The organism is Altererythrobacter sp. (assembly GCF_050299635.1).
Taxonomy (GTDB): Bacteria; Pseudomonadota; Alphaproteobacteria; order Sphingomonadales; family Sphingomonadaceae; genus Erythrobacter.
Map to the genome: position 1 here is coordinate 1 of NZ_JBNKWF010000011.1, position 102344 is coordinate 102344.

At 60.1% G+C, this 102344-nt stretch carries 97 protein-coding genes and 2 tRNA genes; 49 read left to right on the forward strand and 50 right to left on the reverse strand.

Features of this window, described 5'->3' with window-relative positions; translation table 11 throughout:
• Positions 1-34: 34 nt before the first annotated feature.
• Both ACQY6C_RS07540 and ACQY6C_RS07545 read right to left on the reverse strand, forming a co-directional pair.
• Entirely contained in the window at positions 35-703 is a 669-nt protein-coding gene (locus ACQY6C_RS07540; RefSeq protein WP_427966997.1) for a cytochrome b/b6 domain-containing protein, read from the reverse strand.
• Positions 704-713: 10 nt separating this feature from the next.
• Positions 714-1481, reverse strand: coding sequence for an SDR family oxidoreductase (locus ACQY6C_RS07545; protein ID WP_427966999.1), 768 nt, complete (start codon positions 1479-1481; stop codon positions 714-716).
• Positions 1482-1547: 66 nt separating this feature from the next.
• Between ACQY6C_RS07545 and ACQY6C_RS07550 the strand changes: the two genes are divergently transcribed.
• Positions 1548-2393 (forward strand): PhzF family phenazine biosynthesis protein, encoded by an 846-nt coding sequence (locus ACQY6C_RS07550; RefSeq protein ID WP_427967000.1) that lies wholly within the window; start codon positions 1548-1550, stop codon positions 2391-2393.
• A 64-nt stretch (positions 2394-2457) separates the two neighbouring features.
• Here ACQY6C_RS07550 and ACQY6C_RS07555 read toward each other — a convergent pair whose 3' ends face one another.
• The 6 genes from ACQY6C_RS07555 to ACQY6C_RS07580 form a co-directional block, all read right to left on the reverse strand.
• Entirely contained in the window at positions 2458-2844 is a 387-nt protein-coding gene (locus ACQY6C_RS07555) for a glycine zipper 2TM domain-containing protein (protein WP_427967003.1), read from the reverse strand.
• 126 nt (positions 2845-2970) lie between these two features.
• The gene (locus ACQY6C_RS07560; protein WP_427967006.1) at positions 2971-3624 is read right to left on the reverse strand and encodes an MOSC domain-containing protein; all 654 of its coding nucleotides are present in this window, start codon (positions 3622-3624) and stop codon (positions 2971-2973) included.
• Positions 3621-4862 carry a 23S rRNA (adenine(2503)-C(2))-methyltransferase RlmN gene (rlmN, locus tag ACQY6C_RS07565; protein WP_427967009.1) on the reverse strand — a complete coding sequence of 414 codons (1242 nt, stop codon included), beginning with the start codon at positions 4860-4862 and terminating at the stop codon, positions 3621-3623. Before rlmN ends, ACQY6C_RS07560 begins: the two co-directional genes overlap by 4 nt.
• 50 nt (positions 4863-4912) lie before the next feature.
• Positions 4913-5398: an invasion associated locus B family protein gene (locus ACQY6C_RS07570; RefSeq protein ID WP_427967012.1), complete on the reverse strand. Its 486-nt coding sequence runs from the start codon at positions 5396-5398 to the stop codon at positions 4913-4915.
• A 38-nt stretch (positions 5399-5436) separates the two neighbouring features.
• A complete protein-coding gene (gene greB, locus ACQY6C_RS07575; protein WP_427967015.1) occupies positions 5437-5925 on the reverse strand; it encodes a transcription elongation factor GreB in 489 nt (162 codons plus the stop codon).
• Between the two features lie 13 nt (positions 5926-5938).
• Entirely contained in the window at positions 5939-7903 is a 1965-nt protein-coding gene (locus tag ACQY6C_RS07580; RefSeq protein ID WP_427967018.1) for a lytic transglycosylase domain-containing protein, read from the reverse strand.
• A 102-nt stretch (positions 7904-8005) separates the two neighbouring features.
• On the opposite strand from ACQY6C_RS07580, the gene dapA reads away from it, so the two are divergent.
• The 6 genes from dapA (at position 8006) to alaS (ending at position 16772) form a co-directional block, all read left to right on the forward strand.
• Complete coding sequence (gene dapA / locus ACQY6C_RS07585) at positions 8006-8887, forward strand: 4-hydroxy-tetrahydrodipicolinate synthase (RefSeq protein WP_427967021.1); 882 nt, start codon at positions 8006-8008, stop codon at positions 8885-8887.
• 54 nt (positions 8888-8941) lie between these two features.
• A complete protein-coding gene (gene smpB / locus ACQY6C_RS07590) occupies positions 8942-9424 on the forward strand; it encodes an SsrA-binding protein SmpB (protein ID WP_427967024.1) in 483 nt (160 codons plus the stop codon).
• A gap of 144 nt (positions 9425-9568) precedes the next feature.
• Entirely contained in the window at positions 9569-10159 is a 591-nt protein-coding gene (locus ACQY6C_RS07595) for a DUF2062 domain-containing protein (protein WP_427967027.1), read from the forward strand.
• Complete coding sequence (locus ACQY6C_RS07600) at positions 10156-12603, forward strand: response regulator (protein WP_427967030.1); 2448 nt, start codon at positions 10156-10158, stop codon at positions 12601-12603. Before ACQY6C_RS07595 ends, ACQY6C_RS07600 begins: the two co-directional genes overlap by 4 nt.
• A gap of 144 nt (positions 12604-12747) precedes the next feature.
• Positions 12748-13806 (forward strand): recombinase RecA, encoded by a 1059-nt coding sequence (gene recA, locus ACQY6C_RS07605; RefSeq protein ID WP_427967033.1) that lies wholly within the window; start codon positions 12748-12750, stop codon positions 13804-13806.
• 305 nt (positions 13807-14111) lie between these two features.
• Positions 14112-16772, forward strand: a complete 2661-nt coding sequence (gene alaS, locus ACQY6C_RS07610; RefSeq protein ID WP_427967036.1) for an alanine--tRNA ligase — start codon at positions 14112-14114, stop codon at positions 16770-16772.
• On the opposite strand, the gene ACQY6C_RS07615 is transcribed toward alaS, so the two are convergent.
• From ACQY6C_RS07615 to cpdR, 5 genes are all read right to left on the reverse strand, one after another.
• Positions 16769-17281 carry a hypothetical protein gene (locus ACQY6C_RS07615; RefSeq protein WP_427967039.1) on the reverse strand — a complete coding sequence of 171 codons (513 nt, stop codon included), beginning with the start codon at positions 17279-17281 and terminating at the stop codon, positions 16769-16771. The two genes, alaS and ACQY6C_RS07615, sit on opposite strands and share 4 nt — an antisense overlap.
• Before the next feature lie 12 nt (positions 17282-17293).
• Entirely contained in the window at positions 17294-19054 is a 1761-nt protein-coding gene (locus ACQY6C_RS07620) for a cation:proton antiporter (protein WP_427967042.1), read from the reverse strand.
• A gap of 135 nt (positions 19055-19189) precedes the next feature.
• Positions 19190-20410: an NADP-dependent isocitrate dehydrogenase gene (locus tag ACQY6C_RS07625; RefSeq protein WP_427967045.1), complete on the reverse strand. Its 1221-nt coding sequence runs from the start codon at positions 20408-20410 to the stop codon at positions 19190-19192.
• A gap of 197 nt (positions 20411-20607) precedes the next feature.
• Positions 20608-20682, reverse strand: a tRNA-Val gene (locus ACQY6C_RS07630).
• Positions 20683-20787: 105 nt separating this feature from the next.
• On the reverse strand, positions 20788-21177 hold the full coding sequence (gene cpdR / locus ACQY6C_RS07635) for a cell cycle two-component system response regulator CpdR (protein WP_427967048.1): 390 nt from the start codon (positions 21175-21177) through the stop codon (positions 20788-20790).
• Between the two features lie 95 nt (positions 21178-21272).
• On the opposite strand from cpdR, the gene ACQY6C_RS07640 reads away from it, so the two are divergent.
• Entirely contained in the window at positions 21273-22238 is a 966-nt protein-coding gene (locus ACQY6C_RS07640) for an N-formylglutamate amidohydrolase (protein ID WP_427967050.1), read from the forward strand.
• Between the two features lie 208 nt (positions 22239-22446).
• Here the strand turns inward: ACQY6C_RS07640 and ACQY6C_RS07645 are convergent, their stop codons facing one another.
• The gene (locus ACQY6C_RS07645) at positions 22447-23235 is read right to left on the reverse strand and encodes a SapC family protein (RefSeq protein WP_427967052.1); all 789 of its coding nucleotides are present in this window, start codon (positions 23233-23235) and stop codon (positions 22447-22449) included.
• Between the two features lie 78 nt (positions 23236-23313).
• On the reverse strand, positions 23314-24762 hold the full coding sequence (locus tag ACQY6C_RS07650) for an FAD-binding oxidoreductase (protein ID WP_427967055.1): 1449 nt from the start codon (positions 24760-24762) through the stop codon (positions 23314-23316).
• A gap of 178 nt (positions 24763-24940) precedes the next feature.
• On the opposite strand from ACQY6C_RS07650, the gene ACQY6C_RS07655 reads away from it, so the two are divergent.
• Both ACQY6C_RS07655 and ACQY6C_RS07660 read left to right on the forward strand, forming a co-directional pair.
• Positions 24941-25510 carry a hypothetical protein gene (locus tag ACQY6C_RS07655; protein ID WP_427967058.1) on the forward strand — a complete coding sequence of 190 codons (570 nt, stop codon included), beginning with the start codon at positions 24941-24943 and terminating at the stop codon, positions 25508-25510.
• A gap of 155 nt (positions 25511-25665) precedes the next feature.
• Positions 25666-27030 carry a DEAD/DEAH box helicase gene (locus ACQY6C_RS07660; RefSeq protein WP_427967061.1) on the forward strand — a complete coding sequence of 455 codons (1365 nt, stop codon included), beginning with the start codon at positions 25666-25668 and terminating at the stop codon, positions 27028-27030.
• Between the two features lie 31 nt (positions 27031-27061).
• Here ACQY6C_RS07660 and ACQY6C_RS07665 read toward each other — a convergent pair whose 3' ends face one another.
• Genes ACQY6C_RS07665 through ACQY6C_RS07690 form a run of 6 tightly spaced genes read right to left on the reverse strand, consistent with a single transcriptional unit; the run spans position 27062 to position 33489 of the window.
• Positions 27062-28249, reverse strand: a complete 1188-nt coding sequence (locus ACQY6C_RS07665) for a DUF418 domain-containing protein (RefSeq protein WP_427967064.1) — start codon at positions 28247-28249, stop codon at positions 27062-27064.
• A gap of 3 nt (positions 28250-28252) precedes the next feature.
• Complete coding sequence (locus ACQY6C_RS07670; RefSeq protein WP_427967067.1) at positions 28253-28615, reverse strand: cupin domain-containing protein; 363 nt, start codon at positions 28613-28615, stop codon at positions 28253-28255.
• Positions 28616-28621: 6 nt separating this feature from the next.
• Positions 28622-30931, reverse strand: coding sequence for an ATP-dependent helicase (locus ACQY6C_RS07675; RefSeq protein WP_427967070.1), 2310 nt, complete (start codon positions 30929-30931; stop codon positions 28622-28624).
• A gap of 57 nt (positions 30932-30988) precedes the next feature.
• A complete protein-coding gene (rsmD, locus tag ACQY6C_RS07680; protein WP_427967073.1) occupies positions 30989-31534 on the reverse strand; it encodes a 16S rRNA (guanine(966)-N(2))-methyltransferase RsmD in 546 nt (181 codons plus the stop codon).
• Between the two features lie 10 nt (positions 31535-31544).
• A complete protein-coding gene (locus ACQY6C_RS07685; RefSeq protein WP_427967076.1) occupies positions 31545-32309 on the reverse strand; it encodes a pseudouridine synthase in 765 nt (254 codons plus the stop codon).
• A gap of 19 nt (positions 32310-32328) precedes the next feature.
• Positions 32329-33489 (reverse strand): aromatic ring-hydroxylating oxygenase subunit alpha, encoded by a 1161-nt coding sequence (locus ACQY6C_RS07690; RefSeq protein ID WP_427967079.1) that lies wholly within the window; start codon positions 33487-33489, stop codon positions 32329-32331.
• An 87-nt stretch (positions 33490-33576) separates the two neighbouring features.
• Between ACQY6C_RS07690 and ACQY6C_RS07695 the strand changes: the two genes are divergently transcribed.
• On the forward strand, positions 33577-35277 hold the full coding sequence (locus ACQY6C_RS07695; protein ID WP_427967081.1) for an AmpG family muropeptide MFS transporter: 1701 nt from the start codon (positions 33577-33579) through the stop codon (positions 35275-35277).
• Here ACQY6C_RS07695 and ACQY6C_RS07700 read toward each other — a convergent pair whose 3' ends face one another.
• The 10 genes from ACQY6C_RS07700 to radC form a co-directional block, all read right to left on the reverse strand.
• Entirely contained in the window at positions 35278-36576 is a 1299-nt protein-coding gene (locus ACQY6C_RS07700; protein ID WP_427967084.1) for a bifunctional folylpolyglutamate synthase/dihydrofolate synthase, read from the reverse strand.
• A 7-nt stretch (positions 36577-36583) separates the two neighbouring features.
• Positions 36584-37432 (reverse strand): acetyl-CoA carboxylase, carboxyltransferase subunit beta, encoded by an 849-nt coding sequence (gene accD, locus ACQY6C_RS07705; protein ID WP_427967087.1) that lies wholly within the window; start codon positions 37430-37432, stop codon positions 36584-36586.
• 9 nt (positions 37433-37441) lie between these two features.
• Positions 37442-38221, reverse strand: coding sequence for a tryptophan synthase subunit alpha (trpA, locus tag ACQY6C_RS07710; protein WP_427967090.1), 780 nt, complete (start codon positions 38219-38221; stop codon positions 37442-37444).
• Positions 38218-39432: a tryptophan synthase subunit beta gene (trpB, locus tag ACQY6C_RS07715; RefSeq protein ID WP_427967092.1), complete on the reverse strand. Its 1215-nt coding sequence runs from the start codon at positions 39430-39432 to the stop codon at positions 38218-38220. Before trpB ends, trpA begins: the two co-directional genes overlap by 4 nt.
• Positions 39429-40061, reverse strand: a complete 633-nt coding sequence (locus tag ACQY6C_RS07720) for a phosphoribosylanthranilate isomerase (protein WP_427967094.1) — start codon at positions 40059-40061, stop codon at positions 39429-39431. Before ACQY6C_RS07720 ends, trpB begins: the two co-directional genes overlap by 4 nt.
• Before the next feature lie 364 nt (positions 40062-40425).
• A complete protein-coding gene (gene pyrF, locus ACQY6C_RS07725; RefSeq protein WP_427967097.1) occupies positions 40426-41100 on the reverse strand; it encodes an orotidine-5'-phosphate decarboxylase in 675 nt (224 codons plus the stop codon).
• Positions 41097-41438: a DUF1049 domain-containing protein gene (locus ACQY6C_RS07730; protein WP_427967100.1), complete on the reverse strand. Its 342-nt coding sequence runs from the start codon at positions 41436-41438 to the stop codon at positions 41097-41099. The genes pyrF and ACQY6C_RS07730 overlap by 4 nt, the downstream gene beginning before the upstream one ends.
• A 99-nt stretch (positions 41439-41537) precedes the next feature.
• Positions 41538-42848, reverse strand: coding sequence for an adenylosuccinate lyase (purB, locus tag ACQY6C_RS07735; protein ID WP_427967103.1), 1311 nt, complete (start codon positions 42846-42848; stop codon positions 41538-41540).
• A gap of 64 nt (positions 42849-42912) precedes the next feature.
• Positions 42913-43674 (reverse strand): NRDE family protein, encoded by a 762-nt coding sequence (locus tag ACQY6C_RS07740; protein WP_427967105.1) that lies wholly within the window; start codon positions 43672-43674, stop codon positions 42913-42915.
• A 1-nt stretch (position 43675) separates the two neighbouring features.
• A complete protein-coding gene (radC, locus tag ACQY6C_RS07745) occupies positions 43676-44419 on the reverse strand; it encodes a RadC family protein (RefSeq protein ID WP_427967108.1) in 744 nt (247 codons plus the stop codon).
• A gap of 115 nt (positions 44420-44534) precedes the next feature.
• Between radC and ACQY6C_RS07750 the strand changes: the two genes are divergently transcribed.
• The 9 genes from ACQY6C_RS07750 (at position 44535) to ACQY6C_RS07790 (ending at position 52068) form a co-directional block, all read left to right on the forward strand.
• Positions 44535-47666: an intermembrane phospholipid transport protein YdbH family protein gene (locus ACQY6C_RS07750; RefSeq protein ID WP_427967111.1), complete on the forward strand. Its 3132-nt coding sequence runs from the start codon at positions 44535-44537 to the stop codon at positions 47664-47666.
• Complete coding sequence (locus ACQY6C_RS07755; protein ID WP_427967114.1) at positions 47663-47935, forward strand: YnbE family lipoprotein; 273 nt, start codon at positions 47663-47665, stop codon at positions 47933-47935. Before ACQY6C_RS07750 ends, ACQY6C_RS07755 begins: the two co-directional genes overlap by 4 nt.
• A 17-nt stretch (positions 47936-47952) precedes the next feature.
• A complete protein-coding gene (locus ACQY6C_RS07760) occupies positions 47953-48351 on the forward strand; it encodes a YdbL family protein (protein ID WP_427967116.1) in 399 nt (132 codons plus the stop codon).
• A gap of 129 nt (positions 48352-48480) precedes the next feature.
• On the forward strand, positions 48481-48807 hold the full coding sequence (locus ACQY6C_RS07765; RefSeq protein WP_427967119.1) for an AtpZ/AtpI family protein: 327 nt from the start codon (positions 48481-48483) through the stop codon (positions 48805-48807).
• Between the two features lie 46 nt (positions 48808-48853).
• Entirely contained in the window at positions 48854-49645 is a 792-nt protein-coding gene (locus ACQY6C_RS07770) for a F0F1 ATP synthase subunit A (protein WP_427967122.1), read from the forward strand.
• Between the two features lie 45 nt (positions 49646-49690).
• Positions 49691-49918, forward strand: a complete 228-nt coding sequence (locus ACQY6C_RS07775; RefSeq protein ID WP_011414432.1) for a F0F1 ATP synthase subunit C — start codon at positions 49691-49693, stop codon at positions 49916-49918.
• 76 nt (positions 49919-49994) lie between these two features.
• Positions 49995-50489 (forward strand): ATPase, encoded by a 495-nt coding sequence (locus ACQY6C_RS07780; RefSeq protein ID WP_427967125.1) that lies wholly within the window; start codon positions 49995-49997, stop codon positions 50487-50489.
• Positions 50482-51078 (forward strand): hypothetical protein, encoded by a 597-nt coding sequence (locus ACQY6C_RS07785; RefSeq protein WP_427967128.1) that lies wholly within the window; start codon positions 50482-50484, stop codon positions 51076-51078. The genes ACQY6C_RS07780 and ACQY6C_RS07785 overlap by 8 nt, the downstream gene beginning before the upstream one ends.
• Positions 51079-51333: 255 nt before the next feature.
• Positions 51334-52068, forward strand: coding sequence for an alpha/beta hydrolase (locus ACQY6C_RS07790; RefSeq protein WP_427967131.1), 735 nt, complete (start codon positions 51334-51336; stop codon positions 52066-52068).
• A 31-nt stretch (positions 52069-52099) separates the two neighbouring features.
• Here the strand turns inward: ACQY6C_RS07790 and gloB are convergent, their stop codons facing one another.
• The 5 genes from gloB to aroA all read right to left on the reverse strand — a co-directional run bounded on the left by gloB (position 52100) and on the right by aroA (position 58856).
• Positions 52100-52855, reverse strand: a complete 756-nt coding sequence (gene gloB, locus ACQY6C_RS07795) for a hydroxyacylglutathione hydrolase (protein ID WP_427967134.1) — start codon at positions 52853-52855, stop codon at positions 52100-52102.
• A 145-nt stretch (positions 52856-53000) separates the two neighbouring features.
• Entirely contained in the window at positions 53001-54707 is a 1707-nt protein-coding gene (rpsA, locus tag ACQY6C_RS07800) for a 30S ribosomal protein S1 (RefSeq protein WP_427967137.1), read from the reverse strand.
• Between the two features lie 237 nt (positions 54708-54944).
• Positions 54945-56450 (reverse strand): methyl-accepting chemotaxis protein, encoded by a 1506-nt coding sequence (locus tag ACQY6C_RS07805; RefSeq protein WP_427967139.1) that lies wholly within the window; start codon positions 56448-56450, stop codon positions 54945-54947.
• 463 nt (positions 56451-56913) lie between these two features.
• Positions 56914-57543, reverse strand: a complete 630-nt coding sequence (locus ACQY6C_RS07810; RefSeq protein WP_427967142.1) for a (d)CMP kinase — start codon at positions 57541-57543, stop codon at positions 56914-56916.
• Positions 57540-58856 (reverse strand): 3-phosphoshikimate 1-carboxyvinyltransferase, encoded by a 1317-nt coding sequence (aroA, locus tag ACQY6C_RS07815; protein ID WP_427967145.1) that lies wholly within the window; start codon positions 58854-58856, stop codon positions 57540-57542. Before aroA ends, ACQY6C_RS07810 begins: the two co-directional genes overlap by 4 nt.
• Positions 58857-59031: 175 nt before the next feature.
• Here aroA and ACQY6C_RS07820 point away from each other — a divergent pair, with 175 nt between their 5' ends.
• The 5 genes from ACQY6C_RS07820 (at position 59032) to rimM (ending at position 62337) form a co-directional block, all read left to right on the forward strand.
• The gene (locus ACQY6C_RS07820; RefSeq protein ID WP_427967147.1) at positions 59032-59364 is read left to right on the forward strand and encodes a TIGR02300 family protein; all 333 of its coding nucleotides are present in this window, start codon (positions 59032-59034) and stop codon (positions 59362-59364) included.
• A gap of 192 nt (positions 59365-59556) precedes the next feature.
• Positions 59557-59632: transfer RNA gene (locus tag ACQY6C_RS07825), tRNA-Ala, on the forward strand.
• 180 nt (positions 59633-59812) lie between these two features.
• Positions 59813-61291 carry a signal recognition particle protein gene (gene ffh / locus ACQY6C_RS07830; RefSeq protein ID WP_427967150.1) on the forward strand — a complete coding sequence of 493 codons (1479 nt, stop codon included), beginning with the start codon at positions 59813-59815 and terminating at the stop codon, positions 61289-61291.
• 33 nt (positions 61292-61324) lie between these two features.
• Positions 61325-61825, forward strand: a complete 501-nt coding sequence (gene rpsP / locus ACQY6C_RS07835; protein ID WP_427967153.1) for a 30S ribosomal protein S16 — start codon at positions 61325-61327, stop codon at positions 61823-61825.
• A gap of 8 nt (positions 61826-61833) precedes the next feature.
• A complete protein-coding gene (rimM, locus tag ACQY6C_RS07840; protein WP_427967156.1) occupies positions 61834-62337 on the forward strand; it encodes a ribosome maturation factor RimM in 504 nt (167 codons plus the stop codon).
• Between the two features lie 473 nt (positions 62338-62810).
• On the opposite strand, the gene ACQY6C_RS07845 is transcribed toward rimM, so the two are convergent.
• Positions 62811-63101 carry a hypothetical protein gene (locus ACQY6C_RS07845; protein WP_427967159.1) on the reverse strand — a complete coding sequence of 97 codons (291 nt, stop codon included), beginning with the start codon at positions 63099-63101 and terminating at the stop codon, positions 62811-62813.
• A gap of 104 nt (positions 63102-63205) precedes the next feature.
• Here ACQY6C_RS07845 and ACQY6C_RS07850 point away from each other — a divergent pair, with 104 nt between their 5' ends.
• From ACQY6C_RS07850 to ACQY6C_RS07880, 7 genes are all read left to right on the forward strand, one after another.
• A complete protein-coding gene (locus ACQY6C_RS07850; RefSeq protein WP_427967162.1) occupies positions 63206-64123 on the forward strand; it encodes a LysR substrate-binding domain-containing protein in 918 nt (305 codons plus the stop codon).
• Complete coding sequence (gene trmD / locus ACQY6C_RS07855) at positions 64120-64860, forward strand: tRNA (guanosine(37)-N1)-methyltransferase TrmD (protein ID WP_427967165.1); 741 nt, start codon at positions 64120-64122, stop codon at positions 64858-64860. Before ACQY6C_RS07850 ends, trmD begins: the two co-directional genes overlap by 4 nt.
• Entirely contained in the window at positions 64857-65228 is a 372-nt protein-coding gene (rplS, locus tag ACQY6C_RS07860) for a 50S ribosomal protein L19 (protein ID WP_427967168.1), read from the forward strand. Before trmD ends, rplS begins: the two co-directional genes overlap by 4 nt.
• 107 nt (positions 65229-65335) lie before the next feature.
• Positions 65336-66559, forward strand: coding sequence for an APC family permease (locus ACQY6C_RS07865; RefSeq protein WP_427967171.1), 1224 nt, complete (start codon positions 65336-65338; stop codon positions 66557-66559).
• 71 nt (positions 66560-66630) lie between these two features.
• On the forward strand, positions 66631-67656 hold the full coding sequence (locus ACQY6C_RS07870) for an aspartate-semialdehyde dehydrogenase (RefSeq protein WP_427967173.1): 1026 nt from the start codon (positions 66631-66633) through the stop codon (positions 67654-67656).
• Between the two features lie 3 nt (positions 67657-67659).
• A complete protein-coding gene (locus tag ACQY6C_RS07875) occupies positions 67660-68214 on the forward strand; it encodes a hypothetical protein (RefSeq protein ID WP_427967176.1) in 555 nt (184 codons plus the stop codon).
• A 19-nt stretch (positions 68215-68233) separates the two neighbouring features.
• Positions 68234-68899, forward strand: coding sequence for a 2-hydroxychromene-2-carboxylate isomerase (locus tag ACQY6C_RS07880; RefSeq protein ID WP_427967179.1), 666 nt, complete (start codon positions 68234-68236; stop codon positions 68897-68899).
• Here the strand turns inward: ACQY6C_RS07880 and ACQY6C_RS07885 are convergent.
• Genes ACQY6C_RS07885 through ACQY6C_RS07895 form a run of 3 tightly spaced genes read right to left on the reverse strand, consistent with a single transcriptional unit; the run spans position 68896 to position 71987 of the window.
• Positions 68896-70458 carry a DHA2 family efflux MFS transporter permease subunit gene (locus ACQY6C_RS07885; RefSeq protein WP_427967181.1) on the reverse strand — a complete coding sequence of 521 codons (1563 nt, stop codon included), beginning with the start codon at positions 70456-70458 and terminating at the stop codon, positions 68896-68898. The two genes, ACQY6C_RS07880 and ACQY6C_RS07885, sit on opposite strands and share 4 nt — an antisense overlap.
• Before the next feature lie 10 nt (positions 70459-70468).
• On the reverse strand, positions 70469-71551 hold the full coding sequence (locus tag ACQY6C_RS07890) for an HlyD family secretion protein (protein ID WP_427967184.1): 1083 nt from the start codon (positions 71549-71551) through the stop codon (positions 70469-70471).
• Positions 71544-71987 (reverse strand): MarR family winged helix-turn-helix transcriptional regulator, encoded by a 444-nt coding sequence (locus ACQY6C_RS07895; RefSeq protein ID WP_427967186.1) that lies wholly within the window; start codon positions 71985-71987, stop codon positions 71544-71546. The genes ACQY6C_RS07890 and ACQY6C_RS07895 overlap by 8 nt, the downstream gene beginning before the upstream one ends.
• 79 nt (positions 71988-72066) lie before the next feature.
• Here ACQY6C_RS07895 and ACQY6C_RS07900 point away from each other — a divergent pair, with 79 nt between their 5' ends.
• The 6 genes from ACQY6C_RS07900 to rimK all read left to right on the forward strand — a co-directional run bounded on the left by ACQY6C_RS07900 (position 72067) and on the right by rimK (position 77178).
• On the forward strand, positions 72067-72828 hold the full coding sequence (locus ACQY6C_RS07900; RefSeq protein WP_427967188.1) for an alpha/beta fold hydrolase: 762 nt from the start codon (positions 72067-72069) through the stop codon (positions 72826-72828).
• A 53-nt stretch (positions 72829-72881) separates the two neighbouring features.
• Positions 72882-73343: a hypothetical protein gene (locus ACQY6C_RS07905; RefSeq protein WP_427967191.1), complete on the forward strand. Its 462-nt coding sequence runs from the start codon at positions 72882-72884 to the stop codon at positions 73341-73343.
• Positions 73344-73411: 68 nt separating this feature from the next.
• Positions 73412-75274, forward strand: coding sequence for a M2 family metallopeptidase (locus tag ACQY6C_RS07910; RefSeq protein ID WP_427967194.1), 1863 nt, complete (start codon positions 73412-73414; stop codon positions 75272-75274).
• Positions 75275-75279: 5 nt separating this feature from the next.
• Positions 75280-75813, forward strand: coding sequence for a YbjN domain-containing protein (locus tag ACQY6C_RS07915; RefSeq protein WP_427967197.1), 534 nt, complete (start codon positions 75280-75282; stop codon positions 75811-75813).
• Positions 75788-76276, forward strand: coding sequence for an ATP-dependent zinc protease family protein (locus tag ACQY6C_RS07920; protein WP_427967199.1), 489 nt, complete (start codon positions 75788-75790; stop codon positions 76274-76276). The genes ACQY6C_RS07915 and ACQY6C_RS07920 overlap by 26 nt, the downstream gene beginning before the upstream one ends.
• Positions 76273-77178, forward strand: coding sequence for a 30S ribosomal protein S6--L-glutamate ligase (rimK, locus tag ACQY6C_RS07925; RefSeq protein WP_427967202.1), 906 nt, complete (start codon positions 76273-76275; stop codon positions 77176-77178). The genes ACQY6C_RS07920 and rimK overlap by 4 nt, the downstream gene beginning before the upstream one ends.
• 32 nt (positions 77179-77210) lie before the next feature.
• On the opposite strand, the gene ACQY6C_RS07930 is transcribed toward rimK, so the two are convergent.
• A complete protein-coding gene (locus tag ACQY6C_RS07930) occupies positions 77211-77501 on the reverse strand; it encodes a hypothetical protein (protein WP_427967205.1) in 291 nt (96 codons plus the stop codon).
• 249 nt (positions 77502-77750) lie between these two features.
• Positions 77751-79190 carry an AMP nucleosidase gene (locus ACQY6C_RS07935; RefSeq protein WP_427967208.1) on the reverse strand — a complete coding sequence of 480 codons (1440 nt, stop codon included), beginning with the start codon at positions 79188-79190 and terminating at the stop codon, positions 77751-77753.
• Positions 79191-79387: 197 nt separating this feature from the next.
• Between ACQY6C_RS07935 and ACQY6C_RS07940 the strand changes: the two genes are divergently transcribed.
• Positions 79388-79912, forward strand: coding sequence for an N-acetyltransferase family protein (locus ACQY6C_RS07940; RefSeq protein ID WP_427967211.1), 525 nt, complete (start codon positions 79388-79390; stop codon positions 79910-79912).
• A gap of 119 nt (positions 79913-80031) precedes the next feature.
• Here the strand turns inward: ACQY6C_RS07940 and rplI are convergent, their stop codons facing one another.
• From rplI to rpsF, 3 genes are read right to left on the reverse strand one after another with little or no spacing between them, the layout of a single operon-like run.
• On the reverse strand, positions 80032-80673 hold the full coding sequence (gene rplI / locus ACQY6C_RS07945; protein ID WP_427967214.1) for a 50S ribosomal protein L9: 642 nt from the start codon (positions 80671-80673) through the stop codon (positions 80032-80034).
• 13 nt (positions 80674-80686) lie between these two features.
• Positions 80687-80911 carry a 30S ribosomal protein S18 gene (rpsR, locus tag ACQY6C_RS07950; protein WP_119511450.1) on the reverse strand — a complete coding sequence of 75 codons (225 nt, stop codon included), beginning with the start codon at positions 80909-80911 and terminating at the stop codon, positions 80687-80689.
• Positions 80911-81273: a 30S ribosomal protein S6 gene (gene rpsF / locus ACQY6C_RS07955; RefSeq protein ID WP_427967256.1), complete on the reverse strand. Its 363-nt coding sequence runs from the start codon at positions 81271-81273 to the stop codon at positions 80911-80913. Before rpsF ends, rpsR begins: the two co-directional genes overlap by 1 nt.
• A gap of 196 nt (positions 81274-81469) precedes the next feature.
• Here rpsF and ACQY6C_RS07960 point away from each other — a divergent pair, with 196 nt between their 5' ends.
• Positions 81470-82414 carry a DUF808 domain-containing protein gene (locus ACQY6C_RS07960; protein ID WP_427967217.1) on the forward strand — a complete coding sequence of 315 codons (945 nt, stop codon included), beginning with the start codon at positions 81470-81472 and terminating at the stop codon, positions 82412-82414.
• A gap of 1 nt (position 82415) precedes the next feature.
• Entirely contained in the window at positions 82416-83066 is a 651-nt protein-coding gene (locus tag ACQY6C_RS07965; RefSeq protein ID WP_427967220.1) for a glutathione S-transferase family protein, read from the forward strand.
• Here the strand turns inward: ACQY6C_RS07965 and ACQY6C_RS07970 are convergent.
• Positions 83063-84490 carry a glutamate ligase domain-containing protein gene (locus ACQY6C_RS07970; protein ID WP_427967223.1) on the reverse strand — a complete coding sequence of 476 codons (1428 nt, stop codon included), beginning with the start codon at positions 84488-84490 and terminating at the stop codon, positions 83063-83065. The genes ACQY6C_RS07965 and ACQY6C_RS07970 overlap by 4 nt on opposite strands.
• Positions 84491-84543: 53 nt before the next feature.
• Here ACQY6C_RS07970 and ACQY6C_RS07975 point away from each other — a divergent pair, with 53 nt between their 5' ends.
• The 5 genes from ACQY6C_RS07975 (at position 84544) to ACQY6C_RS07995 (ending at position 89540) form a co-directional block, all read left to right on the forward strand.
• Positions 84544-85374, forward strand: a complete 831-nt coding sequence (locus ACQY6C_RS07975; protein ID WP_427967226.1) for an LD-carboxypeptidase — start codon at positions 84544-84546, stop codon at positions 85372-85374.
• A gap of 39 nt (positions 85375-85413) precedes the next feature.
• Positions 85414-86352, forward strand: coding sequence for an ACP S-malonyltransferase (gene fabD, locus ACQY6C_RS07980; protein ID WP_427967228.1), 939 nt, complete (start codon positions 85414-85416; stop codon positions 86350-86352).
• The gene (gene fabG / locus ACQY6C_RS07985) at positions 86352-87113 is read left to right on the forward strand and encodes a 3-oxoacyl-[acyl-carrier-protein] reductase (RefSeq protein ID WP_427967259.1); all 762 of its coding nucleotides are present in this window, start codon (positions 86352-86354) and stop codon (positions 87111-87113) included. The genes fabD and fabG overlap by 1 nt, the downstream gene beginning before the upstream one ends.
• A gap of 159 nt (positions 87114-87272) precedes the next feature.
• On the forward strand, positions 87273-88400 hold the full coding sequence (gene dnaN / locus ACQY6C_RS07990; protein ID WP_427967231.1) for a DNA polymerase III subunit beta: 1128 nt from the start codon (positions 87273-87275) through the stop codon (positions 88398-88400).
• Positions 88401-88457: 57 nt separating this feature from the next.
• The gene (locus ACQY6C_RS07995) at positions 88458-89540 is read left to right on the forward strand and encodes a DUF2855 family protein (protein WP_427967233.1); all 1083 of its coding nucleotides are present in this window, start codon (positions 88458-88460) and stop codon (positions 89538-89540) included.
• Positions 89541-89562: 22 nt separating this feature from the next.
• Here ACQY6C_RS07995 and ACQY6C_RS08000 read toward each other — a convergent pair whose 3' ends face one another.
• From ACQY6C_RS08000 to ACQY6C_RS08015, 4 genes are all read right to left on the reverse strand, one after another.
• The gene (locus ACQY6C_RS08000; RefSeq protein ID WP_427967236.1) at positions 89563-91332 is read right to left on the reverse strand and encodes an N-acyl-D-amino-acid deacylase family protein; all 1770 of its coding nucleotides are present in this window, start codon (positions 91330-91332) and stop codon (positions 89563-89565) included.
• Positions 91333-91423: 91 nt separating this feature from the next.
• Complete coding sequence (locus tag ACQY6C_RS08005) at positions 91424-92743, reverse strand: FAD-dependent oxidoreductase (protein WP_427967239.1); 1320 nt, start codon at positions 92741-92743, stop codon at positions 91424-91426.
• A gap of 31 nt (positions 92744-92774) precedes the next feature.
• Positions 92775-93659 (reverse strand): alpha/beta fold hydrolase, encoded by an 885-nt coding sequence (locus ACQY6C_RS08010; protein ID WP_427967242.1) that lies wholly within the window; start codon positions 93657-93659, stop codon positions 92775-92777.
• Positions 93660-93698: 39 nt separating this feature from the next.
• The gene (locus tag ACQY6C_RS08015) at positions 93699-95393 is read right to left on the reverse strand and encodes an alpha/beta fold hydrolase (protein ID WP_427967245.1); all 1695 of its coding nucleotides are present in this window, start codon (positions 95391-95393) and stop codon (positions 93699-93701) included.
• A gap of 258 nt (positions 95394-95651) precedes the next feature.
• On the opposite strand from ACQY6C_RS08015, the gene ACQY6C_RS08020 reads away from it, so the two are divergent.
• The 3 genes from ACQY6C_RS08020 to lepA all read left to right on the forward strand — a co-directional run bounded on the left by ACQY6C_RS08020 (position 95652) and on the right by lepA (position 102064).
• The gene (locus ACQY6C_RS08020; RefSeq protein ID WP_427967248.1) at positions 95652-97880 is read left to right on the forward strand and encodes a putative bifunctional diguanylate cyclase/phosphodiesterase; all 2229 of its coding nucleotides are present in this window, start codon (positions 95652-95654) and stop codon (positions 97878-97880) included.
• Between the two features lie 228 nt (positions 97881-98108).
• Positions 98109-100199 (forward strand): putative bifunctional diguanylate cyclase/phosphodiesterase, encoded by a 2091-nt coding sequence (locus ACQY6C_RS08025; RefSeq protein ID WP_427967251.1) that lies wholly within the window; start codon positions 98109-98111, stop codon positions 100197-100199.
• 47 nt (positions 100200-100246) lie between these two features.
• Positions 100247-102064, forward strand: a complete 1818-nt coding sequence (gene lepA / locus ACQY6C_RS08030) for a translation elongation factor 4 (protein WP_427967254.1) — start codon at positions 100247-100249, stop codon at positions 102062-102064.
• Positions 102065-102344: the final 280 nt, after the last annotated feature.

Below are 102344 nucleotides of genomic sequence, written 5' to 3' on the forward strand. Positions count from 1 at the left end.
CGCCATCAGTCCGGCCATTCCTGCAAGAAGGTTCCTACGCTTCAAAGCGACCTCCCGTAATCATGGCGCGGATTTGTTCGATGGGCCCCGAAAGCAGAATCAGGACAATGTGCACGAGGAAGAACCCTGCAATGGCCCATGCGGTGATGAAATGGAGCGAGCGGGCACTCTGCCTTCCGCCAAGCAGGTCCACCAGCCAGGGTGCCGCCGGTTCGAAGCCCGGGCTGATCGCCAGACCCGTGGCAATCATCAGAGGCAGGAATATTCCCAGCACCACGCCATAGGCGAGTTTCTGGAGGAAATTGTATCTGGAACCCTCATGCTCGAAACTGAGCTTCAGATGCTGGACGATATCGTGCCAGATCGCGCGCGGATTCCATTCGCCTGGCGAAGTCATGACGTCGCGTTGGAAATGGCGGTTTGCGAGCATGGCGATCCACATGAACAACAGGCCGAGCGCGAATGGCCAGGCCATCAGCACATGCCAGGCCCGCGCCTGTGCAAGACTGTAGTAATCCGGGATGGTCATCCAGCCGGGGAAGCGCGGCACGGCAGTCCATGCGTCAGCCGGATTGAAGCCATAATCGCCCCAATAAAGGTAGCGATGCGCGTTTGAGATGTTCAACCCGCTCATGAACAGCACCACGACGCAAACGAGATTGAGCCAGTGCCACAAGCGGGTCGAGAACGCGTGGCGTTTCATGCCCTGGCACTCATGACTGCGCCATGATCTCGCGGGCGAGATAAATCACGTCGCGCGGCTGATCGAGCATGTGCTGGCCGCTGTCGACGAACAGCGTCTCACCGCTCCTGAGCGTTCCCTGTGCCAGGAAGAGGGCGGCATGGGCGACTTCTTCGATACCGGTCTTGCGTTCCAGCAGGTTGAGCCTGTGCGACACCTCTGCCTCGTCTTCGGTCTGGTCATGACTCGGCAGGATCGCACCGGGAGCAAGGCCGTAGACGCGGTCATCTGCACCTGCCGCACCTTCAGCCAGCATCGGGATGGTTGCAGCGGCCGCGTGCTTGCTCATCGTATAGCTGAAGAAGTCAGGGTTGGGGTTTTCCAGCTTCTGGTCGGTAAACTGGATCACGCAGCGCCCCTGCCTGGCGCTGGCGTGGGCGAGGAACGTCTGCGCCATTCGGGCAGGGGTTACGGCATTGATCTGCATCGCAGCCCGGTTCGTTTCCGGATCCAGTGCGGTTACATGGTCTGACCAGAAGATGGCCGCGCAATTGATCAGCACCCGCCAGTCGTCGAGCCGGGCCGCCAGTTCCTTCACCATAGCGACAGCCGTATCGCCATCGGCAAGATCGCATTGGATCGTTTCGGCGGATGGAAGCGAAGCAGCAAGTTGATCCGCATCTTCCTGAGATTTGCCGTAATGGATGATGACGTGCCACCCGGCCTCGCCAAACTGACGGGCGATCTCCGCGCCAATCCGGTGCGCGCCCCCGGTCACCAATACTGAAGGCTTGGACATAAAATCTATTCAGCAGATTCCCGGCATCTTGGCTAGGTAGAGCGGTGATACGATGGAGAACACTCGATGAAGCTCGATTTGGTGGATGTCTTCGGTTCCGGCCCGTTCAAGGGGAACCCGTTGGGCGTAGTTCATGGTGGCGATGCGCTGAGTGCGGAGCAGATGCTCAGGCTCACCCAGTGGCTGGGTTTCTCGGAAACGACGTTCCTGTTGCCGCCCACCGATCCTGCAGCCGATTACCGTTTGCGCATTTTCTATCCAGCCGGCGAATTGCCTTTCGCAGGGCATCCCACGCTCGGTTCTTGCCATGCCTGGCTGGAGGCTGGCGGCACGCCGGGGAAGGCTGGAACCGTGGTGCAGGAATGCGGCGTCGGCCTGGTGGAGATCAGGCACGATGGCGATTTGCTCGCCTTTGCCGCTCCGCCACTGACCAAGCATGAGCCGCTGACAGATGCGGAACTCGATCACGCTGTGGCAATATGTGGAGTCGAACCTGAAACGGTGGTCGAGGCAGTACATGTCAGCAACGGGCCACAATGGCAGTTGCTAAGGCTCAGGACTGCAGACGATGTGCTTGCGGCCGATCCGGTGGCAAAGGCTCCGGCGGGAACGGACATCGGGCTGGCCGGCCCTTGTGTCGGAAGCGATCGGGCCGATTGGGAACTGCGCGCATTCTTCGGAGCCGCGCAGGGCCGCTTGATCGAGGACCCGGTTACCGGCAGCTTCAACGCAGGCGTGGCGATGCATCTGTTCGGCAGCGGCTTGGTGCAGGGCAGCTATCTTGCTGCGCAGGGACGGAAGACGGGAGCGGACGGTATCGTCCACTGCTCGCTCGACGATGGTGGCAATGTCTGGATCGGCGGGCGATGCGCGACGATCTCGTCAGCCGGCGATCTTCCGGTATTCGGCTGAGCAAAGCAAAGGGCGCGACCGCTTCCCGGCGGCCACGCCCATCAAAATTGCCTGTCTCAGACTGTCAGCGGCAGCTCAGGCTGCCGCGATCGATCTCACGACCGATTACACCGCCAACGGCAGCGCCGAGCAGAACGCCCAGCGTCTTGTCGCCGCGACCGGCCAGTTCGTGACCCGCCAATGCGCCGACGCCCGCTCCGATCACCAGGCCGGTCGTGCCATTGTCGCGCTTGCAGTAATATCTGCCATCGCGACCGCGCCACATGTAGCTGTCGCGGGTGATGCGGCGGGGCGTGACGTAATAGCCGCGCGAATCATACATCGCCCGGTCCTTGGCTCGCTTGCCGTGAGCGGGTGCCCAAGGCGGCGGATCGGCGGCAGCGGGCGCAGCCGTACCTAGCCCCGTGAGAGCCATTGTTCCGGCGGCAAATGCGAGTGCAAGCTTCTTCATTGTGTCCTCATTGAAGGCTTCGAATTGCCTTCGATATTCCGCGATCAGGTGAAACCTTGGCTGAACGATCAGAATTAAAAGCGAATTAGGGTTGAATTGTGCGAGTTTGCCGGTGGGCCGTGCAGTTCAGCCGCTATTTTCGGCCTTTGCGGCTGCCTTCTTGCGCCAGTCGCTGCTCAACGCCTCAAGCGCAGCCAATGCACGCAAGTTCTCTCCGTCCGGCGCCGACGTCGGGTCGAGCAAAGTGGCGAATGCTCTTGCGATGGGCCAATCGCTTTCGCGGCGTTCGATCAGTTCCAGCGTGTCACCGGCCTCGGCCATGCCTTCCTCGATCACGCGATAGTACCACCCGCAAATGTGCGAGCGCAGGATGCGGGCGAGCATCCCCTTGCGGCCGAAGCGATGTTCGATCTTCCAGCACGGTTTGCGAGGCTGGCTGACTTCCAGCAGCGCGCCACCCAGACGGAACCGATCGCCAATACAGACATCGCGTTCGGTCAGGCCGCCAGCATGGATATTCTCGCCAAAGGCTGCGGGGCGGGAGAGCAATTCGTGACCGCCGAGCCATTCCTCCCAACCGGCATAGTGGTCGTGCGGATAGTGATGCACTGCCATATCCACGCCGCCATGATGCACGCGGTCTGCCTGTGCATCGCCTTCAAGACCTGTGAAAGTGATCCGCACCTGACCATTGACAGGATGCTTGCCGATCGCGCTCAATTCCTCGCCGCGGAAGATTTCCGGTTGGCCGACGCAGAGCGCTTCGACCCGACAGTTCATTCCCCGGCAGCCGCCGCCGCTTCGCGGTCGAGTTGGGCGCGGCTCTTCTTTTCCGCCGCTGTCTTGAGCTGCCCGCATGCCGCATCGATGTCGCGCCCGCGCGGTGTACGGACCGGCGCGCTGATGCCGCCTTCGAACACGATGTCGGAAAAGCGCTTGATCCGCTCCGGCGTGGAGCATTCGTAAGGCGTGCCGGGCCAGGGATTGAACGGAATCAGATTGACCTTGGCTGGCAGCCGGTACTGCTTGATCAACCGGACCAGCTCATGCGCATGCTCGTCAGTATCGTTCGTGTCCTTGAGCATGACATACTCGAAGGTGATGCGCCGCGCATTGGACGCTCCGGGATAGTCGGCACAGGCCTGCAATAGCTCCTCAATGCCGTATTTCTTGTTGATCGGGACGATCTCGTCGCGGATTTCCTTGGTCACGGCGTGGAGCGAAACCGCCAGGTTCACGCCGATTTCCTCGCCGCATTTATCCATCATCGGCACAACGCCGCTGGTCGAAAGGGTGATGCGGCGCTTCGACAGGGCCAGCCCGTCGCCATCCATCACCAGGCGTAGCGCATCGCGAACGTTTTCGAAATTATAGAGCGGCTCGCCCATGCCCATCATCACGATATTGGTCAGCAGGCGACCATCGGCGGTGTAATGTGCGCTGTCCTCGGCGTCATCAAGGCCAGCCATGCTGCCCTTGGGCCATTCGCCGAGTGCGTCGCGCGCGAGCATGACCTGGCCTACGATCTCGCCGGGAGTGAGGTTGCGCACCAGGCGCATGGTGCCGGTGTGGCAGAAGCGGCAGTTGAGCGTGCAGCCTACCTGCGAAGAAACGCATAGCGTCCCGCGATCCGCATCGGGGATGAAGACCATTTCGAAATCATGCCCGTCCGCGGTGCGCAGCAGCCACTTGCGCGTGCCGTCGCTCGAATGCTGGGCCTCGACCACTTCGGGGCGACCGACGACAAACCGTTCCGCCAGCCACGGGCGCATGGTCTTGGCGATATCGGTCATCGCATCGAAATCGGTCACGCCGCGATGATAGAGCCAGTGGAACACCTGCTTGGCGCGCAGCTTGGCCTGTTTGGCGTCAAGCCCGGCATCGGCAAACAGTTCGCGGATGCGCTCGCGCGGCAGGCCGAGCAGGTCGATACGGCCATCTTCGCGCGGCGTGATGTCACGCGCGACGGGAACGGGATCCACCTGTCCGGGGATCGGCATGAGGTCTGTATCGGCCATGGAGGCGGCGCATATAATGCGCTGCTGCCCGATTGGCTAGCGTTGTGAAATTATCTGCGTGCGCAGCCGACCGTCGCTGCGTCAAGCGCGGTCGCCACACCTGCCAGCTGATAGGTGTTGGAGAAACGCCGCCCCCTGGTATCGGTCGCGCTCACGATCATGCGCCTTCCTCCCCGCATTGCAGCGACAATCGCCGCATCCATCGCTGCGTCTTTCGCCCATGCGTCGCCGCCGCCGCCAGTCAAGGCAAAGCGCCTGGAATTGATGATGAGGGTGATCGAGCGAGTTTCCGCAACCTTGCGCGAGAGGCGCAGGTGGAACTGCCCGCGTATGTTCTTCTCGGGCCAGGTGCTCACCGTCGCATAGGGTTCGTAATCACGTTCGAGCTTGCTCGGCTCGGGCTTGGCGATGGCGTAGCAGCGGGGCACCGAAGGATCGCGAAAGGCAGCCCAGCCGGAAAAGACGCCCAGGCTGTCTTTCGCTGCAACAGGTGCAGAACATGCCAGCAGTGTAAGGACGAGTGGAAGGGCGCGCATGGCGGCGTGATTGCCTGCTCCGGCACTATTTGCAACCATCAAGAGGCATCGGGATAGGCGATCGCCAGGACTTCCCATTCCTTTGCACCGGCAGGTATCTTGACCACGCGCAAGTCTCCCACGCCTGCTCCGCGCAGCGCGCGCGCCATGGGCGAGTTCCAACCGATCCGGCCCGTTGATGCGTCCTGCTCGTCATCGCCAACCAATGTGACTGTTCGCTCATTGTCATCCTCGTCCGCGAGAGTGACTGTCGCACCAAAGAAAACACGGGCCTTGTCAGGCTGGTCGGCAGGGTTGACCACGCGTAATTTCTTCATCCGGCGGGCGAGGTGAGCCAGCTCGCGGTCGATCTCGCGCATCCGCTTGCGGCCATAGAGATAGTCGCCGTTTTCGCTGCGGTCGCCATTGCCCGCCGCCCAACTGACGATTTCCACGATCTCCGGCCGCTCAGTGCCGAGCAGATGGTCATAGCGCGCCTTGAGCGCGAACATCCCCTGCGGAGTGATGGGGTCGCCTGCAGGTTCCACGCGTTATTCCCGTTCAACGCAGGAAGTTGGCAATCGTGCGCGGCCTGCCACCCGGCGCCTTGTCCGGGTTCATGTTGTCATAGGCCACGGCATTGCCGAGCACGCGCATGATATAATAGCGGGTTTCGAAATTGGCTGGAATCTTCTCAATCCAGGTAACGTAATCGATCGCTCCAGTGCGCGGGTCGCCATTCATACGCAACCACTGGTTCACTCGTCCCGGCCCGGCATTGTAGGCACCGATGGCGAGCGGATAGGCTCCGCCGTAATAATCCAGCAGACGGCGGAAATAGGCGTCGCCCAGGCGGATGTTATACTGTGGGTCGGCAGTGAGATCGGCGGACATGTAATTCATGCCCATTTTGCCTGCTTGCTCGCGCGCAGTACCGGGCATGAGCTGCATCATGCCGCGCGCACCGGCATGGCTGACGCGCGTGCGATCAAATTCGCTTTCCTGCCGCATGATCGCGTGCGCCATGGTCCAATCGGTTCCGTAAGGCACCTGGACGGTGGGATGGGCCAGGCGCTCAAACCCGGTCAGCCCGTGTTCGGGAGCAGTCGCTCCCGCCACAACGGCAAATTCGTCAAGCTTGAGCTGGTGCGCGAGGTCAGCCACCAGGGCCATCTTTTCCGGCGTATCGGCTGAATCCGCCAGCGCACCGAAGAAGGCGCGTTCGGTTCGCCAGTTGCGACGGTTGGTCGCAATCGCCTTCAGAGCTTTGACCAGCGGCGAATTGGCGAACTCTGCTCTTTGCTCGGGAGTCGGGACGGCTTGCGGGAGCTTGGCGAATTGGGGCATCGGCTTGCCCAGTGCGCCGAGCGCCAGCTGCCCGTAATATTGATCGGCATATTGGCTCGCTGCGGTGAAGTAGCGCTCCGCATCGGCTTGCTTGCCTGCCTGCCGCGCGGCCCGTCCAGCCCAATAGAGTCCTTTGGAGCGGGTCAGCGGAGTCTTTGCCGCCATGCCATAGCGATAGAAAAGCGGCGCGGCTCTTGCCCCGTCACCCAGGCTCCACAGCGCCTTTGTGCCGCCCAGCCACATCAGATCGGTATATCGATCGCGCAGCCGGTAAGAGCCGTCGCTGATATCGGCGCCAGGTGCGAACAGGTCATCGACAGAAGCGGCGATGCTGGCCGCCTGGCCAGAACTTGCACCCTTGGCAACCTGCAGCATTTCGCCAACCAGTGCTTCGGGATCGAATGGCAGGCTGGAGAAGCGCGGGCGGCTAGTCAGCAGCGCCACCGCACGCGGCATCTGGCGGTTCGCCCGGTAATATTTGACGAGGTTATAGACCACGCCGGGATCGCTGAGCCAGGCGCTGGGGATCGCGACTTCATCCCCTGCGTCGATATGATCTTCGACCAAGGCGAGCCGCGCCATGACACGAGCGCGCTTGTCAGCTGAAACCATCAACTGATGGCGCCGCGCAGCCTCTGCATCGCCTTGCCACAACAGCGCATCCATTCGCGCGTCATTGTCTTCCTGAGTGAAGGACGATGCGAACATGCCGAGGATATAGGCTTCCGCCGTTCCGCTCATGCTGCCGCCACGCCAGGCTTCGCGCGCGACCTGCTTTGCTTCTGGCCGCCCTTTGGCTGCCAGCGCCAGCGCATAGCGCGCGCGGCCGGAATTGGTCAGGGGCGGGTTCCTGTCGAAGAATGCCAGCAGCGCTTCTGTCGAGGGAGCTTCATTGTCGAGCGCATTTTCGGCGCGCGTCCTGAGCAATTCCTCCTTCGGAAAGCCGGGATAGGCGAGCACGAAACCGGCATAGGAATCGAAGCCGAGATCCTTGGTATTGGCAAGGTAGTCGAACCGGTCGACCGCCCGCATTATCGCCTGGGGCTGTTGCGCAACCATCTGGACGGTGGCGCGGTTCTGCCGTGCCAGATCCTGCGCCAGCAACGGCGCGGCGCAGGCGAGTGCAGCCGTCCCGAGAATCAAAGCGAATCTGTATTGATTGCGATGCATGCTGGACATTGTGCTTGGCTGATCCTTATCAGGCGCTGAATCAATTACCCGTTTGGGCACTTCACACGCTGTTTAGTGCCGAATTATGTGGCCACGAAAGGTCCTAAGGCAATGTTTTCCGGTTCAATCCCCGCTCTTGTGACTCCTTTTCGCGACGGATCGTTTGACGAGGCCGCTTTTAGGCGTCTTGTCGACTGGCAGATTGAGCAGGGTTCGAAAGCCTTGGTGCCTTGCGGGACTACGGGTGAGGCCTCGACTCTGTCCAATGCCGAACACCACCGGGTGATCGAAGTCTGTATCGAACAGGCCGCAGGTCGCGTTCCCGTGATCGCCGGATGCGGCAGCAATGATACACGCAATGCGTTGCTGCATATGAATTTCTCGAAGAAGGCGGGGGCTGCGGCGGGTCTTTGTGTCGCGCCCTATTACAACCGCCCGAGCCAGGCGGGGTTGATTGCGCATTTCAGCTATCTTGCCGAAAACAGCGATCTGCCGATCGTGCTCTATAATGTGCCGGCCCGGACAGTGACCGATCTTGAGGACGAGACGGTAGTTGCCCTGGCGAAGATGCATCCTGACAGGATCGTCGCGATCAAGGATGCCAGCGGGGACCTGTCGCGCGTGGCAGACCATCGCATGGGAATCGGCAAGGAGTTCTGCCAGCTTTCGGGCAATGACGAACTGTGGCTGCCGCATTCCGCCGCAGGAGGCAGCGGTTGCATCTCGGTGACCGCCAATGTCGCACCTGCGCTGTGTGCAGCATTTCATGAAGCGATCGCGGCAAACGATCTGGTGCAGGCGCGCGAGATCAACGATCGTCTGTTCCCGCTGCATTATGCGATGTTCTCGGATGCCAGCCCGGCTCCGGTCAAATATGCGCTGAGCCGGGTGATGGAAGGTTTCACCGACGAGGTTCGCCTGCCGATCGTCCCCTGCAGCGAGCCCGCACGCAAACAGGTGGACGAAGCCCTGGAGCATGCCGGTCTGGTCTAGACGCGCCGACCTCCCTTTCAATGGTCGCCGTTCACTCCTACATGCCCTCGCACTATGGCTCGTCCGAAACCAGAAACCTTCGACAAGCAGAAGACCGTCGCCGAGAACCGGCGCGCGCGGTTCGATTATGCCATCGAGGAGAAGTTCGAGGCGGGGCTGGCGTTGCAAGGCACCGAAGTGAAGGCATTGCGCGCTGGCGAAGCCACGATTGCTGAAAGCTATGCCGAAGTGCGCGATGGGCAAGTGTGGCTGATCAATGCCAACATTCCCGAATATAGCCACGGCAACCGGCTGAATCATGAACCGCGCCGCCCGCGCAAGCTGCTGCTCCACCAACGCGAAATCTCCAAGCTGTTCGGTGCGGTCGAGCGCAAGGGCATGACGCTGGTTCCGCTGTCGATCTATTTCAACAGCACCGGGCGCGCGAAAGTGGAACTGGCGCTGGCCAAGGGCAAGCAGGCGCATGACAAGCGCCAGTCGATCAAGGAACGCGACTGGAAGCGCGACAAGGCACGGTTGATGCGCGAGAAGAGCTGATCGAAGGGGTATCTCCGTCAGCAGAATTCAGCGCTTGGACAGTGTGGTATTGATACCCATATCGATAGCCATGCCCGCTCTGCCGATTATCCCTGATGAACCCTTGCGAAAGATTGGCAAGCGGAGCAAGGCGAGCGCGACGTCATGAGCACTTTCGGATCAAAGACCTGGCTGGCCGACACACTGCGCAGTTACATGCCCAGTCGTGAGGATATGGCGCGCAACCGGTTCCTTGCTCCGATCGCGCATAGATTCCTTTCTCCAGAGCTTTGGCGCTTTACGCGCCGTTCTGTTCCGCGCGGTGTCGCATTGGGTCTGTTTGCCGCCTTTATCGTGCCGATTGGCCAGATCTTCCTTGCGGCCTTCCTCGCACTTCCTGCACGGGCGAATGTACCGCTTTCTGCCGCGGTAACTTTCGTCACCAATCCCTTCACCCTGCCGTTCTGGCTGGTGGTGGCGAACCGTGTGGGGGCGTTTGTGCTCAAGGTCGATGCCGTGACCGTTGGCGTCGCCAATGACGAACTCAACAGCGGACGATGGGCCTGGGTCATCGAAGCGTTCCAGGTTGCAGGCGTCACGACGTTCGGCTTCATTGTCCTCTCGGTCGTCTCGGCCGCGATTGGCTATCTCCTGTCGAGCTTCCTGTGGCGTTACATCGTGGCGCGGAAGCGCGCGCGTCGATTGCGAAAGCTTGAGGCCAGGCTTGACGAGCGGTTGAAGGCACAGAAGGGATGAAGGCGATCGAAGGGGAGGCAGGTCGGCAACCAATCATGCTGATGGGCGGGCTTGGGCTTGCCATGTTTGTCAGCGCGGTCTTGCTGTGGTTCGCTTCGGGCGAGATCGTGCTTGCCGCTGCGTTCACTCTGGCGCTTGCAGTCCTTGTTTCTGGGGCATTCGTGCTTGACCGGATGCGGGCTCAGCCCCAGTCCGATGCGCCGTCATCGCCAGATTGGTCGGTGACCTTCGCCGCCATCGAGCAGCCCGGGATTGGTGTGGCAATCACCGATCGCGCCAACCGTCTCACCTGCGCCAATAGCGAATTTGTCGAATGGTTCGGCGCCGCCAGTGCTCCGCCGAATCTCCCGCTCGAACGGTCTGCATTCGAAGCGCTGACCAAGGTCGCGCGCGAAGCCTGGCGCGATGGATCGGCCCGGCTCGAAAATCTTGGTGGTGGCGAGGAAGACATGCCATCCTGGGCGGTTTCGGCTGAGCGGGCGGGGAGGGGCGAAGATCATCTCGTCTGGCGTTTCCGAAGGATTGAACCCAAGCTGATTGATGCTCTGGCCAGCTATGACGTGACAGGCCCGTTTGGCCGTATCCTTTCCCGCTCAGGCATTGAAAGCGCGATCACATCTCCAGAGGGCCTGATCAAGAGCGTGAGTGCCGGTTTTGCCGAACGCGCTGCGGGCGATCCGGCTGCGACGCTCGCGGGGCAGGATTTCGTATCCTTCCTGCGTTCCGATGATCGCGACCGGATATTCTTCTCGCGCGAAGGCCGCGGAGGAACGCCGCAAACGCTGATCCATATCCCGCTGGAAGATCCGCGAGAGAAGTACGCTTCGGGTCCGGACGAAGCGCAATCGCTGATGCTGCTCGTTGACAGCGGCGTGGGTATTGGCGGCGGATGGGACGGATCCTCGCAAGCCGGCGTCGCTCAACTCGAGGCGCTGCTGGGGCAATTGCCGCTGGGCCTTGCCATGACCGACCGCGACGGGCGTTTCCTGTTCGGCAATGATGCCTTCCTCCGTTCGATCGAGCGCGAGGGCAGGGGGCTTCCTGCGTTTCCGACCGATCTGGTAGTGCGCGAGGACAAGGCTGCGCTGTCAGATGCAGTCAGACGACACGGCCGCGGCCCGGCGACCAGCGGCAATATGGCGCTGCGGCTGACAACCAATCCGGAAGAACCTGTCTCGATGGGAATAGCGGGCGTGCGCGGACTGGGCGAACCGGCGGTGCTGCTCAGCCTGTCGGATTCGCATGAAGAAACGCAGCTCAAACGGCAGGTCGCACAAGCGACCAAGATGCAGGCCGTGGGCCAGCTCGCTGGCGGTGTCGCGCATGATTTCAACAATGTGCTGACGGCCATCATCGGAACCTGCGACCTGATGCTGCTGCGCCATACGCCGGGTGACAGCGACTATGACGATATCCAGCAGATCCGGGCCAATTCGAACCGCGCAGCCTCGTTGACGCGGCAATTGCTCGCTTTCTCGCGCCAGCAGACCCTGCGACCGGAAATTCTGCAACTGCCGGATGTCGTCAGCGAAGTCGGTCCGCTTATCAAGCGGCTGCTGGGCAGCAGAATCGAGTATGTCGTACAGCATGATCGCGATCTTGGGCCGGTGCGGGCTGATCCGCAGCAGCTCGAACAGGTCATCATGAACCTCGCGGTCAATGCCCGCGATGCGATCCAGTCCAGCGGCGATGGTTCGGGGCGCATTTCACTCTCAACCCGCCGCGTGACGGTGCGCGACGTCGAGAAGATGGGCTCGGATATCCTGCCCGCCGCGGACTATACTGTGCTGGTGGTGCAGGATACCGGGGGAGGAATTCCGGCGGAAGCGCTGCCCAAGCTGTTCGAGCCATTCTTCACGACAAAGGAACAGGGGAAGGGCACTGGCCTCGGCCTCTCGACCGCATATGGCATCGTGAAGCAATCGGGCGGGTTCATATTTGCCGACAATATCGATGGGCAGAAGGGGCGTGCCACGGGCGCGCGCTTCACCGTCTATCTCCCCGTGCACAAGGGCGAAGTTCCGCAGAAACCTGTCGAAGTTCCGGTCGAACAATCGAGTGAATGGTCGGGCGGCGGGCGGGTCCTGCTTGTCGAAGACGAAGACATGGTGCGCGCGGTTGCCGAACGGGCCCTGTCGCGAGCTGGCTACAGCGTCACATGTTGTTCGGACGGTGAAGAGGGGTTGGCCGAGATCGAGAATGGCGGCGAATTCGACCTGGTGGTGAGCGATGTCGTGATGCCGGGAATGGATGGCCCTGCCATGGCGCGTGGTATTCGCAAGCTGCTGCCGGATCTGCCGGTGTTGTTCATGTCGGGCTATGCCGAGGAACAATTGCGTAAGGATATCGATATTCCCAATATGCACTTCCTCGCCAAGCCCTTCAGCGTGCAACAGATCGGGGATCGGGTTGCTGAAGTGATGCGCAAGGCGAGCGCAAAGTAGAAGCTGAGATAGCGCCGGAAAAATATTTTTGTTCCGCTCTTGTTCTTATGGAACAAATCGGATACATCGCATTCCAACAAGGGGCCAGAAGGGCGATGGTCGATAAACGGCCGGTAGCCCTAGGCAAGCGAAGGAGGCCATGCGATGTCCGCGAATCTCAAACTGGTAGAAAAGGAATCTTCCGTGGATCGTCAGAAAGCGCTCGACGCTGCGCTGGCCCAGATTGACAGGGCATTTGGCAAGGGTTCGGCGATGAAGCTGGGCTCGAAAGAAGCGATGAATATCGAATCGATTTCGACCGGCTCGCTTGGCCTCGATATCGCGCTTGGCATCGGCGGGCTGCCCAGAGGTCGCGTGGTCGAAGTTTATGGCCCTGAGAGCTCGGGCAAGACCACTCTGGCGCTGCATGTGATTGCGGAAGCGCAGAAGAATGGCGGCACGGCAGCCTTTGTCGATGCCGAACATGCGCTCGATCCGGTTTACGCCAAGAAGCTCGGCGTCGATATCGACGAGCTTATCGTGTCGCAGCCCGATACGGGCGAGCAGGCACTCGAAATCACGGATACGCTGGTACGTTCGAACGCGATCGACGTGCTGGTGGTCGACTCGGTGGCCGCGCTGGTTCCCCGCGCTGAAATCGAAGGCGAGATGGGCGATTCCCACGTCGGCCTTCAGGCGCGCCTCATGTCCCAGTCCCTGCGCAAGCTCACCGGGTCGATCAACCGTTCCAAGTGCATGGTGATCTTCATCAACCAGCTGCGCATGAAGATTGGCGTGATGTACGGCAATCCCGAGACGACGACGGGCGGCAATGCGCTCAAGTTCTATGCTTCGGTGCGGCTCGACATTCGCCGCACGGGCCAGATCAAGGATCGTGACGAAGTGGTGGGTAACTCCACTCGCGTGAAAGTGGTCAAGAACAAGGTGGCTCCGCCGTTCAAGCAGGTCGAGTTCGACATCATGTATGGCGAGGGCATTTCCAAGATCGGCGAAATTCTTGATCTGGGGGTCAAGGCCGGGCTGGTGGAGAAGTCGGGGAGCTGGTTCTCCTATGACAGCATTCGCATCGGTCAGGGCCGCGAGAATGCCAAGAGCTACCTCAAGGAAAACCCGGAGATTTGCGACAAGTTGGAAGCCGCCATTCGCGGCCGCACCGATGAGGTCGCCGAGGAGATGATGGCGGGTCCGGACGCGGAATCCTGACACTTTTCTTCAAGCGGGCGCCAGTTGCGCCCGGAAAAATGGAAAGCCGGCGCGCACCCAGCCATCCGGGTCGCGCCGGTTTTTCATTGCATGGTCGATGGCGTCGATCCGGATTTGGCGAGGCCAAATCCAGCACCCGGCTCCGGCCCTCTCCCCCTCCCAGCCACCCGATATTGTCTCTGGGCAACCTATCGGGTGGCTGGGAAGGGGAGATGGCTGGCACCGAATCACAATTGGCTCTGCCGAACACTTCATGCAGCTTATTCGTCTTGTAGCCTGCGGCGCGATTGCCTAACTGCGCTTCCATGACATCGACCAACGAGATCCGCCGGTCCTTCCTCGACTATTTCGCCGGTGCAGACCATGCCGAGGTGCCAAGCGCTCCGCTGGTGCCCTACAATGATCCCACGCTCATGTTCGTCAACGCGGGCATGGTGCCGTTCAAGAATGCCTTCACGGGGTTGGAAACGCCCCCGGCACCGCGCGCGACCAGTTCGCAGAAATGCGTGCGGGCGGGGGGCAAGCACAATGATCTCGACAATGTCGGCTATACCGCGCGGCACCATACCTTCTTCGAGATGCTGGGGAACTTCTCCTTCGGGGACTATTTCAAGGAGCAGGCGATTCTTCACGCCTGGACGCTTCTCACGAAAGAATGGGGCATCCCGGCAGACAAGCTGACCACCACCGTCTATCATACGGACGATGAAGCCTTCGACCTTTGGCGCAAGATCAGCGGCCTTCCTGAAGAACGCATCATCCGCATCCCGACGAGCGACAATTTCTGGTCGATGGGCGATACCGGACCCTGTGGCCCCTGTTCGGAAATCTTCTACGATCATGGCGATCACATCTTCGGCGGCCCTCCCGGCAGCCCCGATGAGGATGGCGATCGCTTTGTCGAGATCTGGAATCTCGTCTTCATGCAGTTCGAGCAGCAGGCTGATGGCACGCGAAACGACCTGCCCAAGCCTTCGATTGATACCGGCATGGGGCTCGAGCGGATCGCTGCGGTGATGCAGGGCGTGCATGACAATTACGATACCGACACATTCAGGGCGCTGATCGCCGCCAGTGAAGCGTTGACCGGCGTGCCCGCAGAGGGCGACCAGCAGGCGAGTCACCGTGTGATCGCGGATCACTTGCGCTCGACCAGCTTCCTCATGGCCGATGGCGTGCTGCCTTCCAATGAAGGGCGCGGCTATGTCCTCCGGCGGATCATGCGGCGCGCCATGCGCCACGCGCATCTGCTCGGCGCGAGTGAACCGCTGATGCATCGCCTCGTCCCGGCGCTCGTTACCGAGATGGGGCAGGCCTATCCCGAATTGCAGCGCGGCCAGGCGTTGATCCAGGAAGTGCTGCAGCGGGAGGAAACGCAGTTCCGCAAAACGCTGGAGAAAGGCCTCAAGCTGCTCGATGAAGCCACCGGCAGTATGGATGAGGGCGGCGAACTGGATGGTGAGACCGCCTTCAAGCTCTATGACACCTACGGCTTCCCATACGATCTGACCGAGGACGCGCTGCGCTCGCGCGGCATCGGGGTCGATCGCGGCGGTTTCGACGCTGCGATGGATCGGCAGAAGGCCGCTGCCCGCGCGGCCTGGAAAGGTTCGGGCGATGCGGCCTCGGGCGAAGTCTGGTTTGACATTGCCGAGCGCGAAGGCGCGACCGAGTTCACCGGCTATGCCTCGACCAGCGGAGAAGGCAGCGTGGTTGCCATCGTCAAGTCCGGCCAAGAGGTTAAGCGCGCCGACGCCGGTGACGAGGTGGTCATCCTGACCAACCAGACGCCCTTCTATGGAGAGAGCGGCGGCCAGACCGGCGATACAGGCACAATCTCGACACCAGAGGGGCTTTTGGCAAAGGTCAGCGATACGGCCAAGCCGTTGGGCCGGCTCCATGCGCATCAGGCGAAGATCGAAAAGGGTTCGGTCAAGCTGGGCGACACGGTGCATCTGGACGTCGATACGGCTCGGCGTGACCGGATCCGAGCAAATCACTCGGCAACGCACCTTATGCATGCCGCGCTGCGCAACCAGCTGGGAGAGCATGTCACGCAGAAGGGTTCGTTGGTGGCGGATGACCGGCTGCGTTTCGACTTTTCGCACCCAAAGCCGCTCACGGCAGATGACATCGCGGCGATCGAAGCCGAAGTGAATGCCGAGATCCGCGCCAATGAAACGGTCGCTACGACGCTCATGAGCCCGGACGAAGCGATCGAGGCAGGCGCGATGGCACTGTTCGGCGAAAAATATGGCGACGAAGTGCGCGTCCTTTCAATGGGACGCAAAGGCACGGAGGGTCGCAATTATTCCGTCGAGCTTTGTGGCGGCACTCATGTGAGGGCGACCGGCGATATCGGTATCTTCCGGATCGTGTCCGAAGGCGCGGTGAGTTCTGGCGTGCGCCGCATCGAAGCGCTGACTGGTGAAGCAGCGCGGAGCTGGCTGGTTTCCCGTGAGGAAGCGCTGAAGGTAGCTGCAGGGGCCATCCGTGCGACACCGGAGGATGTACCAGCTCGAATTGCGGCGTTGCTCGACGAGCGCAAACGGCTCGAAAAGGAACTGGCGGACGCAAAGAAGGCGCTGGCGCTGGGAGGCGGCGGAGCGGACGGCGGAACGGCGCAGGCCGCTGATGAAGAAATCGCTGGTGTGACCTTTAGCGGGCAGGTGATCGAGGGACTCAATCCCAAGGAACTTCGTCCACTGCTCGATGAAGCGAAGTCACGCATGGGATCGGGCGTTGCGGCGATCTGCGCTGTGAACGACGGCAAGGCTGCCTTTGCTGCTGCCGTGACCGACGACCTGACAGACAAGTTCAACGCGGTCGATCTGGTACGTGCGGGCGTGGAAGCGCTGGGCGGCAAGGGCGGGGGCGGGCGCCCTGACATGGCGCAGGGCGGCGGACCAGACGGCGCAAAGGCCGATGAGGCCATCGCCGCAGTCAAGGAACTGTTGGCCGGTTAAGCGGGAGCCGGGTGCAATCTGGCAAGGACCGGACGAAGGCGCGCTTCCACGCTGCGTAATCTGGCCGAATCGCTCGCGGTCTGGGCGGAAGCGGCCATTTCGGTCAGCTCGGTTTCGATACCATCAAGCACACTTCGCTCATCGCCATTCGGGCCAAGCCCGCGCGCATAATCGACCAGATACAGCAGATCGAAACATTTGCGCAGCGCCAGGAAGCTCTCGGCCATTGGACGCAGCAGCGCTGGATCGTCGCGCCAGTCCTTGCCGCCGAACAACGTTTGGACGACATGCTGCCCGGCGCCGAAACATTCGAACTGGATGCAGCCGCCGAACCCGTCCCGCCCGCGCGTTGCATATATAGAGCAGAGCCCGCAGGCGTCGAGCTTCGGACATGCCTCGCCTGCTTGCTTGCGCGCAGAAAATCCCGGCATCTCATCGGAAGGATAGGCGATACAACACAGCGCTGCGCAGCGGCTGCAATCGGATCGGGTCTCAAGCTTACCGGGCACGTACCGCCTGACCTATCCGGCAAGCGAACTGCTACGCAGTTTGGGTTTGTAATCCAGCGCTCCCTCTTCCTCGATCTGAGCGCGAAACTCGTCACGCTTCTCGTGGATCGAAGCGATGACGGGCCCCATGGGAACACCGATTTCGACAAGTACGGATTCTGAAAGCTGGAGCGAACTTTCAAGAGTTTCAGGCACCGCGTGACTGGCGCCAGCACGATAGAGCGCCGCAGCATGCTCAATATCTCGCGCACGGGCGACGATCAGCAAATCGGGATAGGCCTTGCGCAGTTTGCTCACCAGTCGTTGGACGAGGACCGGTTCATCCATCGTCAGAACAACTGCAGATGCCTGCTCGATTCCGAGCCGTTTCAATGCGTCGCGACGAGCAGCATCGCCGAATGTAGCGCGATATCCAAGGCGCTTGGCACGCTGGATCATGTCCGCATCCGAATCGATTGCGACATAGGCCTTCCGATGGGCCGTGAGCATGTCCGCAACCAGGCGACCGACGCGGCCGGCACCGATGATGATCGTGCGAGGCTCGTCGGTATCGTCCGGTGGAAGCTCGGCGACGTTCTCCACACGCCGGGCGATCATGCGCCCCAGACGAGCAAGGAGCGGTGTAACGGTCAATCCGATGGCGGTGACAATTTGCCAGAACTGCGCAGTGCCCGGCTGAATCAGCAGGGCCGAACTTGCGGCAGCGAGGACAATCAGCGTTGTTTCGCTGGGGCTGGCCATCAACACGCCTGTCTCGGCTGCTGTCGAACGACGCGCGCCCATCAGACGGAGCAGGACTCCGGTGACAAGCGCCTTGAACACCAGGACCAGCACAACGGCGAGCAAAATCGTGCCAAGGTTCTGCCAGATGGTCATGAGATCGATGCTCATTCCAACGGTAATCAGAAAGATGCCCAGCGCGAGCCCCTTGAACGGGTCCATGATGCTTTCAACTTCGCCATAATACTCGGTCTCGGCGATAAGCAGGCCAGCGATCAATGCCCCGACAATCGGCGAAAGCCCGGTGGCTGCGGTTGCCAGGCTCGCCCCGATTACCACCAACAGCGATGCCGCAAGAAACAGTTCGGGGCTCTTGGTTCGGGCCGCCTGGGCAAAAAGCCGGGGGAGGGCAATGCGCCCGAGCACCAACAAGGCCAGAACCACGAGGCCTCCCTGCCACAGGGTGTCGACCAACCCCTCAAGCCCGTCGGCCTGGGCATAGGGAGCCATAGCGCCAAGGATAAAGACGATCGGCACGATCATGATGTCTTCGAACAGCAGCATGGACAGTGCCGCTCGTCCTACAGGGCTGGTGGTTCCGGAAATCGGCAGCACGATCGCGGTGGAGGAGAATGCGAGTGCAAATCCCAAAGCCAGCGCCCCCGTCCAGTATTGCCCCATCATGCTGAGAACTACGGCCAGCGCCGATCCAATGATCAACAGTTCGAGCGCGCCGAGGCCAAAGACGAGTTTGCGCATCTGCCACAGGCGATTGAAACTCAGTTCCAATCCGATGGTAAAAAGCAGCAGGATGATCCCGAACTCGGCGAACGGTTCAAGCCCGTCAGGGTCCGATATGGTGACATGTGCAAGCCATGCGTGTTCGTAAACGAGCCTCCCCAATCCGAACGGCCCGACCGCGATCCCGATCAGGATGAAGCCGATGACCGGTGTAATGCGGAAACGGGTAAAGACGGGGATGACGATCCCTGCAGCGCCAAGAATCACCAGCGCATCGGACAACATGGGGGAATGAGCGATTTCTCCGGCCATGACGCACCTATAGCGAAGCAGAGCCGCGCGTCACCAGCGATGAAGGGCCTCAAAGCGCCAAAAACAAAGGGCGGACCATCCACTGGATGGCCCACCCTTGAACCGGTTCAGCCGGAGCAACCCGATTTGATGCGATCAGCCCCAGTCGGACATGGCCGTTTCGAGGTTGGTCACGATTGCTTCAAAGAACTGTTCCGTGGTCAGCCAGCTCTGATTCGGGCCGATCAACAGGGCAAGATCCTTGGTCATCTGGCCGCGCTCGACCGTTTCGATGCAGACCCTTTCAAGCGTTTCGGCGAAGCGAACCACATCGGGTGTTTCGTCGAAGCGACCACGATAGATCAGCCCGCGAGTCCAGGCGAAGATGCTGGCGATCGGGTTGGTGCTGGTCGCCTTGCCCTGCTGGTGCTGGCGATAATGGCGGGTCACGGTGCCGTGGGCAGCTTCCGCCTCAACCGTCTTGCCATCGGGCGTCATGAGGACCGAAGTCATCAGGCCGAGCGAGCCGAAGCCCTGCGCCACGACGTCTGACTGGACATCGCCATCGTAGTTCTTGCAGGCCCAGACGAACTTGCCGTTCCACTTCAGTGCGGAAGCGACCATGTCGTCAATCAGGCGGTGCTCATAAGTAATTTCCGCTTCAGCGAACCTGTCCTTGAATTCGCTTTCAAAAACTTCTTCGAACAGGTCCTTGAAGCGCCCATCATAGGCCTTCATGATCGTGTTCTTGGTCGACAGGTAAACCGGCCATCCCCGATCGAGCCCATAGTTGAAGCTGGCACGCGCGAAGTCCCGGATGGAATCGTCGAGATTGTACATCGCCATCGCGATGCCCGCGCTGGGGAAGTCGAAGACGTTAAGGTCGATCTCGGTGCCATCCTCGCCGTTGAACACAAGGCGCAGGGTGCCGGGGCCGGGGATCAGAGTGTCGGTGGCGCGATACTGATCGCCGAAAGCGTGACGACCGACCACGATCGGATCGGTCCAGCCCGGGACCAGGCGCGGCACATTCTCGATGACGATCGGTTCACGGAAGACCACGCCGCCCAGGATGTTGCGGATCGTGCCGTTCGGCGACTTCCACATCTTCTTGAGATCGAACTCTTCCACGCGAGCTTCGTCGGGAGTGATCGTAGCGCATTTCACGCCCACGCCATGTTCCTTGATGGCATTGGCGGCATCGACGGTGATCTGGTCGTCGGTCTCGTCGCGCTTCTCGATCGACAGGTCGTAATATTTCAGGTCGATGTCGAGATAAGGCAGGATCAGCCGTTCGCGGATCCACTGCCAGATGATTTTCGTCATTTCGTCGCCGTCGATCTCGACGACCGGATTCTTGACCTGAATTTTCTGCATATCTGCCCTGTCTTGAAGAATACTGCTCGGAATGTGTTGCGCGCGCTTTAGCAGAGGAAGGCCAACGCGCAAGGTAGGCGGGAGATAGGACTAATCTGCCCAAAGACGGGATGGCCCGCATTGATCCAGCGCCATTGCCGGAAACCTGGAAATGAAAGCGCGCCTGGGTCCGGCGCCTTCCATTCAAAATGTCACGATGGTGGGCGTAGGAAGAGTTGAACTTCCGACCCCTGCGATGTCAACACAGTGCTCTACCACTGAGCTATACGCCCGAACCATCGGATGGCCGCATCGCTGCGGCGGAGGCGGCCTTTAGCTTGGGCTTTCACACCATGCAAGCGATTCGCGCCGCTATTTTGGGCCAAGCCCTGTCGAGACTAGAGAGAGGCTTCTGCCTGGTCCGCAAAAACCCGCTCAACCTCCAGCACAAGATCGCGCAGATGGAACGGTTTTGAAAGGACTTTGGCCTGCGGCTGCTCCCGGCTTGCGCGAAGCGAAACTGCCGCAAATCCGGTTATGAACATCACCTTGGTCCGCGGACTGATTTCGGCGCATTGTTGAGCCAGCTCGATTCCGTCCATCTCGGGCATGACTATGTCCGATAGAAGCAGGTCGAAGTGCTCCGCTTCCAGGAACGGTATCGCCTCCGTGCCCCGATCAACGGCGACGACGTCATAGCCTGCATTGGTCAGCGCGCGCTCGAGATAGGAGCGCATCGCTTCCTCGTCCTCGGCGAGGAGGATTCGGAGTGAATTCGTTGCATTCATCCAATCTCCTTAGCGCCAAGCACTTAAGAAATCTTTCTTCGCGTCGTGTCTGACCAGCTTTGACACAGAACAAAACTGCAGGCAGCAATTCCCGGATGACTCAAAAATGGCAGATTCGCGCTGATTCGGCGGTAACGAGCGGTGATTCGATCGTTACCGGGGGCTGGATCGCCGATAGCGGAAGACCGGCCTTCTCGATCCTGGAACCCAGGAACCAGACGATTCCGGTGCTTGTTTCGGTGCCCCATGCCGGACGCGATTATCCGCCATCGATCCTCGAGAACATGCGCGATCCAGCCTATGCCTGCCTCAAGCTGGAAGACCGCTATGTCGACAGGTTGGCGGAAGAGGTAGTCAGGCTCACCGGTGCAGCCATGATCGTATCGCACGCACCGCGCGCCATGCTGGATCTCAATCGTGCACGTGACGATGTCGATTGGGGCATGTTCAGCGGCACTCATGGCCAGGAAGGCCGCCACTCACAGTCCAATCGGCGTGCCCGCAGCGGTCTGGGCCTGGTGCCGCGGCGATTGCCCGGGTCGGGTGAAATCTGGCGCAAACATTTGTCGCGCGAAGATCTGGACGCGCGGATAGAGGGCATCCACCGGCCATATCATCTTGCCGCTTCTCGCAGATTGGAGCGTATGCGTGACGAATGGGGCGCGGCGCTGCTCCTGGATATTCACTCCATGCCGCCGCTCAAGCGGAGCTATGGACAGGAAAGAGTGCCCAGGCTCGTGATCGGCGACCGTTTCGGGGCCTCGTGTCACGGTTCCCTGGCGTCTCGCGCATTGGACTATCTGGACGTTCAGGGATGGTCCGCCGCGCACAATCGGCCCTATTCCGGCGGCTTCATGCTGGATCACCATTCGGCTCCCGGACGCGGGCTTCATGCCATGCAGCTGGAGATCTGTCGTTCGACCTATCTTGACGGCAATTTGAACGAGCCGGGCGCAGGCCTGGAGCCGATGGCAAAGCTGGTTTCCGGCTTGCTGCGTGATCTTGGTGCGGAGACTGCGCGTCTGGGGCAGGGCGGGCAGCTCGCCCAGGCCGCCGAATAATTGGAGAATAACCAAAAAACCACCCCGTGCAAAATGCACGAGGTGGCCAAGGTTCAGGGAGGATGTGCACCAGATGGTGCACTATCCGACCGGGTCATGAGGGTAACTCGACCGGATATCCACTAGATAGGTAAGAATCGACGGGGCTTCAACCCCCTCAATTCAATAGGACTCTGCAACTCCGACGAGTGTGTCGGGTGCAAATTGTCTAGTTGGCCGCACCGTTACCGGCCAGCTGCGGACCCTTGCCCTGCTGAGCCTGACGACCGAAGATGATCCGCATCAGATTCAGCGAGAAAAGATGCGCGTGGATCAGCATGAGCATCCCGCTCTTGTTGAGAGCTTCGACTGTTTCTGTCGGAAGCTCGCGCAGCTTGTTCTCGTCGACCATCCGGAACCCGCGATAGGTAAAGGGATTTTCCGGGTTTTCGTTCATCGTAATGGCGATTTCGCCGTCCATCAGGAGATCAAGCTTTTCGAGTTCCTCGGTGAACGCCTTGGTGCGCTGGCCCGATTCCTCGAACTTCTGGCAGAAATCGAGCACTCCCTTGGTGAAATCGCTCGGCTCGCCTTCACCGGCAAACAACTCATTGCCTTCGTCGAACTCGCCGACAACGCCAGAACTGGGGTCGAAGCAGAGCGACAGTTCGTCGCTATCGTCGCGCAGACGCGCGAGCATGAACGGATAACGGCGGGCATAGGCTGGGAGATAGACATTGTCGGTCAGCATGCCGTCTTCGCCAACGAAGGTGTTTACGCCTTCGTTAAGGCCCATCAGCGCGATCGGCAGCGGATTCTCGCCAGCGGTAAAGACAATCGGGTAATGACGCTGCGCATCGACGAACTCGTCGACCGTCACCGGGATGGCGTGGGTGCCTGCAATGAAACTTGCGTCCTGGAATGGCTTGCTCTTCCAACCGCTATGATCTCGGCTGTTGAGCGGCATCAGGTCTTTGTAGAAAAGCGGCAATTGAGGTTGCTGCGGCGCGCTGGCCATGAAGTCTCTCCGAAAAAGTCTTGAATGTGTTCCAATTCGGCTTTCCCTTGCGACCAGGAAGCCGGATGCGAAGTGCCTTTAGGCGTTCGACTTGGCCGGCGCAAGCGGCACGAGTTTGCCGGGATTGAGAAGCCCTTCAGGGTCGAGCGCTTGTTTGACCTGCCGCATGATCGATAGCGCAACCGGATCGTTGAGGCGTTCCAACTCATCGCGCTTTAACTGGCCGATGCCATGCTCTGCGCTGATCGAACCGCCATGCGCCGTCACCAGGTCGTGAACGAAGCGGCTTATTTGCTTGCCGTCCGCTTCTTCCCATTCTCCGGCAATTACGCCTTGAGGGGCAAGGACGTGGAAATGCACATTGCCGTCACCCAAATGGCCAAACCCGAGCGCTTTGGTGCCGGGATAGCGCTGCTCGACCGCAGGAATAGCAGCCTCGACGAACTCGGGCATCCGTTCGACCGGCACTGAAATATCGTGCTGCATCGCCGGGCCGAGCGCCCTTTCGGCAGGCGCAATTGAATCGCGCAGAAGCCACAGATCATCAGCCTGCTTTTCGTTCGCGGCGATCACCGCATCATCGACCAGACCGGCTTCCATCGCAGCGGCGAGAACCTCCTCGGCCCGGCTCCGCATGTCCGATCCGTCGTTCGACGGCGTGACCAGTTCTACCAACGCATTCCATTCGTGCTCGTCGGCGAGTGGCGGGCGGGCTGTCGGAAGGTGGTCCAAGACCGCCGCGAGAGAATGAGCTGGCATAACTTCAAAGCCTTCAAGCTCATCCGGCATCGCCTTTTCAAAGCGCATCAGCAATTCACGGGCCTTGCCGATCGAAGATAGCCCGGTCCAGGCGACGACACGCTCGCCGATTGCGGGCAGCAGGCGCAGCGTCGCGGCAGTGACAATTCCCAGCGTGCCTTCGGATCCGATAAGCAATTGCTTCAGGTCGAAGCCGCGATTGTCCTTCTTGAGCGCAGTGAGGCCGTTAAATATCTCGCCATTGGCTAGCACCGCCTCGATTCCCAAGACCTGTGCCCGCATGGTGCCGTGGCGCAGCACCTGCGTGCCCCCGGCGTTGGTCGAGATCAGGCCGCCGACCGTGGCCGATCCCTTTCCGCCCAGCGTAAGGGGGAAACGCAGGCCGTGGGCCTCGGCTGCCTCGTGCAGATTCTGCAGGATCACACCGGCTTCGCAGATCACCTTGCCTGCAGAAGCATCAAGCTCGCGAACGGTGTCCATGCGCCTTAGCGACAGGAGAACGCTCGTCCCGCTTTCATCCGGCGTCGCGCCGCCGGACATGCCGCTATTGCCTCCCTGAGGAACGATCGGCACGCCATATTCGCCGCACAGCCGTACGAAAGCCGCCACTTCCACGGTCGAAGCGGGAGAGGCGAGGCCCAAAGCCTTGCCGTGGAAACGCCCGCGCCAATCGGTCAACCACGGTTCAAGCAAATCCGGATCGGCCGTAAAGCCGCGTTCGCCCAACAGGTCCCGCACTCTGGCGGCAAATTCATTCAATCTGTTCATCGCGGCGCTCTATGGCACAGCATCCGCCTGCTTCGCCAGCGCTTGATTGACCCTGCAAACGGATTAAGCCGCCATTCAACCCCATGTGTTAGAGAGCGGTCACATGGGGACGAACGAGTCGTGATTTCAATCAGGAACGCGGCGATTTGAGGGGAGCCGCACAAGCAGCATCTCGAGCATGAACGGTCTTTACGCCTTGCTGGCGCCGGTAGCGCTACTTGTGCCGATCTTCGGCCAGTCCGAACCTGTGCCTTCAGCAGTTGAGGCTGCCCGGCTCGATCCGAATGCGGATGCTCTGCCGATCGCAGAATCTTCCCCTTCCGGACGGAACTGGCTCGATGCGCCTCGTAGCGTCCCGGTCCAGAACCAGGTCAGGATCGAGCAGCGGGTGATCGTGCGAGTCTCCCCGCGCAGTCAGGTTGCGCGACAAAACCTCATGGCGGAACTTCCTCAGCAACCGCTTCCGCAGCGTTTTGAAGAGCGCAAGATGGAGAAGTGTCTCCCCGTCGCAGGGATCGCCGGCGTCCAGACCGGGAGCGGAAACCGCCTGCTGCTGTTCCTGCGCGACAGGCGTATCGTGACGGCTAGGCTGGAGAAATCCTGCCGTGCGCGCGATTTCTACTCCGGCTTCTACGTAGAGCGGAACAAGGACGGCAAGATTTGCGCTGAGCGGGACAAGCTCCAGTCCCGATCAGGCGCCAATTGCGAGATCAAGCGGCTGCGCCAATTGGTCAAGGCGGAAGACTGAGCGCAGCCAGCCCGGTCGCCCGTGCGATTCCTTGACTTTCGGCCCCTTTTCAGCGAAGGGCGCGACGGCTCTTGTGGAGTGGCCGATTGGGCCGGCGAAGCATGGCTGACTGAACGGGGCCGCATGGCTCCTGCTATCCGGAAATCCTGAACCTTATGACATTTGCCGATCTCGGCCTTTCCGAAGAATTGCTGCAAGCGGTTTCGACCGCTGGTTATAGCGAGCCGACGCCGATCCAGGCGCAGGCCATTCCCGCCGTGCTGATGATGCGCGACCTTATCGGTATCGCACAAACCGGGACCGGGAAGACGGCCAGCTTCGTGCTGCCGATGATCGACATTCTCGCGAATGGTCGCCGCCGTGCATTGATGCCGCGCTCGCTCATCCTCGAGCCGACGCGCGAACTGGCCGCTCAGGTAGCCGAAAATTTCGAGAAATACGGCAAGAACCACGATCTCAAGATGGCGCTGCTGATAGGCGGCGTGCAGATGGGCGACCAGGTCAAGGCGCTCAACGATGGCGTCGATGTGCTGATCGCTACGCCGGGCCGCCTGATGGACCTGTTCGAACGCGGCAAGATACTTCTCAACGGCTGCGAATTGCTGGTTATCGATGAAGCGGACCGGATGCTCGACATGGGCTTCATTCCCGATATCGAGTTCATTTGCTCCAAGCTGCCCGAAACACGCCAGACCATGCTGTTTTCGGCGACCATGCCGCCTCCAATCGAAAAGCTGGCGAAGACTTTCCTCAGCAATCCAAAGCGGATCGAGGTGAGCCGCGCGGCATCCACCAACAAGGATATCACCGCGTTCAAGATCCCGGTGAAATCGCGCCAGAAGCGCGAGACGCTACGCTGGCTGCTGCAGCATGATCATGTCGATACCGCGATCGTCTTTGCCAATCGCAAGACCACGGTGCGCGAACTCAACAAGAGCCTGCAGCGCCATGGCTTCCTGTCGGGCGAGATTCATGGTGACATGGACCAGGCCAACCGGCTCAAGGAACTCGCGCGTTTCAAGGAAGGCGAGATCAATATTCTCGTCGCTTCCGACGTTGCGGCGCGCGGGCTGGACATCAAGGGCGTCAGCCACGTGTTCAACTTCGACACGCCGTGGCACCCGGACGATTACGTTCATCGGATCGGCCGCACGGGCAGGGCAGGGGCCAAGGGCCGGGCATTCACCCTCGTTGCGGAAGAGGATGGTGAAGCGATCGCCAATGTCGAAAAGCTGACCGGCAATGCGATCAAGGTTTTCGGCAAGGAAGATGTTCGCGTCGATCTGGTCGAAAGGCCAGCGCAAGAAGAATCCGAACCGCAAGAGGCAGAGGCCCGCTCGAGCAAGCGCGACGAGTCTCAGCGCAAGCCAAAGCGCGAACGCGATGACAAGCGCGCCGGAAGGTCCGAACGGCCTGAACCGCGCCGCGCACGTCATTCGCGCGAAGAGGACGAGACCCCCGTGCCTGCAGGCGAGTGGAACGGCCCGCGCCCGGGGTTCCTGGATGTAAGCGCGACCTAGTCTTCGCTCGCGGCAATCGCGGCGCTAACTGCTATTTGCTTCGCCGGATCGGGATATTGCGGTCGCCGAGCGTCATGGCGCGCCACGTCCATTCGAGTGGACCATATCGGAAATGCCGATACCACCAGGTTGCAGCCACGATCTGCAGCGCGAAGAACACAAGGCCAGCCAATACGGTTTGCGCAGTTGACCAGTCGTCCCACAAGCCTGATCCGAAGCCGTAGAACAGCGGCACGGAAACCAGCGACTGCAGGACGTAGAAGGTCAGGGTCATACGACCGGGCGGAGCAAACCATCGCAACACGGCATGCACAGGGGTCTGCCACAGCAAGACAAAGACGGCGATCTGGAAAGCAGTGGCCGCTCCCGTCCTCCAGCTATCCAATGCCCAACCGACCGATTGGGCCTGCATTGGCGCACCGCCCTGATCCGGCCATGGTGGCAAGAGTCCCGGGCCATATCGATCAAGCACCAGCCAGGTGAGCCCTGAGACGGCAAGGGCCAAACTCCATTTCAGCCGACTTTGCGGTAGATTCATGAATGCCTTCTTTCGCTGAAGAAGCATCCCGATCGCAAACAACCCGCAGATTTCAACGATGCGTCCGGTGGAAAGATAGAACGACCATTTCCCCACCATGCCGCCTTGTGCATTTACGGTCAGAACGTCGGTAAAACTACCTTGAGCAAGCACGGAAAGCCCCGTGTCTCCAAGGAAATAGGGTGGGGTCTGCGCTGCGGTACTGCCATTGCCGGCAAGAACAGACTGGGCCAGAAGCGGCACCTGGATCAGCAACAGGGCCGCCAGAATTGCCAGAATGCGGTTGCTGGAAATTCTGTCGAGCGGGATCAGCAATAGCCCAAGCAGCGCCAGAACCTGCAGTATATCGCCGCGATAGATCAAGGCGTGCAGAGTGCCGATCGCAAACAGCAGTGTCACACGCCAGGCGAATCGCCAGGTAAAGTCGATATCCCGGCGTCTGTAATTCGCCATGATCGTTGCAAAACCGAAGCCGAAAAGCAGCGCGAATATAGCGAAACTCTTTCCGCCGAAGAGCGCGAAAACGCCGTCAAACCAGGCATCAGGTTGCGGATCGAGCCAGTACAGCTCGAAGCGTTCAACGCAATGGACAAGCAGCAGCCCCAACAGGGCATAACCGCGCAAGGCATCGACCAACTCGATGCGGTCGCTGCTGGGCGATGAGATTTTCGACGCAGGCAATATTCAGTACTGCTGATCGAGCGTCTTCGTTCGCTCTGTTACAATGTCGCCTGTATGTCTTGTCGAGGCGGGTTCGATCAGCACGACCCAACATTCCTGTTCCGCCACGGGATTGTGACGGACACCTTTAGGCACTGTCAGCATATCCCCCGCGCCGAGGTGCACCGAACCATCTTCGAACTGCATTTCCAGCTTGCCCCTGACGATAAAGAACAATTCTTCCTCGTCCGCATGGTCATGCCATACGAACTCGCCCTTGAGCTTGGCGATCTTCATGAGCTGGTTGTTGACCTGGCCAATGACCTTTGGCGACCAGAAATCGCGCACCTTCTCGAATGCCGCCTCTACATTGATGCCTGGAACCACGCCTGCCTACTCCGCAAGTTTCACGAAACTATCGAGCACTCGCTTTACGCCTGAATGTTCAAACTCGATCTCCAGCTTGTTGCCTTCCTGATCGATAACGGTTCCATAGCCAAACTTTTCGTGGAACACGCGCGCACCAATGGCAATGTCGGCGCGCGGCTTGGCCGCGAAACTGGCGGCTGAGCGCTTGTTCTCCCGCACACGCAATTGCTTCGTCTCATATCCTGTCGCCAGTGCGCGCTGCCATCCGGGGCCGCGGGACCCGGAGCGATCGGGGCGCGATTGCGAGACATGGGCGAAGGGATCTTCCTGCTCGCTCCAATTGGCGCGCCACATGCTCGCGCCGCCGGTCAAAGTGGTTTCTGTATCGACGTGATCTTCAGGCAGTTCCTCGATGAAGCGAGAGGGGATGCTGCTGGTCCATTGGCCATAGATCCGGCGGTTTGCGGCATGCAGGATCGTGCAGCGCCGCCTTGCGCGGGTGATAGCGACATAGGCGAGGCGACGCTCCTCCTCGAGCGAGGCCAGTCCGCCTTCGTCGATAGCGCGCTGAGAAGGAAACACGCCTTCTTCCCAACCCGGCAGGAAGACATGATCGAACTCCAGCCCCTTGGCCGCATGCATCGTCATGATGGTGACGGTTTCCTCTTCATCCGCCGCGTCATTGTCCATGACAAGACTGACGTGCTCCAGGAAATCGCCCAACGTTTCATACTCTTCCATCGCGCGCGCGAGTTCGGACAGGTTTTCGAGCCGCCCCGCACTTTCTGCTGTGCGCTCCTTCTGCAGCATTTCGCCATAGCCGCTCTCTTCCAGTACCATGCGCAGAAGATCGGCCGGTGTGACCTGTTCGGACTGTTCGCGCCAATGGAGAAACTGCCTGAGCAGCCCGCCGATGGTGTTCGCGGCGCGCGCAGGCAATTCGTCGCTATCGGCTAGTTGCAAGGATGCAGCGGCGAGCGGCAGCCCGGTGCGTCGCGCATGCATGTGCATCCGTTCCAGCGTCTTTGCGCCCAGGCCACGCTTAGGTTGGTTGTAGATGCGCTCGAAAGCGAGGTCGTCTTGCGGTTGCGCAATCACGCGCAGATAAGCGAGGGCATCGCGGATTTCGGCGCGCTCGTAGAAGCGGAAGCCGCCAATGATGCGGTAATTGATACCGACCTGAATGAAGCGATCTTCAAACTCTCGGGTCTGGTATTGCGCACGGACCAGGATTGCGACCTGATCGAGCGAGGCGCCTTCGCGTTCCAGTCGTTCGATCTCCTCACTCACGCGGCGCGCTTCTTCAGGCGCGTCCCATACGCCGATAACGCGCAGCTTCTCGCCGTGATCCATCTCGGTCCATAGCGTCTTGTCATGCCGCTCGCTATTCGCGCTGATGAGCCCCGATGCAGCGCCCAAGATATGCGGGGTGGAGCGATAATTCTGCTCCAGTTTCACCACCTTTGCGCCAGGAAAATCCTTTTCAAACCGCAGGATATTGGCGACTTCTGCACCGCGCCATGAATAGATCGACTGGTCGTCATCCCCGACCACGCAGATGTTCTTGTGACTTTGCGCCAGTAGTCGCAGCCACAGATACTGGACCGCATTAGTGTCCTGATATTCGTCCACCAGAATATATTTGAAACGCTGCTGATAGCTTTCGAGAATCTCCCTCTCGCGCCGGAAGATGTTGAGCATATGGAGCATCAGATCGCCGAAATCGCAGGCGTTGAGCGCTTTCAGTCGATCCTGATAGAGCCGGTAGAACTGTTGGCCGCGGCCATTGGCGTAGCTTTCGTTCTCTACCGCATCGAGTTCGTCCGGATTGAGCCCACGATTCTTCCAGCGATCGATCAGGTTGGCGAGCTGGCGCGCTGGCCAACGTTTCTCGTCCAGATCATTGTCATTGATGAGCTGTTTGAGCAGGCGCAGTTGATCGTCGGTGTCGATGATCGTGTAATTGCTTTGCAAGCCAACCAGCTCGGCATGGCGGCGCAGCATCTTCGCGCAGATCGAGTGAAAGGTGCCGAGCCACGGCATTCCCTCGACCGCTTCGCCCAGATGCCCGGCCACGCGCTGCCGCATTTCGCGTGCCGCCTTGTTAGTGAAGGTGACGCAGAGCAACTGGCTGGGCCATGCACGCCCTGTCGCGACCAGATGCGCGAGCCGCGCAGTCAGTGCGGCGGTTTTGCCCGTGCCCGCTCCTGCCAGCATCAGCACCGGCCCCTCTGTCGCCAGGACTGCTTCCCGCTGTGGCGCGTTCAGCTGCGCCGCATAGGCGGGGATCTGCGGGTCTTCTCGCGTTTGGGGCAGGGTATCTTTGTTTTCCATTGAGGTGTGAACAGGTAGAGAACACTGGCGCGTCCCGCAAGCGCCAAGCCAAACAGCTCAGCCGGATTTGGTCAGCAGTGTGAGTTTTGCCTTGCCGACGCGTCGTTCGGCTTCGATTGCAAGCCCTTCGACCGCGACGCTCTCGTGCGAAGAGGTTTCAACCGCCATCCATGTCGCGGGACCGATCCAACCCAGCCTGAGCATCCGGTCGAGCGCCACTGCGCCTGCGCCGGTATCATAGGGCGGATCGAGCAGGATCAGGTCGAGCGGCGCCTTGGCAGCTGGCAGGGCCAGGACCGATCCGGCATTGACGCTTGTGCCCACACGCGCCTCGAACGCCGCGATATTCGTGCGGATCGCCTTGAGCGCTTCGGCGTCCTGCTCGACGAACAGGCAGTGTGCTGCACCCCGCGAGAGTGCCTCCAATCCCATCGCGCCCGATCCGGCGAAGAGATCGGCCACTTGCAGCGCCTCGAAACTGCCAAGCCGGCTCAGCAGCATTGAAAACAGCGTTTCGCGGGTCCGGTCCGCCGTGGGACGGGTTGCGTCGCCTTTGGGTGCCGTCAGTTTGCGCCCGCGCCATTCTCCGGCAATGATCCTCATGAGTCGCGCCTCAACGCTGGCTCAGCTTCTTGAGCTGGTTGCGGAAACGGCCAATCTCGTGCTCGCGAATCTCCTGCACTGCACCGCGCGGCAGATCGCCCAGCTCGAACGGGCCATAGGCAGTGCGGATCAGGCGGCTGACCTGAAGCCCGAGATGCTCAAGCACACGGCGAATTTCGCGATTCTTGCCTTCGGTGATTGTCAACTCGATCCACTGGTTGCGGCCCGTGCGGCGCTCCAGATTGGCATCGATGCTGCCGTAATGGATTCCGTCGATCTCGATCCCGTCGATCAGTTCTTCCAGCGCTTCCTGCGTTACTTCACCGAAAGTTCGCGCGCGGTAGGTGCGCGGGATACCAGACGAAGGGAGTTCCATCTGGCGCTTCAGCTCGCCATCATTCGTGAGGAGCAACAGCCCCTCGGTGTTGAGGTCGAGCCGCCCGACCGGCATCAATCGCGGCGCCTTCCGGGGCAAGGAGTTGCGCAGGGCGGTATAGATGGTGGGGCGGCCCTTGGGATCATGCTCCGCCGTAATCAATCCGGTCGGCTTGTTGAAAGCGAACAGCCGCGTGGGTTCGGGCTTGGCGACTGGCTTGCCATCGACCGTCACACCCTTCAGGTCTTTCAGGATCGTTGCCGGAGTTTCCAGGATCAGCCCGTCGATAGCGACGCGACCGTCGGCGATCATGCGCTCGACTTCGCGGCGGCTTGCTACTCCTGCGCGCGCCAACAGCTTGGCGATGCGCTCTCCTTCAGGTCGGGGGCCATCATTCATCCATCGAGCGAGTAGGCGTTCAATTGACTGCGCGCAACGCCTCTTCGACGATCTCGTTGAAACGGGTTATACCGCCTTCGAGCGTGCCAAGCGTCAATTGTTCGACTGCGCCGCTTTCAAGGCCTTGCTGGCCCAGCTCCGCCGCGCGGAAGTCTTCGCTTGCGAAGACCCCGCCATCGAGCAGTTTCCAGCTCCGTTCCCAGTGATCGCGCGCCTTATCGGTCGCGGGCTCCTCGGGAATGAGCATGAAATCCTCGACCAGCGTGCGGTCGTGAGCCTGCGGCATCAGCACCATGATATTCACATAATCTGGGCTGGGGATGACAATCGTGGCGGGCAGGAGCTGATACGCGAAAGTTACGACCCGGCGCAGCTCGGTCATATCGTCGAAGTCCACGCCCTCCATCTCTTCCAGGCGGCCAACCGCCGATCGCTGATGCGGCCCGATCTGGTCGCCTGCGGTAATGCCATCCTTGAAGAAGGGGCCGATGGTTTGCGCATGTAGCCGCGTGACATGATAGCTTTCCAGGAACGCATCCATGATGAGTTTCCAGTTCCCCGCCACCGAATGGGTCTTGCGACGGAACAGATGGCTTTGGCGGATCCCGAAGGCATCGAAGTCCTCGCCAAGCTGGCGCGCATGGGTGAAGTCAGCATTCTCTGTCGGTGAAAACCAGATCAATCCTCCCGCTTCGCAGCTCGGCAGTTCGATCAGTGGCATATCCGCCTTGTCCATGCCGGGGAATGTTTCGGGGCGGGGCAGGGCGAGCAGCTTCCCGTCGAGCCGGTATGTCCAGGCATGATAGGGACACACGAGCCGCTTGGTGCATTGCACCTCCTGCCCTTCGACAAGCCGGGTTCCGCGGTGGCGGCAGACATTGAGGAAGACATGCGCGACCCCTTCGGCATCGCGCGTGATGAGGAGCGGACGTCCAGTGCCGTCGTGCGGCACGGCCATGCCCGGATCGGGCAGTAGCGCCGAAGGGCACAACACTTGCGGCAGGCGGTCAAACAGCGCGGATTTCTCGCGGACGTAGTGATCGGAATCAATATAGACGCTCGCCGGGACATGAGCGATCCGGTCGGCAACGCGCATCTCATTGCTGGCAATTGCGTCGGCGAGGGCACGCTGACCCTCGGTCGGGCGCAAAGGTGGTGATTTCGTATCAACGCTGTTCATCGGAGCGTTCCTATTGCCTCTTCCCGGGGCTAGTGTCGCAGAAATTGGCGAAATTGCGAAGGACGCTAGGGAATGGCTGCAGCGGAAATGAAACGAAAGCCGGGCTGGCGGGCAGTTCTGGCTGCGTTGGGACAGCGCAAGACCGGCTATATGGCGCTTTTCGGCTTTGCTGCGGGTCTCCCATACGCCTTGCTGTTGGGCACCCTCTACGCGTGGCTCTCTGATGCCGAAGTTGACTTGGAGACGATGGGCGTCTTCTCGCTGATTGGCCTGGCCTACGCGTTCAAGTTTCTCTGGTCGCCTGCGCTCGATCGGATCGATATGCCGCTGTTGAGCCGACTTGGTAAGCGCAAGCAATGGATCGTTACCGCGCAAGTCATGCTCGGTGCCATTCTTGTCGTTCTATCGATGCTCAATCCTACCACTTCGCTAGGCTGGTTCTCGCTTCTTGCCGGAATTGGCGCCTTCGCCAGCGCGACCCAGGACGTAGTGATCGATGCCTGGCGTGTGGACGTGGCGGATGAAGTAGCGACGATCGACATGCTCTCGACCGTTTACCAGATGGGGTATCGTATTGCGGCGCTGGTTGGCGGAGCGTTGGCGCTGTTCCTGGCAGAGCGGACCGACTGGCCGACAGTCTATCTCACAATGGGCGCAATCATGCTTCTGGTCGGGTTCCTGGGGCTTTGGGCACCCGACGCGCTAGCCACGGGTGCAGAAGAACGCGGGGAAGGACACGATCCTCACGGATTGCGAGAGGCAGGGCAGCTCGATCCGCGCATTCGGGGATGGGCGCTAGGCGCGGTCGCGGTTCTGTGGGCTTGGGCGCTGGTCACTGTTGGAATCTTCATGATTCGATCGCTCACGAATGATCCTGAAGCTCGTCCGGATTCTGTCTCATTCATCGCCACTATGGGGCCGCTGATCGTTATTGCGACGGTTGTAATACCGGCTCTGATTTCGGCCTGGCTCGTACGGCTTGAACGGACGGGAAAGCACCTGTTGGCGGAATCAAGGCCAGCTTCGGGCGCAAGCGGCCGAATGATGGATCACCTTTACCGCGCGTTGGTTCTGCCATTGACTGACTTTGTTGGAAGGATGGGTTGGGCGCTGGTCATCGTTTTCGCGCTGGTGCTGACTTATCGCATCACAGATTCGATCTGGGGCAGTTTCGCTTATCCATTCTACCTTGGCGAATTGCAGTATTCGAAGGACGAGGTAGCAGTCGCATCCAAATTCTTTGGCGTTGGAGCGCTGATGGCGGGATTGGCGCTGGGCGGCGTTATGCTCACTGCGGTCGGGCGTATGTTCACGCTCACGCTTGGCGCAATCCTCGCCGCGGCAACCAACCTTCTCTATGCGGATCTCGCACGGGGTGGTGCCGTTGTGCAAATGGTGAGCGACGCGATTGGGTTCAGCTGGCTCGTTTCACATTTGGGTGGCGATGCCAGGCTTGCGAAACTTATGGCGGCGATTGCAGGCGAAAACATCGCGGTCGGCATAGCCGGGGCCGCTTTCGTGGCTTACCTCTCATCAATAGTGTCGAGGGGCTACAGCGCAGTCCAGTATGCGCTTCTTTCTTCACTGACGCTGCTGGTTGGAACCTTGGGACGCGGAGCGCTCGGCAAATTGATCGAGGTCCAGGGCTATTTCCATGTGTTCATTCTTACCACGCTGATGGGCGGCGTCGCTGTTATCCTTTGCGTGATAGAATGGATTCGCGTTTCACGCCTGGGCAGTGCCTCGGGTATGGTGGCTCCCGAATCTCCGGCGGCGCTGACAAATTAGCTAGTCCGGCATTTCCTCGTTCAGCTTGAGCACCACACCCGCAAGGTAGAGCGATCCGGCGATCAGCACAGGCAGGCCATCATGGGGCAGGGCGCGCAGGGCGTCATCCACGCTGCCCGCCCAGCGTGCCTTGTCGCCATAGGCTTCGGCAGTGTGGCATTCGCTGCCTTCGATCGGGACAGCGGTGGTGCTGGCGAGCTTGCCTTCGAGCGGACCGAGGATCGCTTCGGGATAGCGGTTGGCGAGCATGCCGATGATGAGATGAAGCTTGCCTGTCGCCGCGAAGTGCCTTCCGATCGCGAGCCCCGCATCGGGGTTGTGCCCGCCATCAAGCCACACCTCATGTCCCTGCGCGAGGTCAGTCAGCGGACCGTGACCGAGCAATTGCAGGCGGGCTGGCCAGCGTGCGGCACGAATACCTTCTGCCAGCGCTTCGATCGAGACTTGCACTTGGCTTTGATGCCGCAGAATCGCTACCGCCAGTGCGGCATTCTCCGCCTGATGGAGGCCGGGCATGTTGGGCAGAGGCAGGGATAGCTCGCCCTGTGAATCGCGGTACCGGATCGCGCCATTGGCGCTCGCGTCCCAATCGCGGCTTCGCATGAAAAGCGGCGCACCGACGCGCTTCGCCGCCAGCTCGATCTGCTCGGCGGCCTCGCGTGGATAGGACATGGTGACAAGCGGCGTTCCCGCGCGAGCAATGCCTGCCTTCTCGAATGCGATGCGGGCGAGAGGCAACTCAGGCGTGCCTGCTTCGGGCACCAGCAGGAAAGCCTCGTGATCGATGCCGAGTGTCGCGATTCCGCAAGCCGCCGGGTTCTCCAGCACGTTGGTCGCGTCGAAACGGCCGCCGAGGCCGACCTCAATCACGCAGGCATCTGCCGGAATGCGGGCAAAGGCGAGGAAGGTCGCTGCGGTCGTCACTTCGAAGAAGCTGGGCGCAAGATATTCGCCCACATCCAGAACTTCTTGCAAAAGGCTGGCCAGAAGTTCGTCTGAAATCAGATTGCCCGCAACCCGGATTCGCTCGTTGTAACGCACCAGATGCGGCTTGGTGGCCGTGTGGACCACCAGCCCATCAGCCTCCAGTATCGCTCGCAGATAGGCGCAGGTTGAACCTTTGCCGTTGGTGCCGCCGACATGGAACACTGGCGGAAGATCTTGTTGAGGATTGCCGAGGCGTTCAAGCAGCGCACGGATCGTCTCCAGTCCCAGGCGCCCTTGCGGCACACTCAGCGCGGCAAGCCGGTCAAGCTGAGCCTGGACACGTGGGTCGTCAGAGCGACCGAAGTCCTTCATGGCTGTATCAGGCGGCCTTCTTGGGCTGCAAGAAGTCGAGCAGCGTGGCAAGGCGGGTCTTCAGGTCGCGACGGTGCACCACCATATCGACCATGCCGTGCTTGTGCAGGTATTCTGCGCGCTGGAACCCTTCAGGCAGCTTCTCGCGGATCGTATCCTGGATCACGCGTTGGCCGGCAAAGCCGATCAGGCAGCCGGGCTCGGCGATATGGATGTCACCCAGCATGGCATAACTGGCGGTGACGCCGCCAGTCGTCGGATCGGTCAGCACCACGATATAGGGCAGCCCTGCCTCTCTCAGACGGCGGGTCATCACGGTTGCCTTGGGCATCTGCATCAGGCTGAGAATGCCTTCCTGCATACGCGCGCCTCCTGCGGCCGTGCACACGATATAGGCGCATTTGCGCGCCAGTGCCCGCTCCGCGCCCTGGCAGAAGGCGGTGCCCACCGCCATGCCCATCGATCCGCCCATGAAGCCGAAATCCTGCACGCCCACCACGGCGGGATGCCCGTCAATCGTGCCCGAACCGACGCTATAGGCATCAAGGTGCGGGTTGTTGGCGCGGGCCTGTTTCAGGCGGTCGGTATATTTCTTGGAATCCTTGAACTTGAGCGGATCTTCGCCAACTTCGGGCTGTTCGAGCAGCTCGAAGCCTTCGTCAAGCAGCATGGCCAACCGCGCATCCGCGCCAAGGCGGCCGTGATGGTCGCAGCGGGGGCAAACGCTCAAATTGTCGACGTATTCCTTCTGGAACAGCATCTCCTGACACGAGGGGCACTTGACCCAAAGGTCTTTCTCTGTGCTGCGCTTGGGCAGCCAACCGAGTGAATTGCGAACGCGAGTGAACCAGTTCATGGGGCCGCTCTATCGCGCATTATGCACGGCGTGGGCAAGCGCCGAGGTGAGTTCACGCAGTTTTTCCGGCGCTGCATCGCCATGCTCGCCAACCAGCTCGACGAGGGCGGAGCCGACCACCACGCCATCCGCGACCTCGGCAATTGCACCCGCCTGTTCCGGCGTGCGGACGCCAAAACCAACTGCAATTGGCAGGTCGGTCGAAGCCTTGAGCGCGCCGACAGCGGACTCGATTGAATCCAGCGCAGCCTGTTGCTTGCCGGTAATCCCTGCGACCGAGACGTAATAGAGGAACCCGCCAGACCCTTCGAGGACGGCGGGCAGACGCGCTGCATCGGTCGTCGGCGTGGCGAGGCGGATAAGGTCGATACCGGCAGCGCGCAGCGCAGGGCCGAGCGCTTCATCTTCTTCAGGCGGAATGTCGACGCAGATCACGCCATCGACTCCGCATCCCTTGCACTCTGCGGCGAACCATTCCGCGCCTCGCCGCAGCATGGGATTGGCATAGCCCATCAGAACCAGCGGCACGTCAGGGTGGCGTTCGCGGAACTCGTTGGCGATCAGCAGGACATCGGCAGTCTTCGTGCCTGCGCCAAGCGAGCGTAGATTGGCTTCTTGAATCGCAGGGCCATCGGCCATCGGATCGGTGAAGGGCATGCCCAGCTCGATCACATCCGCTCCACCTTCGACCAGCGCGTCGAGATTGGCTGCGGTGTCGCCATCACCGGCGGTGATGAAGCAGACGAGGGCGGGGTGCCCCTTGGCGAATGCAGATGAGAGGCGGGTCACATCTCCACTCCCAGCGCATCGGCGACAGTGAAGATGTCCTTGTCCCCCCGTCCTGAGACATTGACCAGGATGATCTGATCGTCGCGATATTGCTTTGCCAGCTTGGGAAGTGCAGCCAGCGCATGGGCGCTTTCCAATGCGGGGATGATGCCCTCCAACCGGCAGGTGAGCTGGAACGCCTCCAGCGCTTCGTCATCAGTGATAGGGATATATTTCACGCGGCCGATTTCGTGCAGCCAGCTATGTTCCGGCCCGATGCCGGGATAGTCGAGCCCGGCGCTGATCGAATGCGCTTCGGTGATCTGGCCGTCATCATCCTGCAACAGATAGGTCTTGTTGCCATGCAGCACGCCCGGCACGCCGCCGGTGAGGCTGGCGGCATGTTTGCCGCTTTCGATGCCGTAACCTGCGGCTTCTACCCCGATCATCTCCACATCGGGATCGTCGAGGAAAGGATGGAACAGGCCGATGGCATTTGAGCCGCCGCCCACCGCCGCAAGCAGCAGATCGGGTAGCTTGCCGGTGCGGGCGAGCAATTGCGCGCGCGCTTCCTTACCGATCACGCTTTGGAAATCGCGCACCAGCTCGGGATAGGGATGCGGCCCGGCTGCCGTTCCGATGATGTAGAAAGTGTCGTGAACATGCGCGACCCAATGGCGCAGCGCTTCGTTCATCGCGTCCTTCAGCGTCGCCGCGCCGCTGGTGACGGGGATCACCTCTGCGCCCAGCAGCTTCATGCGGAAGACATTGGGCTTCTGGCGCTCCACATCGGTCGCGCCCATGAAGATCGTGCAGGGCAAGCCGAAGCGTGCGCAAACGGTGGCTGTGGCGACGCCGTGCTGGCCAGCGCCGGTCTCGGCGATGATCTTGGTCTTGCCCATGCGGATCGCGAGCAGGATCTGGCCGATGCAATTGTTGATCTTGTGTGCGCCTGTGTGGTTCAGCTCTTCCCGCTTGAACCAGATCTGCGCGCCGCCCAGTGCCTCGGTAAGCCGCTCGGCAAAATAGAGTGGGGAAGGCCGTCCGACATAATGTTCGAGCAGATCGTCGAACTGCGCCTTGAAGGCCGGGTCCGCCTTGGCCGCATTGTAATGTTCCTCGAGGTCGAGAATCAGCGGCATCAGCGTTTCGGCAACATATCGTCCGCCGAAATCGCCGAAATGCCCGCCTTCGTCAGGCTGGTTGCGGAAGGAATTGGGTTGATCTGTCATACTGACCGAGCCGCTTCGCAGAAGGCGCGGATCAAGTCCATATCCTTCACGCCAGGCGCACTTTCCACGCCCGAAGAGGTATCGACCATTGGCGCGCCCGTCGTCCGGATCGCTTCGGCCACATTTTCCGGTTTCAGACCACCTGCAAGCGCCCATTCAACCTTGTGCTCATGGGCTTTCAGCAGGTTCCAGGTGAAGGTTTCACCCGTGCCACCGGGAAGCGCCTTGGCAGGCGAATCGAACAGTAGCCGATCGACATGGCCGATGAATTTTACGCTCTTCTCCAGCGAGACCGCATCGCGCACACCCACGGCTTTCCAGCATTCAACCCCGGTTTTCTCGCGAACGAGCGCAATCCATTCGGGTGTCTCGCTGCCATGAAATTGGAGGACGTCCGGCTTGACCGTCCCGATCGCATAGCTGGTGGCCTTGATATCGGCATTGACCAGCAACAGCACCACCTTGGCGCGTCCACGCGCATGTTCGCGGAGCTGCGCCGCCTGATCGAGGGAAACATGGCGCGGGCTCGGCTCGAAATGGACGAGACCGATATGAGTCGCGCCCGCCTCAATGGCTGCATCGATGGCTTCGGGCGTCGAGAGCCCGCAGATTTTGATCTGTATAGTCATGAGATGGTTGAATAAATGCCGCTACTGGCGGCGCTTATCCCTTCTTGCTTTGAGGCTGGCTGATAGCACGGATCCGAGGGTATTCGATGGTCTTGTTGTAATGCTTGGATGCTCGCCGTTCCGCCCCTTTCGTCGCCTTTCCTTCATCCACAAGGTGAACATCAAAGTACCTACCGCCGCAACGATGATAGTCCCAGCTAGGCTCAAGACGAAGGACAGAGCGTTCTCATCGTAGGTCACAATTCCGCGGCGAGTCCAAAGTTGTCCGCGCGTTCCGAGAAGCACCAAATTGATCAGGGAATAGACCCAGATTACAACGCCGAATCCAGCGAGTAAAAGAGTACGAATTCTCTCGCTCATTTGCCTACAGCGTCGCCTCGATCGCTCGTGCCGCAGCGACGGGATCATCCGCGCGGCTGATCGGGCGACCGACCACAAGCACGCTTGCGCCATCGTCGCGTGCCTGACGCGGGGTCACGACACGCTTCTGATCGCCCGTGGCCTTGCCGCCGGGACGCAGGCCGGGAACGACGAAGAAACCGTCTTTCCATTGCTTGTGGACTGCCTTCACTTCCTGTCCCGAACACACGATTCCGTCGAGACCTGCATCATGCGCAAGCTCGGCCAGGCGCATCACCTGATCGTGCGGACTGCCGCCCACCCCGGTGCGGGCAAGGTCCTTCTCATCGAGGCTGGTGAGCATGGTCACGCCGACCACCTTGGTCCCGTCAGCAGCGGCGGCTTTGGCATCTTCCATCATCGCGCGCCCGCCGCTGGCATGAACTGTCACGACGGCTGGCTCTAGCATATGAATCGCCTGCATTGCTCCGGCAACGGTGTTGGGAATGTCATGCAGCTTCAGGTCGAGGAAGATCGGCAAGCCTGTATGAGCGATCTCGTGGACGCCATGCGCCCCGTGCGCACAGAAGAACTCCAGGCCCAGTTTGACGCCGCCAATATGCGCCTTGACCTTCTCGACCAGCGCCTTGCCGGTTTCAAGTTGAGGAACGTCAAGGGCCAGGAAAACCGGATTGCTCATATATCTCCGTCGTTGGATGGTGCCAGTGTGTCGCTCGCTGCTGTTGAGCTTGCGGATGAAGCGGAATGTTGGGTTGGGTCATGACGCGACAAAGCGTTGGAGCGCGCCGCCGTTTCAAGCGAGGCGATCCGGCGTCCGAGCCGCCATTTTACGCCGCGATGATAGAGCCACATAGGCACCAGACCGAGCAGGAACGCCACGATCACCAGCGCCGGGACTTTCGTCTCCAGCACCAGATTGTTCCAGAGTTTGACCTCTACCGCGTCCCAGTTGAAAAAGGAGAAGGCAAGCAGGGCGAAGAGGATCAGGACCCAGATGAGTGTTCGGACGACCTGCATTCTTATCCCCTAAGGCTTACTGCGAGTTCCCTGCGAAATTAAGCCTTTTGGCGCGCGAGTCTAGTTGCGCGTTTTCGGGCACCTGAGCATCTAGCGGCTTTAGCCGAACACCCGGGCAAAGATCGTATCGACCTGCTTGAAGTGATAGGCGAGGTCGAACTTCTCTTCCAGCTCGGCTTCGGAAAGCGCCGTGGTTACTTCGCCGTCCTGCTTGAGCAGGTCGAGCAGCGAGAGTTTGCCGTCCGATTCCCACACTTTCATCGCATTGCGCTGGACGATGGCATAGGCGTTCTCGCGCGTTACGCCGGCCTGGGTCAGTGCCAGCAGCACGCGTTGTGAATGGACCAGCCCACCCATGCGATCGAGATTGGCCTGCATCCGTTCGGGATAGACCAGCAGCTTGTCTATCACGCCGGTCATGCGTGCGAGTGCGAAATCGAGAGTGATGGTCGCATCGGGGCCGATGAAACGCTCGACCGAAGAGTGGGAAATGTCCCGCTCGTGCCACAGTGCGACATTCTCCAGCGCGGGCAGGGCATAGGAACGGATCATGCGCGCCTGGCCGGTGAGATTCTCCGTCAGGATCGGGTTACGCTTGTGCGGCATGGCCGAAGAACCCTTCTGGCCGGGCGAGAAATATTCTTCCGCTTCCAGCACTTCGGTCCGCTGCAAGTGGCGAATTTCGACAGCAAGGCGCTCCATTGAACTGGCAATCACCGCCAGAACGGAAAAGAACATCGCATGGCGGTCACGCGGGATGACCTGAGTCGAGATAGGCTCGACCGAGAGGCCAAGCTTTTCCGCAACATGCGCTTCCACCGCAGGGTCGATGTTGGCGAAGGTGCCGACCGCACCGGAGATGGCGCAGGTTGCGATTTCCTCGCGCGCGGCGACGAGCCGCGAACGGCACCGGTCGAACTCGGCATAGGCCTGCGCCAGTTTGAGCCCGAATGTCACAGGCTCTGCATGGATGCCATGGCTACGGCCGATGGTTGGCGTGTATTTGTGTTCTTCTGCACGACGCTTGAGAGCGGCGAGCAGCGCGTCAAGATCTGCCAGCAGGATATCGGCGGCGCGCGCCAATTGGACGGCCAATGTGGTGTCGAGCACGTCGGAACTGGTCATGCCCTGATGCATGAAGCGGGCTTCGTCGCCTACATTGTCCGCTACCCAGGTGAGGAATGCGATCACGTCATGCTTCGTAACAGCTTCGATCGCGTCGATCGCAGGAACGTCGATTTCGGGGTTTGTCGCCCACCAGTCCCACAGCGCCTTGGCCGCGCTCTCCGGCACGACGCCCAATTCACCGAGCTTCTCGGTCGCATGGGCTTCAATCTCGAACCAGATGCGATATTTCGCTTCCGGTTCCCAGATCGCGCTCATTTCGGGGCGGGCGTAGCGGGGGACCATCGATAACTCCGGGCAAATAGAATTCTTGAATCTGCCGCGCGGCTAGGATCGCTGGGGCTGGCGGTCAACCCGGCCAGTGAAATTCCACCGCTATTTCGCCCGATTTTGCGCCTCGATCATCGAAACTGCGCTCGATGATCCGGCCCGCGCCGCGATAATCGATGGCAACGATAGTGGAGCAGCGTGTTCCGTATAGTGGATGACGGATGAAGACCGGCGTTTCCTGTGGCTCGACCGCGACATCCGAAGGCAAGCGGGGGTGCACTCCGATATCCTCCAGCTTGTCGCAGGCCAGTGCCTCGAACAGCGGCTCGCGAGCATCGTCCCCTGCGATAAGCCAATCCTGCAATGCAGACTTGAGCTGCAATGTCTTGGCCCAGGGTGCGTCGAGCGACCCATTGGAAAGGCCGTAGATACCATGGGCAAGCCTGGTGCTGACACGTTGCGGACGGTTGGTGAGAAAATGCAGATCACCCTCTTCGCCATCGCCGGCTGATACATGGAGGATGTTGAACGGGTTGTATTGGTCGAAATCACGCGGCGCGCCAGTGCCTTCGAGCAATCGCGTGACAAGTTCGCCGCGCGAACGCTTGGCAGGATCGGGATCGCCGTAACCCCTGAGATTGGTGACGAGCACGAATTGTCCCTGATCGGATACGCCGAGCCAGGTCCCGCCCGATTTCAGATCGCGCCCTGCGATGATCCCTTGTGGCTCCTCCCACCGGGCAAGCGGTGCCGCCGGTCGTTCGTGAAATTCGTCGCGATTACCGATCGCCACCAGTTTCCAGCGCGGATGCGCCTGCCAGGCGACGGCTGTGACGCACACTCTAGATAAGCCCCTTGGCGCGCAGCGAAACATGCCCTTCACGCCCAATAATGACATGGTCGTGCACTGTGATGCCCAGCAAGCGGCCCGCTTCGGCAATGCGCTTGGTGACCTGGATGTCGGCCCGGCTTGGATCGGGGCTGCCGCTAGGATGGTTGTGAACCAGGATCAGTGCGCTGGCACCAACGTCCATCGCCCGGCGAATCACTTCGCGTGGATGGATCGATGCCTCGTCAATCGAACCGTCACCAACGTGATGATCGTCGATCAGCCGGTTACGCGTATCGAGATAGAGGACCCGCACGCGTTCAACCGTCAAATGCGCCATGTCGATCGCCAGATAGTCGAGCAGCGCCTGCCAACTCCCTAGAACCGGCTTCTCGCGAACTTCGCTGCGCGCCATGCGCCGGGCGGCGATGGCAACGCTCTTGAGCGCTGCCGCTGAGGTCTCGCCCACGCCCCTGACCTGTTGCAGTGCGCCCGGATCGGCATTGAGCACACCGGCAAGCGAACCGAAGCGTTCGATCAACGCTTTCGCCACCGGCTTGGTGTCACCTTGCCGCATACCGGCAAAGAGCAGGTATTCGAGCACCTCGTAATCCGCCAGCGCCTCGGCGCCGCCATTCAGCAAGCGTTCGCGCAGCCGCGCGCGATGACCCGTACCCTGATGGCTGGCGGGTTTTTCACTCTTCTTTTCTTCAGCTTGCGGCAAGCTTGACCCCGACAAATTGTTCAATGCTTGCATTGCCTTTCGCAGGCGAGACGCGCAAGAGTGGGACGCAATGGCGCAAGCCGAAGAGTCAGCTGAGCTAACCCGATCATCGCGACGCTTGTGGCCGCGACGCAAGCGCTGGCGCGCCGTGCTCGTATTCGTTCTTATCCTTGCTGGCGGCATTGCTCTTGGCTGGTTCACACGCGAACGAATCGCCAGCAACGTCATCGAAGGCCAGCTCAGGCAATATGATCTTCCAGCGAACTATGAGATCGAATCGATCGGCCCGGAACAGCAGGTTCTGCGCAATCTGGTAATCGGTGATCCTGATAAGCCGGATCTGACAATCGAGCGGGTCGAAGTTTCGCTACGCTACCGCTTGGGTACGCCCGCGATAGGAATGGTGCGACTGACCAGGCCGCGTCTCTTTGGCAGCTACCGAAACGGTGCACTGAGCTTCGGATCGCTCGACAGGGTGATCTACGCCGAGAGCGACGAGCCACCTGGCCTGCCGGAACTCAATCTTGTGCTTGATGATGGTCGAGCGCTGATTGAAACCGACTTCGGCCCGATTGGCGTAAAGGCTGAAGGGGCAGGGCAGCTCAACGACGGATTTCGTGGAGTATTGGCCGCTACCGCGCCCGCTCTGGCCGGGGATGGCTGCGCCAGTGAACGCGCGACTTTCTATGGCGATGTTACAACCAGCAAGGGCATACCAGGCTTCAAGGGGCCCCTGCGCCTGCGCGGAGTGAACTGCGAGCAGGGCAGGCTTGAACTTGCCAGCCTGGACGCTGAGATGAAGTTCCAAGCCAAAGCCGATTTCTCGGGCTTTTCGGGCGATACCAAGCTGGCGGCAAACTCGCTCGCCTTGGCTGGACTGCGCAGCAAGAGCATCTCCGGCAATGTGGATTTCAGTTGGCGGGAAGCTCTGCTCAATTCGCGCTACCGGATCGAGGCGGCGCAAATCGATACGCCGCAATTGGGACTGGCGCGACTCAGTGCCGATGGTTCGCTGCGCGCTCGCGACGGTTTCGAGCGCCTGCAAATCGAGACGCAATTGCGTGGAGAGGACATAAGCGGGATCGACGCTGTTTCCGGCACGCTTGCCGAATATGAGCAAAACGCTGCGGGTACCCTGGCTGCGCCGCTGTTGGCGGAATTGAGGAAGGGTCTGACGCAGCAATTGCCTGGTGCAGACTTGCAGGCGAACCTTTCGCTAAGGCGAAATGGTTCGGTATTGTCCGGCGTCGTCCCGTCCGCCGCCATCCGAAGCGCGAAGGGAACCAGCCTGCTAGCGCTGTCTCAATTGGAATACGGAAGTGCGGACGATGGCACGCCTCAGCTGTCGGGCAATATCCTGACGGGTGGCGATAATCTGCCGCGTATTCGCGGTCGCATGGAGCAGGGCGCACAGGGCCAAATCGGTCTGCGACTTCAGATGGATGAATATCGCGCTGGAGAAAACTCGCTGGAAATACGGCAAATGGTGATTGCACAAGACCCCATGGGAGCGCTCGGCTTCTCCGGCGAGGTCCTGGCAAGCGGCGATTTGCCAGGTGGACAGGTGGAACAGCTCGTTCTGCCGGTGAGCGGGAACTATTCGGCCAGGACGGGCCTCTCGCTCTGGCGCAAATGTGTAAGTCCTGAGTTCAAGACCCTTTCACTCGCCAGTCTCGACCTCGATCGGTCCGATCTGACGGTGTGCCCACCGCGTGGCAGAGCGATAGTGCGCTATGGGGCGAGGGGACTAAGTATAGCGGCGGGGACTTCTGGTCTTACGGCGCAAGGGAAGCTGGCGGATTCGCCGATTCGCTTGACCTCTGGGGCGATCGGATTTGCCTGGCCCGGACTGGTAGTGGCGCATGACATAGATGTGGCGCTTGGCCCGGATGAAACCGGCAGCAAGTTCTCCGTCGGTGAAATCCAGGGAGAAGTGGACGAGGGTGCAACTGGCCGCTTTAACAATGCCGACATATCGCTGGAAGCGGTGCCGCTCGACCTGAAAGACACGAATGGCACCTGGGCCTATAGTGATGGCACTCTGGCGCTAAGCGAAGGCGCGTTTCGCCTCCTTGACCGAGAAAAGGAAGCACGCTTCGAGCCGCTGAATGCGCGAGGGGCTAAACTGACGCTGGCAGACAATATCATCCGCGCGAACACCTCGCTGCGAAGTCCTGGCAGCGACAGAGTGGTGACGGCGGTCGATATCCGGCACGATCTGTCGAGCGGTGTCGGACATGCGGATATCGATGTTGCCGGGCTGAAGTTCGACGAAGCCTTGCAACCAGAGGATTTGACCTATCTCGCGCTGGGCGTTGTCGCGCTGGCCGATGGGACCGTGACCGGCAAGGGGCGTATCGACTGGGATGAGAACGACATTACCAGCTCGGGCGAGTTCTCGACCGACTCGTTCGACTTTGCGGCGGCATTCGGTCCGGTCGAAGGTGCCAGTGGAACGATACACTTCACGGATTTGCTTAACCTGACCACAGCGCCGGATCAGGTGATCCATGTCGCAGGGATCAATCCCGGGATCGTCGTGCATGACGGTGTGGTCCGTTATGAACTGCGCGAGGGACAGTTCCTTTCGGTAAAGGGCGGCGAATGGCCCTTCGTGGGCGGCAAGCTCTATCTCAGGCCAGTCGAACTGGACCTCAGTGCCAGCGAAATCCGTCGCTACGTCATCGAGATTGTCGGGGCGGATGCAGGGCAGTTCCTTGCCACGATGGACATGGGCAATCTCAATGCCACTGGCAGCTTTGATGGCACAGTCCCGCTCGTCTTCGACGAAGACGGTAATGGCAGCATAGTGGGTGGCCTGCTGATATCGCGAGCACCCGGCGGCAATCTCTCTTACGTAGGCGACCTGACATACGAAGATTTGGGCATGATCGGCAATTACGCCTTCAGTGCACTGCGATCGCTCGATTTCACCCAGATGGTAATCGAGATGGAAGGCCCCCTCACGGGTGAGATTATCACGAGGCTGCTGTTCGATGGCGTGCGTCAGGGTGAGGGAACCAGCCAGAACTTCATCACACGGCAGATCGCCAAACTGCCGATCCGCTTCAAAGTGAACATCACGGCGCCGTTCTATGAACTGCTGACCAGCGTGCGATCGACATATGACCCGGCGTTCGTGCGCGATCCGCGCGAACTTGGGCTACTCAGCAGCGATGGCGAGCGGTTGGTTATGCCCGAAAGACCGGAAACAGGCAGCAATGACGCTACGAATGATGAATCGGGCGTTCAGCCCAAGGAAAGCGAGGACAATCCATGATGCTGCGCAAATTGACCGTGCCCCTGGGCAATGTCACAAGCGCTCCGATGCTGGGGAACTTGAGATATTCCGGGATGCGCGGAAAAGCCGGGATGGCGATGCTGGCGCTTTGTGGGCTGGCCGTCACGGGGCTAGGAGGGTGCATCAATGTTGCTGCGCCTGACAAGCCGATCGTGATCGAGCTGAACATCAATATCCGGCAGGAAGTGATTTATCGCCTGGCCGAAGATGCGGCCAACACGATTGAAGAGAACGCGGATATATTCTGAAGGAAGGGCTGGAACCCATGATTCTGTCAGGCAAAACTAGCAGATTCGCGCTTGGCGGCGCACTTGCTGCGGCATTGGCTGTGGCGGTCGCGTTTCCGGCCTCGGCACAGCGCGACCCCGAATATTCGGCGGCTCGTGCGGCCGGCAAGATAGGCGAGAAGATGGACGGCTATATCGGTATCGTCGGGTCCGAGACGCCCGATTTGCGACGTATCGTCAATGACATCAACATCAAGCGCCGCGCAGTCTATGCCGAGCGTGCCAAGGCAAACAACGCCACGATCGAGGAATATGCCCTTTCGATCGGTTGCCAGCAGATCCTCAAGACTTCGCCGGGCGAAAAGTATCAGGCGCCTGACGGTAGCTGGCAAACACGCACCAGCGCTGCGCCTTCACGCGACCCGCGCTGTCCTTAAGGACAATCCCCAAATAGGGTAATTGGGCCCCAGGCCCGGTTGACTTGCCCATAGGCCCCTTCTAAGGGGGCGGCGCCCTCGGCGGGCGCCTCTCGCCCGTGCCGTCCATTCCCACTATAGGAGGTTGGCATGAGCGACGAGAAACCCGCACGGGAACCCATCGCCGAGGATGCGCGGATCGATGCGCTCGAAGCGCGGCTAAAGGCCGCACGCGAGCGCGAAGAACAGCGCAACCGGTCGCAGGTCCAAGGGGTCGATGCGAGCTATCGCAGCGGCAACCGTGTGCTCGCAGACCTCCTTGGCGGGATTCTCGGCGGTGTGGTGATTGGCTGGGTAATTGATTACTTCGCCGGTACATCGCCCTGGGGTCTGTTGGTGATGCTGTTCTTCGGAATTGTGGTCGCCTTCAGGAATATCATTCGAGCGGCGAACACGCCTCCCGGTGATCCCGAGTAGGATCACGAGAAGCGAGTTCATTCAAGGGTTTAGGGACCAAGCGATCGTGGCAGCCGAAAGCAAAGTCGATCCGATGCATCAATTCGCAATCGAGCCGATCTTCGGCTCTGCGAACTGGGAGCTTGCGGGTTACAATATTGCGTTCACCAACAGCGCACTGTGGATGGCAATCACCACAGTCCTGCTGTGGATCTTCGTTGCCGGCGGCATGAAGCGCGAACTGGTCCCCGGCCGCTGGCAGATGATGGTCGAGAGCTTTACGAGCTTCATCGACGACCTGCTGGAAGCCAATATAGGCAAGGAAGGGCGCAAATATGTGCCCTATATCTTCAGCCTGTTCATGTTCATCCTGTTTGCCAACATACTCGGCCTTGTCCCGCTGCCGTTGGCCATGGTGGGGCTTCACGCCTTTACCTTCACCGCCCACTTCACGATCACCGGCGTTCTGGCGATCATGACATTCTCGATCGTGCTGATCGTCGGGTTCTGGAAGCATGGCTTCCACTTCTTCAGCCTGTTCGTGCCACATGGCACGCCGCTGCCCATGATCCCGGTGATCTTTCCGATCGAACTGATTTCCTTCCTGTTCCGTCCCTTCAGCCTGGGTCTGCGACTCTTCGTGGCCATGATGGCCGGGCACGTCCTGCTGGAAGTGCTGGCGAGCTTCATTATCGATGCAAGCAACGCCGGGCCGGGCTGGGGTGCATTCATCGGGATCCCGAGCTTTGTGCTGATGATCGGCATCTGCGCGCTTGAGATACTCGTCGCCGGAATTCAGGCCTATGTCTTCGCGCTGTTGAGTTCGCTCTACATCAACGACGCCGAGAACCTTCACTAAGTTTCATCTTTCAACGCACGAATTTTACCAAAAGGAGTTTTTCAAATGGACGCAGAAGCAGCCAAGCTCGTCGGTGCTGGCCTCGCAGCGATCGGTGCCGGCATGGCCGCCATCGGCGTGGGCAACGTATTTGGTTCGTTCCTCGAATCGGCTCTCCGTAACCCGGGTGCAGCCGACGGCCAGCAGGGCCGCCTGTTCATCGGCTTCGCCGCCGCCGAACTTCTGGGCCTGCTTGCCTTCGTCGTCGCGATGATCCTGATCTTCGTCGCCTGACGAACCGAATGCAGACGTGCCGGTCGGCAGGTGTCGACCGGCAACGCCCTTGATTCGATCAATCGGACACTGACGCATGCCTCAGATTGCCCAACTTGCCGAAACCTATTCCAGCCAGATTTTCTGGTTGCTGGTGTTCTTCGGCATAACCTTCTTCTTCATCGGCCGGGGCATGGTGCCCAAGGTCATGGATACCGTTACCTTGCGCGACAAGCAGATCGCTGACGATCTTGCTGCTGCCCAGGCTGCACGTGATCTGGCAGACGAGGAAGAAGAGGCCTGGCGCAAGCGTGAGAACGAAAACCGGGCCAAGGCCCAGGCGGTAATCGCCAAGGCCAAGTCGGACGGTGCAGCCGCCTCGGAAAAGAAGATTGCCGCGGCGCAGAAGCGTCTCGACAAGAAGCTGGCCGAAGCCGAAGCACGCATTGCTGAAGCACGCAGTGCCGCCATGGCGGAAGTTGAGACTGTCGCCGCCGATGCGACGCAGGACATCGTTGCTCGCTTGGCTGGTGCAAAAGTGGATGCCGCCACCGCCGAGGCCGCCGTTAAGGAGGTCCTCGCTCATGGTTGACAATGCACCCGAAATGCCCGCCGTTGATGACGGTGCGCAGGTTGACCACGCGGCGGAAGCTGTGACCGAGACTGCTCATACCGAGCAGCATGATGGTGGCCACGAAGCGGGCCCTGTTTTCATCTTTGGCCCAGGCGGATGGGTCGGCGTCTCGATGCTGGCGTTCCTGCTCATCCTGGCGTGGAAGGGCGTGCACAAGCTCATCGCCGGTGGGCTCGACAGCAAGATCGCCGCGATCAAGCAGCAGCTTGATGAAGCGAAGCAGCTCCGCGCTGAAGCCGAGGCTCTGCGCAATGAATATGCGGCCAAAATCTCCAATGCGGAGAAAGATGCCGAAGCGATGATGGCCAACGCCCAGCATGAGGCGGACGCGATCCTCGAGAAAGCCGAGGCCGATAGCAAGGCGCTGGTCGAACGGCGCAAGCGTATGGCGGAAGAGAAGATTGCCGCGGCAGAGCGCGATGCGATCGACGGTGTACGAGCGACTGCTGCTTCGGCTGCCGCTGCTGCGAGTCGCAAGCTCATCGCCGAAAAGCATGATGCGGCCGCCGATGCCGCACTGGCGGATGAGGTCATCTCCAACATTTGATCGACCGGCGCCTGTCTTGACGGCAGGCCAGGTCTCCCGCATCCTTTCCTCATTCTGGACAGGAGAGGATTTGTGGGAAGATTCGTGCGGCGCTTTGCTCCAATTATAATTGGTAGCGCTATCATTTTAGGCTGTACGTCCTCACAGACCGAAGAAGCCAACTCAATTGAGGCTTCGGAGGCGGGCACGGGTGAACGCATCGCGCTATGGAAGAATGGAGTTCCCGGCTTTGAGGAACGGCGTGATATCCCTGAAGTGAGCCAGGATTGGTGGACCAAGCAAGTCAACGATCCATCGATCCATTTCTACGCGGCAGACGAAGCGGTGGCCAATGGGTCGGCCGTTCTGATTATGCCTGGTGGCGGACATCAGGAGCTGGTGACGACGACTGAAGGGCGCGATGTGGCCGCCTGGTTTGCCACGCGCGGCGTGACGGCCTTTGTCCTCTATTACCGACTTGCAAGGGAAGAAGGCGCCCCCTGGAACATCGAGGACGCCCGTCAGGATGCCGAGCGTGCAATGCGAATGATCCGCGCCCGGGCTGACGAGTTTGGCGTTAATCCAGACGCCTTGGGCGTAATGGGCTTTTCCGCGGGAGGCGAATTGGCGCGAATGACGCTGTTCAGCCCTCCGGTACAGGCGGAAGGGGAGGGCGATGCAATCGACCAGGGCGATGCAACCCCAGATTTCGGGATCCTCGTCTTCCCGGGGCCAGTCGGGGGAGAAGGCGAGAGCATGGGGCCGGATAGCCCCCCGACGCTGCTATCGACGGCTGCCGACGATGAATGCTGCTCACAGCCGACCATAGACATCTTCATGGCCCTGCGCGCAGCTGGCGCTCCTGCCGAATTGCATGTCTATCAGGAAGGTGGGCACGCCTATAATATGGGCGAGGCGACGGACCTAGTATCCCTGCAGAATTGGCCGGACACAATCGAGGAATGGATGGTCGATCGCGGTTTCATGAACCCGGCTGCGATCTCCAAATGATCTCTCACTGTGATTTGCTGTCACTCGCCCCTTAGAACGAATCCTTGGCGGAACGAAGCGCAGCGAAGGTCTCGGACGGATCGCTCCCGCCCCATTTGGCCATCAACACAGGATCGTCGGCGCGCAGGAATGGATTGGTCTCGAGCTCGCGCGCAAGCCCCATTGGCACGGTCGGTTCACCACGTGAACGCTTGGCAGCGATTTCTTCCGCATAGTGATGAAGTGCCTCGTTCTCCGGGTCGGCATGCAGGGCAAATGCGGCGTTGGCCTGCGTATATTCATGTGCGCAATAGAGCGTGGTCTCAGGGGGAAGGGCTTTAACCCGCTCCAGGCTGGCCCAGAACTGCTCTGGATTGCCTTCGAACATTCGCCCGCAGCCCAGCGCGAAGACGCTGTCGCCAACGAAGGCCACGCCGGCTTCCGGAAAGTGATAGGCTATGTGGCCATGCGTATGCCCGCCGACGTCGATCACATGCGCGGTGAACTGCCCCAGCGACACAGTAGCCCCATCTGACACCACTCGATCGATCGGACTGATCCGCTCGACTTCCTGCGGCGCGATTATTGTCGCACCGCTCGAAGCCACGATGTCCTTGTTCCCGCCGGCATGATCCGGGTGCCAATGCGTGTTCCAGATCTGCGTGATCTTCCAACCCTTGGCCTCGGCCTGACGCAAATATTCCTTGCCGTCGGGCGTATCGATCGCCGCAGTCTCGCCACTCTCCGGGTCATGGATGAGATATCCGTAGTTGTCGGACAGGCATGGAAACTGATGGATTTCAAACATGGAACGTTTCTTCTCGGCCTTATCGCTTCGCTACCTGAGTGCACATGTTACGCCGCTTGGCCGACCTAGGAAAGGCAAAGAAAAGGCCCGCCGCTCACTGGGGAGGGCGGGCCGATTCCTTACCGGTTGACCGGATGGAGAAGGATCAGTCTTCCTTCTTCTTGAGCGCTTCGCCCAGAATGTCGCCCAGCGATGCACCGCTGTCGGACGAACCGAACTGTGCAACCGCTTCCTTCTCTTCGGCGATCTGACGCGCCTTGATCGAGAAGTTCGGCTTCTTCGAACGGTCGAAGCCAGTGACCATCGCATCGACCTTCTGACCGGTCTGGAAGCGATCCGGACGCTGCTCATCGCGGTCGCGGCCGAGGTCCGAACGCTTGATGAAGCCGGTGGCGCCATCGTCGCCGACCTGAACTTCGAGGCCGCCATCGCGGACTTCGAGGACGGTGACGGTAACGGTCTGGTTCTTGCGCAGCGAGCTGGCATCGGCGCCTTCCGCGCTCGGTGCACCCTTTTCAAGCTGTTTCATGCCCAGGCTGATGCGCTCCTTGTCGACATCGACGTCGAGCACGACTGCCTTGACCTGCTCACCCTTGCGGTGAAGCGCCAGAGCGTCTTCGCCCGAGATGCCCCAGGCGATGTCGGACATGTGGACCATGCCGTCCACATCGCCATCCAGGCCGATGAAGAGGCCGAATTCGGTGGCGTTCTTGACTTCGCCTTCGACTTCGGTGCCCACCGGATGCTTCTCGGCGAATTCTTCCCACGGATTGCGCTGAGCCTGCTTGAGGCCGAGCGAAATGCGGCGCTTCTCGCTGTCGACTTCCAGCACCATAACTTCGACTTCCTGCGAGGTCGAAACGATCTTGCCCGGATGTACGTTCTTCTTGGTCCAGCTCATTTCGGAAACGTGGACCAGGCCTTCGATGCCTGCTTCCAGTTCCACGAAGGCTCCGTATTCGGTGATGTTCGTGACCGTGCCCGAAAGCTTCATGCCAATCGGATACTTGGCCGCGACACCGTCCCACGGATCGCTCTCAAGCTGCTTCATGCCCAGGCTGATGCGCTGGGTTTCTTCGTTGATGCGAACGATCTGAACGGTGACGGTGTCACCGATATTGATGATCTCGCTCGGGTGATTGACGCGCTTGTAGCTCATGTCGGTGACATGGAGCAGTCCGTCGATACCGCCGAGGTCGACAAAAGCACCGTAATCGGTGATGTTCTTGACGACACCGTCGATCACCTGGCCTTCGCTGAGCTTGTCGATCAGCTCGCTGCGCTGTTCGGCGCGGGTTTCTTCCAGCACGGCGCGGCGCGAAACGACGATATTGCCGCGGCGGCGATCCATCTTGAGGATCTGGAACGGCTGCGGCACATCCATCAGCGGAGTGACGTCGCGAACCGGGCGGATATCGACCTGCGAACCGGGCAGGAAGGCCACGGCGCCGTCGAGGTCTACAGTAAAGCCGCCCTTGACGCGGCCGAAGATGCGGCCATCGACACGCTTGCCTTCGCCGAACTCGCTTTCCAGCTTGTCCCATGCGGCTTCGCGGCGGGCACGGTCACGGCTCAGCATCGCTTCGCCATCGGCGTTTTCGACGCGATCGACGAAAACTTCGACTTCGCTGCCGACGGTCAGGCCGTGCTCGTCTTCGTTGCGGGCAAATTCCTTGAGGGAGACGCGGCCTTCGCTCTTGAGGCCGACATCGATCACGGCCAGGCCGTTTTCAATTGCAGTGACAGTGCCTTTTACGACGCGGCCTTCAAAGCCTTCGTCGCCTGCACCGCCAAGTTGTTCGTTGAGAAGCGCTTCGAAATCGTCGCGCGTAGGGTTGGGCGAAGTCGCCATAGAGTGAGTTTCCTATTCACATTTGCTACCGGCCGCCGGTTTTACCGGGGTCTTAAACTGCCTCCCACGCACCATTGCGAGGGCTAGCAGGGCAAGAGGCCGACATCTCCGCGAGGCCGAATGCCACCGCGAAGGTCCTTTCAATCCGGAAGATTGCGAGAACGGGCGCGCGACTAGGCGATGGATGCCCAAAAAGCAAGGGAAATGCGCCCGCCAGGGGGCGGAAGTGCGAGCGGCTCAGGCCGCGCGCAAATGGCGGACAAAGCTGTTCGTTGCCGATTGCAGCGCTTCTGCCTGGCCCAGCAAGGCACCCGCTGCGCTCTTGACCTCGCCGGACAGCCTCTCAGCTGTCCCGGCACTCGCCGCAACATCACCGATCCGCTTGGCGATTTCGTCGACGCCGAGAGCGGTTTCGTCGGCACTCATCTCGATGCCGGACGCGGAATGTCGCTGCTCCTCGACAGCACTCTGAATAGCCAGCGCAGCGCCGGTAAGCTCGGAGATTGCGGAGGTTACTTGCTTGTAACTGTCTTCGGCGTGTTCGGCACCGGAAGACATTCCGCCAAGCAGCGATCCGATCTCGTCCGTGGCGGTACTGGCGCGCCTGGCGAGATCGTTGATCTCCTGTGCAACGACCGAAAAGCCCTTTCCTGCAAGGCCAGCGCGTGCGGCTTCGATCGAAGCATTGAGCGCCAGGAGATTGGTCTGTGTCGCAATCTTCGAGATGGTTTGCGTGAAGACCCCAATGTTGGTCGATCGGTCGGCCAAAGATTGTAGGGCTTGATCGCCTGCAAGCGCTCTGGAATTGGCAAGATCGGACAGGCTGCTTTGCTGCCTGGCATTGTCTGCGATCAAGGCTATCGATTGGGAAAGGTTGGCAACGCTGTTTGCAAGCGATCTCGTCGCTTGCGAGGTCTGGGTTGCGGTGCCAGCAAGCTCGGTCGCTTGCCGCCCGGTGTTCTGGGCAACGCCATCAAGCGAAGCGGCAGCCTCGTCGAGAGACGCAGCTGCGGTACTCACTGCCGAAGCAACGCCGGAAACGGAACTTTCGAACTCTGCCGCGAGGCGCAGCAGCTCTTCGCGCTGGCGCTCGGACTGTTCTTCCTTCACCGCACGGCGCCTTTCCCTCTCGGCTTCGGCTTCGGCCTCGCTCTGGGCGGCTTTTGCCAAAGCATCCTTGGCTTCCGCGGTCAGCCGGTTGCTCTCGTCACGAGCATTGCCAAGCCGTGTGAACATCTGGCGAAGACTCATGACGATATAGATCAGCGCTCCAGCCTGCAGCACCACTGCCAGCGCATGGACCAGCACGCGATCCAGACCGCCTCCATTGGCGAATACCCAGCTTGGGGCGGCGAAAGCCAGCACCAGGTGATGAACGGCAGTGAAGGCTGCCGCCACTACTATCGGGCGCCATTCGCACAGGATCGAAAGCATGGCGAGGCCGACAAAAAAGTACATATGCATGTCGATCTGCCAATCCGCGCCGCGCATGGCGTAGAGCAGGATTGCAGGCTGAGCGGCGGCAGTCAGGGCGACGGAATTCAGGGCTGCCATGTCAAAGCGCCGCTGCCATGCACAGTAGGTTGGAATGATATTCACCGCGACGCTGGCCAGCAAAGCGCTCGCGCCGGCTCCTGGCATCCAGAAGCTCATGATGGCAAGCGTGAAGGTTGTCGCCCAGCCTGCCGTGACAAGCATGACGATCCCCTTGCGTTGCAGCTCTCCGAGCTCGTTAAGCGTCATATTAAGTCTCCGGAGGTGCAACCATTCGGAATGGTAGCGAGCGCAAGTGTGGAATGATTGAAAAGCAGATCGGCGAAGGATTGGGATTTCCCGGCTACAACGAGTGAACCTTCAACGGGGCCCGGTGAGACGAGCTTCGTATCTGCCCGCAGCGTGAGCGCAGGCAATTCGCTGGCCGCACGGTCCGACAGAGGGAGGAGAAGCACTTGCCCGTTCGCGGAAGGAGCAAACAGAAGTGTGCCTACTGCAACCGCCACGATTGCGCACTGTCCGATTGTGATGGCAATCCCTCGATTGGGAGCGCTAACAAGGTTCGTTGGCATAGAGCCGCCACTAGGCAGCAATCCTTGCCGAGCAGTTAATCAAATCGATTTGCGATACTGCGGCTCTGGTCCGTCCGTAATTGTAGCGGCAGACCTGCAATGATGGCCCTTGGATTAACCCCGATTCTGGACAGGATCGTTCAACGCAAGGCTTTTGCCGCTGACTCTGCCGCTTCGATGGCGGCTGCAATGGCCTGTTCCTTGTTGAGCCTCGTGGTATCAAGGATGCGGGCATCAGGCGCAGCCCGAAGCGGAGCATCTTTGCGATTGATGTCGCGATCGTCGCGGCGGACGATGTCTTGCTCGATCTCGGCCAGCGGGATTTCGATTTCGCGCCCTGTCATCTCAAGCCAGCGGCGCATGGCGCGGGCCTCGACGCTGGCAGTGATGAACAGCTTTATGTCGGCTTCGGGCGCTATGACTGTGCCAATATCGCGCCCATCAAGCACCGCGCCGCCTGGTTGTGTGGCGAATGCGCGTTGGCGTTCATAGAGCGCCTGCCGCACGGCGGGATGGGCGGAAGCGCGGCTAGCCAATCCACCTGTCGCTTCGCTGCGCAACTCTGGATTGGACAGAAGGTCGTCCGGAAAATCGCAACCTGCGAGTGCGTCTTCTTCATTGTTCACATCGCCGCCGTTGAGTGCGCATTGATAGCCGGCGGCGCGATAAAGCAGACCGGTGTCGAGATGCGGCAAGCCGAAATGCGATGCGAGCGCCTTGGCAATGGTGCCTTTGCCTGAGGCGGTGGGGCCGTCGACGGCGATGATCATGCTGCGGCCTCTTCCAGCAGGTCCATGAAATTGGGGAAGCTGGTGCGGATCGGTGCGGTGTCATCCACCTCCACACCATCCTTTGAAGCGAGCCCTGCCACCGCCATGCTCATGGCAATGCGGTGATCGAGGTGAGTGGTGACCGGCGAAGCCGCGGTTCCGCGCAGCGGCTCGCCTCCCGTGCCTTCGATCACCAAACCGTCTTCCAGTTCTTCGACTCGTGCTCCGGCACTGGTCAGCGCGGCAGCCATGGCAGCGAGGCGATCGCTCTCCTTCACGCGAAGCTCGTCAAGCCCACTTGTCGTGGTTGTGCCCTGCGCCATCGACGCCGCGACGAAAAGGACCGGGAACTCGTCGATCATGCTTGGCGCAACCGCAGGATCGACGTCGATCCCGGTCAGGACCGAATGCCGAACACGCAGGTCCGCTACAGGCTCGCCACCGACCTCACGCCGGTCCAGCTCCTCGATATTACCGCCCATCTGGCGCAACACTTCAACCAGGCCGGCGCGGGTAGGGTTGAGGCCGACATTCTCGATTACCAGGTCGCTACCATCGATGATGAGTGCTGCGACAATAAAGAAAGCGGCGGAAGAGGGATCACCCGGCACCGTGACCTGCCGCGGCTTGAGATCGGCCTCGCCATGAATACGGATGATCCTTTCTCCATCCGCTTCCTCGACGTCAAGCTCCGCTCCGAATCCGCGTAGCATCCGTTCTGAATGGTCGCGCGTCGGTACCGGTTCGATCACAGTGGTAATGCCGGGGGTGTTGAGACCTGCAAGCAGCACCGCGCTTTTCACCTGTGCGCTCGCGACCGGCAGGCGGTATGTGATCGGCACGGCGGGCAAGGCACCGCGCATCATCAGAGGCAGCGTGCCGCCCGGCGAGGATTCGAAGCTAGCGCCCATTTGTGAGAGCGGCTCAATTACGCGGCCCATCGGTCGTTTGGACAGGCTCGCATCGCCCGTAAAGGCGACGGTGATGCCGTGGCTGGCCAGCAGGCCCATCAACAATCGGGTCGATGTCCCGCTATTGCCCATGTCCAGCGCGCCATCGGGCTGGAGCAATCCGCCGACACCCACGCCGCGGATGCGCCATTCGTCGCCGTGCTTTTCGATATGAGCGCCCATCTGGCGCATGGCCTCGGCCGTGGCCATCACGTCTTCGCCCTCGAGCAGTCCGGAGACGCGCGTTTCGCCAACAGCCAGCGCACCGAACATGATCGATCGATGGCTGATCGACTTGTCGCCCGGTACGCGGATACGACCGGTCAGCGGGGTTTTGGGCGGAAGAAATCTGTGAGCGGGCAATCGAAGTTCCGGCAAAAGAATGGATTGGGAAGGAGCGCGGCTTTTGACAGCGCCATGCCCCTATGGCAAGGCGCGCGGCGCTCTTGATTCGGGGTCTTTTGCTACCCATCAAGAAAGAGAAGATTTTGCACGGCTCGCCTGCGAGTACCGGGCCGGACCAAAGGAAATGTAAGACATGGCCAAGCCAGAATGGGGCACCAAGCGTTCCTGCCCCAAATGCGGGGAACGCTTTTACGATCTGGGCAAGGACGAACCGGTCGCCTGCATCGAGTGCGGCGAGGAATGGTATCCCGAACCCGTGCTGAAGTCGAAGCAGCCGATCCCGTTCGAGGAAGACGAGAAGAAGAAAGAGGCCGAAGCGGACTCCGATCTCGGCGGCGATGACGATCTGGAAGATCTGGCCGTCGACGATGACGAAGATTCGCCGGACAATGAAGTCGACCTCGGCGGTGACGACGATCTTGGCGTGACCAAGGGCAAGGGCGACGACGACGAAGACGATAGCTAGTTTGTGAACCTCAGACGCCGGGCGCCGGCAGCGATGCTGTCTTTGGGTCGCGCGAGCGAGGAAAACCAAGGCCGCGGACACGGCTGCCAGCGCCTGAGGCGAAAAAATAATGTTGCAAAGGGGGAGCGTGCTTTATATTGGGCGCTTCCCGCAAGGGGTGCGGCATTTGCTGCACTGCAAAATCGAGTGCTCGGGGCCTTAGCTCAGCTGGGAGAGCGCTACAATGGCATTGTAGAGGTCAGCGGTTCGATCCCGCTAGGCTCCACCACTCGATACTGAACAAAGTCGGATTTCGGTCCGGGAGTTTCCCAGAAGAAGTGGGGCCCACTTTTTCGATTAGGAAGCGACCAGATGAAGATTTTCGCACGCTGGCCGACGAGTTTTCGTCCGCCGGCGTTTTTCGCGTATTTATCGGCGTGGCTGCACGTCGGAGGAGTAATGGACACGCATGTTTGACAATCTGTCAGATCGCCTTGGCGGCGTGTTCGACCGCCTGAAAGGGCGGGGCGCGCTGAAGGAACAGGACGTTCGCGATGCGATGCGCGAAGTCCGTGTCGCGCTGCTTGAAGCTGACGTTGCGCTGCCCGTTGCGCGCCGTTTCATCGACAATGTCACCGAAAAGGCCGTGGGGCAGGACGTGTTGCGTTCGGTCACGCCAGGCCAGCAAGTCGTCAAGATCGTCCATGACGAGCTGGTCGACATGCTCGGCGGCACAGAGGTCGAAGGCCTCCAGCTCGATGCAAAGCCTCCCGTCGTCATCATGATGGTCGGCCTGCAAGGCTCCGGTAAGACGACCACAACCGCCAAGCTGGGCAAGCTCATCAAGGAGAAGCACGGCAAAAAGGCGCTGATGGCATCGCTCGACGTCAATCGCCCGGCCGCGCAGGAGCAGCTCGCTGTTCTTGGCACGCAAGTCGATGTCGCGACGCTGCCGATCGTTGCGGGTCAGCAACCGGTCGATATTGCGCGCCGCGCCTTGGAGGCTGCCAGGCTGCAGGCGGTCGATGTGCTGCTGCTCGACACCGCGGGCCGCCTGCATGTCGATGAAGCGCTGATGGCCGAGATGAAGGCCGTTGCAGGCGTATCGACACCCAAGGAAGTGCTGCTGGTTGTCGACAGCCTGACTGGCCAGGACGCAGTCAATGTCGCCCAGAGCTTCAGTGGCGAAGTGCCGCTGACTGGCGTGATTCTGACCCGAATGGACGGCGATGCGCGTGGCGGTGCCGCGCTTTCGATGCGTCACGTTACTGGCAAGCCGATCAAGTTTGCAGGCACGGGTGAGAAGCTCGACGCGATCGAAGCTTTCGATCCCAATCGTGTTGCGGGCCGCATCCTGGGCATGGGCGATGTCGTCAGCCTGGTCGAAAAGGCCGCGCAGACGATCAAGGAAGAAGATGCCGAAGCCATGGCCAAGCGCATGGCCAAGGGGCAGTTCGACCTCAACGATCTGCGTACCCAGCTTCAGCAAATGCAGAACATGGGCGGACTGGGTATGCTGGCGGGAATGTTGCCTGGCATGAAGAAAGCCAAAGCAGCGATGGCGGCAAGCAATATGGACGATAAGGTGCTCGTCCATATGGATGCGATCATCGGTTCGATGACGCCCAAGGAACGCGAAAATCCCGCGCTGATGAACGCCAAGCGCAAGCGGCGCGTGGCGGCGGGCAGCGGAACAGAGGTGCAGGAAGTCAACAAGGTGCTGAAGATGCACCAGGAGATGTCCCGCGCCATGAAACAGATCAAGAAGATGGGCGGGCTCAAGGGGCTCGGCGCCCTGTTCGGTGGAGGCGGCCTGGGTGCCGCGATGCCGGGTTTGAGTGGCCCGGGCGGCGGCCTGCCGGGGCTTGGCGGCTCAGGCGGCAAGGGGCCCTCGGTCGATCCGGACACGCTCCCGCCTGATCTTCGTGACATGCTCAACAAGAAATGATTTCAAGACTTTAAGACTGGAAAGGTAAGTACAATGGCAGTTGCAATTCGTCTCTCGCGCGGTGGCGCGAAGAAGCGTCCTTATTACCGCATCGTTGTGTCCGACACGCGCAGCCCGCGTGACGGCAAGTATCTGGAGCAGATCGGCACCTACAACCCGATGCTGCCGAAGGATTCGGGTGAGCGCGTGAAGCTCAACGAAGACCGTGCGCGTCACTGGCTGAGCGTCGGCGCCAAGCCGAGCGACCGCGTCCACCGCTTCCTCGATGCCGCCGGCATCCTGGAGCGCGCGCCGCGCAACAATCCTCAGAAGGCCGAGCCGGGCGAAGCAGCCAAGGAACGCGCCGAGGAAAAAGCTGCGAAGCTGGCCGAAGCCGAAGAAGCCGCCAAGGAAGCAGCTGAAGCACCGGCCGAGGAAGAAGCAGTAGTCGAGGAAGCAGCCGCTGAAGAAGCACCGGCTGAAGAAGCTGCTGCCGAAGAAGCACCAGCAGAAGAAGCTGCTGCTGAGGACGCAGCCGAAGAAAAGGCCGAGTAAGCCTTTCCATGTCGGACAAGCCCGTCACCCTTGCCGCCATTACCGGTGCGCATGGCGTGACGGGCGAGGTCCGGCTGAAGCTGTTGGGTGACGGGCTCGATGCCCTCAAGGCCCATACCAGCTTCAATGAAGGGGAATTGACCCTCACCAAGCTTCGCAGCGACAACAAGGGCGGGGCAATCGCGCGCTTCGACGGTGTGAACGATCGTTCTGCGGCTGAAAAGCTGCGTGGGACCACGCTCACCGTGTCCCGTTCCTCACTCCCCACACTGGATGAGGGCGAGTATTACCACGCAGACCTGATCGGCTTGGCGGTGGTTACGGACGCAGGCGAACCCGTGGGACGCGTAATCGCGGTCGAGAATTTCGGCGCGAGTGACATCATTGAAATCGAAAAAGTTCCTGCGCCAGCAAAGGGTGTGAAAACGTTCATGGTGCCCATGACCGAGCAGGCCGTGCTCGAATGGGACAGTGACCGATTGGTAATCTCGGTCAATTTCGTTGAGGACTAGCTTCTTGGATGAGTTAGTGTATTAATGCACTAAATCTCAATGTCAGAGTCGAACAACGGAACAGGACAGAGAGGCGCAAGATGATCGACAACCCGGCCACGACGCTGGCAATCTGCACAGCGACAGCGACGGTCTTTAACCTGGCAATCCTCAAGCTCTCACCCAATATCAAGGCCAGACTGCGACACTTGATAGCGGGTATAGGGCCTAGCGTGGCTACATTGGCTGCGCAAATCGGTACCAATGATAGTGTTGTCGCGACAGGTACGGACTTGCTTATTCTAGGCGGATCGGCCGTTGCGGGGCTAGCTGCAGCGATCGGTTCCACCAAATTTGTCACACCGCGACACAAGCTTCCCAAGAACTAATTGCAGGCCACTCCTATTTGAGAGGGTGAAGCTGAACCAACAGGTGCGGGACGTGCCCCATCTGCTAGCCTCACCCCCTCTACATGCCGCCGCTCATCCTGGAGGTTAGATGAGAGCGGCAACACCGCCACCAGCTTCGGCCAGGCCGAGCGTGGAAACGAAACCGACGGTGGCGAACAGCACCGCCGTAGATACGGTCGCAGCAATCCCTGCAAGAAGCGAAGGGACGAAGCTGCGAGTCCCATCATCTTCGTCATTCGCCGGGCTGAACCCGAGCAGACTTGCTTCCTGGTTCGTGAGATAAGGCCTGAGATAATCAAACAGGCTTTCTTCATCCTCAATCGGGAGCGTAGCGAACAGATCGCTGTCGCTCCTTGTTACTTGTGCTTCCAACATGGCTAATCTCCTAGTGCGTCGATGAGTGCTAGATGCACCAACCAATGCGCTGACGCCAACAAAACGGGTAGCAAATGATATAAGGGTGCCTTATAAGGTTGGGAATGAACCAGCTACCTCCCCTTACTGCGATACGCGCCTTCGAAGCTGCTGGGAGGCACGAGAATTTCTCACGCGCCGCAGAGGAACTGGGGCTGACCCAGGCCGCGATCAGCTATCAAATCCGCCAATTGGAAGACCGCGTCGGCAAACCGCTGTTCGTACGCGAGAAGGGGCGCGTTCGCCTTTCCGAAGCCGGGCAGCGCTTGTTACCTGCAGTGAGCGGTGGGTTCGCGGGTATTGCCGACGCTTTCGAGGCGCTGCGGGAGGACGATGCGGAAATCCTCTCGATCAATGCGGCCATGTCGGTCGGCGGCGCATGGCTGTCTTCGCGGATCGGGCGGTTCCAGTTGCGATACCCTGATATTGCCGTTCGACTCTCGCTTGCGAACGAGTTGGTCGATCTGACGGGTGGCCATATCGATGTCGCGGTCCGATCTGGCGCGGGGCAATGGGATGGGTTGCGATCCGATTTCCTGTTTCGCCAGCATTTCTCCCCGATCTGTACCGCCGAGTTCATTGAGCGAAACGCTATCTCCAAGCCCGAGGATCTGTTGGAGACCAACCGGCTCACGCCAAACGACGGGATCTGGAATGGCTGGTTTGCCAGTGCCGGGCTTGGTACGCCGCCGCCCTCACGGCTCGGGGTGGTGATGGACAGCCAGATGCAGGAAGCAAATGCGATCCTGGGCGGATTTGGCGTAGCAATGCTGACTCCCCTCTTCTGGCGCACCGATCTTCAGACGGGAAGGCTGGTGCAGCCATTTGAAACGCTCTACGTGCCCCGGGTCTCGCACTATCTCGTTCATCCGGCGGGCCGCGTGGGTGTCAGGAAGATCGAACGGTTTCGCGAATGGCTGTTGGAAGAACTGGCGGAAGAGCACAAATTCTCCGACCCGCAGATATGGGAACTCCCTGAATGACTTTCGCCGCCACTGTCCTGACGCTCTATCCGGAGATGTTTCCCGGGCCGCTGGGCGTAAGCCTCGCCGGGCGCGCGCTCGAACGGGGCGATTGGTCCTGCGAGACGGTCCAAATCCGCGATTTCGCGACCGACAAGCATCGCACAGTTGACGACACACCTGCAGGGGGCGGGGCAGGCATGGTGCTGAAGGCCGATGTGCTGGCAGCGGCAGTCGATAGCGTTGCAGATGGGCGCCCCATCCTTGCCATGACCCCGCGCGGAAAACCCATCAGGCAGGAGCGCATTCGCGAGCTTGCCGCGGGCCCGGGAGTTACAATCCTGTGCGGCCGTTTCGAAGGTTTTGACGAGCGGTTGTTCGAAGCGCGGCCCGAGATCGAACAGGTCAGTCTGGGCGATGTGGTCCTTTCGGGCGGAGAACCCGCGGCTTTGGCCATACTTGACGCTTGCATTCGCCTGCTTCCCGGCGTAATGGGCGCGCCCGACAGCGGAACCGAGGAGAGCTTCGAAGAAGGCCTGCTCGAATATCCGCAATATACCCGACCTCAGGAATGGGAAGGGCGCACGATCCCCGAAGTGCTGCGATCGGGGGATCATGCGAAGATCGCGGCGTGGCGCAAGCAACGCAGCGAAGAAGACACTCGGTTACGCAGGCCGGACCTTTGGGAGCGCTATAGTGGCGCTCGGGACCAGTCTGCCTCTGGCGCGCGGCGAAAAAAGAAGGACTTGGACCAGTGAACCTGATCCAGCAGATCGAAGCGGAAGAAATCGCCAAGGCGGCGAAGGACGTTCCCGAATTCCGTGCAGGCGACACCGTTCGCGTGGGCGTGAAGGTCAAGGAAGGCACGCGTGAGCGTATCCAGAACTTCGAAGGCGTGGTGATTGCCCGCTCGAACCGCAGCATCAACAGCAATTTCACCGTTCGCAAAATGAGCTTCGGCGAAGGTGTTGAGCGCGTATTCCCGCTTTACTCGCCGATCGTCGACAGCATTACCGTGGTTCGCCGCGGCGTTGTGCGCCGGGCGAAGCTCTATTACCTGCGCGGCCGTACCGGTAAACGCGCACGTATTGCGGAGCGCCGCGAGAACGTGAAGGCGGAAGGCTGAGGAATAACGATCCGAGGCAAATAGCCAAAGTTTCTCGAAGGGGCGCTCCAAGTAGATTGGGGCGCCCTTTCTCTTTGGCTGATCGAAGGCGGGACGCGCAGCAATCCATGAACCAGGCGATTGATCAAGAAGGCGACGAGCAGGCGCTCGGCTCCGGCGAAGAACCCTTGGGTCCCGGCGGGGCCTGGGCCATGGCCGTCGGTGGCATGATCGGCGGTGGGATATTCTCGACGCTGGGCGTCGTCATAACGGTTGCAGGGCATTGGACCTGGTTCAGCTTCATGCTCGGCGGTCTGTTGGCGCTGGCATCGGGCGAAAGCTATTCCGCGCTGACTCGTCAGATCGGCAAATCGGGCGGCTCCTACGCTTATCTGCGCGAATTGGGATGGAACCGGGCGGCTCTGGCGGTCGTGTGGACCCTTATCGCGGGCTACACGCTGACGGTGTCGGTCTATGCGGTCACTTTTGGCGCCTATGCCGCCAATGTCTTCCATGCGGCAACCTGGGCAAAACTATTCGCGGCGGTCGCGGCCATCGTAGTGCTCGCAGGCGTAAACCTGATGGGGGCCGCACAGGCAACCTTGCTGGAAAAGGTTGCAGTGTGGGGCAAGCTCATGATCCTCCTTGCTCTGGCCGGGATCGGCATGTGGCACTGGGCGCCGGAGCGTCTCCTGCTGCAGGCGGGTCAGCCGGTTGGGTTCGGGGCCGCGCTGGTTGGGATGGGCGTGGTGTTCATGGCCTATGAGGGCTTCCAGCTCCTCAGCTACGACTATGACGAGATGCGAGACGCCCCGCGCACGATCCGGGTGGCCATGCCCGCGGCGATCCTCGTGACGATGGCGACCTATATGATGGTGGCAGTGGGCGCGACCATGCTGGCGGGTGCGCCAGCCATTGTGCAACAAGAGGAAGTCGCGCTGGCGCTGGCAGGACGCGAGGCACTGGGTCTCGCAGGCTTCATCGCCGTTTCGATTGCAGCGACCTTCTCTGCAGGCTCCGCGATAAATGCCACAGTGTTCGCCACCGCCAGGCTGGCGGAAAGCGCGGCTCTCGACGGCGAACTGCCCGCGCTGTTCGCAAGCCGCGACGAGCGTGACGTGCCGTGGTTCGGGACGCTGGTGATCTCGGGCGTCGCTATCGTGCTAGTCTTGATTGGCAACATCGCTTCGCTGGTCGAAGGCGCGAGCCTGGTCTTCCTGCTGATCTTTGCGCTGGTGAACTGGCTGGCGGTTCATTGCCGGGCCGGCAGGCGCTGGGTCTCGATTTGCGGATTGTGCGGTTCTTTGGCCGGGGCAGTGATGCTCCTTCTCTATCTGTTAGATTTGGTGTGATTGCGTTGCGCGCAGTGGAGGGCTAACGGCCTTGCTGCGACGCAACATGCGTTTGACGAAAGGAAGTTTGAATGGGTTACCGGGTGGCGGTTGTCGGTGCGACAGGCAATGTCGGACGCGAAATGATGGCGATCCTCGCCGAGCGCGAATTCCCGTGCGACGAAGTTGCGGCGGTTGCGAGCAGTCGCTCAACTGGAACCGAGGTCGAGTTCGGCGATACGGGCAAGATGCTCAAGTGCAAGAACATCGAGCATTTCGATTTCACCGGATGGGACATCGCCCTGTTCGCCTGTGGCAGCACCGCGACCAAGGATTATGCGCCCAAGGCCGCGGCGGCAGGCTGTGTGGTGATCGACAACAGCTCGCTCTACCGCATGGAGCCCGACGTTCCGCTGATCGTGCCCGAAGTGAACCCCGATGCGATCGACGGCTATTCGAAGCGCAATATCATCGCCAACCCCAACTGCTCGACCGCGCAGCTGGTCGTGGCACTCAAGCCGCTGCACGATGCCGCGACGATCAAGCGCGTCGTCGTTTCGACCTATCAGTCGGTTTCCGGCGCTGGCAAGGCGGGCATGGACGAGCTGTTCGACCAGAGCCGCGCTATCTTCGTGGGCGACCAGGTCGAACCATCAAAGTTCACCAAGCAGATTGCCTTCAACGTGATCCCGCATATCGATGTCTTCCTCGACGATGGTTCTACCAAGGAAGAATGGAAGATGGTGGTCGAGACCAAGAAGATCCTCGATCCCAAGGTCAAACTCAGCGCCACATGCGTGCGCGTGCCGGTCTTTGTCGGCCATGCGGAAGCGGTGAATATCGAGTTCGAGAATGAGCTTTCTGCCGAACAGGCGATGGATATCCTGCGCGAGGCCCCCGGCTGCATGCTGGTCGACAAGCGCGAGGATGGCGGTTACGTCACGCCAGTCGAGTGTGCCGGCGACGGCGCAACCTATATCAGCCGTGTGCGTGAAGACCCGACGGTGGAGAATGGCCTCACGTTGTGGTGCGTCTCCGACAATTTGCGCAAGGGTGCAGCGCTCAACGCGGTACAAATCGCCGAACTCCTGGGTCGGCGGCACCTCAAGAAGGGATAATCCATGAAACGCATCGCCATCCTCCCGCTCGCAGCACTGCTTGCCTGTTCACCACAGGCCGGCGAGAACGAGGGGGAGATGGCGGTTGCTGAGCGTTCGCCCGATATCACCAAGCTGATGGTCGATCTCGGGGCCAACGGGATCACCATACCGGCACAGGACGGCGATGAGGCGAGGGTAGTTCCTTTCGGGACTGTCAGGGCCACGACCGAGGATTCGCTGGTGGCGGCGCTGGGCAACGTCAAGGACCGCCAGACCAACAAGGAATGTCCTGCGGGCCCTGTCAGTTCCACCACATTCGATGGCATCACGCTCAATTTCCAGAGCGATAAATTCGTGGGCTGGTCCGCCAGCGGCAGCGACTATGTGCCCGATCTGACCCGCGCAGAACTTTCAGGTGAGGATAACAGGCTGAAGCCTGTTGAGGACAGTAGCCTGGGTGCCGAATATTTCATCGGGGACGATGAAGATGGAACAATTTCGCTGCTGTTCGATTCCGATGACGAGGCCTCCAAGCCCAACAGCATGTGGGCTGGGGTGAATTGCATATTCCGTTAGCTTGCGCGATGCTGCGTGAATGACGCTCAGCGCCGACCTCTATTTCAGCTTTCGTTCGCCCTATAGCTACCTATCGATCGGTCGATACCGCGCGATGGCCGAGGCTTATGACCTCGAGATTGCGCTCAAGCCCGTCTATCCGTTGGCGATCCGGCAGCCGGAGTTCTTCGCCGAAGGAAACAAGCTGGCCGGGCGATATATTTTCCTCGACTCTTTCCGCAGTTCGCAGATGCTCGGGATACCAATGCGCTGGCCGCGGCCGGACCCCGTAATCCAGGACTTGACGACCCGCGTAATCGCAAAGGAGCAGCCCTATATCCATCGGCTCGTGCGGATGGGCCAGGCGGCGGCTCGCCGGGGCGTTGGGCTTGAGTTTGCGGACGAGGTATCGCGCGTGATCTGGTCGGGCGAAGTCGACGATTGGCACGAAGGTGAGCACCTGGCGGGGGCTGTCAGGCGCGCGGGACTCGATATTGCCGAGCTGGAAGCAGAAGCTGCGGCCGACGCCGAAGCTCTCGATGCCGAAATCGCTGCAAACCAGCAGGCGCTAGAGGATGCAGGCCACTGGGGTGTGCCGACGCTGGTATTCGAAGGCGAACCATTCTTCGGCCAGGACCGGATCGACATGGCGAAATGGCGAATGGAACAGAAGGGACTTGCTCCGCGTCAGTGCAATCCCGGCTAGCGGTGCCGCCTCATCAGCAGTGGCAAGGGTACCACTGCCAGCGTGACCCACATCATCATCCAGAAGTCGTCAACATAGGCCACCATGGCTGCCTGTCGCGTCACTTCACCATTCACGATGGCAAGCGCGGTTTCCCCGACAGACTGGTAGCGGTCGATTGTCGCCACATCGATCATCGAATTGCCCGCAGCGCTTGTAATGTGGCTGGCGAGATCGGCATGGCTGACCTGAATGTTCCGCGCCAATACTGCCGTAACCAGAGAGATACCTATGGACGAACCGATCGAGCGAAACAGGTTGAGCAGGCTTGATCCCTCGGTCCGCAGTTGCGGCGGAAGCGTTGCAAAGGCGACGATATTGAGCGGGATGAAGCACAGACCCATTCCCAGCCCCTGAACAATGCCGGTGCTGACGATGTGGTTTGTATCTACCTGCAAGGACCATTGCGCCATCTCCCACAGGGAAAAGGCAATAATCATGAAGCCCGCCATCACCATGACGCGCGGGTCCACTCCCTTACGCGTGAGCAGGTTAGCGACCTGCATACTCATGAATACGCCGACACCGCGCGGCATCAACACCATGCCGGTATCGATCACGCCGTAACCAAACAGGTTTTGCAACATGGGTGGCAGCAACGCCATGCTCGCCAACATGACGACGCCAAGTGCGACCATGAAGACAAGCCCTATGGTGAAATTGCGATCCTGAAATAATTTCCGGTCGAACAGCGGGTTCGCTGCCGTCACCAGATGCACCACGGCCACCCACCCCGCGGACAGAATTACCCCGGCGTAGATCCAGATCTCCCAGGAATCGAACCAATCGACCGAATGCCCGCGGTCGAGCATCATCTGCAGTGCCGCCAGGGCCAGCGCAATCATGGCAAAGCCGAACATGTCGAACCGCCGAGCCGTTTCGCGATGACCGGGCAATGTCGCGAACAACATGGCCAGCGCGATCGCGCCCAATGGTACGTTGACATAGAAGACCCAACGCCAGTTGAGATTTTCGGTTAGCCAACCTCCCGTTATCGGCCCGATGATTGGCGCGATAATTACCCCCATGCCCCATAATGCGATCATTTGCGGATGTTTGCTGGGGCGCGTGGCATTGAGCAGCGAACTTTGACTAAGCGGGGCCAGGAAAGCGCCAGCAACGCCCTGGATCGCACGGAAGATGACCATCTGCTCAAGGTTCTGCGCCATGCCGCAAGCCATCGAAGCCAGGATGAAACTGCTTACCGATGCCAGGAAGAGATTGCGCGATCCGATCCGGTTCGCCAGCCAGCCCGTTGCCGGCATAGCGATGGCCGACGCTATGATATAGCTCGTCAGCACCCAGGTGACCGTATCCACGGTCGCGCCGAGTGCCGACTGCATATGCGGGATCGCCACATTCGCAATGGTTGTGTCGAGGATCTGGATACCTGACGCGAGCAGGACGCCAACAATCAGCATCCCGGTATTCTCTACCGGATGGACAGGGACATCCTCGTCTTGTCCGGCGACTACCGCTCCGCCTCTGGGCGCATCAGGGCTGGCTGTACTTGAAGCCATGGAGCGCGAGCTACTTCTTCTCGCTGGTATAGACAGTCACTTCCGCCGAGATGCCGGCGATCAGGGGACGCGGGCTCTTCTCGTCGATAGCGATTCTCACGGGCACGCGCTGCGTCACTTTCACCCAGTTGCCGGTGGCGTTCTGTGCCGGAAGGACGGAGAACTCCGAACCCGTCCCCGCACCGATCGATGCGACATGGCCTTCTAGTTCAAGCTCGGGATAGGCGTCGAATTGGATCCTGGCCCGCTGGCCGACATTCATGTGAGCGAGATCGGTTTCCTTGAAATTGGCCTCGACATAGGACGAGCCGCTTTCGACCAGCGTGACGACGGGCAGGCCGGGGACCACCTGCTGCCCGAGTTGCAGGCGATCCGCTTGCGCGATCCGACCCGCCATTGGCGCGCGAACCTCGGTCCGCCTCAGATTGAGCTCTGCCGTTGCACGTTGAGCCTTTGCCGCCGCCACTTGCGGGTTGATACCGGGTACCGCGGCGCCCGTCGCAAGCTTGGCGCGCGCTGCTGTCTGCTTGGCCTGGGCCTGGCGCATCTGTTCCCGTGCCTGTTCGACCGCGTGCTGTGCGGCTTCATAATCGGCCTTGGTAGTAAAACCCCGGTCCCACAGGGATTGCTGCCGCTCCAAAGTCGCCAGCGCGAAGGCAATATCTTCGCGGGCAGCAGAGATGTCCACGCCCGAAAGATCTTTCGAATTCGCCAGAGCAGTGACGTTGGCCTGCGCCGTCGCAATCGCGGCATCGGCCTGTGCGATTTGCAACTTGAAGGGTTCGGGATCGATCTTGAACAGCAAATCGCCGCTTGCAACCTCGTCCCCGTCTTTGACGAATACTTCGACAATCTCGCCACCGACCTGCGAGGAAACGGAAACCTTGTCTTGCTGGACATAGGCATTGTCGGTCGATGCCTTGCCTATCTGGCTCTGCCAGTAAATCCCGCCGCCAATCAGCAGCGCCAAAGGAACAGCCAGCATGATAACCAGGCGCCGCCGCTTCCCGCCCTTTCGCTCCGGCTGATGCCTGGCCTGCGCGTCGGCCTGTTCGGCCAATTCGGTTTCCATCTGCGGGTCAACGTCAGCCATTGGTCAGTTCCATATCGCGTGCAGCGTAGAGGTTGCTCCCTATGCGATCGAGCAGACTGCCCAATAACCTCCTGTCATCCTCACTAAATCCATCGAGGACCTCCTCGAACATGTTTTCCACCTTATCCCGAAGTTGCGAAACGATGTTGTGGCTCTTCGTCGTCAGTTGAACCATTCGCGCCCGACGATCACTGGGATCGGGCTTGCGTTCGACCCAGCCAGCGTCCTCCATCCTATCGACGATCCGGGTGAGAGTGATCGGCTCGATCTCAAGCTTTTCGGCGTAGAAGGCCTGATTTTTTCCCGGTTCACGATGGAGTGAAAGGAGCAGGCGAGCCTGTGCGGCCGTCAGCCCCAGGCTGCGAACGCGATCGTCAAAAAGACGCCGCAGCAGCCGCGAGTTATCAGCCAGACGATAGCCAAGTTCATGGATCATAGCTGCGCATATAATAAGTGCACTTATAATCTGCAAGTGAAGTCTGGCAGTGGCCGGAAATCGCAGCTAGCCTGTTGAAATGACATTCTCGACCGAACACTTCACCTCCTTTGACGGCACTCGATTGGCTGTCCATACGATAGGGCAAGGGCGGACCTTCATCCTGCTCCATGGCCTCTTCTCAAGCTCTGATATGAACTGGATAAAGTGGGGTCATGCGCAGCGCATTGCCGACGCAGGCTACAAAGTGGTGATGCTCGATTTTCGTGTCCATGGAGAAAGCGACGCTCCGCAAGATCCCGCAAAATATCCGCAAAATGTGCTGGTCAGGGATGTCGTGGCGCTGATCGAACACCATGGCGCGGATGACTATGATCTGGGCGGATTCTCGCTTGGCGCACGGACGTCGCTCCACGGCGTGGCGCAGGGTGTGCTGCAACCGGCACGCTTGGTCATCGGCGGCATGGGCACGGCCGGACTTGGCGAATGGGAGAAGCGCTCCTCCTTCTTCAAACGCGTGATCGACGAATTTGACGACATCAAGCAAGGCGATCCGGCCTATTTTTCAAAACAGTTCCTGAAATCGCAAGGCGTGGACCGGACTGCCGCCCGCATGCTGCTCGAGACAATGCCGGACATGGATCTCGAGAGATTGCAGACCGTGACAATGCCTACGCTGGTAGTTTGCGGAGACGAGGACCATGACAATGGTTCGGCGCAGGATCTGGCCAACCTGCTGCCCAACGCGACCTATGTCGAAGTGCCGGGTACGCATATGAGTTCGGTTACCAAGCCTGAAATGGGCGAAGCGATCGCAAACTGGCTGACGGAGGGAGAATGATTATGGGGCGTCGATTCTGGCTATTCTGGATTGGGGGAATCCTGGCTTTCGGAGTGACGATCATCTTGGGATTGCCGCTCAACATTCCCGAAGTGCCGGGCGGCATCCTCGATCATCAGGCAGCGGCGACCGCCTCCGAAGTCGACCGGATTCAGCGTGCCTGGGCCAATGCCGGGCAAGCGGGACAGGCGCGCATAGCCATGATTTCTGACCTGTGCTTCATCGGCATATTCGGGATCGGTTCATTTCTGGGTGGATTGAAATTGTCGAGGTTGGGAGTGGGCCTGCTGCGCTTCATCGGAATTGTCGCAGTTATTTCAGCGGTGTTGTTTGTGGTCACGGACTACACCGAGACTATCTCCCAGTTCATCCAGCTCAGCGCCATGCGTGGAGACGATTCTCTTGCCGGTCTCGCCGCTACGGTCAGGCCAATCAAAATCGTTGCATTCCTCGTCACATTCTTCGCGGTCCTGCTGGGCTTGATCCTGAAGCGCCGGGTTCGCCCAACCGCTTGATTCCCGCAGCCCGCCGGTCCAAACCGGTAACGAAAGAAACCGAATATCTCTCACAGGGGAACCCGCATATGAAAATCGCTCCCGTCGCTCTTGCAGCGCTCGCCGCATCGCTTGGTGCCTGCACGACCATGCAGAATACCGCAGTCGAGACTGTGGCAGCGGCTGAGCAGCAGCAAACCGACCCCTATCCGCTGACGCCGCAGGGTGCAGCCGATTGGGTAGCGATGGTCGAGAAGGATCTTTTCGGATTCTCGGTCGAGTTCAGCCGCATTGCGTGGATCAATGCGACTTACATCATGCACGACAGCGATGCGCTTGCGGCGAAATATGGCGCCACGGCAACAGAAAAGGCGGTCGCATATGCCACCGAAGCGGCGCGGTATGCAGAGGTCGAGGGCCTCGATCCCGACGTTGCCCGAAAGCTCGATATCCTGCGCAACGGCATTGTGATGCCCGCGCCCGCGCGTGACGGCGCGGCAACCGAGCTGAACGAGATCGCAACCCGCCTGGGCTCTGCCTATGGCAAGGGCCGCGGGACGCTCAATGGCAAGGAGATCAACGGTTCCGACATCGAGGCGGAGATGGGCAATCTTGACCACACACCCGCTGAATATGCGGAAATGTGGTCGAGCTGGCACGATAATGTCGGCGCTCCCATGCGCGAGGATTACACGCGCATGATTTCCATCGCCAACGAAGGTGCGAAGGAGCTGGGATTCGCCGATCTCGGTTCAATGTGGCGTTCGAATTATGACATGGACCCTGACCAGTTCGCCGAAGAGACGGAGCGTATGTGGCAGGAAGTGAAGCCGCTCTATGTCGCGCTCCACACCTATGTCCGGTCGAAGCTGAACGAGAAATATGGCGACGAAGTCCAGTCCGCGACCGGCCCGATCCGTGCTGACCTGCTCGGCAACATGTGGGCACAGGAATGGGGCAATATCTACCCGCTGGTCGCGCCCGAAGGGGCGGGCGATATCGGTTACGACCTGACCGATCTGATCGAGAAGAAGGGTCTCTCCGAAACCGACATGGTCAAGGTGGGCGAACAGTTCTTCTCCTCGCTTGGCTTTGCGCCGCTTCCAGAAACATTCTGGGAGCGTAGCCAGTTTGTGAAACCGCGCGATCGGGAGGTGGTGTGCCATGCCAGCGCGTGGGATATCGACAATGTCGACGATCTGCGGATCAAGATGTGCATCAAACCCAATGCAGATGACTTCACGACGATCCACCACGAGCTGGGCCATAACTACTACCAGCGCGCCTATAACGAGAAGCCATTCCTCTATCTTAGCGGCGCAAATGATGGCTTCCACGAAGCGATCGGAGACATGATCGCGCTGTCGATCACGCCCGAATACCTGGTTCAGATCGACATGCTCGATAAGAAGGACGTGCCGAGCGCCAACAAGGATATCGGTCTGCTGCTGCGGCAGGCGATGGACAAGGTTGCCTTCCTGCCATTTGGTCTGATGGTCGATCGCTATCGCTGGAGCTTGTTCGACGAATCGGTCGCGCCCGAGGACTATAACGAGCAGTGGACGACGCTTCGCTATCAGTATCAGGGAATCGTCCCGCCGGTTCCGCGCGGACCCGACGCCTTCGATCCCGGCGCGAAGTATCACGTGCCCGGCAATGTTCCCTACACGCGCTATTTCCTCGCGCGTATCCTGCAGTTCCAGTTCTTCAAGGCCGCCTGCGACCAGGCGGGCTGGAAGGGTCCGCTTCACCGCTGCTCGTTCTACGGCAACAAGGAAGTGGGCAAGAACCTCAACGCCATGCTTGCGATGGGCGCCAGCAAGCCCTGGCCCGATGCGCTTGAGGCCTTCACGGGAGAGCGGCAGATGAGCGGCAAGGCGATGGTCGAATATTTCGCTCCGTTGAAGGCCTGGCTCGATGAGCAGAACAAGGGCAAACCGCAGGGATGGTAAGATACATGAGTGGGAAATCGATTTCCGGCGCACTGACGCTGGCTTTGGCGCTGTCTGCGGCCATTCCGGCTTCAGCGATGGACCAGGACGAAACCGAACTGGTCAGCGCAAACGATCCGGCAAATCTGGTGAAGGTGCTGGATCAGGCCGGTTACGAGGTCACACTGGGCAAGGACAAGATTGGCGATCCGGAAATCACGATCGATTTTCTCGGTTGGGACGGCTCGATCCAGTTCTATGATTGCGACGAGGAAACGCATGAAGGCTGCGAATCGCTCAGGCTGATAGTGGGGTTTGACCGCAAGGATCCGATGCCACCAGAACTTGCGCTCGACATCGTCAAGGAATGGCGTTTTGCGAGTATTTCGCTGGACGATGATGGCGATCCCTGGGTTTCCTGGGACATCCAGATGGATCGGGGAATGTCGCGCTTCGATTTCATTTCGGCGATGCGCCGGTTCTCGGAGAATCTGGACAATATATCAGTGACCGTCTTCGAGGCAGAGCAAGCCGATGACGAGGCAAAAGACAGGGACTAGGGCGTTGGAGAACGTCGGTTGGCGAGAGTTGGTGTCGTTGCCAGACCTCGCCGATGTCCGCATCCCTGCCAAGATCGATACGGGAGCGCGAACCTCTTCGCTTCACGCATCCGAAGTCGAGCGTTTCGACAGAGATGGCCGCCGTTGGGTGCGCTTTCTGCTCGACCTCGGGGGCGGGGACGGCGCTCCCGCCGTTTGCGAATGCCCGCGCGTGGACCGTCGCACGATCACCAGTTCCAACGGCGAAGCGCAGGAAAGGCTCATCATCAAGACCAGGCTGTCGATCGGTGAACACCAATTTCGGGCCGAATTCAGCCTGGCTGACAGATCTGACATGAAATTTCCCATTCTGATCGGTAGGACAGCGCTGCGCAGCCGCTTCATGGTCGATTCGGGGCGTTCATACCTGCAGTCGAACCGCGAAGAGCGCCGCCGCCTGCTCGGTCAGGGAACTCAAGAATGAAGATCGCGATGCTCGCACGGAATGCGAAGCTCTATTCGCACCAGCGCCTGGTCGAAGCGGCAGAGGCGAGGGGGCACACGCTTGATATCCTAAACACGCTGCGATGCACCGTGAACATCGCCAGCCATCGCCCAACCATCAGCTATGAAGGGCAGACGCTGAAGGGTTATGACGCCGTCATCCCGCGCATCGGCGCTTCCATCACGAACTATGGCCTCGCCGTGCTGCGGCAATTCGAAATGGGCGGGGTCTGGCCGCTGAATGAAAGCGTCGCCATCGTGCGCAGCAGAGACAAGCTCAGGAGCATGCAGATCCTGGCCAAGCATGGCATCGGCCTGCCGCTCACCGCCTATGCCAACGACCCGAAACAGGCCGAGGAGCTGATCAAGGCGGTCAACGGCCCTCCCGTGGTTATCAAGCTGCTCGAAGGAACGCAGGGCATCGGCGTGGTTCTGGCCGAGACGACTTCGAGCGCGAAGTCAGTCATCGAGGCGTTTCGTGGCGCCAATGTGAATATCCTGGTGCAGGAGTTCATCAAGGAAGCCGGCGGGACGGATATTCGCGCTCTGGTGGTCGGCGGAAAGGTTGTGGCCGCCATGCAGCGTACCGGCGCGCCGGACGATTTCCGCAGCAATCTGCATCGCGGGGGCAGCGCTCAACTCGTCAAGATCACGCCTGAAGAACGCTCAACTGCCGTGCGCGCGGCAAAGCGCATGGGCCTCAACGTCTGCGGTGTCGACATGCTGCGCAGCAATCACGGCCCGGTGATCATGGAGGTCAACAGCTCACCCGGCCTTGAAGGCATAGAGAAGGCGACCGGCAAGGACGTGGCCGGAATGATCATCAAGTTCATCGAAGACAATGCCAGGGCGGGCAAGACGCGTACCAAGGGGAAGGGGTAATAACTGCCGCCCTGTGCGAAGTCTGTCCGAAGTTAGAACGCCATCTCCTGATCGACCAGGAACGCCTGCGCGGTGTCGACCCTTACGCCGTCTTCCGCCATGGCTTTCCTGTTCCGTTCGGAATTGAAGGCCTCGAGGGCGGTCGCTCCATCATCGACATCCTCGATGACAACAACTCTGTCGCCGCTCGACTTGCCGAAAAAGACGGGGCTGTGAATGCCGCTCTGGTCCCTCAGTTCGCGAAACAGATCCTTGTGCGACTTGAAGCCTTGTTCCCACCGGGCCTGGTCGTCCACCTCTGCAATTACCACCAGCCTTGTCATGGTCTCTCTCCCATTGGAAAGGACTCCCATCCAAGAGGACAGCATATCACGCGCGCGATGCTCATGCGACGATTCCGCCCTTGTTGGTAAGAACATTGCAACTTCCTGAGCGGCCCCAGTTTGAATAGGTCACGCAGTGGAAATTGCTGGGGTGCCGAATGATGCGAGATTCCAACCAGCCAATTCAGGGAGTGCGGGATCAACGCTCCGCGGTCCGAGTCGAATTCGGGACCAGACTTGCCTTAGCGATTACCGGAACGGCGGTTCGTTGAAGGCGCGCAGTTTGCGGCTGTGCAGCCGGTCACCTTCGTCGCGCAGCTTGCGGCATGCGACGATGCCCATTTGAAGGTGGGCCGCAATTGCCTCTTCATAAAACTGGTTCGCCTGTCCTGGCAGTTTGATCTCGCCATGGAGCGGCTTGTCGCTGACGCATAGCAGCGTCCCATAGGGCACGCGGAAGCGATAGCCCTGCGCCGCGATGGTCGCGCTTTCCATCTCGATCGCGATGGCGCGGCTTTGCGAAAAGCGCTTGGCCGAACTCGAATAGAGCAGTTCCCAGTTCCGGTCATCGGTAGTGACGACGGTTCCCGTGCGCATGCGCTGCTTCAGATTGGCGCCCTGCGTGCCGGACACTTCCTCCGCAGCACCGGCCAGCGCCTGCTGGACCTCGGCGATGGGCGGGATGGGGATTTCCGGTGGGAGCACGCTGTCGAGCACATGATCGTCGCGCAAATAAGCATGCGCGAGCACGAAATCGCCGATCTTCTGGCTCGAGCGCAGTCCGCCGCAATGGCCTATCATCAGCCAGCTATGCGGCCGCAGGACCGCAAGGTGATCGCAGATGGTCTTCGCATTGGACGGCCCGACGCCAATATTGACCAGCGTAATACCCGAACGATCCTCACGTACCAGGTGATAGGCGGGCATCTGGTGCCGACGCCAGGCTGTGTCGGATAGCTGCGCGCGGGCATTCTCGACCGAGCCGTTGATCTCGAGGCCGCCAGCACCGGTCAGCCCAGTGAATCCGTCATTGCCAATCTGGCCCGCTGCCCAATCCACGAATTCATCAACATATCGGTGATAGTTGGTGAATAGGATGAAGTTCTGGAAGTCTTCCGTCCTGGTGCCGGTGTAATGGGCCAGACGCGCGAGCGAATAGTCGGTCCTCAGCCCGTCGAACAGTGAGAGCGGCATATCGATTTCGGGCACATCGAGTTCGTGCCCGTCCGCAAGCTCATCACCGATAAGCGCAAGATCGGTTGCCGGGAAATGTTCGGCCAGCTCCTGTGGGGAGATTCCGACCATGGCGGCCCCGGCTTCGCCATCAAGGACATAGGGGAATGGGATTTCCTGCCGTGAAGGCACAACCTCCATCCTCACTTCATAGTCGCGCGTGATTAGCTCGAGCTGTTCCTTGAGATAGCGTTCAAACAGCGCCGGTCGCGTGATTGTTGTCGCGTAGGTCCCCTGCTGCTCCAACCGGCCAAAAGCGCGCGATATGTCGGAAGGTTCTCCCTTCCCACCAAAAATCAGCCTCAGCTCGGGATAGGCATAGCTGCCATCGGTACGTTTGCGGGCCGGGGGCAGAGTGCCACTGGCGGCATAGGCGAGAATATCCTCGCGCAGAGTGGAAACGGCCGTGTCGTAAACCCGGTTCAGGTCTTCAATAATGTTGGAAAAGGTCTGCATGGAAGGCGTCTAACGCCTTTGCGCGACATTTCAAGAATTGCGCTCGATCTTCTGGGTATCTGCAACGGCAAACAGTGAACTGGAACATTGAATTAGCGCAACATCTCTTGCGAAATTTCGATTGGTGTTGCGTCTCATGCAACACGATATGGCTGTGAGCATGGCGACAGACGCAATGCGAAATTGGAGCATCACAGATGGGAACTCTCGCAATCGACCGCAGCCGCACAGCGACAACACGCAATGGTGTGCAACTGGAATTCCGGGCGGTTACGCCCGAAGACGAACCGCTGCTGGAGGAATTCTTCGACAAGGTGAGCGACGAGGATCGCAGATTCCGTTTTCTCTCTGCGGTAGGTCACGTCGGGCATTACCTGCTCGAGCCCATGGTAACGGTCGATCATTTCCGCACGGAAGGCTTCCTGGCGTTCGATAGAGAGACGGGCATATTGGCCGGATTCGGAATGCTGGCCTGCGACAAGACAATGGACAGCGCTGAAGTGGCGATCTCGGTCCGGTCCGACTATCGCGGAAGAGGCGTAGGCTGGGCGATGCTGGATCTTCTTGCAGACGAAGCGGATCGACGCGGAGCGCGCGAAGTGATTGCGATCGAAGACCGCGAGAACCACGCAGCGATCGAGTTAGAACGAGAAAAGGGTTTCACGCCGCGCGCCATGGACGGGGACCCGCGCCTCGTGGTGTTGGCGAAATCCTTCCGCTAGCGAGCCACTGCTCGGAACGCCGTACTCAGGCAGGCTGACCAGCAAGAGAAAGGCCCGCTCCCTCGCTAGAGGGGCGGGCCTTCGATCATTTTCGCTGGCAGATTGTCAGATAGCCTGTCTCAGGCATCTTCCTCGCTACCGGCTTCTGTTTCGGCAGTTTCTTCAGCACGCTCTTCGAGCAGTTCGGCCGGAATTTCGCCCGGCTCGAGGTTCGGAGCGATACGGTTCGCTTCGGCCGCTTCCTCGATTTCCTTCTGCTCTTCTTCGAACAGCTGAGCAAGCACGTCGACGCCCTGGCTCTGCAGCTCGGCCTCATCGTCCGAACGGGCGACATTGGCCTTGACCGTCACATGCACCTCGGGGTGCAGAGCGATGGTCACGTCGTGCATGCCGATGGTCTTGATCGGATGACCCAGCACGACCTGCTTCTTGTCAATCTCGTGACCCTTTTCGGTAAGGCCGTTCACGATGTCGCGAACATTGACCGAGCCGTAAAGCTGGCCGGCGTTGGACGACGCGCGGATCAGAACGACCTCGGCGCCTGCAACCTTTTCGCCCTGCTTTTCGGCGACGGTACGCTTCTCGGCGTTTTCCTTTTCCAGGCGGTCGCGGTTCGCTTCGAAAACCTTCTTGTTGGCTTCGTTGGCGCGCAGGGCCTTTTTCTGCGGGAGCAGGAAATTGCGGGCGTAGCCGTCCTTCACGGTGACGACGTCACCGATCGTGCCCAGCTTCTCGATACGTTCGAGGAGGATGATATCCATGGTCTTTCTCCTCTTACTTCACGATGTAAGGCAGCAGGCCGATGTGCCGAGCGCGCTTGATGGCCTTGGCCAGCTCACGCTGCTTCTTGGCCGATACGGCGGTGATACGCGACGGCACGATCTTGCCGCGCTCGGACATGAAGCCCTGAAGCAGGCGCACGTCCTTGTAATCGATCTTCGGCGCATTCTTGCCAGCGAAGGGGCAAGACTTGCGGCGGCGGAAAAACGGGCGAGCCATCAGTCGTCTCCTCGATCCGAACGGCGCTTACGATCGCGCTCGTTCTTGCGCATCATCACCGAAGGGCCATCTTCATGCTCATCCACGCGGATGGTCATGTAGCGGATCACATCTTCGTTGATGCGGGTCTGGCGTTCCAGTTCCTCGACCACCGAGCCAGGGGCTTCGATGTTGAGGAGCACGAAATGCGCCTTGCGGTTGCGGTCGATCTTGTAGGCGAGGGACTTGAGGCCCCAGGTCTCCGTCTTGGTAACCTTGCCTTCATTCTGTTCGACGATTTCTGTGGCAGTTGCCGCAAGCGCGTCAACCTGGGCCTGGCTCAGGTCCTGACGCGCGAGAAAGATATGCTCGTAGAGAGCCATCTCGCTTCCTTTCACTTCCATGCCGATCGCTGGCTTGTCCCACACCGTGCGGGGGCCCCTCCGGCTTTCTTGTTTCCCCAGGTGAAACCTGAGGAAGGCGCGCACATAGCGGGAATCGCGGCGAATGCAAGGCTTGTCGTGCTGCGATGCTAGGGGCAAGGGAGGCCGGAAGACCTGCTGTGCTTAGGAGAAACGCGTGCCTGGTGGATTGGTTGCCCTGCTAGATGACGTTTCGGTGATCGCCCGAACAGCTGCGGCTTCGATCGACGATGTCAGCGTTGCCGCAGGCAAGGCCGGCACAAAGGCAGCCGGCGTAGTGATCGACGATGCGGCGGTTACGCCGAATTACGTCACCGGTCTCAGCCCCGCGCGTGAACTGCCGATTATCTGGAAAATCACAAAGGGCAGCCTGAAGAACAAGCTACTGATCCTGCTGCCGGGGGCCTTGCTGCTCAGCTGGTTCCTGCCTGTGGCGATCATCTTCCTTCTGATGCTCGGCGGGGCGTACCTTTCCTATGAAGGCGCCGAGAAGGTGATCGAGAAGCTTGGCGGAAAGCATCACGGCGAGACTCTCGAGGATCCAATCGAAGATCTTGAGGAGTTCGAACGCACACGGGTAAGCGGCGCAGTCCGCACCGACCTGATCCTCTCGGCAGAGATCATGGCGATTTCCCTGAACGAGATCGCAACGATGACGGACAGTTTCTGGGTCCGCGCAGCCGCGCTCGCCGCTGTGGGCATCGCAATAACGCTGCTGGTCTATGGAGCCGTCGCATTAATCGTGAAGATGGATGATGTCGGACTGCATCTGTGCGAGCGCGAAAATGGGCTGGCGAAGCGAGTGGGGACGATGTTGCTGCACGCCATGCCGCGGCTGCTCGTGGCTTTGTCGGCCATCGGTACAGTTGCCATGCTGTGGGTCGGCGGCGGGATCATTCTTCATGGGTTGGAGGAACTGGGGCTGACGTTACCGGCGGAATGGGCGCATGGAGTGCAGCACACAGTCGAGCATGCAACCGGCGCATTTGGCGGAGTGCTGGGCTGGGCGAGCTACGCGGGATTGTCGGCGCTTTTCGGGCTGTCGCTGGGGGCGGTGATCGCGTTCCTGCTGCACAAAGTGCTCAAGCTGGGCACGCATTGAGATGAGCGAAAAGCCGGTCCTCTATACCTGTTCAGGATCGCGTGGGTTTCGCGCCACCTGGGCAGCGGAAGAGGCCGGCGTCGAAATCGAACTGGAACTGCTGCCGTTCCCGCCTCGTTTCATGGCGATTGAGTATCTTGAGCGGAACCCGCTCGGCACCGTTCCGCTGTTGGTCGATGGGCCAGATGAAGGCGGCGTGCACATGACCGAGAGCTGCGCCATCGCGCATTACCTCGCAAGCAAGAACGGCTCGACCAATCTGGTGATTGCGCCAGGTGAACCGGATTATGCTTATTATCTTGACTTCACCTATCACGCCGACGCCACGATCACCTTTCCCCAAACCGTTTTCATGCGGTTTTCGCTGTTTGAGAAGGATAAGGGACTTGAGGAGGCTGGCCACGCCTACGCCAGATGGTTCTGGAAGCGTCTCGTAAAGCTCGAACAACGATTGATTGGGCGCGAGTACCTTTGCGGTGATCGGTTTACCGTTGCCGACATTTGTTGTGGCTATGCCCTGATCCTCGCGGAGAAGATTGGCCTGGACGAGGGTGTGCCGGATGCCCTCAAGGAATATCGCGCTCGCCTCAAACAGCGCGACGGATTCCGACGCGCAGAAGAACGTGAGTCAGCCGGACCAGCGGCGATTTAGTTCAGGCTCTCAAGAATTTGGCGCGCAAATGTGGTCAGCGTATCGTCGCGCGCGCCCATGATCGCGATCCTGTCGCCCGGCCGCGCCAGTTCGACGATGCGCGCGCCGCAATCCTCGCGCGAAGCGATATGTTCGGCTTTGCCGCCTGCTTCCTCGATCAATCCGATTATCCGCTCGGTTCCTTCGCTGCGATCGACCGTCCCGCCGAAATATACTGGATCGCACATGATGGTGATGTCGTCCGGCCCCAATTCGCGGGCGAAGACTTCCGCCAGTTCGTGCCCCATCTGGCGCAGCGGGCCATAGCCGTGAGGCTGGAAGAAAGCGATTACACGACCGGGTGAACTCTTGAGCGTACGCAGAGTTGCCGCGCATTTCTCCGGATTGTGCCCGAAGTCATCGATCACCGTAATGCCGCTGGGCGAAGTGCCGACAATGTCGAACCGGCGCGCAAGACCGGCAAAACTTCCAAGCGCCTCCACGGCCAGCGCTACAGGTACGCCCGCCGCCGCCGCACTCGCGATTGCCGCAAGGGCATTCGACAGATTGTGTCGCCCCGGCATGTTGAGCGTAAGGGCGTGCTCGTTCCCGTCGTGCCGGTCCACCACCAACGCGGCCTGTCGGATCGGACTTTCGGCAATACTACCGGGTACGATCCCGATCTGCGCTTTTTCTTGCTCGATCCCGAAGGTGATGACCTCCTTGGCGTGCGGCAGCAGGGCCAGCGCTTCGGCATCGTCGGCATTCAGTGCCGCGATCCGGCTACGGCCCAGATAATCGCCAAACAACTGGCGCAATTCCTCCATGCTCTTATGGTCGAGCGATACGTTGAGCAGCACTCCGACAGCCGGACGATAAAGCGCTATCGATCCGTCGCTTTCGTCCACTTCGCTTACGAAAATGCTCCGTCCACCCACCACCGCGCTAGCAATCGGGCGATCCTCGCTGATGAAGTTCTTCATCACCGCGCCGTTCATGATCGTGGGATCACGACCGGCAAAATGCATGATCCACCCCAGCATTCCGGTGACGGTCGATTTGCCGCTGGTGCCCGCAATGGCGACCCCGGCTCCGCTGGTGTTGAACAGGATCGAATTGAGTTCTGCACGGGTCATGCGCAGGCAATCAAGTTCCCTGGCGCGAACCATCTCGGGCACGGTGTCTTCTACCGCCGCGGAAGCGACAAGGATCTGCTCCTTGGAAGTGATACCACTGCCATCCTGCGGGAAAAGCGTGAATCCCTGCGCTTCCAGTGCCGCAAACTTCTCTGGCGAGCGCCCCTGATCCCGGCTCCGGTCCGATCCCGAAACCTGTGCACCGCGCCCTTTCAGTATCTGCGCCAATGGCAGCATACCAGAACCTCCGATACCGCAAAAAAAGAAGGGTCGGGCCAGCAGTTCATCATAGGTGGGGAATTCGCTCATGTGCGAACCGGTATTGAGTTGTGCCGCCAAGCACAAGCGGGCACAGTGACACCATGACCAGGATAGCCGTTTGTGCCCCTGCCACGCCGATCACACGCGAGCACGCCGATGCCGCGCAGAAGCTGGTGGCTGAAGAATTTCCCGAACATTCGATCACGTTTCACGAGCAATGCTTCCGCCAGGTCGGCCATTTCGCCGGAACTGACATTGAACGGCTCGAAGCGCTAATCGAGCTGGCGAACGATCCGGCGTATGACGCCGTGTGGTTTGCCAAGGGTGGCTACGGCTCCAACCGCATTACCGAAGCTGCCATCGCCAGGATGAATGCCGCAGCGCGATCCAAAACCTATGTCGGCTTCTCCGATTGCGGATATTTGCTCGCGGCTCTCTATCGCAATGGAGTGGGACAGCCTGTGCACGGCTCGATGCCCGTCAGCGCGCGGAGCGAACGCGGGCGAGAGGCCGTGCGGCGTGTGCTGCGCTGGTTCAGCGGCGATGGCAGCGGGCTTGAGCCCAGCCTGGACGGCAAGACGCCCGCAGTCGCGTTCAACCTCATCACGCTTGCCATGCTCACCAATACGCCGATGATGCCGGATTTGAGCGGCCATATCGTGATGGTCGAGGAGGTGAGCGAACATCTCTATTCGATCGACCGGCTGTTCTTCCACCTGGCGAACACTCTGCCGCGAATTGCCGGGCTGCGATTGGGCGCGGTGACAGATGTGCCCGAAAACTATGTTCCCTTTGGGCAAGAGGCGGAGGATATCGCGAAGTTCTGGTGCGATCGCGCAGGCTTTCCCTATCTTGGCCGAGCGGAGATCGGACACATGGCGGCTAACAGGATCGTGCCCTTCGGCCTTGCCAGCCCGTCGACCGCTGGTTAACCGCGCGCCAATTGGCTTGAGCCAGTTGAGGAGACATTCATGAGAGCATTCATCTTTCCGGGACAGGGCAGCCAGAAAGTCGGCATGGGAGCCGAACTGGCGGAGGCGAGCGCTGCGGCGCGCGAAGTGTTCGAGGAAGTGGACGATGCGCTTTCGCAGAAACTTTCGGCGATCATGCGCGAAGGGCCGGATGATCAGCTTACGCTGACCGAAAATGCTCAGCCAGCGATCATGGCTAATGCCATTGCCACCTTGCGCGTTCTCGAAGCAGACTTCGGCATAGCACTGGCGCAGCACGGCGCTTGTGTCGCGGGTCATTCACTCGGCGAGTATTCTGCGCTGTGCGCAGTTGGTGCGTTTTCACTGGGTGACACGGCGCGATTGCTCAAACTGCGCGGCCAGGCGATGCAGGCCGCCGTGCCCGTGGGAGAAGGGGCGATGGCGGCGCTGCTTGGTGCGGACATCGAGAAGGCTGCTGCACTCGCTTCCGCAGCCGCCGAAGGCGAGGTCTGCGACGTCGCCAATGACAATGATCCGACACAGGTGGTCCTTTCAGGTCACAAGGGCGCGATCGAACGGGCCGTCGCTCTGGTCAAGGACTATGAAATCAAGCGCGGCATCCTGCTGCCTGTTTCAGCGCCTTTCCACTGCTCGTTAATGCAGCCAGCAGCCGACCGCATGGCAGAAGCGCTCGCTGCGACGCCTCCCGGACAGTTCAGCCTGCCGGTCTATGCGAATGTAACCGCTGCCCGCGTGACGGACCCGGAGGAAGAACAGCATCTGCTGGTCGAACAGGTCACAGGCCGCGTGCGTTGGCGTGAAAGTGTGCAGGCCATGCGCGCGGATGGCGTGGAGCAATTCGTGGAACTTGGCGGCAAGGTACTCGGCCCGATGGTCGGTCGGATAGACCGTGATGCTGCAACTGTCAGCCTTATCACGATGGAAGAAATCGAAACGTTCGCCAAGGAGATCGGATGATGTACTCGCTTCAGGGAATGAATGCCCTCGTCACCGGTGCCAGCGGCGGGATTGGCTCGGCGATTTGCCGCGCGCTCGCCAAGCAGGGTGCCCGCCTGGCCATTTCCGGCTCTAACGCCTCCAAGCTTCGCTCCTTCCGCGAAGAGCTTAATGACCTGTTCGAACATGATCAGGGAGAGCACGTGGAGATCACCTGCGATCTATCCAACACCACTCAGGTAGAGGAGCTTATCCCCGCAACTGTCGATACGCTGGGCGGGATCGACATCCTGATCAACAATGCCGGCATCACGCGCGACAATCTGGCGATGCGGATGAAGGATGAGGAATGGGACGATGTGATCCGCATCAATCTTGAGGCTGCATTTCGCCTGATGCGCGCCTCTGCGCGTCCGATGATGAAGAATCGCTTCGGCCGGATCGTCACCATAACCAGCGTGGTCGGTGCGACAGGCAATCCCGGCCAGATGAATTATGCCGCCGCCAAGGCCGGCCTTGTAGGTATGACCAAGAGCTTCGCGCAGGAAGTGGCAAGTCGCGGGATCACCGCAAATTGCGTTGCGCCAGGCTTCATCCGTACCGCTATGACCGATCAATTGCCTGATGCGCAAAAGGAAGCGCTCAATGCCCGCATCCCGATGGGTCGCATGGGCGAGGGCGAGGATATCGGTGCTGCCGTGGCGTTCCTTGCTAGCCGCGAGGCGGGCTACATCACGGGCGAAACACTGCATGTGAACGGCGGGATGGCCATGCTGGGGTAGGGGCTGGCGCGAATTTCATGGTTTTCCCCAAGGAATCGAGCCGCACTTCCCAGCAAACTTGCCGCATGGGCCCTGCGCGCTAAGGTCAATTCCGAAATATCCGGCGTTACCGGGCGATTCCGGACGCAGATTGTCTAACAGGGACAAGAGTAGGTAGAGATGAAGGCCACAATCGAACGCGCGACGCTATTGCGCTGTCTCTCTCACGTTCAATCGGTGGTGGAACGCCGCAACACCATTCCGATCCTGTCAAACGTGCTGATCGAAGCGGGCGAGGGCGGGACGCTGAAGGTCATGGCGACTGACCTTGACCTGCAGGTGGTCGAGAACATGGCCGCCGCCTCTGTCGAGAGCCCCGGCGCGTTGACGGTCTCGGCCCATCTGCTGTTCGACATTGCGCGCAAACTGCCTGACGGGAGCCAGGTCAGCCTCGAGGCTGCCGACAACCGCCTGGAGATCAAGGCCGGGCGCAGCCGTTTTAAGCTGCCGACCTTGCCGCGGGACGACTTCCCTGTGATCGTCGAGGGAGACCTGCCCACCAGCTTCGAGATTCCGGCCAAAACGCTGGCGGAAATGATCGACCGCACGCGCTTCGCCATTTCGACCGAGGAAACGCGTTATTACCTTAACGGCATTTTCCTCCACGTTACCGACGATGACGAGCCGGTACTGAAGGCCGCTGCGACCGATGGCCACCGTCTCGCGCGCTTCACGCTCAAGCGGCCCGATGGTGCGGAAGGCATGCCGGACGTGATCGTGCCGCGCAAAGCCGTGGCAGAGCTTCGCAAACTGCTGGAAGAATCGCTCGATGGAAGCGTCCAGGTCGACCTGTCTGCCAGCAAAATCCGCTTCACGCTGGGCGGAGAAGGCGGGGTGGTACTTACCAGCAAGCTGATCGACGGCACATTCCCCGACTACAATCGCGTCATCCCGACCGGTAATGACAAGTTGCTCAAGGTCGATCCCAAGAGCTTCTTCGAAGGTGTTGACCGCGTTGCGACCATCGCCACCGAAAAGACCCGCGCAGTCAAGATGGGGCTCGATACGGACAAGGTCACGCTCTCTGTAACCTCGCCCGACAACGGCACAGCTGCGGAAGAACTGGCGGCGGATTACGGCTCCGAACCGCTCGAGATCGGCTTCAACGCCAATTACCTGAAGGACATTCTGAGCCAGATCGACAGCGATACGGTGGAACTGCATCTCGCCGATGCGGGCGCACCCACGCTGATCCGCAAGGACGAGAAATCGCCTGCTCTTTATGTCCTGATGCCAATGCGGGTTTAACCCACTCGCAATCGCTGGAACTAGCGGCTAGCGTGGGTTTCAAAAGGAGACCCAACGATGGCCAATCAGGTTCACGTTCGCAAGGATTCGCTAGATACCACTCAATTGGTCGAGGTTCCTGAACAGGAACTCGCCGAGGGTGCAGTACGGCTTGATATCGAGAGCTTCTCGGTCACTGCCAACAATGTCACCTATGCCGTGATCGGAGACGCATTCGGCTATTGGAACTTCTTCCCGGCACCAGACGGTTGGGGCGTGGTGCCGATGTGGGGCCATGCCAAGGTCATCGAAAGCAAATGCCCCGATATTGCGGTAGGCGAGCGGGTCTATGGCTATCTGCCGATGGCGAGCCAGCTAGATGTCGTGCCTGGCAGGGTCAGCGCGGGCAGCTTTGCAGACATGACCGAACATCGCCAGCCCATGAGCCCGATCTACAATCAGTACACCCGACTCGCGGCCGATCCTGAACATGACCCAGCACGCGAAGGCGAGCGGATGATTTTCGGGCCCCTGTTCAAAACGGGCTTTCTGATCGAATATTTCATGCGCGCGAATGACTGGTTCGGTGCAGAGCGCGTCGTCATCACCAGCGCTTCATCCAAGACTGCGATGGGGCTTGCCAGCGTGGTCAAGCAGCGATCGCCGCATATCGCGAGGGTCGGGCTGACATCCGCTGGCAATGTCGACTTCGTTCAAGCAAGCGGGCTTTACGACGTCGTGCTTGCTTACAATGCCGTGGAGATGCTTGTACAAGGGGCCAGCGTTTCGGTCGATTTTGCGGGCAATGCCGCGCTACTGAGGCAGATCCACGAAACGCTTGGCGACAATCTCAAATATTCCTGCCTGGTCGGTGCGACCCATGTCGAAGAGCGTGGTGCAGGGCTTCGGGCGGATCAGGGCCTGCCCGGGCCTACGCCGACGCTGTTCTTCGCCCCAGATCATGCAGTGGCGCTGTTCAAGGAAGTGGGCCCGGAAGAAGCGGGCAAGCAGATGGCTGAAAGCTGGCGCACCTTCCTGAAGGCGGCGGCGGGATCGATCAATATCCAACGCCTGAGCGGCCTTGAAGCGGCGCGTACGGCCTATCTCGAAACTTTGGGAGGCAAGATCGACCCGTCAATCGGGATCGTCATAGAACCCTGAGCTCACGTTCAGTCACAGCGGCTTATTCCGCGGCTTCGGCCAATTCGGCCGCCTGCGGGCCGCGGACCAGCACCCCCGGCGTCGCTCCGGTCCATTCGCCATTGCGGAAAGTGACCGTGCCCGCCTTGATTGTTGCGACATATCCCTCTGCTTTCTGCAGCAGACGCTTGCCGCCCGCAGGCAGGTCGAATGCGAGCCAGGGCTTGCCCAGCCTTAGATGTTCCAGATCGATCACGTTGAGATCGGCGAGATAGCCCGGCGTGATGATGCCGCGATCTTCTAGCCCATAGAGCCGGGCCGTATCGTTGCATTGGCGTTTGACGGCATTTTCGAGCGTAATCTTGCCGTTCGGGCGAACCGCCGCGCGCTTGCGGTCGCGCACCCAGTGCTGGAGCATGAAGGTGGGCGAAGCCGCATCGCAAATCGTCCCGCAATGCGCACCGCCATCTGACAACGAATTCACCGTATCATCTGAACGTTGCAGAGCTTCGAGGAAGTCGAGATTGCCATCGGCATAATTGAGGATCGGCAGGTAAATGAAGCCGGCGCCATCCTCGCTGCATAGCATGTCATAGGCATATTCCTGCGGCGAGACGCCTACCGCATCCGCGCGTGCCTGAACGCTCGCCTCGGCCGGCGGTTCATAGTCGAAATCCTCGTCCATCTCGAATTGCAGCGTCCAGCCCATGGCGATCGCCATCACCAGACCGCCAATATCCTTCGGGGCGCTGGAGAAGTCGTTGCTTTCAGCCAGCAGCTTCGCCTTGAATGCCGGATCGAGCAGCTTGGCTTTCTGCTCCTCCCAGGGAAGGTCCTCGATTGCGATCCAGCTCGGCCGAAAGCGGAACGGATGGACGGTGCCGCGCCACGCCATGACGATCCCGTTTCCGCGCAAGGCGATCTGCGCGACGATATTGGCGCCATTGTCGTTCTCGGCGCGCATGGTCGCAATCTGCTCGTCGAGCGGCAACTCCTTGGCGATGGATTGCAGCGCGGCGAATGTCACAGGCAAACCCGTTTCGCGGCTGAGCCTGCCCATCCATTCGAACTCGTTCCACTCGCGGTTGAGGTCGCTTGCCATCTCGAAGACGCCGTGGCCGGTGCGGGCCATTGCACGGCCGATCGAAACCAGTTCCTCAGCTGTCGCCGTGGTGCCAGGCACCAGCTCGCCATCGACCGATTTGTGGATCACGGTGCGCGAGGTGGAAAAGCCAAGCGCACCTGCGCGCACGCCTTCCTCCACGATCCGGCCCATCTCCTCGATGTCCTCATCGGTCGGGACCGCCCCCGGCTTCTCGCGATCGCCCAGCACATAGGCGCGCACGGCCCCGTGGGGGACATGGGTGCCGATATCGACTGTGCGCGGCATCTTTTCCAAAGCGTCGAGATATTCGGGGAAGGTCTCCCAGTCCCAGGTCATGCCTTCGGCCAGCGCCGTTCCTGGGATATCCTCCACCCCTTCCATCAGCCCGATCAGCCAGGCGTGGCGTTCGGGGTGGGCAGGGGCAAATCCCACGCCGCAATTGCCCATGATGACGGTTGTCACCCCGTGCCAGCTTGAAGGGGCCATTTCTGCATCCCAGGTCGCCTGGCCATCGTAATGCGTGTGGATATCGACAAAGCCGGGCGTCACAATCTTGCCCATGGCATCGATCTCTTCGGCCCCTTCGCCGGTAAACTTGCCGACGGCGGCGATGAGGCCGTCTTTTACCGCGACGTCGCCAAGGAACTTCTGATTGCCGGTTCCATCCACGATGGTTCCATTCCGGATGACCAGATCGAATGCAGGCATGTTCTCTCTCCACTCTCCGGGAGAGAAGGTTTCATATCAGGATGTAAGAGTCCAGCATGGAAGCGTTTGGCTGCGCGGGCAGCACTTGCTTCTATCGTCCAGCGCGGATCATCGCTTCGATATCGACGAACTTTTCCCGCGGGGCGCCTTCACGGGCAGCCTGTTCTTCGGCTTCTTCAATCTTCTTCCAGTCGCGGAAGGTCACGATATCGAGTCCGCGCGCTTCGGCCAGAGCATCGAATCCGGTCCGGCCTTGCTTGTCGCCACGACCCAAAATGCCACTATTGATATCTTCGACGACCTTCTCGATGATCGAAAATCCATCCGGCCGGTTGGTGCCGATCGTCCCGCTGGGGCCGCGCCGTGCCCATCCGACGCAATAGATGCCTGGCAGGATTCGCCCTTCGTCATTGGCGAAGCGTCCCATCCGGTCATCGAACGGTACATCGGGGATATGGGCGGTGTGATAGCCGATACAGGAGACGACGAGTTCGGCGGGGATATCGTAATATTCACCGGTTCCCTTTGCCCGACCTGTCTCGACAGTCGTGCGTTCGACGCGAACGCTGCCTACCGCTCCGTCCTTGCCTGAAAAGGAAACCGGGCTGGCGAAGAAGTCGATCTCGACCTCGATCGGTTTCTCGGCGTGGATGTTTTCCGGTATCGCGGCAAAGCTGCGCAAATGCGTGACCGATTTTCTCAGCCCCGGTTCGAGGATGAGATCCTCCTCTTCGTCAGGCAGATCTTCCTTGTCGACGCGCGGGCTTGCGCGTTCCAGGCAGGCCAGCTCGCCCAACTCCTTTGGCGTCATCATGATCTGGTGCGGGCCTCGCCGCCCGAGAATGGTAATCTTCTCGATCTTGCTCGCACGCAAAAGATCAAGCGCGTGTGAGACGATGTCCGCCCCTTCGAACTCGGCTTCGGTCTTGGCCAGAATCCGCGCTACGTCGAGTGCGACATTTCCCATGCCGATCACAACCGCGTGCTTGCCCAACAGCTTTGGATCGAGATCGGCGAACTGCGGATGGCCATTGTACCAGCCTACGAAGGCAGCGCTGCCAAAGATGTTGCCCAGTTCCTCGCCTTCGATGCCGAGCTTGCGGTCATGCGGCGCACCCGTGGCGATGACAATGGCGTCATAGAGAGATTGAAGCTCCGGGATGGTGATATGTTCACCGACCTTCACATTGCCAACGAAACGGACGTTCTCGGTTAGCGCGGTCTTCTCATAACGCCTTGAGACGCCCTTGATCGACTGATGGTCAGGTGCGACTCCCGTGCGGATGAGGCCATAGGGAACGGGGAGCATATCGAACACGTCGACACGGACATCATCACCCCATTGTTTCTGCGCCGCTTCCGCCGTGTAGTAACCTGCAGGGCCCGAACCGATGACCGCAATGTGCCGCATCTAAGTTTCCTCCCTCATGGCCATTCAATCTTCAGGCCGCTTTTGCCGCGCCGGGATCCCCCGGTTCCTCGTCAGGCTCATTCAGAAACCTGCGTATCGCGGCGACACAATCTTCGCTGTGGCTCATCAGGAACAGATGCCCACCACCTTCCAGAACGATCAACTCGCTATTCGGGATCAGCGAGTTAAGGATCGTGCCGTTTGCCAGCGGAACGATCTGGTCGTCATCGCCCATCAGGATCAACGTCGGCTTGCGCATGAAGGGCAGGGCAGGGGCGCTGGTCCAACCGAGCATGGCCAGAAGCTGATACATGTAGCCACGACGCGTCGGTGGCTTGAGACGATGAATGTGTTCCGCCTTGTCCTCAGCCTTGCCCAGTGCGCCGCCGTAGAGCGTCTGGAAGTGCTCTTCCATAAAGGCGGTATCGATATAGCGCCGCGGGTCAGCCATCTTCGATAATGCTGCCGGTTTGCCTGGAATCATCACCATCCCGGCGGTGGTCGCACACAGGATAAGACGCCGCGTGCGCGCGCCGTGCTGCAAGGCAAAGTGTTGCGCCATCGCGCCGCCCCAACTTACGCCCATCACATCGACCATATCCACGCCAAGCTTGTCCAGCAGCTGCGCTGTCGTCCAGGCCATGGTCACCGCGTTGTAGGGAACTACGGGTTCAGGCGAGCCGCCGACGCCCGGCATGTCGAACATGATGAATGCACGATCGTGCAACGCTTCTGCCAGCGGAGCGACCGCTTCGATATTGGCGCCGATACCGTTGAAAAACAGAACTGGAAGGTGATCGCTAGGCTCATCGAGACGCCAGGTGGCGACGCGCAAAGTCCTGCCGCCGACATTCTCCATGGTAATGTGCGCATCGCGCATCGCTTCGTCGAGCGCTTCATCCAGGATATCGGTCAAACGCGGCGTCCTCTTTTGCGACCCGATTGCGGGTTCTTCCTATCGTTCTTCCACTACGTAGAGACCGGGGGCCGGGTCCAGAGGCTTGTGCTCAGCATTCCCCAGCTGCTTTGGCGCGGGCTTTTGCTTGCCTGATCGCTTTTGCACCCATTCAAGCCAGAACGGCCACCAGCTTCCCTTGACCTCTTCAGTGCCCTTGAGCCACTCGTCGGCCGTCTCTGGCAGCTTGCCCTTCTTCTTCTGGACATAGAACTTCGCCTTGGGATTGCCCGGCGGATTGAGGATCGCCTGCATATGGCCCGATTGGCTCAGGACGTAGGTGATGTCTTTCGATCCGAAGAGCTGGGTCGAGCGATAGGTCGCCTTCCACGGGGTGATATGATCCGTGACGCCACCGACAATAAAGAGATCGGACTTGACCTTGCTAAGGTCGATCTTGTGGTTGGCCATCTCGACCTCGCCCTTCTTGGTGAAGGCCAGCGTTTCATAGATCGTCAGGAAGTCACCCATCAGGCTGGCTGAAAGGTTGGTTGCGTCGGAGTTCCAGTAGAGCACGTCAAACGCCGGTGGATCGGCACCCAACAGGTAATTGTTGATGACATAGTTCCAGATCAGGTCGTTGGGCCTGAGCCAGGCAAAACCACGCGCCAGGCTGTCGGCTTCAATGATGCCTTTCTTCTCGGCCCTCTGCCGCGCCAGTTTCATGCCGTTTTCCGAGACGAGCGAGCCGGCCTCGATATCGTTCTGCTGGGGATGCAGCACGCACACCATCAGCGTGAGCATGCCGAGCAGATCGCAATTTTCCGCAGCGAGCTTCGATGCGACGAGACTTGCGGTCTGGCCACCCGAGCAGGCGGCAGCGACATTGACCTTGTCGGATCCGGTAATCGCGCTGACAGCCTCCATCGCTTCCAGGCAGGAACTGACATAGTCGCTCATATCCCACGCGCCCTGTTCCTTCGATGGATTGCGCCAGGAAATGACGAAGGTCTGGATTCCGTTGTCGACCAGATATTTCACCACCGATTTCTCGGGCGAGAGATCGTTGATGTACATCTTGTTGATCTGCGGCGGGATGGTCAGTTGCGGGATCGCATAAACTTCTTCGGTTGTTGGCGCATACTGGACCAGCTCGAACATCTCCGTGCGGAGGACGACTGAGCCCTTTGAAGTCGCAATATTCTCGCCCAGCTTGAAGGGGCGCTTGTCCACCTGGCTGACCATGCCCTTGTTATGGACCATGTCATTATAGGCGTTCTTCAGCCCCTTGATCACCGACATCCCGCCGCTGTCGATCAGGCGCTTTTGAGCGGTTGGATTGCCTGCGAGCGTGTTGGTCGGGGCAAGACTGTCGATGATAATGTTGGTTATGAAATTTGCACGATCGCGCTCGAGATCGTCCAGTTCGAGTTCCTCGATCCAATTGCGCATACCCTTCTGGATCGCGAGGTAATATTGGGCGCCTGCCCGGAAAAATGGATTGTACTGCCAGGCGGGATCCATGAAGCGCTTGTCCTTGGGGTCGGGCGCAAGCTCCGACTTGCCTGTCATGATCTTGACCATGTCTTCGCCCATTGCCTGGGCGTGCTTCATCATGCGTTGTGGATCGGACGCGGTTTCACGCAGGAGCAGGGCCACGGCGCCCAACAGGTCTTCGCGTGCAATACCGACCAGTGGCCCCAGGGCCGAAGTCGATTGCGAGGCTTCATTCTCGAGTTTGGTTTCCTGAACCATTGCTTGCCCCTCTATTCGTATTGGCCGCCTGAACTTCGATGATACAAGGCCGACGCAAGACTTTGGCTCTTACGGCTCAGCATTGCAAGCATGTGCCGGCACTCAATTGAAAGATAAGGCTCTGAGACAAATTGCCTAATGCTTTCCATGGCCTACGACTGCGAACGTTATCTCTTTGGAAAGGTGTGGTGGTTAAGCGAAAGATTGAGTTTGTACCCAAAGGGAACAGACACGACGAAATGTCATCGGGTCGCACGAATGAAAAAGGCATTTATGGGCAGGAAGCAGGGGGGAGCTGGCGGCAGCCAGTCGCCCACTGGTTTTTGGCGTTCTCGCTTCAAGCGCCAAATCGCCCGCAAGGCAGAAATGCTCGACAGCTTCGAAAGCGCGGGCCTCGGCTGGTTCTGGTCAACGGACGCCCAGGGACGGATAACCTATCTTTCTGACAGCGCAATCGAGAGGCTGGGTTGGGCCGAGGAGGATGTTCTTGGCGCCGAGCTTGGCGATCTGTTCGAACTTGAGAATGACGAAGGAGACGAAGCGGGTAATCGCGGCGCGCGCCCGATCTCATTTCTGCTCCGTTCACGCAATTCGATCTCGAATCTGACCGTCCGCCCAGTCGATGCTTCCAGCGAAGTCTGGCTGCAATTGGCGGGAAAACCGCGCTTCGACAAAGCCGGCCGATTTTTAGGTTATCGTGGTAGCGCTAACGATTACACAGATACCAGAAACCGCGAGCGGGAAGCGACACGCCTTTCCCAGTTCGATCCGCTAACCGGCCTCGCAAATCGCCATCGCATCCGCACCAGGCTCAGCAAGGCCCTCGGGCAGAACCGCAACATGAAGCGAAACTGTTCGGTGCTGTTGCTAGGACTCGACCGTTTCAAGCATATCAATGACTCGCTGGGCCATCAGTCCGGCGACGAACTGCTCAAGCAGGTCGCGGCGCGGCTCAAGCGGCTCATCGACGAAAGAGGCGAGGTCGCCAGATTGAGTGGTGACGAGTTCCTCGTGACACTCCCGGATGTGGATGACCGTGGCGATCTCGGCGAGCTCGCCAATCAGATCATCCAGATGATCTCGCAGCCCTATTCGGTCGGTGGTTCGCGCGCGATCGTGGGTACCTCCATCGGTATCGCAAGTGCCCCCTATGACGGGATCGACACCGACGAACTGCTCAAGGCCGCAGATCTGGCACTCAATGCCGCCAAACAGACCCGTGCCAGCTACCGGTTCTATTCATCCGAACTGAAAGACGGGGCCAAGAGGCGCAGGGAAATCGAAGAAGATCTGCGCGACGCAATCGGCCGAAACGAACTGGCGATGCACTATCAGCCGATCGTTGATGCCAGCACTCACAAGCTGAAATGCCTGGAAGCACTGATGCGATGGGAACATCCCGTGCGTGGATCGGTCTCGCCCGGCCTGTTCATTCCCATTGCAGAAGAAGTCGGCCTCATCAAACTGTTGGGCGAATGGGCGCTCGGTGAAGCATGTCGCCAGGCCTGCGAATGGCCATCTGAATTGCGTGTCGCAGTCAATGTGTCGGCAGTCCAGTTCATGGCGGGGGATTTTCCCAAGGTCGTCGAGAACGCCCTGCAAGCCACAGGCATTGCGCCTTCGCGTCTGGAGCTGGAGATTACAGAGAGCGTATTCATGGGCGACCCGATGCAAGCGCAGCGGATCTTCGGAGAGCTCAAGGCACTGGGCGTGCGTCTGGCCTTGGACGACTTCGGCACGGGGTACAGCTCGCTGAGTTATCTGCGCAACGCGCCCTTCAACAAGATCAAGATCGATCAGAGTTTTGTGCGTGGTTCAACCGAACGCGACAACAACAACTCCGCCATAATCAGCTCGATTGTCAGCCTCGCGCAAGCATTGAGGATGGAAACCGTCGCCGAAGGCGTCGAGACCAAGGACGAGCTCGAACTGGTAACGAAGCTGGGTGCGAGTTCGTTGCAGGGAAGGCTGTTTTCCTTCGCAGTTTCGCAGGAAGAACTGCTTGAATACATTGGCGAAGGTAGCCTTACTTACGAACCAAGAGGACCGGAACGCTACCGGGCCGACCGCAGGACCGAATTCCGCAGGATCGGGCTGGTGCATGACGATCACCGCTACAGCGTCGTCTTGCGCAATCTTTCAAAGACCGGCGCATTGGTTGAGGGGCTGATGGACGTGCCTGTCGGCACGCAGATTGTCCTTGATCTTGGCGGAGGCCAGCTCGCAGTGGCCACCGTGCGCCGTTCATCCGGGTTCAGCCAGGGCGTGGAGTTCGAGACTCCGCTCATCAGCGATGGCGCGGACGGGTTGTGCACAAGGCACCGCGTTTCGCCATATCACATCGAAGCTGCGGGCAAACCACTCGCTTCCCTGCCTGACGATCCCTTTGCCGTCCTGAGAGGCGCAAAACCTGGGACTGAGCCGCAGATCAAGCCGAGAGCCTTCCGCCAGGCCGATCTGAGCGGTCACAAGGCCTGCGCAGCCTGAATTACCTGCAGAATTCAACTCGCCGCATTAGGCTAAAAGTAACCAACAGGGTTTACTCCTCAGATATCAGTGATCGCCCTGGGCATCACGGGTCTAAAGGAGAATAGCAGGGTGCCGCTCAAGGCTCTCTTGTCAGGTGGAGGTGAAGGTGGCCTTTTTGGGGGCCGCTCCAGAAGAGGTGCGCGCGTCGATGCGGCTGGCACCCTCTCTGATTCTGACAAGCTTGCAATGCTCGACGAACTGGAACGCTCTGGCCTTGGCTGGTTCTGGGCGACCGACGCCGAAGGCGCGTTGACCTATCTCAGTGGAGCCATCGCTGAACGCATTCATGTCCCGATGGAACAGCTGATCGGGCAGCCGCTCCAATCCGTATTCAAGGCAATCGACGGCAGTGGCCGAACAAAGTCCCTTTCGCTGAAGCTTGGCGCGCGCAAGTCCTTTTCGGGATTTGCAGTCGGTTCCGAGCTGGGTGAAAGCGATGTCGTGATCCGCCTTTCTGGCCGCCCAATGGTCTCGTCAAGTGGCAAGTTCCAGGGGTTCCGCGGCACGGGAACCGACATCACCGAAGAATATCGCCGCGAGGAAGAGACAGAACGGCTGGCGAAATATGACTCGCTTACCGGGCTCGCAAACCGCCATCGCATGGCGCAAATCATAGACTCGACACTGACCGCCTTTCGCAGTGCCAAGCGCAATTGTGCGATCATGATGCTCGATCTCGACCGTTTCAAGCAGGTCAACGATACGCTGGGCCATGCTGCGGGAGACGAGCTGCTCAAGGAGGTCGCGAACCGCCTGAAGCGCGCCGTGGAGATCGACTGCGAAATCGGGCGTCTGGGTGGCGACGAGTTCCAGATCATGCTTCCCGACATGGATGATCGCGGCAAGCTGGGCGAGATCGCATCCAAGATCATCGCGATGCTGACGCAGCCCTATTCGCTGGAAGAAGGCCGCTGCGTCATCGGCGGATCCGTTGGCATTGCTATTGCGCCGCACGACGGCGTCACGCGCGACGAAGTGGTCCGTTCTGCCGACCTGGCGCTCTATGCGGCCAAGAATGGCGGGCGTGGGCAGTACCGTTTCTACACAGGCGACCTCGAAAACGAGACAATCTTCCGCCGTCGGCTTGAAGGCGATCTTCTTGAAGCCATTCGCGAAGAACAATTGTTCCTGAAGTTCCAGCCTGTCGTGTCGGCCGATACACAGATCGTGACTACGCTTGAAGCGCTTGTGTGCTGGAACCATCCGCAACGTGGTGAAATAGACGAAGAGGAATTCCAGTCGATCGTTGAAGGCAGCAGCCTGTTGGTGGATGTGGGCGAATGGACGATCGCACAGGCATGCAAGGAAGCCAGCCAATGGCCGGAATCCTTGCGCGTTTCAGTCAATATCCCTTCCAGCCAGTTCATGGCGGATGGATTCGTCTCCTCGGTGTCCGCCGCGCTCGAAGCCAGCGACATCAGTCCGACCAGGCTCGAACTTGAGGTCAAGGAAACCGTATTCCTTGGCGATACCAATGTCGTGGACAAAACCCTGGCCGCTCTGTTCAAGCTAGGCGCCAGGCTGACTCTCGACGAGTTCGGGACAGGCTATTCCTCGCTTGGATATCTGCGCCGCGCCCCGTTCGACAATATCAAGATTGGCGACAACTTCTGCAGCGCCGCCATGGATCGCGACAGCCGCGATCTGGGTCTGGTCAAGGCGATCGTAGCGCTGGCCAAGGCGCTGGGCATGAACACTACGGCCACCGGGATCGAAAGCGTCGAGCTGGTCGATCAGCTACGCAAGGCGAATGTCGATTTTCTGCAGGGGGCGATCTATTCCGATCCGGTGTCCAGCAGCGACGTGTTGTCCGAACTTGCCAGTGGAGCGTGGGAGATCGAGCCGGGCAGCAGGGTCAAGCGTGCGCGACGCCGGACGGTCTATCGCAAGATCCAGGTCATCCATGACGATCATTCCTATGACGTCACACTCCGGAATCTTTCGAAGACCGGTGCATTCATCGAAGGCCTGCTCGATGTTCCGGTTGATACGCAGTTTGTCGTCGATCTGGGCGGCGGCCAGCTTGCCGTGGCTACTGTCACGCGCTCGCGTGGAGACACGCAGGGCCTCGAGTTCGAGACCCAGCTGATTGACGATGGGGCAGGGGGGTTGTGTACCCGCCACCGCGTATCACCCTATGAACTGGCGGCAGCCGGGGCACCGCTCGCAGCGCTTTCCACCGGGGATTACAAGGGTATGCAGGGCGGGATGCTCAACCCAGGTCAAAGCATTCCGAAGTTTTCTTACGCTCAATATCCGGCGAGCGATGCCGCCTGAAATATTGTGGCTGACATGAGAGACCGGTAGCGCTAATTGCGCGCGGGATGACCGATCTTTCCCACATCCGCAATTTCAGCATCATCGCGCATATCGACCATGGCAAGTCGACGCTGGCCGACCGGCTGATCCAGTTCACCGGCGGGCTGACCGACCGCGAGATGAGCGAGCAAGTCCTTGATAACATGGACATTGAGCGCGAACGCGGCATCACCATCAAGGCCCAGACCGTCCGCCTGAACTACACCGCGAAGGATGGCGAGACCTACGAGCTCAACCTGATGGACACGCCCGGCCATGTCGACTTCGCCTATGAAGTTTCGCGCAGCCTGGCCGCATGCGAAGGCGCGCTGCTGGTTGTCGACGCCGCACAGGGGGTCGAGGCGCAGACGCTCGCCAATGTCTATCAGTCGATCGAGCACGACCACGAAATCGTCCCCGTAATCAACAAGATCGACCTCCCCGCCGCCGAGCCGGAGCGCGTCAAGGAAGAGATCGAGGACATCATCGGCCTCGACGCCAGCGAAGCCGTCCTCACCAGCGCGAAATCGGGCATCGGCATCGAAGACGTGCTGGAGGCCGTCGTCGCCAAGATCCCGCCCCCCAGCGGCAATCGCGACGCGCCACTCACCGCCAGCCTGGTTGACAGCTGGTACGATCCCTATCTCGGCGTGGTCATCCTCGTCCGCGTGATCGACGGCGTCCTCAAAAAGGGCCTCCAGGTCCGCTTCATGCAGGGCGGCACGCAGCATCTGATCGACCGCGTCGGCTGCTTCACCCCCAAGCGCGTCGACCTGCCGGAGATCGGCCCGGGCGAAATCGGCTTCATCACCGCGCAGATCAAGGAGGTGGAGCAGGCCCGCGTGGGCGACACCATCACCACGGTGAAGGGCGGGGCGGACAAGCCGCTGCCCGGCTACAAGGAAGTGCAGCCGGTGGTCTTCTGCGGGCTGTTTCCGGTCGACGCGGCGGACTTCGAGAAACTGCGCGAGAGCATCGCCAAGCTGCGCCTCAACGACGCCAGCTTCTCATACGAGATGGAGACCAGCGCCGCGCTCGGCTTCGGCTTCCGCTGCGGCTTCCTCGGCCTGCTGCATCTCGAGATCATCCAGGAACGGCTCAGCCGCGAATATGATCTCGACCTCATCACCACCGCGCCATCGGTGGTCTATCGCATCCAGCTCAACAAATCGAAGACCGAGGATGCGAGGGAGATCCTGCTCCACAACCCGGCCGACTATCCCGATCCGAGCCGGATCGAGACCATCGAGGAACCGTGGATCAAGGCCGTGATCTACACGCCCGACGAATATCTCGGCGCCATCCTCAAGCTGTGCCAGGACCGGCGCGGCGTGCAGGTGGACCTCACCTATGTCGGCGGGCGGGCGCAGGTTACCTACGAACTGCCGCTCAACGAAGTGGTGTTCGATTTCTACGATAGGCTGAAGAGCATCAGCCGCGGCTATGCCAGCTTCGATTACGAGCAGATCGGGCTGCGCGAGGGCGACCTCGTCAAGATGAACATCCTCGTCAATAACGAGCCGGTCGATGCGCTGAGCCTGATCGTCCACCGCAATGTGGCGGAGGAGCGCGGCCGCGGCATGTGCGAGCGGCTGAAAGACCTCATCCCGCGGCACCTGTTCAAGATCCCGATCCAGGCCGCGATCGGCGGCAAGATCATCGCCCGCGAGACGATCGCCGCACTGCGCAAGGACGTGACGGCGAAATGCTATGGCGGGGATATTACTAGAAAAAAGAAACTCTTGGAAAAGCAGAAAAAAGGTAAAGCTAGGATGAGAGAGTACGGAAACGTCTCTATACCTCAGGAAGCTTTCATCGCTGCTTTGCGCATGGGCGAAGAATAGCTGCTGGATAAGCAGAGTGAGCGTTACGCTCGATCCGGGGGATCGAGCTGTCGCGCTCACGGGCAAGGCCCGGATGCGGGAGTATGGGAATGTTTCAATTCCGCAGGAGGCGTTTATCGCCGCGCTAAGGATGGGGGAGGAGTAGATCCTCCCTGAGCTTGCTCGGGGAGGGGGACCGCCGCGCGCAGCGCGGGGGTGGAAGGGCACCCTCGGCTAGCTCGACGCTATTTTGGTTTTACGCGAAGCATATCCTGAGGCTGTCGAAGGGACGCGAAGATGC

Bases quoted from the DNA above. Each gene is read 5' to 3' on its own strand.
- ACQY6C_RS07560 (WP_427967006.1), bottom strand. From the start codon at position 3,624: ATGAACTGTCGGGTCGAAGCGCTCTGCGTCGGCCAACCGGAAATCTTC.
- rpsR (WP_119511450.1), bottom strand. From the start codon at position 80,911: ATGGCTCGCCCGTTTTTCCGCCGCCGCAAGTCTTGCCCCTTCGCTGGC.
- ACQY6C_RS07695 (WP_427967081.1), top strand. From the start codon at position 33,577: ATGAAACGAAAGCCGGGCTGGCGGGCAGTTCTGGCTGCGTTGGGACAG.
- ACQY6C_RS07915 (WP_427967197.1), top strand. From the start codon at position 75,280: ATGAGTGGGAAATCGATTTCCGGCGCACTGACGCTGGCTTTGGCGCTG.
- smpB (WP_427967024.1), top strand. From the start codon at position 8,942: ATGGCTCGTCCGAAACCAGAAACCTTCGACAAGCAGAAGACCGTCGCC.
- ACQY6C_RS08015 (WP_427967245.1), bottom strand. From the start codon at position 95,393: ATGGTTCAGGAAACCAAACTCGAGAATGAAGCCTCGCAATCGACTTCG.
- ACQY6C_RS07545 (WP_427966999.1), bottom strand. From the start codon at position 1,481: ATGTCCAAGCCTTCAGTATTGGTGACCGGGGGCGCGCACCGGATTGGC.
- gloB (WP_427967134.1), bottom strand. From the start codon at position 52,855: ATGTTTGAAATCCATCAGTTTCCATGCCTGTCCGACAACTACGGATAT.
- rsmD (WP_427967073.1), bottom strand. From the start codon at position 31,534: ATGAGGATCATTGCCGGAGAATGGCGCGGGCGCAAACTGACGGCACCC.
- ACQY6C_RS07850 (WP_427967162.1), top strand. From the start codon at position 63,206: ATGAACCAGCTACCTCCCCTTACTGCGATACGCGCCTTCGAAGCTGCT.
- accD (WP_427967087.1), bottom strand. From the start codon at position 37,432: ATGAACTGGTTCACTCGCGTTCGCAATTCACTCGGTTGGCTGCCCAAG.
- ACQY6C_RS07895 (WP_427967186.1), bottom strand. From the start codon at position 71,987: ATGATCCATGAACTTGGCTATCGTCTGGCTGATAACTCGCGGCTGCTG.
- ACQY6C_RS07810 (WP_427967142.1), bottom strand. From the start codon at position 57,543: ATGATCATCGCCGTCGACGGCCCCACCGCCTCAGGCAAAGGCACCATT.
- ACQY6C_RS08025 (WP_427967251.1), top strand. From the start codon at position 98,109: ATGCTCGACGAACTGGAACGCTCTGGCCTTGGCTGGTTCTGGGCGACC.
- alaS (WP_427967036.1), top strand. From the start codon at position 14,112: ATGACATCGACCAACGAGATCCGCCGGTCCTTCCTCGACTATTTCGCC.
- rplI (WP_427967214.1), bottom strand. From the start codon at position 80,673: ATGGATATCATCCTCCTCGAACGTATCGAGAAGCTGGGCACGATCGGT.
- ACQY6C_RS07660 (WP_427967061.1), top strand. From the start codon at position 25,666: ATGACATTTGCCGATCTCGGCCTTTCCGAAGAATTGCTGCAAGCGGTT.
- ACQY6C_RS07650 (WP_427967055.1), bottom strand. From the start codon at position 24,762: ATGAACAGATTGAATGAATTTGCCGCCAGAGTGCGGGACCTGTTGGGC.
- ACQY6C_RS07730 (WP_427967100.1), bottom strand. From the start codon at position 41,438: ATGCAGGTCGTCCGAACACTCATCTGGGTCCTGATCCTCTTCGCCCTG.
- ACQY6C_RS08020 (WP_427967248.1), top strand. From the start codon at position 95,652: ATGAAAAAGGCATTTATGGGCAGGAAGCAGGGGGGAGCTGGCGGCAGC.
- cpdR (WP_427967048.1), bottom strand. From the start codon at position 21,177: ATGAATGCAACGAATTCACTCCGAATCCTCCTCGCCGAGGACGAGGAA.
- ACQY6C_RS07805 (WP_427967139.1), bottom strand. From the start codon at position 56,450: ATGACGCTTAACGAGCTCGGAGAGCTGCAACGCAAGGGGATCGTCATG.
- ACQY6C_RS07595 (WP_427967027.1), top strand. From the start codon at position 9,569: ATGAGCACTTTCGGATCAAAGACCTGGCTGGCCGACACACTGCGCAGT.
- ACQY6C_RS07865 (WP_427967171.1), top strand. From the start codon at position 65,336: ATGAACCAGGCGATTGATCAAGAAGGCGACGAGCAGGCGCTCGGCTCC.
- ACQY6C_RS07550 (WP_427967000.1), top strand. From the start codon at position 1,548: ATGAAGCTCGATTTGGTGGATGTCTTCGGTTCCGGCCCGTTCAAGGGG.
- lepA (WP_427967254.1), top strand. From the start codon at position 100,247: ATGACCGATCTTTCCCACATCCGCAATTTCAGCATCATCGCGCATATC.
- trpB (WP_427967092.1), bottom strand. From the start codon at position 39,432: ATGACAGATCAACCCAATTCCTTCCGCAACCAGCCTGACGAAGGCGGG.
- ACQY6C_RS07900 (WP_427967188.1), top strand. From the start codon at position 72,067: ATGACATTCTCGACCGAACACTTCACCTCCTTTGACGGCACTCGATTG.
- ACQY6C_RS07620 (WP_427967042.1), bottom strand. From the start codon at position 19,054: ATGGCCGGAGAAATCGCTCATTCCCCCATGTTGTCCGATGCGCTGGTG.
- pyrF (WP_427967097.1), bottom strand. From the start codon at position 41,100: ATGAGCAATCCGGTTTTCCTGGCCCTTGACGTTCCTCAACTTGAAACC.
- radC (WP_427967108.1), bottom strand. From the start codon at position 44,419: ATGCAAGCATTGAACAATTTGTCGGGGTCAAGCTTGCCGCAAGCTGAA.
- rimK (WP_427967202.1), top strand. From the start codon at position 76,273: ATGAAGATCGCGATGCTCGCACGGAATGCGAAGCTCTATTCGCACCAG.
- ACQY6C_RS07625 (WP_427967045.1), bottom strand. From the start codon at position 20,410: ATGCAGAAAATTCAGGTCAAGAATCCGGTCGTCGAGATCGACGGCGAC.
- ACQY6C_RS07940 (WP_427967211.1), top strand. From the start codon at position 79,388: ATGGGAACTCTCGCAATCGACCGCAGCCGCACAGCGACAACACGCAAT.
- ACQY6C_RS08000 (WP_427967236.1), bottom strand. From the start codon at position 91,332: ATGCCTGCATTCGATCTGGTCATCCGGAATGGAACCATCGTGGATGGA.
- ACQY6C_RS07885 (WP_427967181.1), bottom strand. From the start codon at position 70,458: ATGGCTTCAAGTACAGCCAGCCCTGATGCGCCCAGAGGCGGAGCGGTA.
- ACQY6C_RS07880 (WP_427967179.1), top strand. From the start codon at position 68,234: ATGACGCTCAGCGCCGACCTCTATTTCAGCTTTCGTTCGCCCTATAGC.
- ACQY6C_RS07760 (WP_427967116.1), top strand. From the start codon at position 47,953: ATGATTCTGTCAGGCAAAACTAGCAGATTCGCGCTTGGCGGCGCACTT.
- ACQY6C_RS07755 (WP_427967114.1), top strand. From the start codon at position 47,663: ATGATGCTGCGCAAATTGACCGTGCCCCTGGGCAATGTCACAAGCGCT.
- ACQY6C_RS07690 (WP_427967079.1), bottom strand. From the start codon at position 33,489: ATGAACAGCGTTGATACGAAATCACCACCTTTGCGCCCGACCGAGGGT.
- recA (WP_427967033.1), top strand. From the start codon at position 12,748: ATGTCCGCGAATCTCAAACTGGTAGAAAAGGAATCTTCCGTGGATCGT.
- ACQY6C_RS07640 (WP_427967050.1), top strand. From the start codon at position 21,273: ATGACTCAAAAATGGCAGATTCGCGCTGATTCGGCGGTAACGAGCGGT.
- ACQY6C_RS07890 (WP_427967184.1), bottom strand. From the start codon at position 71,551: ATGGCTGACGTTGACCCGCAGATGGAAACCGAATTGGCCGAACAGGCC.
- ACQY6C_RS07700 (WP_427967084.1), bottom strand. From the start codon at position 36,576: ATGAAGGACTTCGGTCGCTCTGACGACCCACGTGTCCAGGCTCAGCTT.
- ACQY6C_RS07685 (WP_427967076.1), bottom strand. From the start codon at position 32,309: ATGAATGATGGCCCCCGACCTGAAGGAGAGCGCATCGCCAAGCTGTTG.
- ACQY6C_RS07995 (WP_427967233.1), top strand. From the start codon at position 88,458: ATGGCCAATCAGGTTCACGTTCGCAAGGATTCGCTAGATACCACTCAA.
- ACQY6C_RS07910 (WP_427967194.1), top strand. From the start codon at position 73,412: ATGAAAATCGCTCCCGTCGCTCTTGCAGCGCTCGCCGCATCGCTTGGT.
- ACQY6C_RS07600 (WP_427967030.1), top strand. From the start codon at position 10,156: ATGAAGGCGATCGAAGGGGAGGCAGGTCGGCAACCAATCATGCTGATG.
- fabG (WP_427967259.1), top strand. From the start codon at position 86,352: ATGTACTCGCTTCAGGGAATGAATGCCCTCGTCACCGGTGCCAGCGGC.
- rpsF (WP_427967256.1), bottom strand. From the start codon at position 81,273: ATGGCTCTCTACGAGCATATCTTTCTCGCGCGTCAGGACCTGAGCCAG.
- purB (WP_427967103.1), bottom strand. From the start codon at position 42,848: ATGGTCCCCCGCTACGCCCGCCCCGAAATGAGCGCGATCTGGGAACCG.
- ACQY6C_RS08005 (WP_427967239.1), bottom strand. From the start codon at position 92,743: ATGCGGCACATTGCGGTCATCGGTTCGGGCCCTGCAGGTTACTACACG.
- dnaN (WP_427967231.1), top strand. From the start codon at position 87,273: ATGAAGGCCACAATCGAACGCGCGACGCTATTGCGCTGTCTCTCTCAC.
- ACQY6C_RS07820 (WP_427967147.1), top strand. From the start codon at position 59,032: ATGGCCAAGCCAGAATGGGGCACCAAGCGTTCCTGCCCCAAATGCGGG.
- ACQY6C_RS07785 (WP_427967128.1), top strand. From the start codon at position 50,482: ATGGTTGACAATGCACCCGAAATGCCCGCCGTTGATGACGGTGCGCAG.
- ACQY6C_RS07655 (WP_427967058.1), top strand. From the start codon at position 24,941: ATGAACGGTCTTTACGCCTTGCTGGCGCCGGTAGCGCTACTTGTGCCG.
- ACQY6C_RS07645 (WP_427967052.1), bottom strand. From the start codon at position 23,235: ATGGCCAGCGCGCCGCAGCAACCTCAATTGCCGCTTTTCTACAAAGAC.
- ACQY6C_RS07775 (WP_011414432.1), top strand. From the start codon at position 49,691: ATGGACGCAGAAGCAGCCAAGCTCGTCGGTGCTGGCCTCGCAGCGATC.
- ACQY6C_RS07875 (WP_427967176.1), top strand. From the start codon at position 67,660: ATGAAACGCATCGCCATCCTCCCGCTCGCAGCACTGCTTGCCTGTTCA.
- ACQY6C_RS07930 (WP_427967205.1), bottom strand. From the start codon at position 77,501: ATGACAAGGCTGGTGGTAATTGCAGAGGTGGACGACCAGGCCCGGTGG.
- rpsP (WP_427967153.1), top strand. From the start codon at position 61,325: ATGGCAGTTGCAATTCGTCTCTCGCGCGGTGGCGCGAAGAAGCGTCCT.
- ACQY6C_RS07970 (WP_427967223.1), bottom strand. From the start codon at position 84,490: ATGAGCGAATTCCCCACCTATGATGAACTGCTGGCCCGACCCTTCTTT.
- ACQY6C_RS07935 (WP_427967208.1), bottom strand. From the start codon at position 79,190: ATGCAGACCTTTTCCAACATTATTGAAGACCTGAACCGGGTTTACGAC.
- ACQY6C_RS07765 (WP_427967119.1), top strand. From the start codon at position 48,481: ATGAGCGACGAGAAACCCGCACGGGAACCCATCGCCGAGGATGCGCGG.
- ACQY6C_RS07580 (WP_427967018.1), bottom strand. From the start codon at position 7,903: ATGTCCAGCATGCATCGCAATCAATACAGATTCGCTTTGATTCTCGGG.
- ACQY6C_RS07845 (WP_427967159.1), bottom strand. From the start codon at position 63,101: ATGTTGGAAGCACAAGTAACAAGGAGCGACAGCGATCTGTTCGCTACG.
- ACQY6C_RS07780 (WP_427967125.1), top strand. From the start codon at position 49,995: ATGCCTCAGATTGCCCAACTTGCCGAAACCTATTCCAGCCAGATTTTC.
- ACQY6C_RS07570 (WP_427967012.1), bottom strand. From the start codon at position 5,398: ATGCGCGCCCTTCCACTCGTCCTTACACTGCTGGCATGTTCTGCACCT.
- ACQY6C_RS07870 (WP_427967173.1), top strand. From the start codon at position 66,631: ATGGGTTACCGGGTGGCGGTTGTCGGTGCGACAGGCAATGTCGGACGC.
- trmD (WP_427967165.1), top strand. From the start codon at position 64,120: ATGACTTTCGCCGCCACTGTCCTGACGCTCTATCCGGAGATGTTTCCC.
- ACQY6C_RS07965 (WP_427967220.1), top strand. From the start codon at position 82,416: ATGAGCGAAAAGCCGGTCCTCTATACCTGTTCAGGATCGCGTGGGTTT.
- rlmN (WP_427967009.1), bottom strand. From the start codon at position 4,862: ATGGCCGATACAGACCTCATGCCGATCCCCGGACAGGTGGATCCCGTT.
- ffh (WP_427967150.1), top strand. From the start codon at position 59,813: ATGTTTGACAATCTGTCAGATCGCCTTGGCGGCGTGTTCGACCGCCTG.
- ACQY6C_RS07720 (WP_427967094.1), bottom strand. From the start codon at position 40,061: ATGACTATACAGATCAAAATCTGCGGGCTCTCGACGCCCGAAGCCATC.
- ACQY6C_RS07920 (WP_427967199.1), top strand. From the start codon at position 75,788: ATGACGAGGCAAAAGACAGGGACTAGGGCGTTGGAGAACGTCGGTTGG.
- dapA (WP_427967021.1), top strand. From the start codon at position 8,006: ATGTTTTCCGGTTCAATCCCCGCTCTTGTGACTCCTTTTCGCGACGGA.
- rimM (WP_427967156.1), top strand. From the start codon at position 61,834: ATGTCGGACAAGCCCGTCACCCTTGCCGCCATTACCGGTGCGCATGGC.
- fabD (WP_427967228.1), top strand. From the start codon at position 85,414: ATGAGAGCATTCATCTTTCCGGGACAGGGCAGCCAGAAAGTCGGCATG.
- rpsA (WP_427967137.1), bottom strand. From the start codon at position 54,707: ATGGCGACTTCGCCCAACCCTACGCGCGACGATTTCGAAGCGCTTCTC.
- ACQY6C_RS07555 (WP_427967003.1), bottom strand. From the start codon at position 2,844: ATGAAGAAGCTTGCACTCGCATTTGCCGCCGGAACAATGGCTCTCACG.
- ACQY6C_RS07975 (WP_427967226.1), top strand. From the start codon at position 84,544: ATGACCAGGATAGCCGTTTGTGCCCCTGCCACGCCGATCACACGCGAG.
- ACQY6C_RS07540 (WP_427966997.1), bottom strand. From the start codon at position 703: ATGAAACGCCACGCGTTCTCGACCCGCTTGTGGCACTGGCTCAATCTC.
- ACQY6C_RS07675 (WP_427967070.1), bottom strand. From the start codon at position 30,931: ATGGAAAACAAAGATACCCTGCCCCAAACGCGAGAAGACCCGCAGATC.